The 115,343-nt window shown below is 63.6% G+C and carries 103 protein-coding genes and 1 other annotated feature (2 of these 104 only partly in view); of the genes, 50 read left to right on the plus strand and 53 right to left on the minus strand.

Translation table 11 applies throughout. From position 1 onward, the window contains the following. Both AZKH_RS25380 and AZKH_RS25385 read right to left on the minus strand, forming a co-directional pair. On the minus strand, nt 1-1,090 hold the 5' portion of the coding sequence (locus AZKH_RS25380) for a DUF1302 domain-containing protein (RefSeq protein ID WP_015452176.1). Its footprint begins 662 nt before the window's first position; 1,090 of the gene's 1,752 nt are visible here — the first part of the coding sequence; the start codon lies at nt 1,088-1,090; its stop codon lies off the left edge, out of view. Nucleotides 1,091-1,130: 40 nt separating this feature from the next. Continuing rightward, nucleotides 1,131-2,507, minus strand: a complete 1,377-nt coding sequence (locus tag AZKH_RS25385) for a DUF1329 domain-containing protein (protein WP_015452177.1) — start codon at nt 2,505-2,507, stop codon at nt 1,131-1,133. Nucleotides 2,508-2,841: 334 nt separating this feature from the next. On the opposite strand from AZKH_RS25385, the gene AZKH_RS25390 reads away from it, so the two are divergent. The 3 genes from AZKH_RS25390 (at nt 2,842) to AZKH_RS25400 (ending at nt 5,957) form a co-directional block, all read left to right on the plus strand. Further along, the gene (locus AZKH_RS25390; RefSeq protein WP_015452178.1) at nt 2,842-3,678 is read left to right on the plus strand and encodes a molybdenum cofactor biosynthesis F family protein; all 837 of its coding nucleotides are present in this window, start codon (nt 2,842-2,844) and stop codon (nt 3,676-3,678) included. Beyond that, on the plus strand, nt 3,675-4,478 hold the full coding sequence (locus AZKH_RS25395) for an SDR family NAD(P)-dependent oxidoreductase (RefSeq protein WP_015452179.1): 804 nt from the start codon (nt 3,675-3,677) through the stop codon (nt 4,476-4,478). The genes AZKH_RS25390 and AZKH_RS25395 overlap by 4 nt, the downstream gene beginning before the upstream one ends. Nucleotides 4,479-4,568: 90 nt before the next feature. Further along, the gene (locus tag AZKH_RS25400) at nt 4,569-5,957 is read left to right on the plus strand and encodes an APC family permease (protein WP_015452180.1); all 1,389 of its coding nucleotides are present in this window, start codon (nt 4,569-4,571) and stop codon (nt 5,955-5,957) included. Nucleotides 5,958-6,139: 182 nt separating this feature from the next. On the opposite strand, the gene AZKH_RS25405 is transcribed toward AZKH_RS25400, so the two are convergent. Then, on the minus strand, nt 6,140-6,874 hold the full coding sequence (locus tag AZKH_RS25405; protein WP_015452181.1) for a LuxR C-terminal-related transcriptional regulator: 735 nt from the start codon (nt 6,872-6,874) through the stop codon (nt 6,140-6,142). 199 nt (nt 6,875-7,073) lie between these two features. On the opposite strand from AZKH_RS25405, the gene AZKH_RS27815 reads away from it, so the two are divergent. Further along, entirely contained in the window at nt 7,074-7,238 is a 165-nt protein-coding gene (locus AZKH_RS27815; protein WP_255345817.1) for an SRPBCC domain-containing protein, read from the plus strand. Nucleotides 7,239-7,274: 36 nt separating this feature from the next. On the opposite strand, the gene AZKH_RS25415 is transcribed toward AZKH_RS27815, so the two are convergent. The 6 genes from AZKH_RS25415 to AZKH_RS25440 form a co-directional block, all read right to left on the minus strand. Next, nucleotides 7,275-8,156 carry a DMT family transporter gene (locus AZKH_RS25415; protein ID WP_015452182.1) on the minus strand — a complete coding sequence of 294 codons (882 nt, stop codon included), beginning with the start codon at nt 8,154-8,156 and terminating at the stop codon, nt 7,275-7,277. Nucleotides 8,157-8,254: 98 nt separating this feature from the next. Further along, the gene (locus AZKH_RS25420) at nt 8,255-9,208 is read right to left on the minus strand and encodes an electron transfer flavoprotein subunit alpha/FixB family protein (RefSeq protein WP_015452183.1); all 954 of its coding nucleotides are present in this window, start codon (nt 9,206-9,208) and stop codon (nt 8,255-8,257) included. 19 nt (nt 9,209-9,227) lie between these two features. Then, a complete protein-coding gene (locus tag AZKH_RS25425) occupies nt 9,228-9,977 on the minus strand; it encodes an electron transfer flavoprotein subunit beta/FixA family protein (RefSeq protein ID WP_015452184.1) in 750 nt (249 codons plus the stop codon). Between the two features lie 15 nt (nt 9,978-9,992). After that, a complete protein-coding gene (locus AZKH_RS25430) occupies nt 9,993-11,522 on the minus strand; it encodes an acyl CoA:acetate/3-ketoacid CoA transferase (RefSeq protein ID WP_015452185.1) in 1,530 nt (509 codons plus the stop codon). Nucleotides 11,523-11,546: 24 nt separating this feature from the next. Further along, a complete protein-coding gene (locus tag AZKH_RS25435) occupies nt 11,547-12,719 on the minus strand; it encodes an acyl-CoA dehydrogenase family protein (RefSeq protein WP_015452186.1) in 1,173 nt (390 codons plus the stop codon). A gap of 62 nt (nt 12,720-12,781) precedes the next feature. Continuing rightward, nucleotides 12,782-13,612: an IclR family transcriptional regulator gene (locus tag AZKH_RS25440; RefSeq protein WP_041657966.1), complete on the minus strand. Its 831-nt coding sequence runs from the start codon at nt 13,610-13,612 to the stop codon at nt 12,782-12,784. A 322-nt stretch (nt 13,613-13,934) separates the two neighbouring features. On the opposite strand from AZKH_RS25440, the gene AZKH_RS25445 reads away from it, so the two are divergent. The 8 genes from AZKH_RS25445 to AZKH_RS25495 all read left to right on the plus strand — a co-directional run bounded on the left by AZKH_RS25445 (nt 13,935) and on the right by AZKH_RS25495 (nt 25,118). After that, entirely contained in the window at nt 13,935-14,768 is an 834-nt protein-coding gene (locus AZKH_RS25445; RefSeq protein WP_015452188.1) for a sugar phosphate isomerase/epimerase, read from the plus strand. A gap of 86 nt (nt 14,769-14,854) precedes the next feature. Continuing rightward, the gene (locus AZKH_RS25450) at nt 14,855-15,430 is read left to right on the plus strand and encodes a chromate transporter (protein ID WP_015452189.1); all 576 of its coding nucleotides are present in this window, start codon (nt 14,855-14,857) and stop codon (nt 15,428-15,430) included. Then, a complete protein-coding gene (locus AZKH_RS25455) occupies nt 15,427-15,951 on the plus strand; it encodes a chromate transporter (protein ID WP_015452190.1) in 525 nt (174 codons plus the stop codon). The genes AZKH_RS25450 and AZKH_RS25455 overlap by 4 nt, the downstream gene beginning before the upstream one ends. A gap of 118 nt (nt 15,952-16,069) precedes the next feature. Next, entirely contained in the window at nt 16,070-17,011 is a 942-nt protein-coding gene (locus AZKH_RS25460; RefSeq protein WP_015452191.1) for an AEC family transporter, read from the plus strand. 1,388 nt (nt 17,012-18,399) lie between these two features. Continuing rightward, a complete protein-coding gene (locus tag AZKH_RS26525) occupies nt 18,400-21,480 on the plus strand; it encodes a DUF6531 domain-containing protein (RefSeq protein ID WP_172642521.1) in 3,081 nt (1,026 codons plus the stop codon). 24 nt (nt 21,481-21,504) lie between these two features. Further along, nucleotides 21,505-21,861 carry a hypothetical protein gene (locus tag AZKH_RS25470; protein WP_015452193.1) on the plus strand — a complete coding sequence of 119 codons (357 nt, stop codon included), beginning with the start codon at nt 21,505-21,507 and terminating at the stop codon, nt 21,859-21,861. Between the two features lie 10 nt (nt 21,862-21,871). Beyond that, entirely contained in the window at nt 21,872-23,239 is a 1,368-nt protein-coding gene (locus AZKH_RS25475) for an RHS repeat-associated core domain-containing protein (RefSeq protein WP_015452194.1), read from the plus strand. A gap of 656 nt (nt 23,240-23,895) precedes the next feature. Next, a protein-coding gene (locus AZKH_RS25495) for an IS3 family transposase (protein WP_156822060.1) occupies nt 23,896-25,118 on the plus strand; the annotation gives its coding sequence in 2 pieces (ribosomal slippage) (nt 23,896-24,178 and nt 24,178-25,118; 1,224 coding nt in all). Continuing rightward, nucleotides 24,174-24,290: a sequence feature (AL1L pseudoknot), on the plus strand. It overlaps the preceding gene by 117 nt. Nucleotides 25,119-25,465: 347 nt before the next feature. Here the strand turns inward: AZKH_RS25495 and AZKH_RS25500 are convergent. From AZKH_RS25500 to AZKH_RS25535, 8 genes are all read right to left on the minus strand, one after another. Further along, nucleotides 25,466-26,215, minus strand: a complete 750-nt coding sequence (locus AZKH_RS25500) for a sulfite exporter TauE/SafE family protein (protein ID WP_015452195.1) — start codon at nt 26,213-26,215, stop codon at nt 25,466-25,468. 101 nt (nt 26,216-26,316) lie between these two features. Then, nucleotides 26,317-27,096, minus strand: a complete 780-nt coding sequence (aroD, locus tag AZKH_RS25505; RefSeq protein WP_015452196.1) for a type I 3-dehydroquinate dehydratase — start codon at nt 27,094-27,096, stop codon at nt 26,317-26,319. Between the two features lie 16 nt (nt 27,097-27,112). Further along, nucleotides 27,113-27,973 carry a shikimate dehydrogenase gene (locus AZKH_RS25510; protein ID WP_015452197.1) on the minus strand — a complete coding sequence of 287 codons (861 nt, stop codon included), beginning with the start codon at nt 27,971-27,973 and terminating at the stop codon, nt 27,113-27,115. Between the two features lie 60 nt (nt 27,974-28,033). Next, nucleotides 28,034-29,794: a thiamine pyrophosphate-binding protein gene (locus AZKH_RS25515; protein ID WP_015452198.1), complete on the minus strand. Its 1,761-nt coding sequence runs from the start codon at nt 29,792-29,794 to the stop codon at nt 28,034-28,036. A gap of 54 nt (nt 29,795-29,848) precedes the next feature. Beyond that, entirely contained in the window at nt 29,849-30,688 is an 840-nt protein-coding gene (locus AZKH_RS25520; RefSeq protein ID WP_015452199.1) for a citryl-CoA lyase, read from the minus strand. 2 nt (nt 30,689-30,690) lie between these two features. Continuing rightward, nucleotides 30,691-31,893 (minus strand): CaiB/BaiF CoA-transferase family protein, encoded by a 1,203-nt coding sequence (locus tag AZKH_RS25525; protein WP_015452200.1) that lies wholly within the window; start codon nt 31,891-31,893, stop codon nt 30,691-30,693. Between the two features lie 234 nt (nt 31,894-32,127). After that, entirely contained in the window at nt 32,128-32,970 is an 843-nt protein-coding gene (locus AZKH_RS25530; RefSeq protein ID WP_015452201.1) for a sugar phosphate isomerase/epimerase, read from the minus strand. A 36-nt stretch (nt 32,971-33,006) separates the two neighbouring features. Further along, nucleotides 33,007-33,831: a 4-hydroxyphenylpyruvate dioxygenase family protein gene (locus AZKH_RS25535; RefSeq protein WP_015452202.1), complete on the minus strand. Its 825-nt coding sequence runs from the start codon at nt 33,829-33,831 to the stop codon at nt 33,007-33,009. A gap of 395 nt (nt 33,832-34,226) precedes the next feature. Here AZKH_RS25535 and AZKH_RS25540 point away from each other — a divergent pair, with 395 nt between their 5' ends. Next, nucleotides 34,227-34,949 carry an IclR family transcriptional regulator gene (locus AZKH_RS25540; protein WP_015452203.1) on the plus strand — a complete coding sequence of 241 codons (723 nt, stop codon included), beginning with the start codon at nt 34,227-34,229 and terminating at the stop codon, nt 34,947-34,949. A gap of 68 nt (nt 34,950-35,017) precedes the next feature. Here AZKH_RS25540 and AZKH_RS25545 read toward each other — a convergent pair whose 3' ends face one another. From AZKH_RS25545 to AZKH_RS25570, 6 genes are all read right to left on the minus strand, one after another. Then, complete coding sequence (locus AZKH_RS25545; RefSeq protein WP_015452204.1) at nt 35,018-35,302, minus strand: hypothetical protein; 285 nt, start codon at nt 35,300-35,302, stop codon at nt 35,018-35,020. Nucleotides 35,303-35,534: 232 nt separating this feature from the next. Beyond that, nucleotides 35,535-36,536: a YeiH family protein gene (locus tag AZKH_RS25550; RefSeq protein ID WP_015452205.1), complete on the minus strand. Its 1,002-nt coding sequence runs from the start codon at nt 36,534-36,536 to the stop codon at nt 35,535-35,537. A gap of 33 nt (nt 36,537-36,569) precedes the next feature. Then, nucleotides 36,570-39,005, minus strand: a complete 2,436-nt coding sequence (locus tag AZKH_RS25555; RefSeq protein WP_015452206.1) for an RND family transporter — start codon at nt 39,003-39,005, stop codon at nt 36,570-36,572. Nucleotides 39,006-39,023: 18 nt separating this feature from the next. Then, the gene (locus AZKH_RS25560; RefSeq protein ID WP_041657975.1) at nt 39,024-40,097 is read right to left on the minus strand and encodes a YCF48-related protein; all 1,074 of its coding nucleotides are present in this window, start codon (nt 40,095-40,097) and stop codon (nt 39,024-39,026) included. An 86-nt stretch (nt 40,098-40,183) separates the two neighbouring features. Then, nucleotides 40,184-41,533: a DUF1329 domain-containing protein gene (locus AZKH_RS25565; RefSeq protein ID WP_015452208.1), complete on the minus strand. Its 1,350-nt coding sequence runs from the start codon at nt 41,531-41,533 to the stop codon at nt 40,184-40,186. A gap of 10 nt (nt 41,534-41,543) precedes the next feature. Then, the gene (locus AZKH_RS25570; RefSeq protein WP_015452209.1) at nt 41,544-43,223 is read right to left on the minus strand and encodes a DUF1302 domain-containing protein; all 1,680 of its coding nucleotides are present in this window, start codon (nt 43,221-43,223) and stop codon (nt 41,544-41,546) included. Between the two features lie 389 nt (nt 43,224-43,612). On the opposite strand from AZKH_RS25570, the gene AZKH_RS25575 reads away from it, so the two are divergent. The 3 genes from AZKH_RS25575 to AZKH_RS25585 all read left to right on the plus strand — a co-directional run bounded on the left by AZKH_RS25575 (nt 43,613) and on the right by AZKH_RS25585 (nt 47,333). Continuing rightward, entirely contained in the window at nt 43,613-44,407 is a 795-nt protein-coding gene (locus AZKH_RS25575; RefSeq protein ID WP_015452210.1) for a hypothetical protein, read from the plus strand. Nucleotides 44,408-44,652: 245 nt separating this feature from the next. Then, nucleotides 44,653-45,681, plus strand: a complete 1,029-nt coding sequence (locus AZKH_RS25580) for a universal stress protein (protein WP_015452211.1) — start codon at nt 44,653-44,655, stop codon at nt 45,679-45,681. 26 nt (nt 45,682-45,707) lie between these two features. Further along, the gene (locus AZKH_RS25585) at nt 45,708-47,333 is read left to right on the plus strand and encodes a long-chain-fatty-acid--CoA ligase (RefSeq protein ID WP_015452212.1); all 1,626 of its coding nucleotides are present in this window, start codon (nt 45,708-45,710) and stop codon (nt 47,331-47,333) included. 26 nt (nt 47,334-47,359) lie between these two features. On the opposite strand, the gene AZKH_RS25590 is transcribed toward AZKH_RS25585, so the two are convergent. The 5 genes from AZKH_RS25590 to AZKH_RS25610 form a co-directional block, all read right to left on the minus strand. Next, the gene (locus AZKH_RS25590) at nt 47,360-48,727 is read right to left on the minus strand and encodes an alkaline phosphatase (RefSeq protein ID WP_015452213.1); all 1,368 of its coding nucleotides are present in this window, start codon (nt 48,725-48,727) and stop codon (nt 47,360-47,362) included. A 117-nt stretch (nt 48,728-48,844) separates the two neighbouring features. Beyond that, nucleotides 48,845-51,502, minus strand: coding sequence for a LuxR C-terminal-related transcriptional regulator (locus AZKH_RS25595; RefSeq protein ID WP_015452214.1), 2,658 nt, complete (start codon nt 51,500-51,502; stop codon nt 48,845-48,847). Nucleotides 51,503-51,599: 97 nt separating this feature from the next. Next, entirely contained in the window at nt 51,600-52,844 is a 1,245-nt protein-coding gene (locus AZKH_RS25600) for a 2-hydroxyacyl-CoA dehydratase family protein (protein WP_015452215.1), read from the minus strand. Then, nucleotides 52,832-54,889 (minus strand): 2-hydroxyacyl-CoA dehydratase, encoded by a 2,058-nt coding sequence (locus AZKH_RS25605; RefSeq protein WP_156822349.1) that lies wholly within the window; start codon nt 54,887-54,889, stop codon nt 52,832-52,834. Before AZKH_RS25605 ends, AZKH_RS25600 begins: the two co-directional genes overlap by 13 nt. A gap of 2 nt (nt 54,890-54,891) precedes the next feature. Beyond that, nucleotides 54,892-55,791, minus strand: a complete 900-nt coding sequence (locus AZKH_RS25610; RefSeq protein WP_015452217.1) for an acyl-CoA dehydratase activase — start codon at nt 55,789-55,791, stop codon at nt 54,892-54,894. Between the two features lie 119 nt (nt 55,792-55,910). Between AZKH_RS25610 and AZKH_RS25615 the strand changes: the two genes are divergently transcribed. The 14 genes from AZKH_RS25615 to AZKH_RS25670 all read left to right on the plus strand — a co-directional run bounded on the left by AZKH_RS25615 (nt 55,911) and on the right by AZKH_RS25670 (nt 68,693). After that, on the plus strand, nt 55,911-56,975 hold the full coding sequence (locus tag AZKH_RS25615; protein WP_231874603.1) for an AraC family transcriptional regulator: 1,065 nt from the start codon (nt 55,911-55,913) through the stop codon (nt 56,973-56,975). A 186-nt stretch (nt 56,976-57,161) separates the two neighbouring features. After that, nucleotides 57,162-57,407: a YfhL family 4Fe-4S dicluster ferredoxin gene (locus AZKH_RS27130; protein ID WP_015452219.1), complete on the plus strand. Its 246-nt coding sequence runs from the start codon at nt 57,162-57,164 to the stop codon at nt 57,405-57,407. Nucleotides 57,408-57,535: 128 nt separating this feature from the next. Beyond that, on the plus strand, nt 57,536-58,132 hold the full coding sequence (locus AZKH_RS25620) for a cytochrome c oxidase subunit 3 family protein (RefSeq protein WP_015452220.1): 597 nt from the start codon (nt 57,536-57,538) through the stop codon (nt 58,130-58,132). After that, nucleotides 58,129-58,398: a cytochrome C oxidase subunit IV family protein gene (locus AZKH_RS25625; RefSeq protein WP_015452221.1), complete on the plus strand. Its 270-nt coding sequence runs from the start codon at nt 58,129-58,131 to the stop codon at nt 58,396-58,398. Before AZKH_RS25620 ends, AZKH_RS25625 begins: the two co-directional genes overlap by 4 nt. Then, nucleotides 58,395-58,517 (plus strand): hypothetical protein, encoded by a 123-nt coding sequence (locus tag AZKH_RS27405; RefSeq protein ID WP_369795131.1) that lies wholly within the window; start codon nt 58,395-58,397, stop codon nt 58,515-58,517. The genes AZKH_RS25625 and AZKH_RS27405 overlap by 4 nt, the downstream gene beginning before the upstream one ends. A gap of 341 nt (nt 58,518-58,858) precedes the next feature. Then, complete coding sequence (locus tag AZKH_RS25630) at nt 58,859-59,608, plus strand: hypothetical protein (protein WP_015452222.1); 750 nt, start codon at nt 58,859-58,861, stop codon at nt 59,606-59,608. A gap of 25 nt (nt 59,609-59,633) precedes the next feature. Continuing rightward, the gene (locus tag AZKH_RS25635) at nt 59,634-60,920 is read left to right on the plus strand and encodes an acyl-CoA dehydrogenase family protein (RefSeq protein WP_015452223.1); all 1,287 of its coding nucleotides are present in this window, start codon (nt 59,634-59,636) and stop codon (nt 60,918-60,920) included. Between the two features lie 21 nt (nt 60,921-60,941). Next, nucleotides 60,942-62,075: a trans-acting enoyl reductase family protein gene (locus AZKH_RS25640; RefSeq protein ID WP_015452224.1), complete on the plus strand. Its 1,134-nt coding sequence runs from the start codon at nt 60,942-60,944 to the stop codon at nt 62,073-62,075. Nucleotides 62,076-62,085: 10 nt separating this feature from the next. Beyond that, entirely contained in the window at nt 62,086-63,645 is a 1,560-nt protein-coding gene (locus AZKH_RS25645) for a class I adenylate-forming enzyme family protein (RefSeq protein WP_015452225.1), read from the plus strand. 4 nt (nt 63,646-63,649) lie between these two features. Then, nucleotides 63,650-64,888, plus strand: a complete 1,239-nt coding sequence (locus AZKH_RS25650; protein ID WP_015452226.1) for a thiolase family protein — start codon at nt 63,650-63,652, stop codon at nt 64,886-64,888. Nucleotides 64,889-64,897: 9 nt separating this feature from the next. Then, the gene (locus AZKH_RS25655) at nt 64,898-65,569 is read left to right on the plus strand and encodes a histidine phosphatase family protein (RefSeq protein ID WP_015452227.1); all 672 of its coding nucleotides are present in this window, start codon (nt 64,898-64,900) and stop codon (nt 65,567-65,569) included. A gap of 8 nt (nt 65,570-65,577) precedes the next feature. Further along, nucleotides 65,578-66,657 carry a phosphotransferase gene (locus tag AZKH_RS25660; protein ID WP_369795137.1) on the plus strand — a complete coding sequence of 360 codons (1,080 nt, stop codon included), beginning with the start codon at nt 65,578-65,580 and terminating at the stop codon, nt 66,655-66,657. Next, nucleotides 66,654-67,418 carry an SDR family oxidoreductase gene (locus AZKH_RS25665; RefSeq protein ID WP_015452229.1) on the plus strand — a complete coding sequence of 255 codons (765 nt, stop codon included), beginning with the start codon at nt 66,654-66,656 and terminating at the stop codon, nt 67,416-67,418. The genes AZKH_RS25660 and AZKH_RS25665 overlap by 4 nt, the downstream gene beginning before the upstream one ends. A 27-nt stretch (nt 67,419-67,445) precedes the next feature. Beyond that, entirely contained in the window at nt 67,446-68,693 is a 1,248-nt protein-coding gene (locus AZKH_RS25670) for an acyl-CoA dehydrogenase family protein (RefSeq protein WP_015452230.1), read from the plus strand. Between the two features lie 170 nt (nt 68,694-68,863). On the opposite strand, the gene AZKH_RS25675 is transcribed toward AZKH_RS25670, so the two are convergent. Together AZKH_RS25675 and AZKH_RS25680 are read right to left on the minus strand one after the other, a co-directional pair. Next, nucleotides 68,864-69,256 (minus strand): type II toxin-antitoxin system RelE/ParE family toxin, encoded by a 393-nt coding sequence (locus AZKH_RS25675; RefSeq protein WP_015452231.1) that lies wholly within the window; start codon nt 69,254-69,256, stop codon nt 68,864-68,866. A gap of 2 nt (nt 69,257-69,258) precedes the next feature. Next, nucleotides 69,259-69,561: a type II toxin-antitoxin system Phd/YefM family antitoxin gene (locus AZKH_RS25680; protein WP_015452232.1), complete on the minus strand. Its 303-nt coding sequence runs from the start codon at nt 69,559-69,561 to the stop codon at nt 69,259-69,261. Between the two features lie 96 nt (nt 69,562-69,657). Here AZKH_RS25680 and AZKH_RS27410 point away from each other — a divergent pair, with 96 nt between their 5' ends. Then, nucleotides 69,658-69,855: a hypothetical protein gene (locus AZKH_RS27410; RefSeq protein ID WP_041657978.1), complete on the plus strand. Its 198-nt coding sequence runs from the start codon at nt 69,658-69,660 to the stop codon at nt 69,853-69,855. A 72-nt stretch (nt 69,856-69,927) separates the two neighbouring features. Here AZKH_RS27410 and AZKH_RS25690 read toward each other — a convergent pair whose 3' ends face one another. The 5 genes from AZKH_RS25690 to AZKH_RS25705 are packed head-to-tail and all read right to left on the minus strand — an operon-like array spanning nt 69,928 to nt 73,813. After that, nucleotides 69,928-70,401: a cytochrome c gene (locus tag AZKH_RS25690; RefSeq protein ID WP_015452234.1), complete on the minus strand. Its 474-nt coding sequence runs from the start codon at nt 70,399-70,401 to the stop codon at nt 69,928-69,930. 20 nt (nt 70,402-70,421) lie between these two features. Further along, the gene (locus AZKH_RS25695; protein WP_015452235.1) at nt 70,422-70,685 is read right to left on the minus strand and encodes a hypothetical protein; all 264 of its coding nucleotides are present in this window, start codon (nt 70,683-70,685) and stop codon (nt 70,422-70,424) included. Between the two features lie 20 nt (nt 70,686-70,705). After that, nucleotides 70,706-70,873 carry a hypothetical protein gene (locus tag AZKH_RS27415; protein ID WP_015452236.1) on the minus strand — a complete coding sequence of 56 codons (168 nt, stop codon included), beginning with the start codon at nt 70,871-70,873 and terminating at the stop codon, nt 70,706-70,708. Nucleotides 70,874-70,899: 26 nt separating this feature from the next. Next, entirely contained in the window at nt 70,900-71,922 is a 1,023-nt protein-coding gene (locus tag AZKH_RS25700) for a 2-oxoacid:ferredoxin oxidoreductase subunit beta (RefSeq protein WP_015452237.1), read from the minus strand. A 10-nt stretch (nt 71,923-71,932) separates the two neighbouring features. Beyond that, nucleotides 71,933-73,813 carry a 2-oxoacid:acceptor oxidoreductase subunit alpha gene (locus tag AZKH_RS25705; RefSeq protein WP_015452238.1) on the minus strand — a complete coding sequence of 627 codons (1,881 nt, stop codon included), beginning with the start codon at nt 73,811-73,813 and terminating at the stop codon, nt 71,933-71,935. Nucleotides 73,814-74,387: 574 nt separating this feature from the next. On the opposite strand from AZKH_RS25705, the gene AZKH_RS25710 reads away from it, so the two are divergent. Both AZKH_RS25710 and AZKH_RS25715 read left to right on the plus strand, forming a co-directional pair. Continuing rightward, nucleotides 74,388-74,780, plus strand: coding sequence for a hypothetical protein (locus AZKH_RS25710; RefSeq protein WP_015452239.1), 393 nt, complete (start codon nt 74,388-74,390; stop codon nt 74,778-74,780). A gap of 67 nt (nt 74,781-74,847) precedes the next feature. Continuing rightward, a complete protein-coding gene (locus tag AZKH_RS25715; protein WP_015452240.1) occupies nt 74,848-76,170 on the plus strand; it encodes an MFS transporter in 1,323 nt (440 codons plus the stop codon). 82 nt (nt 76,171-76,252) lie between these two features. On the opposite strand, the gene AZKH_RS25720 is transcribed toward AZKH_RS25715, so the two are convergent. The 9 genes from AZKH_RS25720 to AZKH_RS25760 form a co-directional block, all read right to left on the minus strand. Then, a complete protein-coding gene (locus AZKH_RS25720) occupies nt 76,253-76,906 on the minus strand; it encodes a 3-oxoacid CoA-transferase subunit B (RefSeq protein WP_015452241.1) in 654 nt (217 codons plus the stop codon). A gap of 1 nt (nt 76,907) precedes the next feature. After that, on the minus strand, nt 76,908-77,567 hold the full coding sequence (gene atoD, locus AZKH_RS25725) for an acetate CoA-transferase subunit alpha (RefSeq protein ID WP_015452242.1): 660 nt from the start codon (nt 77,565-77,567) through the stop codon (nt 76,908-76,910). A 122-nt stretch (nt 77,568-77,689) separates the two neighbouring features. After that, the gene (locus tag AZKH_RS25730; protein ID WP_231874604.1) at nt 77,690-78,703 is read right to left on the minus strand and encodes a YeiH family protein; all 1,014 of its coding nucleotides are present in this window, start codon (nt 78,701-78,703) and stop codon (nt 77,690-77,692) included. Between the two features lie 24 nt (nt 78,704-78,727). After that, nucleotides 78,728-81,166, minus strand: coding sequence for an RND family transporter (locus AZKH_RS25735; protein WP_015452244.1), 2,439 nt, complete (start codon nt 81,164-81,166; stop codon nt 78,728-78,730). 27 nt (nt 81,167-81,193) lie between these two features. Continuing rightward, nucleotides 81,194-82,246, minus strand: a complete 1,053-nt coding sequence (locus AZKH_RS25740) for a YCF48-related protein (RefSeq protein WP_015452245.1) — start codon at nt 82,244-82,246, stop codon at nt 81,194-81,196. Nucleotides 82,247-82,334: 88 nt separating this feature from the next. Continuing rightward, complete coding sequence (locus AZKH_RS25745; protein ID WP_015452246.1) at nt 82,335-83,684, minus strand: DUF1329 domain-containing protein; 1,350 nt, start codon at nt 83,682-83,684, stop codon at nt 82,335-82,337. A gap of 14 nt (nt 83,685-83,698) precedes the next feature. Continuing rightward, nucleotides 83,699-85,372, minus strand: coding sequence for a DUF1302 domain-containing protein (locus AZKH_RS25750; protein WP_015452247.1), 1,674 nt, complete (start codon nt 85,370-85,372; stop codon nt 83,699-83,701). Between the two features lie 139 nt (nt 85,373-85,511). Further along, the gene (locus AZKH_RS25755; RefSeq protein ID WP_015452248.1) at nt 85,512-87,158 is read right to left on the minus strand and encodes a fatty acid--CoA ligase; all 1,647 of its coding nucleotides are present in this window, start codon (nt 87,156-87,158) and stop codon (nt 85,512-85,514) included. A 239-nt stretch (nt 87,159-87,397) separates the two neighbouring features. Next, complete coding sequence (locus AZKH_RS25760) at nt 87,398-90,088, minus strand: LuxR C-terminal-related transcriptional regulator (RefSeq protein WP_041657983.1); 2,691 nt, start codon at nt 90,086-90,088, stop codon at nt 87,398-87,400. Between the two features lie 338 nt (nt 90,089-90,426). Here AZKH_RS25760 and AZKH_RS25765 point away from each other — a divergent pair, with 338 nt between their 5' ends. The 6 genes from AZKH_RS25765 to AZKH_RS25790 all read left to right on the plus strand — a co-directional run bounded on the left by AZKH_RS25765 (nt 90,427) and on the right by AZKH_RS25790 (nt 96,607). Beyond that, a complete protein-coding gene (locus AZKH_RS25765; RefSeq protein ID WP_015452250.1) occupies nt 90,427-91,452 on the plus strand; it encodes a universal stress protein in 1,026 nt (341 codons plus the stop codon). A gap of 58 nt (nt 91,453-91,510) precedes the next feature. Next, a complete protein-coding gene (locus AZKH_RS25770) occupies nt 91,511-92,491 on the plus strand; it encodes a quinone oxidoreductase (RefSeq protein WP_015452251.1) in 981 nt (326 codons plus the stop codon). A 69-nt stretch (nt 92,492-92,560) separates the two neighbouring features. Continuing rightward, the gene (locus AZKH_RS25775) at nt 92,561-93,502 is read left to right on the plus strand and encodes a TauD/TfdA family dioxygenase (protein WP_015452252.1); all 942 of its coding nucleotides are present in this window, start codon (nt 92,561-92,563) and stop codon (nt 93,500-93,502) included. Between the two features lie 60 nt (nt 93,503-93,562). Continuing rightward, nucleotides 93,563-94,621, plus strand: coding sequence for a 3-keto-5-aminohexanoate cleavage protein (locus tag AZKH_RS25780; RefSeq protein WP_015452253.1), 1,059 nt, complete (start codon nt 93,563-93,565; stop codon nt 94,619-94,621). A 70-nt stretch (nt 94,622-94,691) separates the two neighbouring features. Beyond that, nucleotides 94,692-95,993 carry an MFS transporter gene (locus AZKH_RS25785; protein WP_015452254.1) on the plus strand — a complete coding sequence of 434 codons (1,302 nt, stop codon included), beginning with the start codon at nt 94,692-94,694 and terminating at the stop codon, nt 95,991-95,993. Between the two features lie 41 nt (nt 95,994-96,034). After that, the gene (locus AZKH_RS25790; protein ID WP_015452255.1) at nt 96,035-96,607 is read left to right on the plus strand and encodes an alpha/beta hydrolase; all 573 of its coding nucleotides are present in this window, start codon (nt 96,035-96,037) and stop codon (nt 96,605-96,607) included. On the opposite strand, the gene AZKH_RS27820 is transcribed toward AZKH_RS25790, so the two are convergent. After that, nucleotides 96,582-96,980, minus strand: coding sequence for a hypothetical protein (locus AZKH_RS27820; protein WP_231874624.1), 399 nt, complete (start codon nt 96,978-96,980; stop codon nt 96,582-96,584). The two genes, AZKH_RS25790 and AZKH_RS27820, sit on opposite strands and share 26 nt — an antisense overlap. Between AZKH_RS27820 and AZKH_RS27825 the strand changes: the two genes are divergently transcribed. Beyond that, nucleotides 96,867-97,151 carry an IS110 family transposase gene (locus AZKH_RS27825; protein ID WP_231874620.1) on the plus strand — a complete coding sequence of 95 codons (285 nt, stop codon included), beginning with the start codon at nt 96,867-96,869 and terminating at the stop codon, nt 97,149-97,151. The genes AZKH_RS27820 and AZKH_RS27825 overlap by 114 nt on opposite strands. Here AZKH_RS27825 and AZKH_RS25795 read toward each other — a convergent pair. Together AZKH_RS25795 and arsC are read right to left on the minus strand one after the other, a co-directional pair. Beyond that, entirely contained in the window at nt 97,126-97,440 is a 315-nt protein-coding gene (locus AZKH_RS25795) for a hypothetical protein (RefSeq protein WP_015452256.1), read from the minus strand. The genes AZKH_RS27825 and AZKH_RS25795 overlap by 26 nt on opposite strands. A 31-nt stretch (nt 97,441-97,471) precedes the next feature. After that, nucleotides 97,472-97,834 (minus strand): arsenate reductase (glutaredoxin), encoded by a 363-nt coding sequence (arsC, locus tag AZKH_RS25800; RefSeq protein ID WP_015452257.1) that lies wholly within the window; start codon nt 97,832-97,834, stop codon nt 97,472-97,474. A 433-nt stretch (nt 97,835-98,267) separates the two neighbouring features. Between arsC and AZKH_RS25805 the strand changes: the two genes are divergently transcribed. Further along, a complete protein-coding gene (locus AZKH_RS25805; protein ID WP_015452258.1) occupies nt 98,268-99,053 on the plus strand; it encodes an N-acetylmuramidase domain-containing protein in 786 nt (261 codons plus the stop codon). 4 nt (nt 99,054-99,057) lie between these two features. Here the strand turns inward: AZKH_RS25805 and AZKH_RS25810 are convergent, their stop codons facing one another. Further along, nucleotides 99,058-100,680, minus strand: a complete 1,623-nt coding sequence (locus tag AZKH_RS25810) for a methyl-accepting chemotaxis protein (protein WP_015452259.1) — start codon at nt 100,678-100,680, stop codon at nt 99,058-99,060. A gap of 192 nt (nt 100,681-100,872) precedes the next feature. Between AZKH_RS25810 and AZKH_RS26530 the strand changes: the two genes are divergently transcribed. Beyond that, complete coding sequence (locus AZKH_RS26530; RefSeq protein ID WP_015452260.1) at nt 100,873-102,168, plus strand: sensor histidine kinase; 1,296 nt, start codon at nt 100,873-100,875, stop codon at nt 102,166-102,168. Nucleotides 102,169-102,171: 3 nt separating this feature from the next. On the opposite strand, the gene gcvA is transcribed toward AZKH_RS26530, so the two are convergent. Beyond that, nucleotides 102,172-103,071 (minus strand): transcriptional regulator GcvA, encoded by a 900-nt coding sequence (gcvA, locus tag AZKH_RS25820; RefSeq protein ID WP_172642522.1) that lies wholly within the window; start codon nt 103,069-103,071, stop codon nt 102,172-102,174. Between the two features lie 166 nt (nt 103,072-103,237). Between gcvA and AZKH_RS25825 the strand changes: the two genes are divergently transcribed. The 8 genes from AZKH_RS25825 (at nt 103,238) to AZKH_RS25860 (ending at nt 112,888) form a co-directional block, all read left to right on the plus strand. After that, nucleotides 103,238-104,083 carry a transketolase gene (locus AZKH_RS25825; protein WP_015452262.1) on the plus strand — a complete coding sequence of 282 codons (846 nt, stop codon included), beginning with the start codon at nt 103,238-103,240 and terminating at the stop codon, nt 104,081-104,083. Nucleotides 104,084-104,208: 125 nt separating this feature from the next. After that, entirely contained in the window at nt 104,209-105,165 is a 957-nt protein-coding gene (locus tag AZKH_RS25830) for a transketolase family protein (RefSeq protein WP_172642525.1), read from the plus strand. 48 nt (nt 105,166-105,213) lie between these two features. Beyond that, complete coding sequence (locus AZKH_RS25835) at nt 105,214-105,975, plus strand: SDR family NAD(P)-dependent oxidoreductase (RefSeq protein ID WP_015452264.1); 762 nt, start codon at nt 105,214-105,216, stop codon at nt 105,973-105,975. A gap of 2 nt (nt 105,976-105,977) precedes the next feature. After that, complete coding sequence (locus AZKH_RS25840; RefSeq protein ID WP_041657986.1) at nt 105,978-106,889, plus strand: NAD(P)-dependent oxidoreductase; 912 nt, start codon at nt 105,978-105,980, stop codon at nt 106,887-106,889. 42 nt (nt 106,890-106,931) lie between these two features. Then, nucleotides 106,932-107,972, plus strand: coding sequence for a TRAP transporter substrate-binding protein (locus AZKH_RS25845; RefSeq protein WP_015452266.1), 1,041 nt, complete (start codon nt 106,932-106,934; stop codon nt 107,970-107,972). A 4-nt stretch (nt 107,973-107,976) separates the two neighbouring features. Next, a complete protein-coding gene (locus AZKH_RS25850) occupies nt 107,977-109,839 on the plus strand; it encodes a TRAP transporter large permease subunit (RefSeq protein WP_015452267.1) in 1,863 nt (620 codons plus the stop codon). 81 nt (nt 109,840-109,920) lie between these two features. Further along, nucleotides 109,921-111,900 (plus strand): transketolase, encoded by a 1,980-nt coding sequence (gene tkt, locus AZKH_RS25855; protein WP_015452268.1) that lies wholly within the window; start codon nt 109,921-109,923, stop codon nt 111,898-111,900. A 22-nt stretch (nt 111,901-111,922) separates the two neighbouring features. Then, nucleotides 111,923-112,888 carry a D-2-hydroxyacid dehydrogenase gene (locus AZKH_RS25860; protein ID WP_015452269.1) on the plus strand — a complete coding sequence of 322 codons (966 nt, stop codon included), beginning with the start codon at nt 111,923-111,925 and terminating at the stop codon, nt 112,886-112,888. Between the two features lie 53 nt (nt 112,889-112,941). Here AZKH_RS25860 and AZKH_RS25865 read toward each other — a convergent pair whose 3' ends face one another. The 4 genes from AZKH_RS25865 to AZKH_RS25880 form a co-directional block, all read right to left on the minus strand. Continuing rightward, a complete protein-coding gene (locus tag AZKH_RS25865; protein ID WP_015452270.1) occupies nt 112,942-113,241 on the minus strand; it encodes a CcdB family protein in 300 nt (99 codons plus the stop codon). Further along, nucleotides 113,241-113,486 carry a type II toxin-antitoxin system CcdA family antitoxin gene (locus AZKH_RS25870; RefSeq protein ID WP_015452271.1) on the minus strand — a complete coding sequence of 82 codons (246 nt, stop codon included), beginning with the start codon at nt 113,484-113,486 and terminating at the stop codon, nt 113,241-113,243. The genes AZKH_RS25865 and AZKH_RS25870 overlap by 1 nt, the downstream gene beginning before the upstream one ends. Nucleotides 113,487-113,685: 199 nt before the next feature. Then, the gene (locus tag AZKH_RS25875) at nt 113,686-114,555 is read right to left on the minus strand and encodes a transporter (RefSeq protein WP_015452272.1); all 870 of its coding nucleotides are present in this window, start codon (nt 114,553-114,555) and stop codon (nt 113,686-113,688) included. A 202-nt stretch (nt 114,556-114,757) separates the two neighbouring features. After that, a protein-coding gene (locus tag AZKH_RS25880) for a cytosine permease (protein WP_015452273.1) crosses the window boundary here: on the minus strand, nt 114,758-115,343 show its end. It continues 773 nt past the right edge of the window; 586 of the gene's 1,359 nt are visible here — the last part of the coding sequence; its start codon lies off the right edge, out of view; its stop codon occupies nt 114,758-114,760.

Below are 115,343 nucleotides of genomic sequence, written 5' to 3' on the forward strand. Positions count from 1 at the left end.
CCCAGTTCCCGATCGACGTGTTCGCGCTGACGCCATACAGCTCCCTATCCTCGAGGAAGTACACCTTCGTCGTGTTCTGGGCATTCCAGTACTGGAAGTTGGGCGTCTTGTCGTGGAAGCGTTGGTAGTACAGGCCGAAATCGGTGTCCCAGCCTTCCGGCCGGAACTTCAGCGATAGGCCGTACTGGCCGCCGTTGCGCGGATCGATGTCCTTCCCGACCCGCATGGCCTCGCCGGAAGCCAGCATCGATGCGCGCGCAGCCTGCAGCGACTGGCCGAAGAGCGGATCGCCCGCGGTGCGGATACGGCTCGCGGCGTCCGGTGTGAAATAGAGCAGGTTGTCCCGGCCCTTGTCGAAGGTGTCGCCCATCGAGAAGTAGGTGCCAGACGGCGGGAACTCGTACTGCTTCCATTGGAACTGGTAATAGGCCTCCAGGTTCACGCCCCGGCCGAGGCCGCTCGCCACACTCACCATCGGCGACGGCAAAAAGGCCTCCTTCAACTGGACGCCGGGCGACGACAGCCGCTGCAAGTCCATCGCGACGTTGGAATTGATGCCGCCGACCATGAACAGGCTCTCGCCCCAGCTCACGACCTGATTCCCGAGCCGCACCCGCCCGCGCTGGTCGCCGACGTTGAATTCCTTGCTGACCCACAAGTCATAGAGGCGCGCATAGCGCCCGACCGCGCGCTTCGCCTCGCTGTCGAGATCGGTACGCGCGGTGTCGTCCGCAACGAAGTCGTAGAGCCAGCCGACGCGCCCCATGAACTTCCATTCGTCGGGGAAGTTCAGCAGCAATTCGTGCGAGCCCTTCAGGTGCGTCGTGAAGAAATCGCCCTTGTTGTAGTTGAGGTTGCCGTCATCGGCGTTGCCCCACTGCACGGTGTTGGCTCGCGCGCCGCAGCCCGTCGACGGGTCGCCGACGTGGTCGCAACGCTGGCTTTCGACGCGCTGGCCGAAGCCGAGCGTCAGGGTCGAATCGAAAGATCCCTTGACCGAATCAGTCTCGAACTGGAACGCGTGCGCCGCCGGGGCGCAGAGGCCCGCCATGGCGAGACCCAGCACCGTCCGCTTCAGATGCATGCTCATCTTTTTTTCCTATGTCGGATTGCCCGAACGGGCGGAAGAGTCAGCGGTCGCTGATCGCGCGGAGGTTGTCCGGCGTGTAGAAGTCGTCGCGGTATTTGGGATCGTTCGGCTCGGTCGCCCACATCATGTCCTGGCCAGCCCCGAGGGACGCTTGGTCGTACAGCACGCGCCCGGAGGCGAGGTCGTACTGGACGAAGGCAGGGTTGTCGCAGGCGCCGGTCTCGGCCACCGGAATCAGGAAGCTCTCGCGGACCTTCCAGAGCTTGCCTTGAGCGTCGTAGTCTTCCGCCGACATCAGCGCCCACGAGTCTTCATCCACGTAAAAGCGGCGCTTCGGTGCGACGTGGCGCACCCCGTCCTTCACCGTGGCCTCGATGACCCACACGCGGTGGAGCTCATAGCGCGTCGCCTTCGAATCGACGCCATCCGGAGTGACGACCTTGCGACGGTCGACCGCCGGGTCGTACATGCCGAAGGCGTTGTAGGCGACGTACATCTCCTTCTTGCCGACGAGCTTCCAGTCGAAACGATCGGGAGGTCCGTTGAATACCCGCGGCTCGTCCATCGTGTATTGGTTTTCGAAGCCGATCTGTGGCGCATCGTAGGAATAACTTGGCATGCGGCGCACACGGCGCTGACCAGGGAAGTAGTAGAAGGTGTCGCCCGTCTTGTTCGTGTACATTGTCACGACCAAAGCTTGGCCGGCCAGGGCCGTCGGCGACGTGTACGCGAAATAGGTGTTGTACTCGATCGGTGGCAGGTCACTGAGCTTGTGCGTGCCTTTACCTCCCCAAGGGTATTGGTAGCTTTGGGTCGACCTCGCCTCGATCCAGTCTCCCCCACTTGCACGCGGCGAAAGCATGGTCCAAAGGGACGGGAACGTGATGCCTGCGCCGGCGTACTTCATCTTGGAATTCCACAGGACCTCGATGCCGCTCTTCGGCACCGGGAAGGGAATGCCCGGGACCATCGCCTCGGCAAGGCTCCAGCCGTCACTGCCGATCTTCGCCATGGCGGTGTTCTTCTTCGTGTTCTCCAGGACGAAGTCCGGCGCAGAGCAGTAGCGGCGGGTCGGGTAGACGTCGAGCCGGTAGCTCTTCAGCGTCTTAAGCAGGGCGTGCTGTCCTTCGCTGAGCTTGTCGGCGTATTTCTCGGCGTTCGACGCGTCAATCGTGAAGAGCGGCTTGTCGTCCTTGTACTTGAAGAAGCTCACGCGCGGCTTTCCTTGCGCCCAGCCCGGATTGAGAGCGCCACCGTCCTGCCACGCGGGAATCGTGTTGTCCTTGTTTGCGGCCTTCTCCCCTCCCAGCGGGGTCAGTTCCTTGCCGAGCCGCTCGGCATCCTGGTGGGGCGCCGCGAGCGCAGCGCTGGCAGCGACGGCCAGCGACAACACGCTCAACATGTGTACAGATTTCATCTCTTGTCTCCTCGCATCGGTGTGCGTTGTTTTCGCTGCCATCCTCCTTGGTTAGAGGGGATGGTCAGTCTTGAGCGCCATTCTCCGAAATCCCTGAATCACTGCCTATCGACCGAAAGTATGAGAGTGCACCGTGAATAATTTCGCTTCATCCGCGCTCGAAAGAATTTCTCATACTTCTGGTCGATTTTCGCCGCTCCCGATATTTGAAAACATAGGCGCTCCTTTCCCATATTGGAATCGGCTCGAATTACGTCGAACTGCAAGAAACGCAAAGTGCAAGTATTGATATTGCGATGCGAAATTCTAGAGAACCCGAATCTTTCGAGATGCCATGGAGACTGTCGTGACGAATGCTTCTGAATGGATCCCGGTTGGCGCCCTTGGTGATGCCTTCCTGCCCGAAAATAACTGCTTGCCTCCGATTTCAGATCTGGCGGGACGTAGCTTCACCCTTTACTTCGAGGATGGCTGGATCATCGAGCATCGATTCATTGACGGCGACCGCCTGTCGTGGCGGCTGATCGAAGGGGAGAGCGACTCGCGGCAGGGGGATGAACGCTACGTGGCAACCCGGCTTCGCGAAGACATCTATTTCGTTGATTTCATCAAGTGCGGAGAGCGTGCCACCACTGTTTCCCTAGTAATGGATCTGCGTCGCAACGTCTTTATTGCCGTGATCGGCGAGCTGCCCGTGGCCGAGGAGTCCCTGACCCCCTTCATTACCCGCATTGCGCAAGACAAGGAGTTAACCTCCGTTAACGCAGTCTTCCGGCGCGGGACCATCAATTCGCCCCTGACCGGGGATGTGGTCTTGCCTGAAGTTACCCGGGATCTGTTGGGCAAGCGGGTAGAGTATCGGTACAGCCGGCTCGAGAACTACGAACACATCTATTTGAACGATCGCTACTACACGTGGCGCTGTATCGAGGGATCGGAAAAGGGTCTGACCGATACCGACGCGTGCCATTATTACAAGATCGAAGACAACCTCTACCTGTTCGTCTGGCGGGAGAAGATCGTTCCGACACTCGGCGTCATTATGGTTGACCTCGACGCGATGAAAACTACGGGCAAGATCGCCGGTTACGAAGCCAACGATTTCGGTCGCGTACGCAACTTCACCGTCGGCGCGCGCGTTCGCATAATCTCCGTAGTACCGGCTCAATGAGCGCCGGATCTTCTGGTTCTCTGGCCGGGAAAGTCGCCGTAGTGACTGGCGGCGGCACCGGCATCGGTGCCGCCTGCGTTCGTCGCTTGGCGGCACAGGGGGCTACCGTTGGCGTGCTGGGCCGCCGTCGTGCGTTGGTTGAAGCGGTTGCAGCCGAGCATAGTGGCTTTGCGCTGGTCGCCGACGCCGGCAGGGAGGAGGACATGAAAACGGCAATGGCAACTGTACTCGATCGTCATGGCCGCCTCGACATGCTCATCGCCAATGCAGGGGGCTTCGGACAGGGAAGTTGCAGCGATACGGAACTCGCTGATTGGCACAAGGCTTTCGAAGCGAATCTGAATACCGCTTTCGTCAGCGCCAAGGAGTCCCTGCCGCTGTTGATTCGACAGCGGGGAGCAATTGTTCTCGTCGCCTCAATTGCCGCCCTGGCGGCCGGACCAAAGGTTTGCGGATACACGACATTCAAGCATGCCCTGATCGGGCTGTCGCGTTCGCTGGCAAGAGACTATGGTCCATACGGCGTTCGCACTAATGTAGTTTGCCCCGGGTGGGTGCGAACCCCAATGGCCGATGAGGAAATGCAAGCGCTGATGGTACAGCACGGCCTGACACTCGACGAGGCCTACGCCCGCGTTACGGCCGATGTGCCGCTGCGGCGCCCCGCCGATCCGGCCGAAATTGCCGAGGTATGCGCCTTCCTAGTATCGCCGGCGGCATCCATGGTAACCGGTGCCGTGCTGACTGCCGATGGCGGAGCGACCATCGTCGATGTGCCCACCTTGGCGTTTGCTTCGTGATTCGAGGGCCATCGACGACGATGGGTTGACCGGTGCTTCCCGAAGTCTGACGCCAACCCTCTGTCCGCTGCATTGTAAAAAGGAACAGCGATGGAAACGAAACAGGAATTGACCGAGCTCCCACATTCGCAGAAGCGGTCGCTGGGCGCGGGAACGTTGACTGCGGTCTGCGTAGGGGTCGCAGTATCACAACTTGCGTTGGTCGGTGTCCTGCAAGGGGTAGGAGTGGCAGGCGGCGAGCCATTATGGCTGATCGGGATTGCCTTTGCCTGCGCCTACCTCCTGGCGATCAGCTACGCCCTGACCTTTTCGGAACTCGCGTTGATGATGCCATCTAGCGGGGGATTGAGCACCTATACCGAAGTTGCAATAGGCAACTTCCCGGCGCTAATGGCGACCTTCTCGGGGTATGTGGTCGTCAACATTTTTGGAATTCCTGCCGAATTAATGCTTTTTGACAGCGTTGTGCGCGAGGTTGGGGGTATCGATTTGCCACCCAAGGTGATCGCCCTGACGCTACTGCTTGTCCTAGCACTTCTCAATATTAGGGGTACCGACGTGTTTGCGGCGCTGCAAAACAGCACCTCCGTGATCAAAGGTGGGCTGATCTTCGTCAGCGGGCTGGCAATGTTCTGGCTCGCCCCTAGCGATACGACGCCCGGCATTGCCGGGCAGCAGGCGGCGCTTCATGCGCCAGCCGCCAGCTTCGGCATGGTGGTCGGGCTATTCTTCTGGTGCCTGGTTGGTGCCGAATTCGTTTGTCCGATGATCGGCGAAGTGAAGAATCCGCGACGGGACATCCCTGGCGCCATGATCTGCGGGATTACGGTCCTGGCGATACTGTACGGGCTCTACTCCTTAACCGCGAGGCAGTTGCTCCCGCCCGAACTGCTGACCTCCAGCAAATATCCGCACCTTGACTACGCTCGTTTTGTCTTCGGAAGAGTTGGGGCGGTAGTACTCCTGCTGACTGCAATTACGGCAACGGTCGGATTGGTCAACGCGGTTCTAGGCGGCATCTCACGGATGCTGCAGGGGATGGCGGAGAACGGTCAGGCCTTCGGATTCCTGGCAAAACGGCATCCTCGCCATGATTCGCCGTGGGCGGCCATTGTGGCCATAACAGTCGCCTTTGGAACGCCGATCCTGCTCATGGATGATCGTCCTGAGACGATCATGAATCTGGTAATTGCTGCGTCGATCGCGTGGCTGATCGCCTATATCGTCGCACATATCAACCTTATAGTTCTACGCTGGCGCTATCCTCAGGCGAAACGCCCTTTCCGCTCGCCTCTGTTTCCGCTTCCTCAAGTAGTCGGTATCGGCGGAATGGTCTATGTCATTTCCAGCAGCCCGAGCGAAGCCGTGGTGATCGCCGGCTACGTTCTAGGCTCGGTTGGCGTTGCCTCGGCGCTATGGACGCGCCTTGTGATGAAGCGGGGCTTGTTCGTCCCGGAGCCACTCTCGGCCGTTTCGTGAACGATGCTTGCGTGACCGAGATTGCATTGCGTTTTCCTTAACAGGTGAGCGCGAAGTGATGCAGATTTCCATTGCTGCGATTTCATATTTCCGAACAGGAGCGAGAACAACAAGTCGCCTCGAATTACATCAAATTGCGCCAAAAGAAAACTGTAACTTGCCAAGTTTGCGCTGCATGAATTTTAGAAGCCAGAGTCTATTGAGATTCCAAACAGTTTTCCGACCAACTCTGTTCGGTTTCGGATATTGGTTTTGCGAAAGATATTCAACATATGACTCTTGACCGTCGGTAACGATATATTTAACTCCTGGCAAATTTGCTTGTTGCTAAGTCCGATGACGACCAGTTGTATCAGCCGAGCCTCTCGCGGCGTCACCAGAGGGAATCGTTCTGCTATGACCTCGACACCTGTCAGATGCTTGGGTAGCACTTGTGACATTGTGAAATCGCCGAGGATTCTCAATGCGTTAGCTCGCGTTACGTCGTCCTCCGAGAAGCGGGGCGAATCATCGCGACGAATCAGGGAAACGCCCATGAAGATGCCTGAATCGGACTGCACGAATATCTCCATTGCATCAACTATGCGATGCTTCGTCATGAACTTCGATCTATACTCCAGATGTTCCGCGGAGCAAAGAGACAGCTCTTCATTTAGACGGGCGACAAACAATTTGTGAGAAATGCAATGCCGAGGAGAAAGCGGGTCCAATTGTGCGAAGTTTTTCTCGTAATCACACCGTTCGGCATTATTTGTACTGCAAGCCAGAAAATGCTTTATCTTCAGTTCTGGGCCAACAACGTAGGTCACCCAGCCGGTGCTAGGAATTAGCTTCTGCGCACAGATGGCGAAGGTTTCGGCGAACCGTGACAGAGTTTCTTCGCCGGCACCTGCTTCTTCGCATTCTTGTCGGTCCATGGTCAGTTCTCATCTCCTGATACAGAGCAAGCGGCTTCCATTAAATGTTACCGCGTTGATCGGTTGGACACTCTGGAAGCTCTCGATCCGAAGGTATTACACGCTCGATTTCTAGCGAAGTAAATGACGCTGCTACCTAAAAGCAACACGTTAAGTTACCGGCTAGAGCGCAGCAGAGGGTTTCTTTTTCTGCACCGCCATCGTCGCGTTGACGCCGCAGGACAGCGGAACGCTCTATGAAGCCCGCGTCGTGCACGGCACAACTGAGGACTGTCAGCGGCATGCGGCGATGGGCTTCGAGGAAGGCTGGGGTAAGGCGCTCGACCAACTGATCGAATTCGTGAAATCGCGCCGACAACAATGACATCCGCGTGACCAAGGCGGACGGGGTGTCGCCCGGTCAGCCTTTTCGGTTGAAACGCTCCGAATAGGCGACCACCACGCCCGACGCCACGATGATCGACATCCCGATCAGCGACAAGCGGTCGGGGAAATCGCCGAACACGAGCCAGCCGAGGAGCGTCGCCCAGACGAGCTGCGCGTAGGTGAAGGGGCCCAGCGTTGTGGCCGGCGCCGCCCGCAGCGCGAGGATCATCAGGAAGTGGCCGCTCGCGGCGAGCACGCCGAGCGAACCGACGAGCAGCCAGTCGCGCAGGTCGAACGCGCCGGGCACCCAGAACCGCGGCAGCAGCACACAGGTCACGGCGGCGCCGATCAGTGCCGGATAGAAGAGCTGGGTCGCGGAGCGATCGACGGCCGCGAGCTTGCGCGTGAGGATCTGGTAGACCGCGTAGCAGCATGCGCCGAGCAGCACGAAGACAACGCCGATGTTGAAGGCGTCGCCGGTCGGGCGCGCGATCAGCAGCACGCCGCCGAAGCCGACCGCGACCGGTATCCAGCGCCACGCGGCCATCTTCTCGCCGAGAAAGCTCACCGCAAGGATCGACACGAGAAAGGGCGTGACGAAGACGAGCGCGGTGACTTCGGCGAGCGGCATGTGCTGGAAGGCGCTGACGATCGCGCCCGTCGTGCCGGCGAGCGTCAGGCCGCGCACGACCTGCAGGCCCGGGCGCGCGCTCTTGAACAGCGCCGTGCCGTAGCGCGGGAGAAAGACCGCGAGCGTGATCACGAAGTGCGCAAAATAACGCCCCCATACGACGACCGCGACGTGGTGGCGCGACGCGAGCGTCTTCGAGACGGTGTCGAGCAAGGCGAAGAGCGCAAGCGCGCCCATCATGTAGAGGATTCCGCGGACGGCGTGATGGGCGGGCGAGGCGTTCATGCGGGAAAGACTCTCGTTGGATTCAAACGACAATGGGCCGTACGGGATGGAGTCCCGTCGGCCCAACTTTTATTTCCGGTTCCTTACCGCGCCGCGTTTCAGCCGCGCTCCGCCGCAAGCGCCTGACTCAGTTCCGGCACCAGCTGGAACAGGTCGCCGACGAGACCGTAGTCGGCAACCTGGAAGATCGGCGCCTCCTCGTCCTTGTTGATCGCGACGATCACCTTGCTGTCCTTCATGCCGGCGAGGTGCTGGATAGCGCCGGAGATGCCGACCGCGAGGTAGAGTTCGGGGGCGACGATCTTACCAGTCTGCCCGACCTGCAGCTCGTTCGACACATAGCCCGCGTCAACGGCGGCGCGCGAGGCGCCGACGGCGGCATTCAGCGTGTCGGCGAGCGGTTCGAGCGTCCGCGCGAAGTTTTCGGCCGAAGCGAGTCCGCGTCCGCCGGAGACGATGACGCGCGCGCCGGTCAATTCGGGGCGCGCCGACTGCGCGAGCTGCTGGCCGACGACCTTCGACTTGTTGCGGTCGCCGGTCGGGGCGATGGCTTCCACCGGCGCCGCATTGCCACCCGCTGCCACCGCCGCGAAGGCCGTCGCGCGCACCGACAGCACGCGCACGCGCTCGGCGCAGCGGACCTTCGCGAGCAGGCTGCCCGCATAGATCGGGCGGACGAAGGTATCGCCGTCCATGACGTCGACGATCTCGCTCACCATGCCGACGTCGAGCAGCGCCGCGACGCGCGGCAGCAGGTTCTTGCCGGCGGCGGATGCGATCGCGAGTACGTGCGTATAGCCCTTGCCGGCAAGCTGCACGACGAGCGGGGCGACGTTTTCCGCGCCGAAATGGGCGTATTCGGGCGCCTCACTCGTTAGCACGCGCGTGACGCCGGGATAGGCGCGGGCCTGCTCGGCCACGGAGGCGATACCCGCGGCACCCACGACGAGCAGATCGATCTCGCCGCCGATCTTTTGTGCGGCGGCGACGAGGTTGGCGGTCATCGGCGACAGCGCGCCGCCGGTCTGTTCTGCAATGATCAGGCTTTTCATTTCGATCCTCTCCGGCGCGTCACAGCACGCGGGCCTCAATCTTGAGCTTCTGCACCAGTTCGGCGACCGAACCGACCTTGATGCCGCCCTTGCGCTCGGGCGGCGTGAAGACTTCGAGCGTGGCGACGCGCGGGGCGACGTCGACGCCGAGCTCGGCGGCCTTCAGCGTGTCGAGCGGCTTCTTCTTCGCCTTCATGATGTTCGGCAGCGTCGCGTAGCGCGGCTCGTTCAGACGCAGGTCCGCACTGACGACGGCCGGCAGCGCGAGTTGGACGGTTTCAAGGCCGCCATCGATTTCGCGCGTGACTTCGATGTTGCTGCCCGCCACCGCCACCTTCGACGCATAGGTGGCCTGCCCCCAGTCGAGCAGCGCGGCGAGCATCTGCGCGGTCTGATTGGAGTCGTCGTCGATCGCCTGCTTGCCGCAGATGACGAGCTGCGCGCCTTCCTTCTCGGCGACGACCTTCAGCAGCTTCGCCACCGCCAGCGACTGCAACTCGGCATCGGTTTCAATGAGGATCGCCCGATCGGCGCCCATTGCGAGCGCCGTGCGCAGCGTCTCCTGGCAGACGGCGGCACCGCAGGACACGGCGACGACCTCGGTCGCGACCCCCGCCTCCTTCAGGCGCACCGCCTCCTCGACGGCGATCTCGTCGAAGGGGTTCATCGACATCTTCACGTTCGCGAGCTCGACCCCCGAGCCGTCGGACTTCGGGCGGACCTTGATGTTGTAGTCGGCGACCCGTTTGACCGGAACCAGTACTTTCATTCGTGCTATCTCCTCTTATTCCTTGAAGTGTTCGCCGTTCATGACCTTGGGCGGCCGCGGCATCAGCGGTGTGAAGCCCATGCGGTCGAGGATGTCCCGCTGCAGATCGACGCCCGGGGCGATTTCTTCGAGCACGACACCCTCCTTCGTCAGCCGGAACATGGCGCGTTCGGTGATGTAGAGCACCTCCTGCCCGCGCACGACCGCCTGCGGCCCGGAGAAGGTGATCTGGTCGACGTCGGCGACGAGCTTCGGAACGTCGCCATTGCGCTCGACGACGAGTTCGCCGTGGCCAGTCGTGATCTTCGAGCCCTTGGTGTCGAAGTTGCCGCAGAACACCACCTTGCGCGCGTTCTGCGCGATGTCGATGAAGCCGCCGGGGCCGACCGTCAGGCCGCCGAGCTTGGACGCATTGACGTTGCCGTGCCGGTCGAACTCGCCGAAGCCCAGGAAGGCGATGTCGAGCCCGCCGCCCGAGTAGAAGTCGAACTGCGAGGGCGCGTCGATCATCGCGGAGGCGTTCCTCGCGAAACCGAACAGCATGCCGTCGAGGAGCGTGCCGCCGTAGGTGCCGTGCTCGATCGTCTGGTAATAGCGGTCGAGGTCACCGCGGGCGGCAACGAGCTTTGCAACGGCGTCCGGCACGCCGACGCCATAATTGATCACCGCGCCGTCGCGCAGCTCTTCCGCCGCGCGGCGGGCGGTTGCCTGGCGCACCGTCAGAGGCTGCGCGGATTCAACCGGCACCGGCCCGCGCCGTTCGCCCGAGATTGTCGGGTCATAGACGATGTCGTAGCTCTGCGATTGCGACGGATCGACGACGACCGCATCGACGAGCGCCCCCGGAATGCGCACCGAGCGCGCGGGCAGCGTGCCGACGTCGACGGCCGTGCGTACCTGCGCGATGACCTTGCCGCCCGAGTTGTGCGCGGCGAGCGCGACCGCATAGGCATCGAGGTTCGCCGGCTCCTGGTCCAGCGAAATGTTGCCGTGCGCGTCGGCATACGAGCCGCGGATGATCGCGACGTTGACCGGGAAGGGCTTGTAGCGGAGGTATTCCTTACCCCCCAGCTCGACGACTTCGACGAGGTCTTCCTTCGCGGCCTTGTTCATCCTGCCGCCGCCGAGGCGCGGATCGACGAAGGTGCCCAGCCCGACGTGGGTCAGCAGACCAGGGCGCCCCGCGCCGATCTCGCGAAAGAGCTGCGCGATCACGCCGCCGGGCAACACGTAGGCTTCGATCTTCTCGTCGCGCGCCAGCTCCTGCATGCGCGGCGACCACACCCAGTGACCGCCGATCACGCGTTTGACCATACCCTCGTAGGCAAAGCAGTTCATGCCGCGGCTCTTCTTGTCGCCGATGCCGAGGGCGTGGACCACGGTCAGATTGCGCGGCTGCGCGGTGTCAAGAAAGCGCTTTTCGAGCGCCGCGAAGATGCACGAAGCTTCGACGAGGCCGCCACCACCGCCGATCAGGCCGACGGTGTCGCCGTCCCGGACGAGCGCGACGGCATCGGCCGCGCTCATGAATTTATTGATTGCCATGGCTGTTCTCTTCTACCGATCGGATCAGACGGTGCCGTACAACGCTTCGCCGTGCTTCATGGCGCTGCGCGCGACGACCGTACGGTGGATCTCGGAGGTGCCGTCGAAGATGCGGTAGATGCGCGCGTCGCGGTACATGCGCTCGATCGGCAGATCCGCGCAGTAGCCCATGCCGCCGTACACCTGCACCGCACGGTCGGCCACGCGGCCGAGCACTTCGGCGACGTAGAACTTGGCCATCGAGATCTTGTCGCGGGCGTCGACGCCGTGGTCGATGTCGTTCGCGGCGTCCAACACCAGCATGCGCGACGCGTTGATCTCGACCACGCTGTCCGCGATCATCTGCTGGATCATCTGGAAGTCGCCGATCGGCTTGCCGAACTGCTTGCGCTCCTGCGCGTAGGAGATCATCAGGTTCAGCAGTCGCACGGACTTGCCGACGGCTCGCGCACAGACTTGCGCGAGGCGCACGCGGCCGAGCGTCTGCAGGATCAGCTTGAAGCCGTTGCCTTCACCGCCGAGAAGATTCTCCGGGCCGACCGGGACTTCGTCGAAGGCCAGTTCGACGTGGCTCGTACCCGTCAGCCCCATCATCTTCTGGTCGCGGCCGATCACGAAACCCGGCGTGCCCTTGTCGACGAGGAAGAGCGAGATGCCCTTCGCGCCCGCAGTCGGGTCGGTGACGGCGGAGACGACGAAGAAGTCCGAGAATTCGCCGTCGCTGATGAAATGCTTGCCGCCACTGATCTTCCAGCCGCCCTTGCCGTCCGCAACCGCGCGAGTCTTGATCGCCGCCGCGTCTGAGCCGGCGTTCGGCTCGGTGATCGCGATCGAGCAGGTGCGCTCGCCGCGCACGGTAGGCAGCAGCCAGCGTTCGCGCTGGGCAGCGTCGCATTTGAGCAGCACTTCATAGACGTTGCCGAAGGCGCGGCGGATCAGGATGTCCTTCGCGTGGCCGAACTGTTCCTCGACGAGCATCGTGTCGACCGCCGACAAGCCACCGCCGCCGAATTCCTCGGGGATGTTCATCGCGTACATGCCATTCGCCTGCGACTTCTCGAACAGGGCGCGGGCCTTCTCGGGTGCGAGGCGCCCGCTTTCCTCGATTTCGTCTTCAAGCGGCAGCAGCTCGTTTTCGACGAAGCGACGAACGGTATCGACGAGCATCTTCTGCTCTGAAGTCAGGTTCAGATCCATTGCGTGTCTCCAGGGGATGTCCCGGACCGCGAATGCGGCCCGGTGTGCGGTGAGGTAGCGCGTCAGGCGGCGCGCGAAGTGCCGGTCGCAGACTGCGCCGCGGCCGGGTTGATGCTCGCGAGGTATTCGGAAAGGGGGCTCACGGCGGAGAGCTCTTCAGCCGCGGCGAAAAGCTCGGGCACCAGCGCGTCCATCGCGGCCTCGGTGAGGCGCACCGTCGGCCCGGCGATGCTGATCACGCCGGTGACGCGCCCCGAATGCGGGTCGCGAACCGTCACCGCCATCGAGGACATGCCCGGCGCCCAGGTTTCGACCATCCGGGCGTGGCCTCGCTCGCGTGCAGCGGCGACGTGGGCCATGACTTCCGGAATCGACTTCGGCACATTCGCACCGCGCTCTTCAGGCAGCGTGAATCCCTGCTTGGCGACGAGTTCGATCGCTTCGTTCTCGGGCAGCGTCGAAAGCCAGATGATGCCGCTCGATGCGCAATACAGCGCCACCTCCCCGCCCATGTCCTGATCGAAACGCAGGCCGCTACGCGCACCTTGGGCCTTCGCGACGAAGGGCAGGCGGCGGTTGTCGACGACGGCGAGTCGCACGAGCTCGCCGCTGACGGCGGCCAAGCGGTTCAGCACCGGCTGCACGATCTCGACGATACCGCTGGAGCCCAGCTGTTTGAAGCCGAGCGACATCAGCCGGGTCGTCAGCAGGTAGCGCGCGGAATCCTCGTCCTGCACCACGTAGCGCATCTGCGCCAGTTCAGCGAGCAGCCGATGCGCCCCACTCTTCGGCATCCCCAGCCGATCGGCGATTTCCTGCAGCGGCAGGCCACGCGGATGCTCGACCAGCAGTTCGAGCGCCCCCAGCGCACGGGCCAAAAGACTTCCTGCCATGATGCACCTCTAAAAAACTTGAACTTGGTTCAACTTTAGAATTCAATTCAGCTTGTGTCAAGACGAAAATCTGCTGTTCGCAATTCGGTTCTATAAATATCGCTTTAATCGGGAAATATCGTTGCGTTTACTAAAACCGTGTTCTATATTTTCCTCATCATTGAATTGAACGGTCGCACGGTCGAGCGTGTAGCCGGCTCCGGATTCCGGAACCGACCCCGCAACATCCGCCAGGAAATAGGCCCGAAAAGGGCTTTAATGAAGCATTCCCGGCGAACCGGTGCAGCCGCTCCCCTGTCTTGACTATCGGAGGCTCTCCAACATGGCTCACCAGTTCTCCCTCGCCCACCTCTCGGTCCTCACCACGTCCCCGACGGAGATGGTCGAGATCGCCGCGAAGACGGGTTACGACTTCGTCAGCTTCCGGCTGACGGCTGTGACCGCGACCGAACATGTCTTTGCGCTGCAGAACGACCGCGCGATGATGAACGAGGTGAAAGCGCGCCTTGCCGCGACGGGCGTGCGCGTGCTGGATATCGAGCTGTGCCGCATGCCGGCCGAGATCGAGCCGGAAACCTATATCCCGGTGCTCGAAGCGGCCGCCGAACTGGGGGCGCGCCACATCCTCGCGCAGCTGCCGGACGCGGATCGCGAACGCGCCACGGAGCGCTTTGCCCGGCTGTGCGACCTCGCTCTGCCCTACAAGCTGACCGTCGACCTCGAATATCCGAGCTGGACCGAAACGCCGAACCTCGCATCGGCTGCGGCCGTGGTGCGCGCCGTCAATCGCCCCAACGCCGGCATCCTCGTCGACACCCTGCACTTCGATCGCGCCCGCGACAGCGTCGACGAGCTCGCCAGGCTCCCCGCCGAGTGGTTCCACTTCGCCCAGGTCTGCGATGCGCCGGCCGAGATCCCGGCGACCGTCGACGGCCTGATCCATACCGCGCGCAGCGAACGCAACTTCCTCGGCGAAGGTGGCATCGACATCCGCAAGATCCTCGACGCGATGCCCGAGATGCCCTACTCGCTCGAAATCCCGACCGATACGCTCGCGCTGACCGTCTCCGCCGAAGAACGCGCCCGCCGCTCGATCCGCGCCGCCGAGGCCTATCTCGACGGGCTGCATGGCGAGTTCCTCAGAAAGTCGGCCTGACCCTTAGCTCACCCTTTGCCCTTCGCGCGGACTTCGGCACTTCCTCCTCCCTCGCCGTTGTCCGCGCATCTCCCCCGCTGATCCTCGTGCCGGAATCACAAGCCGCGACTGAGCTCCCACCCGACACACCGACGCCTTCGCTCGGTGAACTGTTCGCTGCGTGCTCCCGCGTCGGCTTGTCGGGCTTCGGCGGAGTGCTGCCGCTGCTGCGCCACCTCCTCGTCGAGGAACGCCGCCTGATGAGCGGCGCCGACTTCAATGCCTTGCTCGGGCTATGCCAGTTCCTCCCCGGCTCTAACGTCGTCAACCTCGCCGTCTGCGTCGGCGCGCGCTTTCATGGTGTCCGCGGCGCGCTCGTGGCGACCGCCGGCCTGCTCGTCGGCCCCTTCCTCGTGATGATGGCGCTGGCGACGGCTTACGGTTTATGGGGTAATCTCCCGGTCGTGCAGGACATGTTGCGAGGCATCGCCGCGGCCGGTGCGGGGCTCCTCTTCGCGACCGCTCTGAAGATGGCGCGCAACGTGCCGGAACGTTGGATCTACCTGCCTTTCTCGGCGCTCGTCCTCGTCGCGCTGGTCGTGTGGCGCCTGCCGCTGCCGCCGCTGATGCTGGCACTGCTCGGCATCACCGGCCTGATCGCCTACCGTCGCCGATCCCGATGATCGCGCTGCTGGCCGACCTCTTCCTGCAGTTGAGCATCCTGACCGTCGTCGCCTTCGGCGGCATCACGGCGATGCTGCCCGAGCTGCACCGCCTCGTCGTCGAGCAACGCCACTGGATGGACGACACGACTTTCGCCCACCTCTTCGCGATCGCGCAGGCGGCCCCCGGGCCGAACCTGCTCGTCGTGTCGCTGATCGGCTGGAAGGTCGCGGGGATCGCCGGCGCGATCGTCGCCACGCTCGCCATCAGCCTGCCGATGAGCGTCGTGATCTTCTTCCTGTTCCGCCACTGGGAACGTTTTCGCGACGCCCCGTGGCGCGACGCGATCCAGACCGGAGTCGCGCCGCTCGCGGTCGGTCTCGTCTGCGCGAGCGGCTGGATGATCGCGGCGTCGGCCGGACTCGACGCGCGAGGAGTCGCGCTCACCGCAGTCTGCACGGCACTGATGCTCACGCGCCGCTGGCATCCGCTGTGGTACATCGGCGCCGGCGCCGCGGCCGGAGCGTTCGGGCTTGTGTAAGCCGCGCTCTGCTTGCTGCGCGGAAACCACACCCCTCTGCCTACATGGATTTCCCGCCTGCAGACCAGTGTTATGCTCCACAGAACCGCCTTCTGCGGGCCGTTAATGGATTGAGTACATGCTGGACGTCTTCAGGATCACCGTCCCCGCCTTCCTGATCATCGCGCTCGGCTTCGCCGCAGTCCGCGGAGGCCTCTTCGACAAGGCCGAGACGCGCGTGCTCGGCAAGTTCGCGGTCAACATCGCGCTTCCGGCGATGCTGCTGAAAGTGCTGACCGAACGCCCCTTCGTCGAGATCCTGAACGTCAGCTATCTCTCCGCCTACGCGGCGGGCTCCATCGCAGCGTTCGCCGCTGGGATCGCCTACGCGCATCGGGTGCAAAAGCGCCCGTTTCAGGCGAGCGTCGTGTACGGCATGGGCGTGTCACAGTCGAACAGCGCGTTCATCGGCTATCCGATCGTGGCGCAGGTCGTCGGTGCGCCCGCCGGCATCGCGCTCGCGCTGTGCTTCGTCGTCGAGAACCTGTTGATCATGCCGCTCACGTTGGCGCTCGCCGAAAGCAGTGGCGGCAACGGAGAGAAGATCCACAGGGTCGTCATCGGCACGTTCTCGCGGTTGGCCAAGAATCCGCTGATCATCGCGATCGTTGTCGGCTTCACTCTTTCGCTGATGGGAATCCGCCTCCCGTCCGCCGTCGCGCGCGCCACCGAGATACTGTCGGCCTCCGCCGGGGGCGTGGCGCTCTTCGTCATCGGCGGCACGCTGGTCGGCATCAAGGTGCGCGGCATGCGGCGCCAGATGGCGCAGATCGTCGTCGGGAAGCTCGTGTTCCATCCGCTCTTCGTGCTCATCGCGCTGGCGCTGGTGCCGCCGCTCGCCCCCGAGCTGCGCATCGCGGCAATCTGCTTCGCGTGCATGCCGATGGCGAGCATGTTCCCGATCATCGCGCAGAAATTCGGACAAGAGGAATTGCCCGCCGCGGCGCTGATGGCGGCGACGATCACCTCCTTCTTCTCGGTCAGCGCGGTGATCTGGATGCTGGGGCCGAAGCTCGGCTGAGCGCAAACTCGACGCGGAACCATGGTTGCATGCCGTCTTCTTGGAGTCGGCCTGGCAAACACTTCTTCGCCGAATAACCGACCCCGGTACGGTCCTCGTTGATGAATGGCCAGGACTCGTCGCCGCTGTCGGTGCGCAACACAATCCTGATTCTTGCCACCCTGCGCTGATTGAGAGTCTCCCCGATCCGCCCCCGCCTATGCCGTATGCGAGCAGCACAGCCCGTCCCTCAAATTACCTTTGATTGACCGTCAGGGAACGCTGCACTGCAGATCTGACCCACGCCCAACCCTCAATCTCTTGCCTCGCCACCGCGGCAGGGGGACTCTTTTGCATATTTACACACCATTATCGATGACGTTAGACTATGATAATCAAGGCCATGCAGCGTCGGCTGGGTCATTCTCGCCACGTTCCGTAGATGTGTCGGGCTAACGCTGATAATGGCGCTCCCGCCGCCCATATTCATACATACAGACGCGTAGCCGTATCCTGAACGGATCGCAAGGCAGCCCGATGGAGAAGTCATTTGCTTGATCGGGCCCCAGGGGAAATCAAGAGTGAGACAAACTGTTCAATGCGGACTAATCTTGGAACGAACATTAATTATTCAATTCGGATTCATGACGATGTTATCCGCAACTGCCGTCCATGGTGCGGAATGTGACAGACTGCCCTACCAAAATCAGTGTCAAGGATCAAATTTATGGCCTACTCCAGATGGGTGGAGCCCGGACTCCAATGGAGATTGTCAGCCGGAACCCAGTCTGACGGTTCATCCATTAGATGCGCAAATAATAGTTGTCGGTTTCTGGGACGTAAATAATTACCGATTCTTTGGCAATGATTATGTTGGAGCGATTAATTGGTGGTGTTCAACCTATCCTAATGCACTTGGCGGATTTGGCGTAAGAGCTACGGACTTTAGATTCGATACAACAAGTGGCGAATGGCGTTTTGAGTTCAGCGCATTTAAACCACCTAATTGCCCTGGCGCCGACTGGCCTACTTATACGGAGCCCAACAAGACTTCCGACTTTGACTCTGGCATGGGAGTGTCAAGGGACGGCTATTACACCTGCCCCGCGGGATCATATATGTGGGGCGGGCATACACAAATAGAGGGGAGTACAGTATACGTCGAGTACAAGAACTCGGCCTCGAGTCCAAGTGCAAAATATCTTGTTCAAGCTTGGGCCAACAATGGCAATGATCCGGAGGGGAATCCGTTGCCATACACCTGCGCCAAGTTGCTAAACTGGGGGAAAGGTGGTGTTGTCGTGTCGGGTTCATGGCCGCCGTCTCTGAAACCGTCCGACGGTAAATGTACCGCCCGAACTTTGCTGGATGGCACTCTGCAGTACGACCCCCTTGACCCGGACTGTTCAGTGTCGCAGCAATGCACCGTCCCCGACAAGCCTGAGAAGACTCTTGGCACCCCCGACACCTGCGTTGGCAATCCGGTCAATGTTGCCACCGGCAACAAATACCAGCGCGAAGCCGATTACGTTGGGATGAGCTCCTTCCCTCTTAGCCTGATTCGTCACTACAACAGCCAAGCTAATGTCGCAGGGGGCGCGGGCTATAACTGGAACCTCTTCCCCCGTCTTAGCTTCCTTTCCGGTACAACCTCGACGCTGACCTACCCTGACGGCCGTGTGATCGCCTTCAACCTTATTGGCGGCCAATGGCAGGCCGATGCCGATGTGCAAGAACGTCTTGCCCAGTCGGGGAGTGGCTGGCAAGTCACCTTCCCTGAAGGGAGAATCGAAGTATTCGATGACAATGGTATGTTCATTGCTTCTCGGCACATCAGCGGCCTTGGCTTCGCGGTTGCTTACCCAAGCGCTGCTAGGACCATCATTACCGACAGCTTCGGCCGCAGCCTGACACTCGATTTAGACGCCTTAGGCAGGCTCGATCATGTGACGGACCCGGCAGGCGGCGTTTATCGCTACACCTATGATGCCAACGGCAACCTCGCTACGGTGGCCTACCCTGACGACACCCCTGCAGACGACACCGACAACCCAGTCCGCACCCATCATTTCGAGGATGCCCGTTTCCCCCATGCACTGACCGGCATCAGCGACGAGATCGGCGAACGATACGCCACCTGGGACTATGACGACCAAGGCAGGGCGATTCTGTCGACTCATGCAGCCAATGCCAGCCGGGTAGGTCTGAATTACAACATGAACAGCAGCACGTCGGTCACCGATGCCCTGGGGACAGTCCGTAGCTACAGCTTCATCTCGGTTCTTGGCGTCCCCAGAAACAACGGAGTTTCGCAACCTGGTGGTCCGGGTTGCAACGCGTCGTCGTCGGCGCTCACATACGACGCGAACGGCAATGTCTCGAGCCGCAGCGACTTCAACAACCACAAGACCTGCTACAGGTATGACCTGGCTCGTAACCTAGAAACTGTCCGACTCGAAGGCCTGGACGGCGCTGCTACCTGCCCCTCGGACCTCGGCGCCGTCGCGCCCGCAGCGGGACAGCGAAAGGTGAGCACCCAGTGGCATCCCGCATGGCGCCTGGAAACCCGCCGCGCAGAGCCGAAGAAGATCACCACCTGGGTCTACAACGGTCAATCCGACCCTACAGCGGGAGGAGCCATCTTGAGCTGCGCCCCGGCCGACGCTTACGTGGTGGGCACCAGTTCGATCGCTGTGTTGTGCAAGAAGGTCGAACAACCGACCGTCGACGCCACCGGCGCAGCGGGCTTCTCGGCCGCCGCCGATGGAGGCGCCCGGGTGTGGGCCTACACCTACGATCGCTATGGCCACGTACTCAACGCCAATGGCCCGCGCACCGACGTCTCCGATGTCACCACCTTTGAATACTGGCCTGCCGACGCCGTCTGCCCCGGAGCCGAGCAAGGCGCGGGTCTGGACAAGGGCTGTCGGGGCGAACTGAAGCGCATCACCAATGCCGTGGGCCATCGCATCGACTACCTCAAGTACAACGCCCACGGTCAAGTTCTACAAATGACCGATCCCAATGGCGTCTCCATCACTTTCACCTACGATCCGCGCCGACACCTGACCAGCAATACGGCGGATAGCAAGAGCACGACTTACGGCTATACGCCTTGGGGCGGCCTGGAACGGGTGACCCTGCCTGATGGCAGCTATACCATCTACACCTATGATCCGGCCCACCGCCTCACGGACATCGCCGACAACGTGGGCAACGTCACTCACTACACGCTGGATGCCGCCGGGAACGTCCTCGTGGCCGACACCAGCGACATCCAGGGGCGGCTGGCCCAACGCGACAAGACCGACTTTGACGCCTTGGGCAGGCAGTGGAAGCGTTACGACGCTCGCGGCTACATCACCGAAATGTGGCACGACGCGATGGGTGCCGCGAACAACTTGATCGACGCGAAGGGTCGTGCCACAACGTACACCCGCGACACTCTGGGCCGGCTAGCCGAACTCATTGATCCCCTTCCAACCCCTGGGCACACCAAGTTCGGTTGGGACGGGGCCCACCAATTGGTAAGCCTCACCGCTCCGAACGGTGCCCTGAACAGCTTCGCAGTGGATGGCCTAGGCCAGATGAAGCAGGAACAAAGCGCCGACCGTGGCACGCTCGCCGTCGCCTATGACGGCGCCGGCAACCTCAAGACGCGGCGGGATGCCAGTGGTCGTCAGAGCAACTATACGTACGATGCGGCCAACCGCCTCACCCAAGTCCAGCAGCTCTCCAGCAGTGGGCAGGTCGACGAAACGCTGACCTATACATGGGACGCGGCACCAGGGTGCACCTATGGTGTCGGACGACTGTGTCAGCTGAGTGATGGCGCGGGCAGCACCACCTACCGCTACGATCCGAAAGGCAACCTGCTCGGCACGACTCGGACCGAAGCGGGGTACAGCTACACCACCGCGTATACTCCCGACGCAGTCGGGCGTAACGTTGCTTTGATCACCCCCACTGGCGCGCTCCTCGACCGAGGACGCGATGCCGGCGGGCGCACCACTCGCCTCACCGCCACCGTGGGTAACACGACCCAGACCGTCGTTTCCGATATCGAATACGACGGCACCGGCCGCGTCACCAGCGAACTTCTTGCCGGCAAGCTCCTGACGCTCACGAGCTACGACACCGACGGCCGTCTGACCACCGACGACACCACCCCTCAGCAGCCCACGATCAACCTCTCCGTCGCCAAGCCCTATGTACGCCTTGGCGAGGGCTTGGAAATCACCGCTACCCTCAGCGTCCCCCAAGCCAGCGGCAGTATCGTCTTGTGTGAGGGCGATTGCTTGGACAGTCACCTCCTGGGCGAACAAACCGTCCTTAACGGCGTGGCTCCGTTCACCCTGACCAGCTTGAGCCGGGGCATCCATCGCCTTTGGGCTCGATATGTCGCCCAAGCACCCTTCGTCGATGCCACGTCGGCCCAACGCACCGTGTTCGTCGCCGTGCCTCCCTTCCTCCTGACCGAAACCCCCTGATCCACCGACCTGGAGATCTCACCCATGTCCCGACTGCTCCTCCGCCTGGCTTCCCCTCTGTTCGCGCTCCTCATGGCGACTCCAGCCGGCGCCGCCGTTCTTACTTGCAACGGCACCATCAACCAAGTGCGCCTCGTCACTGATGGCAGCTTGCAAGTCTTACCGAGCTGGCGCGGCGACTGGGTCAACCTGTGCAACATCAACACCATCTGGAAGAGCATCCCTCTCGAAGTTTGCAAGCGCCTCCATGCTTCGGCCCTGACCGCGCAAGCGACGCAAGGCACCACGTCCACGTACTATGCGAGCGCGACCGCTACGTCGTGCGGGACCATGGCCACCGGAACGACGGCCGACGCCCCAACCTCCTTTACAAATCAGTAGGGGCGTCTCGATGCAGTGCATCCGATCGTTCCTGCTCCCGGCCTACCTCATCGGCCTGCTTCCCATGCTCGCGGGGGCAGCTGGCACGTACCAGTATGATGAGTTGGGCAACCTTCAGGTCCTCACCACCACTACCGGCGTTCACACTTACACCTACGATGAAATTAACCGCCTGGACCAGGAAAGCGGGCCGACTGGGGCCCGAGATCATGTTTACGACGCGAACGGTAATCGCAGCACAGATGGTGTCGGCACTACCGCCACCTACGCCCCCAACAGCGATCGCCTAGCCACTGTAAACGGCACCACGGTAAGCCTGGATGCCGCGGGCAACATACTGTCGGATGGAGTCAATACCTACACTTGGGATGGTGCCGCCCGCTTGAAGACGGTAAGTCGCGGCAACAAACTGTGGGTCACCTATTACTATGACTACAAGAGCCGCAGGACGCGCAAGGAGACGACGTCCCGAGCACCGCAAGGGGCCCAAGTGGTGGTCTACCATTACGATCTGGAAGATCGCCTGCTGGCTGAAACCCTGGCTGACGGCACGCCGCTCAAAACCTACGTCTGGGACGATGGACGCCTCCTGGCGCAGTTGGACCACGCCACCACTCCGCCCACGCTGCTGACTTTCGATACCGACCACCTCGGCACCCCGCGCACCGCCCGAACCAGCACCGGCACCGTGGTTTGGCGCTGGGACTCCGATGGCTACGGCACGACGCTACCCAATGAGGACCCGGACGGCGACGGCAAAAAAACGGTCATCAACCTTCGCTTCCCCGGCCAGTACTTTGACCAAGAGTCGGGTCTGCATTACAACTGGCATCGGTATTATTCGCCCAAGTTGGGGAGGTATCTCAGCGCGGATCCGATTGGGGTGGCGGGAGGTCCCAATATGTACCTCTATGTCAGGGGAAGTCCAACCAAATACGTTGATCCTGCTGGATTGGATAGAGAAGTTATTTTCTGGAGTCCGTTGCCGCACCCTGGTTCAATCTTTGGCCACGTTTCATCGCGAGGCGGAAATGGAGAAAACCAGTCTTTTGGCCCTGACGGCTGGGATAAGACTTATCCAGCCGCCGATCAATACATCGATCGCCAAACCACGAATAACAAGCGTACCGGGTTGGGGGTGGTCGTTGAACTCAATAAAGATCAGGATGCTCAGTACGACCAATGCATGTCCAATGCAAAGTCAACAATGTCGGGAGACGACTATAACGGTCTGACAAACTGTTCATCGCCATCTCAAGCTTGCCTCATTCAGGCTGGGATCCCCATTTCACCTTCAATTTTGCCTGGATCGTATCAGCAAGATCTGCTGAATAGCGGTTCCGTGAAGTCCATCAACTGGTATGGATCAAGGAAGTGAAAACAAAAACTCTCGTCATCCTCGCCCTCCTGACTACGCTCGTTTCGTTGTATGTTGGAGCAGGGTTTGACATTCAGGTAAATGCTCAAGTCCCCATTTACATTTCACGGGAGAACATCCCGTTGGCAGAGAGGCCCTTGCTGACCCAACTAAACCCTGGCGACCATGTACTGTCACTGGGATGCTTCGATAACAAATCGGACATTTTTTTTCATGTTGCCCTTCCAGACGACAGGGCGGGGTACCTCTACGATTTCAAGTTCGGCGCCAGTAAGCGGTTAATTCCAACCGTTATAGGTCTCAGGCATTTTCTGGCAGATCCAATCGCGAGTCTGCAATGTCTTATTATGATACCGGAGTACTCTGTCGAATTACGCAAGTAGGAATTTATCTCTAAACGTATGCAATCCGGACTGGCGCAGCCATTTCCAATCGCCTTTCGACATTTAGTGAATAACGAGATGGTGGCCAGTCATTTTTTGATACTCATGCTGCTTTCCGTCAGTGCATGCGATACTGATACAATGAGAAACGAGGCGAACAACAAGTCCGAATACTCGATTCTTCAGGCATACGAATACGAGTACCGGGAGGAAAAAAACGATATGAATCGCCCCGGGTTTCGCGGAGGCTCCAACTCTTGAGAAGATGGAGCCATGAAGAAGACGACGAAGTTCTCCCCCGAAGTGCGCGAGCGGGCCGTGCGCATGGTGTTCGAGCAGCGCGACCAGCATGGATCACAGTGGGCGGCGATCGAATCGATCGCGGCCAAGATCGGTTGCAGCGCGCAGACGCTGTCGAACTGGGTGCGCCGGTACGAGCGGGACACCGGGCAGCGTGATGGGGTCAGCACTGCAGAGGCGGCCCGCATCAAGGAGCTCGAGCGCGAGGTCCGCGAGCTGAAGAAGGCCAACGAGATTCTGCGCCTTGCCAGCGCGTATTTCGCGCAGGCGGAGCTCGACCGCCGCAACAAGTGATGAACAGTTTCATCGACACGCACCGCGAGCGCTTCGGGGTCGAGCCGATCTGCAGGGTGCTGCAGGTTGCCCCGTCGGCCTATCGTCGCGCGGTAGCCCGTCGGCGTGATCCCGCCTTGCGCTGTCTGCGAGCCCGTCGCGACGAGGTGCTGGAGGGGCACATCGAGCGGATCTGGGAGGCGAATCTGCAGGTGTATGGAGCGCGCAAGGTATGGCGGCAGTTGCAGCGGGAAGGCGTCGAGGTCGCCCGCTGCACGGTTGAACGGCTGATGCGTGCCCAGGGTTTGCGCGGTGCAATGCGCGGAAAGGCGCTGCGGACCACCCGCCCGGATTCGATTGCGCCGTGTCCGCTCGATCGCGTCAATCGCCAGTTCGTCGCCCAGCGCCCAAACCAATTGTGGGTGTCCGACTTTACGTATGTCTCGACCTGGCAGGGGTTCGTGTACGTCGCCTTTGTGGTCGACGTCTTCGCCCGCTACATCGTGGGTTGGCGCGTCAGTCGATCCATGCAGACCGAGTTCGTCCTCGACGCCCTGGAGCAGGCCCTGTGGGCTCGTCAGCCTGAACGTAATGCCTTGGTCCATCACAGCGATCGCGGTTCCCAGTACGTCTCGATCCGATACAGCGAACGTTTGGCAGAAGCGGGCATCGAGCCGTCGGTCGGCAGCCGTGGTGATAGCTACGACAATGCCCTGGCCGAAACCATCAACGGCCTGTACAAGGCCGAAGTCATCCACCGGCGAGGGCCTTGGAAGAGCGTTGAAGCGGTCGAGTTGGCCACCCTCGAATGGGTCTCATGGTTCAACCATCACCGCTTGCTTGAGCCGATCGGGTACATTCCTCCCGCCGAAGCCGAGGCAAACTACTACCGCAACCTCAGCGAGCAGGCGGTCGCCGCCTGACTCAAACAAAACGGCCTCCGCGAAACCCGGGGCGATTCAATAAGCCGTATTTACTATTCAAGAATGCCTTGAAATCAGACGCCACGGTCGTTGCATTCCCGATTAGAGGCAAAGCAACGGGATATGTTGTGATACTGGCCCGCACGGAGGGGATGCCGATCGTCAAAGCTATGACCGACGTCGATTTTGTGGTCACGCGTACTACATTCGATGAAGTGAGGGCCGTAACTCCCTTGTCGAAGGAAGTTGAGCAATTTATTGCGACTCACGTTCAACAATGAATCTGATCTTGAGAACGGCACGTCGAAATATACTGCTCCCGATTCCACTGACACCTACGACGCCACTCAGACGAGTGCATCCCAAAGCAATTTCACGCCGGATACGCCGAGCATCACCGTCGCGAACACGAAGAACACCCGCTCGGGGATGCGCGCCAGCGCCTTCAGGCCGATCCACACGCCGACCGGCGCCATGGGCGCAAGCAGCAGCGACACCTTCAGCGTCTCCCACGAGAAGAGGCCGAGCGCGATGTAGGGCACGATCTTCACCGCATTCACCGCGGTGAAGAAGATCACCGTCGTCGCGACGAAAGTGCCTTTCGGCAGGTTGCGATTCAGCAGATAGACCAGCAGCGGCGGCGAGCCGGCGTGCGCGATTGTGCTCGTGAAACCCGACACCGCGCCCCAGAAGAGGCCGGTTCCCTTGCCCGGCGGCCCTTCCATTTTCAGCCGCGCCCGCAAACCAAAGATGCGGTCGAGCGAGAACAGCACGGCGATGCCCCCGACGCAGCCCTTCACCGCCTTCTCGGGCATCCAGCCGAAGACCAGCGAGCCGATCAGCATCCCGAGCGCCGCCGCCGGCAGCAGCAGGCGGATCTCCTCCTTGTCCCACTTGCCCCAGTAGGCGCGGATGCCGATCCAGTCGATGAAGCACAAGAGCGGCAGCATCACCGCCGCGGCCTGGCCGGGTGTGATCCACAGCGACATGAAGGGCACGGCGAGGCCTCCGAAGGCGCCGCCGAGGCCGGACTTGGAGATGCCGGTGAGCAGCACGGCGATGCCGGCGACGATCCAGCCAACGGTGTCGAAAGTCATCGGGTATCCGGAAAAAGCAAAAGCCGCATCGAGCCGTCGGGCCGGATGCGGCGGAGTCGTGAGCAGAGCGGCATTCTAGATGAGGCGCGCTCCGCCGGATGTTACGGGTTGAGCGAGCGCTGCAGCACTTCCAGCACCTTGCGCAGGTCCTCGATCGGCACCTGGCCCGGCGCGGAGGCCTTCTGGCCGACGGCGAAGCTCACCGACGAACCGAACACCCAGCCGAAGAGGCGCGATAGCGAACCGTAGGCGCCCATCGACATGCTGATGATCGGCAGCGAGATCGCCTTCTGCCCTTGCAGCGTCGCCTGCAGCACCGTCAGCACGTCCTCGAGGCCTTGCGGCATCACCGCGACCTTCGCGACGTCGGCACCAGCCTTCTCCATCGCGACGAACTTCGCGACGATTTCCTCGGCCGACGGCGTCTTCTGGAAGTTGTGGAAGGAGGCGATCAGCTTCGTGCCGGTCTCGCGCGCGAGTTCCACGGCGGCCGCGAAGTGCTTCGGCTCGCACGAGAGTTCGTAGTCGAGGAAATCGACCGAGCCCGAACGCGCGACCGCGCGGTACATATCAAGCACCTGCTCTTCGGAAATCCCGATCGTCTCGCCACCTTCGCGGATCGAACGGCGCGTGAAGATGATCGGGATGCCGGCCGCACTCTTGCGGATCTCCTCGGCAAGCGCCACGACGCGACCGCTGTCCGAGATGCCGCCGAAGAAGTCGACGCGCCATTCGAGCAGATCGGGCTTCTTCGCGACGATCGCGTCGAGCTCGCCGAGCACGCCGGCCTCGTCACGGCCGACGAGCGGCGCGCAGACCAGCGGCTCCTTGCCGCCGGCGATGGGTTGGCCTTTCACTTCCAGGGGACGGGTCATTGCCATGAATCGATTCCTCTCATTAATCCTGATAGCCGACGAGCTTGCGGATGCCGTCGGAGGTATAGCCCTCGTAGCCGAACAGCGAAAGATACAGCGGCGCCATCTCGATGAACATCTCCCGCCCCATATGAATCGTGCAGCCGCGCTCGCGGGCCGCGAGCAGCAGCGGGGTGTAATCGATCTTCATGATGACGTCGGCGACCACGGTGCGCGCCGCAACGCGCTCGACCGGGATCGGCAGCGGATCGGTTTCCTTCAGCCCGAGTGGCGTGGCGTTGACGACGAGATCGTAGCCTTCGGGGGCGTTGGTCGCGACAAAAGCGTCACGGCAGATGCCGAAGCTTGCGAGCCGGCCTGCGAGTTTGCCGGCGCTGTCGGTGTTGATGTCGCTGACGCCGACCGCGCTTGCTCCCGCCTGGCCGAGCGCGACGGCAATCGCCGCACCGACGCCGCCTGAGCCGACGACCAGGCAGCGCATGCCCTTCGGGTCGATGCCGGCGCGATTCAAGCCGCGCACGAAGCCGACGCCGTCGAAGAGGTCGCCGAAGAGCGTGCCGTCGGCGCGCTTGACGATCGCGTTGCACGCGCCGGCCGCCTTCACCGTTGCACTCGCCTCGTCGAGGAAGTCGACACAGGCCGGCTTGTGCGGGATCGTGACCATCGCGCCGCGCACGTTGGAAACGGCAAAAAGCGCCGGACCGACTCTTGTGAAGTCGGCCGGCGCGATTTCCAGCGGCACCACCACCGCATCAATACCGATCGCGGCGAACAGCTTGTTATAGAGGATCGGCGCCTTCACCTGGCCGACGGGATAGCCGATGACCGGGTAAAGGAGCGTCGAACCGGTGATCGACAGCGGGTTCTGTCCTGCATTGCCCATGGAAGCTTCCTTCTCTTGTTCGATGCTTGAAAACGCTGTCTGTTGGGGTTGGGGGTAAGCTTAGTCCGTGCTCACGTGCGACACCTTCGCGTTCGGCGAGTAGATGTCGAGGATGTTCCAGTGGCCGGTCGTCGGCACCGGGTTGTTCTTCATCGCGACGTCGATCACGAAAGGCTTGTTCGACTTCACCGCCTGCGCGAGCACTTCCTTGAACTGCGCTGCCGATTCGATCTTCACGCCTTCCGCGCCGTAGGCACGCGCCACCGCCGCGAAGTCCGCTTGGTAGGGCTCGCCGTCCTTACGGAACAGCGTGCCGGTCGTCGTGCCGTAGTGCGCCTTCTGCAGGCCGGCGATCGTGCCGAATGCGAAGTTGTTCATGATCACCCACACGACCGGGATGTTCTCCTCGACCGCGGTCGCGAGCACCGCCGGGTTCTGGCCGAAGCCGCCGTCACCGACCAGCGACACGACCACACGATCCGGGAACGCGACCTTCGCGCCGAGCGCAGCCGGGGCGCCGAAGCCCATCGTGCAGTAGCCGCCCGGAGTCAGGATCGAGCCCGGCGTGAAGATCGGGAACTGCTGGCCGACGCCGTTCTTGTTCCAGCCTACGTCGGTCGTGATGAAGGCATCGCGCGGGAGCACTTCGCGGACCACCGACAGGATGCGCTCGGGCATCATCGGGAAGCAGTCGTCCTGCACGAACTTCTGGTTGCCGGCGACGAAGGTCTCGCGGAACGCGGCGATTTCCTTGCGCAGCGCATCGTTCTTGCGGCCTTCCGGCAGCATCTCGCGGGCGACGCGGTTCAGCACCGTCAGCGCGTTCTTCAGGTCGGTCACGACGCCGATCTCGACCGGATAGTTGCGGCCGATCTCGTTCGAATCGATGTCGATGTGGATCAGCTTGGTCGGCGGGAAGCTGAAGGTGAACTCGTTTTCCCACGAGCTGCAGTCCGCTTCCGAGAAGCGCGTGCCGAGGCCGATGATCCAGTCCGCGTTGCGGCACTTGTCGTTCACCAGCTTCGTACCCCAGAAGCCGGTCATGCCCAGCACCAGTTCATGGTCGTCCGGCAGCACGCCCTTGCCCATCAGCGAATGCGCGACCGGCAGCGACAGGTGGTCGGCGAAGGCGCGCAGTTCTTCCGCCGCATCGGCCAGGATCACGCCGCCGCCGGCGTAGATCACCGGGCTCTTCGCGTCGAGCAGCGCCTGCACGATCTTCTTCGCGGTCACGTCGTCGATCGAGGGCTTCTGCACCGCCTTCGTGTGATGACGCAGGCGGGTGAAGAGCGAGACGTCGATCTCACGCGAGAAGATGTCCATCGGCACATTCACCAGCACCGGGCCGGGACGGCCGCTTTCGGCGAGCTGGAAGGCCTTCTCGAGGATCTCGGGGAAGAGTTCCGGCGTATCGACACGCCAGGCACGCTTCACGAAGGGACGGTAGATCTCCCACTGCGACGCGTCCGCGTGCAGGTTGATTTCCTGGTGCGGGTGCTTGCCGTAGTAGTAGCTCGGGATGTCGCCGGCGATCACGACCATCGGGATCGAGTCGAGCGCAGCATTCGCGACGCCGGTCGCGGCGTTCGTGAGGCCCGGCCCAAGGTGGGACAGCATGACCGAGGCCTTCTTCGTCGCACGGGCATAGCCGTCGGCGGCGTGCGCGGCGATCTGTTCGTGGCGCGTGTTGATGAAGCGGATCTTGCTGTTTTCCAGCGCGGTGAGCACCGCGATGTTGGTGTGGCCGCACAGGCCGAAGATGTGCTCGACGCCGCGGTCTTCGAGGTAGCGGACGAGCTGGTGGGAAATCAGTTGCTTCATTTGGCGTCGCCTCCAGATATGAATGTGAGTGCCGTATCGATTGCGAAGCCGGGGCTACGCCTGATTCTTCCCGGGTACGGCACGGCGCGCCGGTCCCGCATAGGTATAAGGAATGTTCTTGGGCATCGGGCCCTTGATGCGCCCGCCCTGCTGCGACTGCTCCCACGCGTGGGCGAGGATGCCGACCGAGCGCGACAGGATGAAAAGCCCGCGCCCGAGCTCGGGCGCAAAGCCCAGCTCCGCGTAGATCACGGCCGTCGCGCCGTCGATGTTCATCGGAATGCGCTTGCCCTTGCGGCGTTCGAGGATCGCTTCGACCGTCTGGCCGATCTGCGAATACAGCCCGGCGACGACACCTTTTGCACGCGCTTCTTCGACCATCGCGAGGAGCTTGCCGGAGCGCGGATCGATCGGATGGAAGCGGTGGCCGAAGCCGGGGATCACCTTGCCGTTTTCTGCAATATAGGCATCGAGTGCAGCTTCCACCGCGGCTTCGAGCGAAGTGCCCTGCTCGATGCGCTTCGCCGCATCGGCGTAGAGTTCCATGCACTGCTGACCCGCGCCGCCGTGGATGCCGGCGAGCACATTCACCGCCGAGGCCATCGCGTTGTTGAGTTCGACGCCGCAGGTCATCGCCATGCGCGAGATCGCGATCGACGGCGCGTGCGGGCCGTGATCGACCGCCGACACCAGCGCCGCTTCCAGCAGACGCGACTGCTCGGCATTGGGCAAATCGCCACGCACCATCAGCCAGATCATCTGCGGGAAACTGACGTTGCCAATCAGCTCCTCGATCGGGTAGCCGCGCATCGCGATCTTGCCCGGCTCGATGTCGATGATTTCGGTGGTCCACCACGCCTGTGCGTCGCGGACGATGTCGTCGGCACTCTTCATGATCAAATCGCCTTCTGTTCGTGGAGTTGGGCAACTTCGGCCGCCGTGTAGCCCAGTTCGGCGAGGAGCGCATCCGTGTGCTCACCAAGCACCGGCGGCGGCGTCGCCACGTCAGGGTTCGCGCCCGCCATCTTGAAGCCCGCGCGGACGAGGCTGATGTCGCGTCCCACGCCCGGCACATCGTCGAATTTCGCGAGCAGATCGCGACTGCGCACCTGCGGATGATCGAGCACTTGCGGCACGCTCAGTACACGACCGGCCGGCACGCCGAGTTTGGCGAGGATCGTTTCCCATTCCTCGGCGGACTTTGCGGCCAGCCCCGCTTCGATCTCGACCTTCAGCACCTTGCGGTTGCGCTTCCGTGCCTCGCGCTCGGCAAAACGCTCGTCGCTCGCAAGCTCCGACCGCCCGATCGCGACCACCAACGCCTCGAACTGCTCCTGCTTGTTCGCGGCGATGTTCAGGAGCCCGCTACCGGTGCGGAAGGTGCCCGACGGCGCGGCGGTAAAGTTCTCGTTGCCCATCGGCACCGGCTCCTTGCCGGCGATGAGGTAGTTCGACACCACCCAGCCCATCGTCACGATCGTCGAGTCGAGCATCGACACGTCGATGAATTCGCCCTCGCCGGTCTTCGCCTGGCGCACCAGCGCGCTCGAAACCGCGAAGGCCGCCGTGATGCCGCCGATCGTATCGGCGACCGGGTAGCCGACACGCAACGGCGCCGATTCGTCGTCGCCGGTGATGCTCATCACGCCCGACATGCCCTGCACGATCTGGTCGTAGGCCGGCGCATGGCGCATCGGGCCCTGCTGGCCGAAGCCCGAGATCGCGCAATAGACGAGCTTCGGATTGATTTCCTTCAGCACCTCGTAACCGAGACCGAGGCGATCCATCACGCCGGGCCGGAAGTTCTCGACCAGCACATCGGCCGTGCGCACAAGGCGGAACAGCACTTCCTTGCCGGCCTCGGACTTGAGATTCAGCGTCAGCGACTTCTTGCCGCCGTTCTGCGCGAGGAAGGACGCGCCCATCTTCGCCTTGTTCAGCGCGGGATCGGCACCGAGCTGACGCGCGAGGTCGCCCGACTCGGGCACCTCGACCTTGATCACTTCGGCACCGAGCAGCGCCAGCTGATACGCGCAGAAGGGACCCGCCAGCACATTGGTGAGGTCCAACACGCGGATTCCGGAAAGCGCTGCAGTCATGTCCCACTCCTTCGTTCTCTAGGGATCGACACCGACCCCGTCTCGTTGAAGAAATAATAGAACGCAATTCTCTCCTGCGCAACTATTTTTGAAACGCGGTTTTATTTTGAGAGAACTTCGACGAGAGGATGAAACGAACGGACGACACCGCGCCGCCGCCAACACGAAGGCGGCGCAGCCGGAAGCCAAGGGAAAAGGTAGTGAACGACGGCGGTCAGCGCCGCCCTCGTGAAATCAGACGCGGGTGGCCTTATCGGTGAGCCACTGTACCGCGGCCTGCGCGCGGGTCATCACGCGCGGCAGTTCGCTGTGCTGGTTGTCGTCGCTGAAGACGTCGAGCGTGTAGTCGCCGCGATAGCCGTTGCGCTCGAGCCCCGTGACGAGCTCCGAGATCATCTGGCCGTGTGCGCCCTCGCCCGGGAACACCCGCTCGTGGCGCGACACTTCGACAAAGTCCTCGATCTCCGAGATGAAGTCGAACTTGTAGTCCGAGATCTGCACGAGGAAGATCCGGTCGGCCGGGATGGCCTGCAGCGGCTCGATCGCGGTCTGGCGCATCAGGATCTGGAAGGAATCGACGACGAGGCCGACGTTCTTTCGGTTCGCGAGTTCGACGACGCGCCACGCGTCGGTGTATTCGCTGACCCAGCGTCCCCAAGGCAAAGCCTCGTAGCCGATGCGGATGCCCATCGGCGTCGCGAGCGTGCCGAGCACCGACAGGTTGTGCGCGAGGACTTCCGGGTCCGCGATCGCCGTCGGGGCCGTCGCGGAGGACACGATCAGCAGGCGGCAGCCGACCGAAGCCGCGAGTTCCAGGATCGATTTCGCCGCCTCGATGCGATATTCGAATTCGCGCTCGGTGTTGCCGCCGATCTCGCGCAACACTTGGAAAGCGCTGACCTTGAGCCCGCTCTCTCGCACCTTGCGCGCAGCCACTGCCGCCCCTTCGGGGTGCGCCAGCAGGTCCTTCGCGTTCAGCTCGACGGTCGTGAAACCCGTGGCCCGGGCGGCGTCGATCTTGTCCTGCAGCGTACCGGGCAGCGTCGCGCTGTTGATCCCGATTCTACGAATATCCATGAGCGGCGTCGGCAAAGGGTAAGGGAGGCGGAAGTCTCAGGCGGCGGCCTGCACGATCTCGAAGTAGAACGGCGGCACGACCGGTGTCGTGACAAGACGCGTCACGCCCGGTCGCTCGGCGTCCGCTTCCGGTTCGCGTGCGAGCGGCACGGCATTCCCGCGCAGTCCGGCAGCGACGGCGGCCAGTGCATCAGTCTCGATGCCGATATCGGCGATACCTTCGACGCTCGTCGGATCGACGCCTTCTTCGCTATCGGCCCCCGGGCAGATCGCCAGACGCAGCTTGCCGCAGGGGCTCTCCATCCAGACCTTTCCGGTTTTCGTCGTACCGGTCGTACGGAAGCCGAAGACCTGTTCGTGGAACTCGACCCATTCCTGCTCACGACCGGCGCAGACATTCAGGCTGACGTGCTCGACGCGCTTGAGGCCGAGCGGCACGACCGGCGGCTTGTCCTGCGACAGCGGCAGGAAATCAACGTCGTAGATCGTATGGTCGCCGTAGCGGTCCACAAAGTAGATATGCGTGCCGCCGACGCCGACGACCGCCGGGATGTTCAACTCCATCGCACCGGCGTGGGCAGGGACGTCCCAAGCGCCGCTCGCCAGCGCCCGCTTGTAGGCGGCGGCAACGTTCTTCACGCGCAGCGCGATCGCGCAGATGCCCGGCCCGTAGGCGCGGTTGAAAGTCTGCGCGAAGCTTTCCTCGTCGGCATTGATCAGGAAGTTGATATCGCCCTGCCGGTACAACACCACGTTTTTCGATCGATGCTTCGCCACCGCCGAGAATCCCAACTGCTCGAAATGCGCAGCGAGCGCCGCGGGGTCGGTTGAAGCGAATTCGACGAATTCGATTCCGTCCATCTGAAGAGCGTTGCTTGAAGCGTCAGACGTCGAAAAAAAGGGGTCTTGCATCCTTTGGCTCCTGACTGCCGAGCGGCAGCGGACATGCGAATTTGAACAACGCGACACGAAATGGTGCGCAATGACACTTTTATCATAGGGCTGGTGCCTTACCCAACATCTTTCTGCACGCCGACGCGAACGATATTGCACCGCACAGAACACCGTTCTAACATTTGACAGCATAGTTCCCGGATCGGGCAAGTCCCCGTCGCGCACCAGGATGTGGTCCGCACCTTAGTCTGCAAGGGCTTTCGGGACGTTTGCCGTGACACAGTCTGCACACGAAATTTCCCGAAACCCGGCTATCATGGTTGGCAGTCAAGAACCAGGTTTCATTTTTTGGAGCATCCACCATGAGCAGCGAAGGCGTCGCATCCGTAGAACGCGCCCTAACCATCCTCGACGTGTTCACCGACCGTGACAAGAGTCTGACCCTCACGGAAATCTCGAAGCGCGCTGGTTTCTACAAGAGCACCACGCTGCGCCTGGCCGAGTCGCTCGAAAAGTTCGGCTACCTGCGCCGGCTCGACGACGGCGCTTACCGCCTCGGCCCCAAGCCGCTGTTCCTCGGTTCGCTGTATCAGAAGCACTTCAGCACCGGCGACTTCGTGCCGCAGGTGATGCGCCGCATGTCGGAGGAGCTGCGCGAAGGGATCTCCTTCTTCGTGCGCGACGACGACCGTCGCGTCTGTCTGCATCGCGTCGACTCGCCCCGCGCGATCCGTGACGCGATCCACGAGGGCGACGCCTTCCCGCTCAACACCGGCGCGTCGGGCCACGTGCTGCTCGCCTTCAGCGGGCTTACGGGCGGCAAATACGACCAGATCCGCGACCGCTATTACGCGATTTCGATCGGCGAGCGCGATCCGGAAACGGCTGCCGTCTCCTGTCCCGTCTTCGCCGTACAACAGCGCCTCGTCGGCGCGCTGTCGGTCTCCGGTCCCAAGTACCGCCTCGAAGAAAAAGCGCTCGAAGCGATTGTGCCGACGCTGCAGAAATACGCGGCCGAACTCACCCATCTGTTCGGCGGCGCCTGGCCTGACCTGAGCAAGGTCGGGGTGCGCGCCCACGCCTGAGCGGGGCCGCCGGCGCTTCGCGACCGTCGGCGACGCTGACTGCAGCTGCCCCCTCGCGGGGACTGCGGTCAGCGGAAGTGGTAGTACTTATCGTCCAGGAACTTGACCAGGCTCTGCATTTCGGCCGGCGAAAACTCTTTCTTCGCGAGATGGCTGCAGCCTTCCAGTTGTTGCTTGAGCTCGTCGAGCGACCGCACCGTCCGCTCCTTGCGGGTATAGACGCCTGAATCGTGGCAGCCGGTGCAGTTGGCGGCATGCAGGCGCTGGCCTTCCGCGGCGTTGCCCGGAAGCGTGGCGAATCCGGGTGTCGCAAACACCGCCGTCGTTAGCGCGAAATACGCAATTCTCCTCACGGTGCCTCCTCCAGGAAAAGGGGTTCCGCTACAGCTTAGTGCTGGCGTCGGCAGCATTCAATGCTACGGCGGGCAGATCGTGGCGCCGCCATGCGGCAATCCCCGTATGCCCGGTAAAAAAATGAGGTGTCCCGATCCATGGGAGAGGAGGATGGAATTCCGGTGACGCCGGGGGACACCTCAGGGGAAAATCGCAATTTCTTGTGGGTTCGTCCCACGCAGGGCAAGCCACTCAGCGCAGCAATAACAATCCGCCCAGGATCAGCACTGCCAGGAAGACCGTGTTGGCCGTCAGCATCGCCACCGGCCTCCATCCGACCGCCGCGAGCTGCTGGAACGAGGTCTTCACGCCAAGCGCCGAGATCGCGACGACGAGGCACCAGCGCGACAGGCTGGAGGCGGCCTGCGTGACCTCCTTCGGGATCAGCCCGAGGCTATTCACCAGCACCAGCACCGCAAAGCCGACGAGGAAGCCGGGCAGCACCGGTGGCTTCTGGCCCGCGGGGCCGCCGTCGCGAAAGAGCACCGACACGACCGCGACCACCGGCAGCAGCATCGCGACGCGGAAGAGCTTCACGAAGACCGCCGCATCCCCCACCTCGGGCGAGATCAGGTAGCCCGCGGCGACCACTTGGGCGACGTCATGGATCGTGCCCCCGAGGAAGACCGCCGCCGCGTTGGCGTCGAGCCCGAGCATCTTCACGAGCGTCGGGTAGATGATCATTGCGACCGTCGACAAGGCCGTGACGCCGACCACCGTGAAGAGCGTGAAGCGCTGGTTGGCTTCGTTCTTCGGCAGCACCGCCGAGATCGCGAGCGCCGCGGATGCCCCACAGATCGCGACCGCCCCACCGGTCAGTATCCCTTCCGTTCCCGGACGACCCAGCAGCCGGCCGACAAGCGCGCCGAAGAGGATCGTCAAGACCACTCCCCCCGCGACCATCGCGATCGATTCCGCGCCGAGCCCGGCAAGCTGTTCGGCAGTGATCCGCGCGCCCAATAGCGCAACGCCGAAGCGCAGGATCTGGCGCGACGCAAACTCGATGCCGCAGTGGATCTTCTCGCCATTCGCGGCGAAGTTGAAGGCCATGCCGAAGAACAACGCATACAGCAGCTGCGGCCCGCCCTGGTGCTCGGAGACGAAAGTTGCCGCCAGCGCGATCGTGATCGCCGTCAATACGCCGGGCCATCGCTCCGTCAGCATCGGAAGGCGCAGCGTTGCCATTGCTCGCATCTGAGTATTCATCCTTTCATTCCCACCATTGCTTCAGGCCGCGAGGCCGATCGCCGGCGCGGCACCGAAACGCTGGGCCTGCGCGGGATCGTTCAAGAGGAAGTGCGACAGCGCGGGGATCAGGATCAGCGCGCCGATCATGTTCCACACGAACATGAAGGTCAGGAGTATCCCCATGTCGGCCTGGAACTTGATCGGCGACCAGATCCAGGTGACGACCCCTGCCGCGAGGGTGACGCCCACGAGTGCCACGACCTTCCCGGTAAATTGGACGGACAGCCGGTGGGCTTCGGCCAGCGTTGCGTCGGCGCGCTGCTGCGCGAGCTGGATGCTCAAGAGATACAGTGCATAGTCGACGCCGATCCCGACACCGAGTGCGATCACCGGCAAGGTGCCGACCTTCACGCCGATGCCGAGCACCACCATCAGCGCCTCGCACAGGACCGAGGTCACGACCAGCGGCACCACTGCGACGACGACCGCGCGCCAGTTGCGGAAGGTGATGAAGCACAAGAGGACCACCGCCCCATACACGTAGAACAGCATCGTGCGGTTGGCTTCCTTGACGACGATGTTGGTCGCCGCGTCGATCCCGGCACTCCCCGCGGCGAGCAGGAACTGGCGATCGGACGAGCCGTGTTCGTCGGCAAACCGCGCCGCCTCGGCCACCACGCGGTCGAGCGTCTCGGCACGGTGGTCGGTCAGGTAGGCGATCACCGGCATCACCGAGCAGTCGTTGTTGAAGAGGTCGGGGTTATTCACCGAGGCCTGCTGCGCGCCGTAGTTGAGCACGTCCTGGTTGCGGGCGAGCGTCACCCACTTCGGGTTGCCTTCGAAGGAGCCGGCGGTGATCTGGCGCACCGCATCCCCGAGAAAGACCGTGGTCTGCACGCCCGGCACCTGCTGCAGGGTCCAGGCGAGGCGGTCGGCCTCGACCAGCGTCTCGTACTTGAGGCAGCCTTCGGTCGCAGTCTTCACGATCACCGCGAACTGGTCGGACGAGAGCGAGTAGTTCGCCGTGATGTAGGCGTTATCGCGGTTGTAGCGCGAATCCGCGCGCAGTTCCGGCGCGCCCGGCTCGAGGTCGCCGATCTTGAGGTGCTGGCTCACGGCGAAGCCCGCGACGGTGAGCAGCGCCGAGACCGCGATCGCGCCGATCGCCCAGCGCCGCTCGGTGAAGCGCTCGAGCCAGGCCCATAGCCCGGTGCTGGCGCTGGACTCCGCCTTGAGGCTGCGCGCTCCGGCCGCCGCACTCACCCCGGTGTAGGACAAGAGCACCGGCAGCAGCACGAGGTTGGTGAAGATCAGCACCGCGACGCCGATGCTCGCGGTGAGCGCGAGCGCCTGGATCACCGGGATGTCGATCACCATCAGCACCGCGAAACCCACGGCGTCCGCGACCAGCGCCGTCATGCCGGCGAGGAAGAGGCGACGGAAGGTGAAGCGTGCCGCGACGAGTCGGTGCGTGCCGCGGCCGATGTCCTGCACGATGCCGTTCATCTTCTGTGCACCGTGCGAGACGCCGATCGCGAAGATCAGGAAGGGGACTAGGATCGAGAACGGGTCGAGCTCGAAGCCGAGCGCCGCGATGAGCCCCATCTGCCACACGACCGCGATCACCGAGCAGGCCACGACGAGCGCGGTGCTCCTGAGGCAACGGGTGTAGGCGAAGATCACGACGATCGCGATGAGTGCTGCCACCGCGAAGTAGGTCATCACCTGGCTCACGCCATCGATGAGATCGCCGACGAGCTTCGCGAAGCCGATGACGTGGATGCGCACCGGTGCGCCGGACTGTTCGAACTTCGCGCGGATGTTCGCGTCGAGCGTCGCTGACAGGGCGCGGTAGTCGATCGCCGCGCCCGTCGCCGGGTCCTTGTCCATCAGCGGCACGAAGATCATGCTCGACTTGAAATCGGTACCGACGAAGCGCCCGACGATGCCGGCCCGCGCGATGTTGAGCTTCAATTGCTCGGTCGCCTTGGGCGAGCCGTCGTAGGAGTCTGGCATCACGGGCCCGCCCTGGAAGCCTTCCTCGGTGACTTCGGTCCAGCGCACCGAGGGCGCCCACAAGGACTTGACCCACGCGCGATCGACGCCGGGGGTGAGGATCAGTTCGTCGTTGATCTTCTTCAGCGCGTCCTGGTAGGCGGGATCGAAGATGTCGCCCGCGGGGTTCTCGACGACGACCCGCAGTACGTTGCCCAGGCCCCGCAGCTCCTTGCGGTTCTCCAGGTAGTTCTTGATGTAGGGCTGGCTCTGCGGGAGCATGCTCTCGAAGCTGGCATTCAGATGCAGCTTCCAGCCGGCCACGAGCGCGAGCACCACGGTCACCACGGCGCAGATTGCGACGACGGCGAGGCGGTGGTTGAAAATCATCCGTTCGAGCGCGTTGCCCGAGTGGCGGTCGAAGTCCGAGAGGGAACGCACGACCGGGGTCTGGTCCTGGGAATCGAGGGCGAGGGCCATCGCGAAGGTCTCCGTTCTTTACTGCAAGGGCTGCACGCGCACGCCGCGCGCACCGGCGAGGACGACCGCATCCGCGCCCAGGGGCTGCACGGCCGCGGCCGGCAGTGCCCGTTCCTGTTTCACCGGCGAGAAATGCTCGCCGCCGTCGTGGCTCACGAGGAGGCGCCCCGCCTGGCTCGCGAGGAACACGTCGCGCTCGCCCACCACGGCGCCGGCGGTGAGGCCTTCGGTCACGCCAGTGTCGAGCTTGTGCCAGGAGGCGCCGCGGTCGGTGCTGCGCCAGGCGTTGCCGCGCAGCCCGTAGACGATTACCGCGTCCCGCGTCCCGGTGACGCCGAAGTAGCTGCCCTTGTAGGGCGTCGGCACGGCGACAAAGCGGCCCGCCGCGGCATCGAGCCGCATCACGAGGCCCTGCTCGCCGGTGACGAACACCTCGCCACCCGCGGCGCGAATGCCATAAAGATGCAGCGCCTGAGGGTTGTCGGTGCGGTCAAGCCACGGCTGCCAGGTCTTGCCACCGTCGCCAGTGCGCAGGATCAGGTTGAAGGCACCGACGACGAAGCCGGTTTTGTCGTCCGCGAACCACACGTCGAGGAAGGGGTTCTCCGCAGCCTGAGCGGCAAAGCGCTCGGCCTCACTCACCCATTTCGCGGCCGTTTCGGCCGCGGCCCCGCCCGCCTTGGCAGCCTGCGCCTGGTAGTGGGCGACGAGCACTCCGCCGAGGGCGCGGCCCTCGAGCTGCTTGGTCCAGGTGGCGCCCGCGTCGCCCGAGTGCAGCACGACGCCGTCGTGTCCCACCGCCCAGCCCTGCTGCGACGTCGGGAAGCTCACGGCGACCAGATCCGAGGCGACCGGCACCTTCGCCTGCCGCCAGCTCTTGCCCTGGTCGTCCGAATACACGATGTGGCCGCGTTGCCCCACGCCCACCACCCGCTGCCCGGCGAGCGCGAGCCCGTTCAGCAGGCCCTTCGCCGCCAGCGGGCTCGCCATCGCCGACGTGTCGAGCACGTCCTGGAAGTCCGCCGCAGGGGCCATGGCCGGCATTGCCAGCGCCAGCGCGATCAATGCGCCACCCAATCGCTGCACCTTCATTGTCATTCCTCTATGGGGGCGGGTCGCCCGGCGCGGCCTGGATTGCCGCCGCACCGGGGGCCCGGGGAGGAGACCTTGTGGGTCGTTCAGCGGATGCCCGCGCCGGCCAGCGAGTCGGGCGACCAATCGCGCTCGCTGAGCGGCTTGGTCTGGCGCATGCCGCCGGTTTCGGCGCTGAAGCCCGTCAGCGAGTAGATGCCCGCGATCAGGTCATAGTGGCCGAACATGTCGGTGTAAGGTGCCGGCAGGTCGTAGCTCGGGGCCATGTAGGCGAAGCCGGCGCGGTATATCTGCCCGCGGGCGTCGTACTGGTCCGACGCGAGCGCCGCCCACGAGTCCTCGTCGAGGTAGAACACGCGCTTGCTATACACGTGGCGCTTGCCCTCGCGCAGCGTCGCCTCGACGACCCACACGCGGTGCAGCTCCCAGCGCACGAGATCCGGGTTGAGGTGATTGGGTTTCAGCAAATCGTCCTGCTTCGCCTGATACACCGCACCGTAGTCGTTGTACGGCACGAACATCTCCTTCTTGCCGACGAGCTTGAAGTCGAAGCGGTCCATCGAGCCAGTGAAGAGGAAGATGTCGTCGAAGGTATTGCCGCCAGCCGTGCCGGGGTTCGGCGTGTCGTGTGACAGATCGGGGGCGACCTTCACGCGGCGCTGGCCCGGCAGGTAGGTCCAGGCCCGACGGTCCTTGGTGCCGATGTCAAGCGGGTCGACGATCAGCAGCGCCTCACCCGCGCGCCGCGCCGGGCCGGTGTAGGTGTTCTTCAGGCGCCAATAGGTTTCCGCCGAACTCTTGCTGTTGTCCCAGAACGGATACTCCTGGACGTTGTTGCCTTCGGTGGCGAGCGTCGTACGGCCGCTGGCGTCGACGTTGAGGTTGCGGTACTTCACCTCATAAGCCTGGCCGTTGTAGCGCACGAGGTGATTCCACATCGCCTCGTAGCCGGTCTTCGGGATCGGGAACGGGAAGCCCGCGTGGCAGCCTTCCATCGAGCGCCCGTCATTGCCGGTCTTGGCCGACACCGCGCACTTCGCCGTGTTGTCGGCGACGAACTTGGGGAAGGCGACGCTGCGGTGCGTCGGATAGACATCGACACGGAAGGTCGGGTACTTCTGCAGCAGCGCCTTGGTGCCCTCGGTGAGCTTGTCGGCGTACTGGGTCATGTTCTTGCCGTCGATCGTCAGGCGCGGTTTGTCGCCGGCGAAGGGGTTCGGGCGGATGCCGTCACCGGTCTTGAAACCGGCCGGTGCCTGGGTCGTGCCGCCGCCGTACTCGGGAATCGTACCGTCCTTGTTGCCGGCCTTCTCCGCGCCGACCGCCGTCAGGCTCGTGCCGAGCTTCTTCGCCTCGTCCGCCGTAATCGCCGCCACCGCCGGCGTACCCACTGCCGCCGCCAGTGCGACCGCGATCATTGTCTCGATAATGCGCATTGTGATCTCCTCAGAACGTCGTCTTCAGTGTCAGGCTTACGAAGCCGCGGTCCTTGAGCAGCGTGGTGAAGCCGTTTTGCGTCGTTACGGCAGTGCCGTTGTCGCGATAGCGACCGAAGTAGTCGATGTACTTCAGGTCGATCCGGTATTTCTGGAACACGTCAGCGGACAGGCCGATGCTGTAGTTGCCGTTACCCTCGTTGCCGCCGAAGACGGTCGGCGCGTTGCCCGAGAGCCCCACGGAGGCCGAGACGGGAGCAGACAGATCGACGCCGGGCAGCACCTGGTACCAAGTCGGCGTGAAGGACAGCGACAGGCCCCAGAAATCCTTCGTCGTGCAGCCGTCCCATTTGTCGCGACCACGGCAGGGCACGAAGCCTTCCGCATAGAAGAGATTCTTGCCGCTGCGCACCTTGTCCCAACGCGCCCACGTCACCTCGGCCGCCCAGTTCGCGGCATCGAAGACCGGCGTCTTCGGCACCACGCCGAGGAAGTTCACCAGCCCGTGGAAGGTGTCGCCGCGCGGACCGGTGGTCTCGCCCCGATCCGGCAGTCCCGTGGGCGAAATCCCCAGTACCTGCGCATTGAGCGGCGTGTTGCGGCGATACGAGAATTCCGCCCCGACGCTGACGCCCGCGATGTTCTTGGCGAGGCTGACGCCGTACAGATCGATGTCGCCCGCATAGATCAGGTTGTAGCGGCTGACTCCCGCTCCGACTCGCGTAAGGAGAATCTGCGGCAGCTTGTCGGCGTAGCGCCGATAGTAGAAACCGAGCGTGCCGTCGAGCACCTCGGGCGACCAGCGCAGCGCGAGCCCGTATTCGCCGTCATGTTTCGGCTCCACCGGCTTGCCGTTGGCGGCAAAACCGAGGCGGGGGATGAACTGGCGATCCGGGCCGTTGAAGGCAAAGTCCACCGGACCGAGATAGGTGCCGCCTTCCGGGTAGCGGTAGGCTTCCCAATCGAGGAAGTACTGCGCCGCCACCGACAGCGTATCCGTCACTTGCGCCTGGCCCGAGACCTGGTTCAGCGGGCGGAAGAGTTCCTTCGCTTCGACGCCCGGCGTCGCGAACCCCTTCTGCAGGTCGAGCGGCATCTGCGAATAGGAGACGCTGTTCAGCGCGCCGTTAAGGAATAGCGACTCGCCCCAGAACACGGCGTGGCGGCCGGCCTTGAGCCGCACGGGCACGTCGCCCGCGTCGAAGTTGCCGAACACGAAGGCGTCCAGCAGTTCGCCCGACGGCCCGTGGTAGAGGCGCTTCGTATAGTGGCTGTATTCGTGGTTGCGATAGCTCGGAATCGCCGAGAACGGCGCGTTCGGATTCGACTGGCTCTCGTCGCCGTAAGCGTCGTCGTACCAGCCGGCGCCGCTCACCCGGAAGCCCGTCATCCCCTTGTACACGACGTCCAACTCGGACAGCAGGTCGAGGCGGTTGGCGACAATGTCGCCCCGGTCGAAGCTGTAAGTCCCTTCATCGCTGATCGCCGAATTGCCGATCTTGTTGTCGCGCTTTTCGACACGCGTGGCGACGTTGTATCGCACCGTGTTGTCCCAACGGACCTGCAGGTCCGAATTGCCGGTGTCGAATTCGAACGCCTGAGCGTTACCGCCCATCGCCAATATTGCTGCGGCCACGGCGAGCGCCGACTTCCTGCGGGCGAATTGCAGCCCTTTTCTCCTCGTCTCCATCCTCGTCAGCCCCTATTTTTGGTTGGCTTGATCTGTTTTGCGTCTCCGGCACGTGAACGCCGGATGGATTTCATTGTGCGCATGGCCGCCCACTTTTTCCCCCCCTAGCAGGGGTGGTGGGAAGCCGAAACAGAAAGATGTCGGGGGACTTACGCGACGCGGGTCGACAAAGCCGACCTCCAAGAGCGCGCGATTATTTTGGAGAGTTGTTGAAACACCTATTATTTTATAGTCACAGAAACGAAGCTGTGTGTCATTGGGACACGCCGACGCTGGCATGTACCGTGCAAAGCGCAGGATGAAGTCGTCTAGCGTCCAAAGCGACTCCGCCGAGGCCGAAAAGCGTCCGTTGACTATCCTGAGAAGAATGCAATCGACGGAGGTCCATCATGAGAGCGCTACTTGCGGCCGTGTTGCTCGCCTCATTGTCCTGCCAATCGCAAGCCGTTTCCTTTACGGTGACGGAGCAGAACTCCAGCCTCAAATTCACGATCGACGACCCCACGTTCAACCTGAATGTTCCCAACGACCCGGTGCAGTTGCCGCGCACGGTCGAATGGACCGTCGATGGCCGACGCATCCTCGTGTATCCGTCCGGTCCCTTCACCATGCTGGATATCGGTCACATCCACCCGGGCGCCCATGTCGGCGCCAATCAGATCCATGCTCAGGGCCCCCTCCTAGGCTATGGCAGCGGAGCAACGACCGGCACCGTGACGGGCGCCGTCGTCTACTCCGTCAATGGCGGTGCAACGGGCAGCGGAGCGTCCCGAATCTCCGAGAAGGTGGACATCCACAACAAGTCGGGCGGTGCAATTTCGGTCCAGTTGGCCGGCATGGGTTTCAAGCCAACCCAAACCTCACTCGAGGTCCCGGATCTGAACGGATTGACCGTGGAGGGCAGTACAGTGATCTATTTCCAGGGCACGCCGCAGGCCAGTTCGCTAACCGAGTCGCCACCTTATCCGCCCCTGACCGTGCGCCCGGTGGTGAATTTCACCGGCTTCAATCCATTGCTGAACCAGAATTTCAGCCTGCCAGACGGCGCTGTGCTGACCATGATCACGGAGCTGAAACTGTCGCCACCATTGTTCACCGTGACCATCGTGTGGGCACTGATCGCGCTACTGGCAGTGCTGGGAATGGCAGCGGGAGCGTTCATCTGGCGGCGGCGTTCGCGTTGAGAAGGGAACCGAACCATCCATACGGGCGGGCCTTCATGGACAGATGGGCGCCGATGACACGCATGACGTGACTGTCACGATTTTGCGTGCGTGCCCCCAAACAGTCCGACTGGCGCGCGCCGCGCTGACATCGCGATCGGATGCAGCGCAAATTCCTTGCTTAGCCCCCCGTCGTGGAGGGGGCGCCGGCCACTCCTTCCTGCCTAGAATCCGTCATATCCGCTCCACGGATTCCAGGAGTCGCCATGTATCGCCATCTACTCGTGCCGATCGACGGCACCGACCTCTCGACCGAAACCAGCAGCAACGCCATCGACTTCGCCCGCACGCTCGGGGCCCGCATCACCTTCTTCCACGCCCGGCCCGATTACGCCGCGGCGCTCGACGGCGAGGCCGAAATCGTGCGGCTGACCTCGCCGGCCAAGTTCGCCTATGCGTACGAAGGACGGGTGCGCGAAATCCTGGCAAAGGCGGAAGCGGCCGCGCGCGCCTTCGGCGTGCCCTGCGGCTCGGCGACCGCCGTCAGCGACTCGCCCGCCAAGGCGATCATCGCCGCCGCGCGTGACGCCGCATGCGACCTGATCTACATGGCGTCCCATGGCCGACGCAGCGGCATCGGCATGATGCTGGGATCTCAGACACTAAAGGTGCTGGTCAATGCCGGCATGCCGGTGCTCGTAGCGGCCACGTCGAATCCGCCCGTCCCGTCACAGGTGATGGACGTGATCCGCGACGAGCACCGCTCGCTCGCCGCCGTGTTGCACGCTTGGCTGAACCTGCTCGACAGGAAAGAGGAGATGGACGGAAAGCCCGACGCGGACCTGATGCGGACGATGATCCAATATCTCAAGACCTTTTCGGTCAGCATGCATCGCCCGAAGGAAAACGAATATCTCTTCAGCCGCCTCCGCCGCCGCAGCACGCGTTATGACACCGAGCTCTCCGAGCTGGAGCACCAAAATGCCGACCACCAGCGGCTGATCGGCGAACTCGAAGCCGCGGTCGAGCGCCATCTCGCCGGTTCGGCGCCCTTGGCAGACATCCGCGAGGCGGTTGCGAGCTGCGAGCAATCGACTTGGGAACACATGCAGCGGGTCGAAGGCAGCATCCTTCCCGGTGCGCTGAACCATTTGACGCCCGAAGACTGGGAAGGGATCAACGCTGCCTTTTCCGACGGCGGCGATCCACGCTTCGGCCGGGATACGAACACGGAATTCCGCCGCATCTTCTCGCGCATCGTAAACCTCGCCCCGTCCGATAGCGCCGGCGACTAGTCCTCGGCCCCCCAAGGAGATCGCCCATGCTCAAGGGACTCATGCAGGACCGCCCCCTGCTCGTTTCTTCATTGATCGAACATGCAGCCCGCTGTCATCCGGGAACCGAGATCGTGTCGCGAACCGCTGAAGGATTGATCAGCCGCTGCACCTACGGCGACATCGGGCGGCGGTCAAGACAACTCGCCGCGGCGCTGACCGCCTTGGGCGTCAAGCCGGGCGACCGGATCGGGGCGCTGGCCTGGAACGGGTACCGGCACATGGAGCTGTACTACGGCGTGTCCGGCGTCGGCGCCGTCCTGCATACGATCCATCCGCGCCAGTTTCCCGAGCAGATCGAATACGTGGTCAATCATGCCGGGGACCAGTACCTCTTCTTCGACATCACCTTCGCGCCGCTGATCGAGCGCCTCGCGCCGGCGCTGAAGACGGTGAAGCGCTTCGTCGCGATGACGGACCGCAAGAATCTCCCCCTGAGCGACATTCCGAACCTGCTGTGCTACGAGGACCTCATCGCGGAGGCCAGCGCCGACTTCGAGTGGCCATCCTTCGACGAAACGACGGCCTCGTCGCTGTGCTACACGGCGGGAACGACGGGAACGCCGAAAGGCGTGCTGTACTCGCACCGCTCGACGGTCCTGCACGCCTTCGCCCTGTGCGCGGCCGACAGCCTCTCACTGTCCGCGCGGGAATCGGCGCTGCTCGCGGCGCCGATGTTCCACGTCAATGCCTGGGGCGTTCCGTACGCCGCGGCGATGTGCGGCATGAAGCTGGTGCTGCCGGGGCCGGTCCACGACGGTCGGAGCATCTACGAACTGCTGCGCGAGGAGCGGGTGACGCTCGCACTCGGCGCGCCCTACTTCTGGGCTCCGCTGTTCAAGTACCTGGACGGGATGCGCCGGAATCCGCGCAAGGAGCTCTCGCTCGAGCGCGTCGTCGTCGGCGGAATCGCCCCGGCGAGCGAGCTGGTCGAGCGCTTCGCCACCACCTTTGGCGCCCGCGTCACGCAGGTGTGGGGGATGACCGAAACGTCGCCGATCGGAGCGATCTGTCCGTCGTCCGCGATGCACGCCGATGCGCCGGATGGCCAGATCAAGCAAGGACGCGCGCCGTTCGGCATCGAGATGCGGCTCGTCGACGACTCGGGGAAAGCCGTCGCCCACGACGGACGGACGCCCGGCCATCTCCTGGTCCGCGGCCCGTGGGTCGCCTCCGCCTACTTCAAGTCGGCGGAAGGCTCGCGTCTCGACGCCGACGGATTCTTCGATACCGGCGACATCGCGACGATCGACGAACACGGCTACCTGCAGATCACCGATCGCGCAGCCGACGCGATCCGGTCCGGCGACCAATGGATGTCGTCGGTCGCACTCGAAAATGCGGCCGCCGGACACCCCGCCGTATCCGAGGCTGCCGTCATCGCCCTGCCACAGGGCGAGCGCCCGACCCACCGTCTGCTCGTCATCCTGCCGCGAACCGATTTTGATGTGAGCCGCGAAGAGATGTTGCTGTACCTCGCCGCGAAGCTCGACCGGCGCTGGCTGCCCGACGACGTGGCCTTCGTCGAACAGTTTCCGCACACGGCCACCGGCAAGGTCCGCAAGGGACGCCTGCGGGAAATGTTCGCCGAGCATCGGTGGCCGACTGCTTAGACGAGTCGCCGAGCGGGTGGGCGCGCTCACGGCGTGCGCAGCCGCGCGGCCGGAAACTCCTCCTGCCACAGGCGCGTGCCCGCGGCGTTCCACGCGGCGACGCGCAGTAACCGCGCACCGGCCGGCCCGGAGAACTCCAGCGTGCAGAAGTTGCGCTGCGTGACCAGCGTCCCGGGCACCTCGCGCACCGGGAACGGGCGAGGATGCACGCGCGAGGTCAGCGGCGAGCAGGTCAGCTCGGTCAGCGGGTAGGTGCCGGGGCGCTCGCGCTCGGTCAGGTGGGTGTAGTGGATGTCGCCCGAGAGGAAAAACACCCCATCGATGCGCTCCGCAGCGAGCCAGTCGAGGAACGCCTGGCGCTCGCGCGGGAAGTTGTGCCAGCCCTCGCCGCCGCGCTTCTCGGGCGACGGGCGGTCGCTGAGCATGCGGCTGCCGTTGGCGACGAGCTTGAAGGTGGCGCGCGAGTCGCGCAGGGCGCCCTTCAGCCATTCGAGCTGCGCTGCGCCCAACATCGTGCGCGCCGGGTCGGCGGAGGCATCGTCGTCGCGGTAGTAACGGTCGTCGAGCAGGAACAGCTCGACGTCGCCGAGCGGTACCCGGGCGAAGATCCCGGTGACGCCGGGGAGGCCGTAGCTGGGGTTTGCCCAGTAGTCCTGGAACAGTTCCAGCGCGGTCGCCTTGAGGGCGAAGTCGCGGTTCGAGTCGTTCGGGCCGTAGTCGTGGTCGTCCCAGATGGCGACGTGCTGGCCGGTACGCAGCAGCCGCTGGAGCGGCGCAAAGCTGCGCGTGGTTGCCCAGCGCCCGTGCATCCGCGCGGTGGCCTTGTCCGCTGGCGCGAGGTCGTCGTCGCGGTAGTAGATGCTGTCGCCGAGCCACAGCATCACGTCGGGTCGCCGTGCAGCGACGGTATCGAAGATCTCGAAGCCGGCGCCGAAGGAGTCCTGCATGACCTCGTAAGGGGGGTCGGGGAGGTAGCTGCACGAGCCGGTGGCGATGACCAGCTCGCGAGGCGTGGCCGGATCCGCGGGCGCGGTGGTGAATGCGGGCACCTCGCCGAGCTCGACCGGGATCCCGTCGAGCAGCACGCGGTAGGCGTAGCGGGTGGCGGCCCGCAGACCGTCGAGGTCGACGCGCGCGGTGTGGCCGCGCTCCGGGCTGACGGCGACCGGCGCGCTGCGCCGCGCAGCGTCTGGCTGCCCCTGCGGCCAGTACTCGAGCTGCACCTGCGCCGGAGCGTCGGTCATCAGCCACACGCCGACGCGCGCGGCCGTCGCCGGCCCGGCCATCGGGCCGCCGGCCAAGGTGGCCGCGCTGGCGCCGGCCGCATGCAGCGCCTGCAGCAGCCAGGGCAGCGCCAGGCGGCGCAGCGTGCGCCACGCGAGGCCGGGGCGCAACCCAGACGCGGAACGTCGAATGAGTCCAGTCTGCGCCCCGCCTGACATGCCCATATTCGACCGGATTGGAATGCAGGTAGTCGAGGTGCGCACGATCACTTTCCGTGGCATTCGACTTCAATAAGGGTCGGTGAGGATTCCGAGCATGCGCGCCCGGTCCACGACATGCCGGCGCGAGGCCGCATTAAGCTTCACGAACAGGTGCTTGACGTGCCACTTGACGGTCTCGTCGCTGATACTCAGCGCCGAGGCGATCTGCTTGTTCGACAGGTTGTGGCCGAGCAACTGGAGGATTTCCTCCTCCTTGGTGGTCAGTAAGCCGCCGGTCTTGACGACGGGGCTGTGCGCAACGGTTGCGCGGCCCGCCTGAACATCGGCTCTTTCCCGCGGCACTTCCTTCTTTCCGACGTGTTCGTCGCCGCGCTCACCGGCGAGCGACTCCAGTTCCAGCAATCCGCGTTGCATGCCGTAGACCTCGGCGAGGTCGAGCGCTTCCTGACGGAGGGCACTCCATTCGAGGCCGCAATGCTTGCGGGCAATCGCCAGCAGGAACCTGGTCTCGACGCCTTCCCTCCCCCTCCGGAGTTCGTCGGCTTCATCGAGCAAGGGCTGAAGGACCGCCTGGGCGTCATCCCAGTTGCCCGCGGCAATCGCCGCATAAGCGCGGGCCTGGGCGATGCGCAACAACAGCACGCGCCCCAGCAGCGTGTTCGCATCGAGATCGGGCACCAGTCTCTCGAGGCGATCGCACGCGTCGATACTGGAGCGCATCCGCCCCTGCACCAGGTGCATCCGCGCCTGCTCGAAGAGGCTCGCGACACAGTAGCGCGGCATCTTCCGTACTTCACCCAGCGCGAACAGATTGTTCAGGAGGTCGAGCGAGCGCCGCTGCTGTCCCTTCAGCCGCGCGACGCGCGCCGCCACCTGGTAACCCATGACGACCGCTTCGGGCGCGGAAACGCGCTCCAGCACGTCGAGACGATCGAGCAGCATGTCCTCGGCCGCATCGATGTCGCCGAGCTCCCACGAAGCCATCGCCAGCGCCGACGCCAGCATCGCACTGACGCCGTTGCGTCGCCCACGCACGTCATCTGCGCGGCGGGAAGGCTCGGCGAGCCACTCCTGCGCGAGTTTGACCTGTCCCTCCCACAGGTAACTGAATCCGATCACCCACTCGCACCAGCCCTTCACCGCATGCAATCCCTGCGGCACCGCCCCATAGGCCGCGCGGATGAGGTGCCGCGCCCGCTCCGGAGTGCCGCGGTAGAGGTGTGCGACTGCGGTGCAGTTGGCATAGATCGCGCGTAAGGCCGGCGGGGCGAAACGCACGTGATCCTCCCAGGGCGCGAGCAGGCTTTCGGTGTCGTCGATCCGGTCCACGAAATAGGCCGACGCACCGCTGATCAATGTGCTCTCGAAACGCTCCTCGACGGGCGCGGCCGGATTGCCCCGGACCTTCTCGATCAGACGCGCGGCATCCCGGTGCCGATCGCTGAGCCCCAACACCCACGCGGCGCCGAGCAAGGTGCGCGGATGGCGCTCAAGTTCCTTGGGAGGGATGCGTTCCAGCCAGTAAAGCAAGCGGACGTGATCCCCTTCGAGCGCCGCCCCATACAAGCATTCGCTGATCAGGGCATGCGCAAGCTCGTCCATGCCCGCTGCCTGCGCCTGGTCGGCGGCCGCTTCGCGCAAGCCGTGATCGGCGAGCCAGCGCACGGCACGGCCGTGCAAGGCATTCCGCTCGTCTTGCGGCCGCTTGCGCAGCTGACCGAACAGGAACTCCCGCACCATGGGGTGGAACCTCGCCCGCTCGGCGGTTGGCCCATCCATGAAGATCGGCAACTTTTCGCGCGCCTGCTTCAACAGCGTCGCGGCGTCCTCGTAGCCGCTGACGAACGCGCACAGCCCGTCCTGCAACGCATCGAGCATCGACACGCGGATCAGGAACTCGACGATGCGCGGTTCCAGGTTGTTGAGCAGGCCTTCGAGAAAATAGCGCTCGAGATCGCCCGTCGCGGCATCCATCGTCGCGATCGCGCCCTTGAGATCGCTCTGCCGCTCGATGACCGCCATCGCCAGCTGCACGCCCAGCGGCCAGCCGGCGGCCTTGTCGTGCAGCTTCATGCAGGACTCCGCATCGATGCGGTCCTTGAAGCGCGCTTTCAGGATCGATGCTGTCTCCTTGCGCGTGAAGCGCAGCCGCTCGGTGCCGACGATTGCGTACAGCCCACGCGCAAGGAAGTTCGACAGCGGCAGCTGTAGCGCCTTGCGCGAAGCGAGCACGACGCGCAGGTTCGGTGGCGCATTAAGGATCAGATAGAGCAGCGATTGCAGCACAGGCTCGGACGCGAACTGGACCTCGTCCAGGATCAGCACCGTTTCCGCGCCCAGATTCGCGACTTCCGCGAGCCAGGCGGTCAGCCCTTCGAACGCGCCCCCGCCCTGGCGCATCGTCTGGGCGACGGCACGCTCGAAGGTCGGCCGGCCACTCGCGACCCGCATCGAATAGGCGAGTCCGCCAGAGAAGCGCGCGACGTCGTCCCGCTCGTCGAGGGTCAGCCACGCGACGAGGGCCCCCAGGTTCAAGGCCTCGCGCCGCCACTGGCCGAGCAGCGAGGTCTTGCCGAAGCCGGCCGGCGCGACGACCTCGACGATCGTCTTGTTCCGCAGATCCTCAACGTCCCACCCAAGACGAGCCCGCAGCAGCTGGTCTCGGGTCACGCGCGGCGGCGTGCTTTTCAGAACGAATTCGGCATCGGCGGTTTCAGTCGTCATTTAGCGCAAAGGTTCGCCGGACAGGATTACAAAAGACTATCGCAGCCGGACGCGAAACGGAATCGCGTCCGGCAAACCGTTGCGGAATCGCTGTCCGTCAGGACAACATTTCGATGAAGGCGCGTACGCGGGTGATGAGCTGGCCGGACGGCGCGCCAACCTGCCAACTGCCTTCCAGGCCCGAACTCGGCACGCCCTTCTTGTGGAAGTGGTCGCGGAAGAGCTCGACGTGCATCCCGCCGTACGGGCAACCGATGTAGGTGTAGAAGAGCATTCCCTTCGAGCCGGACTCCTCGATCATGTTTTCGATGTACTTGATCTGGTTCACCGGCGAGCCGGTGACGAAGTAATCGAGGATGAAGCGGGCCATCGACTCGAGCGGCGGAATGTCCTCGTTCCACACGCGGTCGTAGGGGTTCGGCGTGAACCACGACAGCAGCGCGCCGCCCAGGTCATCGACCGCCTTGTACACCCCGAACTCCAGGCCACGGGCGCCGACCCAGGTCAGCGGGATGATCTTGCCCATCGGCGAGGGCACGAAGTCCGCGGTCTTCAGCTCGTCGATCAGTTGGTCGAGCAGCGCCTCGTACTCTGCCGGCTTGCCGAAGTAGTGGGCGGAGCCCATCAGCAGGAACAGCGTCGGCAGGCTCTTGATGTAGAGCGGGTTCTTCAGGCGCAGCTGGAGGATCTCGCGGAACTTGGCCATCAGGCGGTTCAACCGCTTGATTTCCGCGCGCATCTTCTCCTCGTCCACCGGCTTGCCGGTAAGGAACATCGCCACATCCTCGAGCTCGCTGGCGAGGAACTTGATCATCTGCTCCAGCCGCTCGTCGCCGCCCTGCACCGGGCGGATCACCTGCTCGACGCGGTGAATGTCGAAGCCGAACTCCTTGATCATCTCGTAGCCCATGTTGAGGGGCTCGCAGACCGTGGACAGGGCGACGACCTTCTTCACCGAGTTGTTGCGGCGCAGGTACCACTCGCCGATCAGGGCGGAAACCATCGAGCAGGTTTCCTTGGGCATGTCGAAGATGTCTTCCGACAGCTCCGCCGCTTCCACCGCCGAACCCAGGCGGCCCAAGTCATACACCGCCATCGGGATGGTGTCGCAAGCGTAGAGCAGCGGCGCTTCCATCAGGCCGGTGGACCACACAGCCGGCGTGCCTTCCTGGTTGCCCTTCTCGGCGTCCGGGAAGTAGGAAAGCGCCATGTCGTACAGCTTCTGGATGCCCGGCGAGTAGTGGTGGGCTTCCCGGCTCTGCTGGATGTATTCGATCTGGTTTTGCGGCTCTGCGTTGCCGATCGTGTTCGCAGATGCGGCCTTTTCCATTACTGCGTGCATGATTCTTTCTCTCCTTGCGATTCCTTGAGCACTTCGATAAAGGCCTCGAGGCGGGTCTTGATCTGGCCGGTGTCCCCTTGCGAGTAGTCGGTGTCCAGTTCCAGGGCGGGCAAGCCCATCTCGTGGAAGCGCCGCATGAAGAGGCCCTTGGTCTGCGAGAAGGACGGGCAGAACTTGAGCGTGTAGTAGATGACGGCGTCGACCTTGTATTCCCGGGCCAGCTTCTCTGAGAAGTCGATGCGGCGGCTCAGCGGCGACTGACGGGCGCAGGGGGCCTGGTCCAGGTAGGCGTTGGCCAGGTCGCGGTAGGGGTCGTCGGTTTCCTGCGTGTCGTAGTAGAAGGGCGACAGGCCGGTGCAGTGGTCCTCGACCACCACGTTCACGCCGATGTCCTTCTCCAGCAGGTCCATCAGGCGGCGGTCGCCGTCGGCCATGATGCCGCCGCAGACCATCACCCGCAGACGCGGCTTGTCGTCCTCGGGGACGGCCGCCAGGCGCTCGTACAGCTCGTCGAGGATCGGTTGCTGCTCCTCGGCCGGGATGCTGCGGTAGGCGCGGGTGATCTCCAGGAAGTCGGCGCCGGACAACGGCGGACGGTTGCGCTTCCTGAGGTCGGAGATCTTGTGGATCGTCTGGCGCAGCTTCTTATGCAACTTGATCGACGCGCGCAGATTGTCTTCGTCGATGGGTTTTCCGGTCAGCTTTTCCAGGTCCTTGCCGAAGTTCTTCATTTCCTCGCGGAAGAAGTCCCGGGCGCTCGGCTTGTCGCTGGTACGGGGCACCACGTAACCGTAGGACGGCTTGAAGTAGTGGTTGATGGCGTTGGAGGTCGCGCGCATCGTGTCACAGGTGTAGAAGGTCACCACCTGGTCGAGGGCGTCGTGGAACGGATCCTTGGTGCGGAAGTGGCCGAGCACGCTCTTGCTCATGTCGCAGAACACGCTCTTGACGATCACTTCGCCCTCGGCCACGACCGACGGCGAGCCGCACTTGTCGATGCGGCCGAAGGCCACGCCGGCGGCGGTCAGCATCTCGGGCGGCGTATAGGTGCAGAGGTAGCCGACCTTCTTCACGTCCTTGCGCTCGATCAGCGACACCTCGGCGTCCTCGATGCGGCGCGACACGTCCGACAGGTCGCAGCGCTCGGCCACCATCGTGGTCTTGATATTGCGTTTCTCCACCGCCAGGCGCTGCGCATACATCGCTGCGCCCAGGCAGCCGGCGAAGACCATGTCCAGCTTGGGCTGGACGATCGTCTGGCCGAGCAGGCGCTCCAGCGCGTGCTTCATCCCCGCGTTGTTGGAAACGCCGCCGGTGAAGACGATGTCCGATTCCAGCGGGATGGCCCGCAGCAGGCTCACCACCCGCTTGGCAGAAGCCATGTGTATCCCGGCCGCGATGTCCGCCGCCGTCTCGCCCTTGGCGCGATGGGAGATCACTTCGGATTCCGCGAACACCACGCACTGGCTGCTGACTTCCAGGTCCTTGGTGTACTTCAGGGACTCGGGGCCCACGTCGTACATCGTGAGGTCGAGCAGGTTGGCCGCCTTCTCCAGGAAGCGCCCGGTACCCGCCGCACACTTGTCGTTCATGCGGAACTTGACCACCTTGCCGGTCTCCGGATCGACCTGGATCGCCTTGGCGTCCTGGCCGCCGATGTCGATGATGGTGCGCGTGCCGGCGTTCAGGTAATGCGCGCCCATCGCGTGGCAGGAAATCTCGGTGAGGATCTCGCTGGGCACCGTCTCGAACTTCAGCGACACGCGACCGTAGCCGGTACCGACGATGAAGTCGATGTCTTCCATGGTGATGTTGGCGTTCTCGTACAGCTCCTCCAGGAGCTCGGCCGCCGTTTCCTGCATGTTGAGGCCGGTGGGCAACAGCGCCGTGTAGAGCCGGCCGTCGTGGAGCAGCACGGCCTTGGAGTTGCGCGAGCCGATGTCGATGCCCAGCGAGGTGACGCCGGTCAGCTCATGGACCAGTTTCGGGTCGATGACCTCGGTAAAGGGCAGGCTGCGCTCTGCGGGAATGTTCTCGTGTCTCATGTTCACGCCTCCACCTCCATTTCCTGCGGCGCCGCGTCGACATCGGCGATGCCGCAGACCTTCTGTTGGGCGATGACGGCCGCCCCGAGGCAACCGGCGAAGACGGCGTTCAGCCGCGGCGTGACGAAGGGCCGCCCGAGCAGGCTCTCCAGCGCGTGCTTGACACCGATGTTGTTGGAGACCCCGCCGGAGAAGGCGAGCTCGGGGTCGAGGCCGATGCGGTTCACCAGGTTGCAGACGCGGCGGGCAATGGCGAAATGCACGCCGGCGGCGATGTCCTCACCCTTTTCGCCGGTGGCCTTGAGCGACACGATTTCCGACTCCGCGAAAACCACGCACTGGCTGCTCATCTGCAGCGCCTTGGTGGACGCCATGGCGCGGCTGCCCAGCTCCTCCAGCGAGTAGCCCAGCATCTCCGCCGTCTTCTCCAGGAAGCGGCCGGAACCGGCGGCGCACTTGTCGTTCATCGCGAACTCGGTGACGCGCCCGTTACTGGTATCGAGCTTGATGGCCTTGCAGTCCTGGCCGCCGATATCGATGATCGTGCGGGTATCGGCGTTGAGGTAATGCGCGCCCATCGCATGACAGGTGATCTCGGTAATCACTTCCGCGGGAATATCCTCAAATTGCAAAGCAATCCGGCCATAACCGGTGCCGGCAATCATCGAAATGTCGCTGCGCGGCAGTTGCGCCAATTTCAGCAATTTATTGACCAGACGCTGTGCCGTTTCATGCGGATGCACGCCGCTGGCGGTAATTACGGTGTGAACATGTTCGGCGGTCAGCATGACTGCCTTGGATTGACGCGAACCGATATCGATACCGACGGTAGTCACCGGCTGCAATTCCGGGATTTTCCTCGGATCGATCACGTCGGCGATCTTAAAACTGCTTTCGCTCATTTGCAGGCTCCTCCAAATGGAAATCTTTATTTGATCTGCCACGCAACATTAGGACGTTCGACGTCGGCGCTCTTGACATGCAAAGACACCGTCTTGACATTTGGAGACACGCTGATAGAGTGGAAATCAAACAATTAATACGGAGACACATCGCCATGGCGATGAAAAGGCTGCATCGCAGCGCGTGCCTGACCAATTACGTGGAGCTGGCGCAATCGCTGCACATCTCGCCTTTCGAAGAATTGCGGCGGGTCAACATCAACCCGGCCTGCCTGACCAATCCGGACACGAAAATTCCGGTTTCCGCCCTGTTCCAGTTGCTCGAGAATTCCGCCCAGGCCGCGGGGATCGACAACTTCGGGCTGCGCATGGCCGAAGGCCGCCAGCTGTCGAACCTCGGCCCGCTCGCGCTCGTGATCAAGAGCCAGCCGACGATGCGCAAGGCACTCGAGGCGATCCAGAGCTACGCCCATCTGCAGGCCGAGGAAGTGATGTTCCTCTTTGAGGAAAGCGACGGAGTGCTGGTGATCCGCGAAGAGCTAATAGCGGACCGGGCGGAACCGACCCGTCAGGCCACCGAAATGTCCCTGGGCGTCCTGTATCGGGCTTTGCGCGTGCTGCTCGGCAGCGATTGGCACCCGACGACGGTCTGCTTCCGCCATCCGGCGCCCGTCGATCTGCGCGTCCATCAACGGGTGTTCGACACGCGCCTGAAGTTCAACAGCAATATCGACGGCATCATTTGCCGCGCCGCGAACCTGGACGACCCGCTGCCGAGTTACGACCCGGAAACCGCGCGCTACGTGCGGAAACTGCTGGAAGTGGTGGATACCGAACCCGTCAAGTCGGCAGCAGAAAACGTCAGGCAACTCGTCTGGCTGCTGCTGCCCACCGGACGCTGCTCGGTCGAAATCGTCGCCCAGCACCTCGGACTCGATCGCCGCACCCTGCATCGCCATCTGCAAAAGGATGGCCAGACGTTTTCCGACATCCTCGACGCCGCCCGGCGAGACCTCGCCGTCAAATACCTGAGCAATTCCCGGCGGTCGCTGAAGGACCTCGCGGAACTGCTCGGCTTTTCCGAGCCGTCGGCCTTTTCGCGCTGGTTTTCGAGCCGCTTCGGCTGTACCGCCTCGGCCTGGCGTCAGCACCAGCTCCGCGAAAGCCCCCCATTCCTGCAGTAATCGCCGCGCCGCCCCTGTCCCATATTGTCAAGTCGATGACCTGAATCGTCAAAAGCCCGCATCTCCCCGAAGCGCTAAATACCGCCCAAGAGCGACAAGTGAAAAGTCGGTCTGCGCTTCGGAGCATTAAGCCCTTCTCCCTGCGTCAGCCGCCATCACCGCTCTCTACTACAACAGGAGGAAGACATGGCCCTGATCATCAATTCGGACTGCATCAATTGCGGCATCTGCGAAACGGAATGCCCCAATGAGGCCATTTCCCCGGGAGATGGTGTATTTGTCATCGACCCGTCCAAATGCACGGAATGCGTCGGACATTACGATAGATCGCAATGCGTAACGGTCTGCTTGTCCGACTGTATCTTCCCGGATCCCTCCTATCGGGAAAGCCGGGATCAATTGCACGAAAAATACCTTCGCACGGCATCCTGACCGGTGCGCCCGGACCGGAGGAGCGCTCGCATGATCGCGGCAATTCGGCTCCTCCTGGTCGGGCTGGCCTGTGCGGGCTGGGGCGCCGTCTGGATATTCGTGTTCCGCCCCGCATTGGGGATTTGACCATGACTGCCATCGCCCCTGCCCTACCCGCCGAAGCCCCTGCCGCCAAGCGCCTACCCGGCAACCTGATCATCTGGGCCTTTATCCTGGCCGAAATGCTGATTTTCGCAGTGCTCTTCGCTTCGTACGCCTTCGACCGGGCCAAGAACGTGGAGATGTTCAATTTCTACCAGCAGACCCTGGACCGCAACGCCGGGGCCATCAACACCCTGCTGCTGGTGACCGCCTCCTGGTTCGTCGTCCTGGCGGCTCAGGCGACCCACCGGGACGACAGCCGCGAGGCCAGCCGCAACATCGCCCTCGGTTTTCTCTGCGGCGCCGGCTTCCTGGTCATCAAGGTGTTCGAGTACGCCGCCAAATTCGGGGCAGGGATATCCCTCTCCACCAACATCTTCTACAGGTTTTATTTCGGCTTGACGTTTTTCCACTTCATGCATGTGATCTTAGGCATGGTGGTTCTCACCATCCTCTGGATGAAGACCCGCCAAGGCGCCTACAGCAGCCGGGATGCCCACGGCCTGGAAAGCGGGGCGGCCTACTGGCACATGGTGGATCTGTTGTGGATCGTGCTGTTTCCTCTGGTTTATGTGATGCGATGAAGGCTTTTTTCCTGAACTCCGCCCATCGGGCCTGGCTTGTCCTCCTCATCGCCACCGGCATTACCTGGTGGCTGGGAGAAGAGGGTGCCGCCGGCACCGCTGCCATCATTGCCATGCTGGCCGTCGCATTCGTCAAGGGCCGTCTGGTGATCCTCGATTTCATGGAATTGCGGGGCGCCCCCCTGATGTGGCGCCTTCTTCTCGAAAGCTGGCTCATCCTGGTGGGCGGCCTCATTCTTCTCGCCTACTGGATCAGCCTCAAATGACGGAACACGCGCTGCCCTTTTACGACGGCAACGAAATCGCCCTTTTCGCACGCGCCTTCCGGGAACGCTTGCCGCTTGTCATCAAGGCACCTACCGGCTGCGAAGAGAAGGCAGCTTAAGCAAAGCTATCCTCCACGCATGCTTGGCGCGGATCTCAAAATCCGCGCTCAGACTGCTGACAAAGCCTCCAGAAATGGGGGCTTTATCGTTTGTCCAGCACTGAGATGTTGAGCACCTGCGCCAGCTTCACGAAGTGGGTCAGACAGGTGCTTCGATGCGGTTTCTTGGTAGCACGAACGGTCAAGTTGATGTCCCAAATAGTCAAGCCCGTCTCGTTCGAGGTGCTTAATCTCAGCATCAAGATCAGACCCAATAAATGATCCTGATCAAGTCCCAATAAAGATCCGCGAACGCGTAGCACAACAGGAATTCCATAATAACTTTTAGTCGAGGAGACGACATGGTTTCGGAAAGCGCGACAAACAAGATTGAGCTGTGGCTGGCCAGAAGTGGAATGTTCTGCATCATTGGCTACGTCATCGGCTGGGGAATTCTCGGCATGTGTATCCAGCCGTTCATGGCCAGCCCCGCATGGACTGCCCAGGAGCACTTCGACTTTTACCGGGATCACAGCACCCGCATCATGATCGGAATGACGATCGCCAGCTTCGATGCCGGCGTCTTCATGCTGTTTGTTTCCCAGATCGCCACGCAAATGCGGCGCAGGGAAAAGAATAGCCACGTGCTGTCAACGGTGCAGCTCGTCGGCGGTCTGCTGACAGGCTGGGTCGGGATGATGGCCCCCATGATGTGGTGCGCCCTGGCTGAGTTTTCCACTCAGTTGGATCCTGCCATGGTCAAGTTCTTTCACGTTATGACCTGGTATGTGTTCGATGGCACCTACTGGGTCACCATCGCCCAGTTTGGCGCCATTGGTCTGATGGGGCTCTATGACAACAGCAAGGAGCCGCTATTCCCGCGCTCGGCCGGCGTAATTGGCGTTGTGCTCGCCGTCGGCTATGTGACCCTCGCGCTCATTCCGTTCGACCATACCTTCATCTTCTCGTATGACGGTCTTTGGAATATGTATTTCGTCTGGATCACATTCTTCTTTTATCTCCTCTGGGTGAGCCGGTTGTGTGTCCAGGACCTCAAACGTAGCCAGGTCGGCATCCAGGCAGTGGCCGGCGCCCAAGCGCTGGCTCACTAAACAAATCATCGACAGGAGAACTTGAATGATCAACCTGAAGACAGAACTGACGCTGCCGGCCGTGGGCTTGACCGGCTTCGAAGCACCGCTCAACGACATCGAACTGGCGATCCAGGACACCTTGCACAAGTTCGCCAAGGACGTGCTTCGGCCCGCCGGGCAGGAACTCGACAAGATGAGCGCGGAGCAGGTGATTGCCCCCGGTTCTCCCTACTACGAGGTTCTGGCCAAAGCCGCGCAACTCGGCCTTGATTCCAGCCTGCTGGAGCAAATGCCGCCGGAAACGGCCATCCGGGTCGAGTCCATCATCGGCGAGGAAATGGGCTGGGGCGACGCCGGCCTGGGTGTCTCGCTGGCCTGCGTCACCTTTCCGCTGGAAATGGCCAAGGCCGCCGGCAATTCCGAATTGGTCGACCTCTGCCGCGACAAAATCGGCTGTTGGATGATTACCCAGCCCGACAGGGGCAGTGATGCCCAGATTTTCGACATGGCGAGCGAATGGCCGGTCAAGGGCGGTCAGGGAAACAAGGGCAATGTTTGGGGCGTCGTCGGTAAGGACGAAATGGTCATCAACGGCCAATGTTCGGCCTGGGTCTCCAACGGCGCTGTCGCCCAGGTGGCGCTGGCCTACATTAACGCTGACTATGGCGACGGGTTCTTTGACGCCAACGGCCGTCCGCACGGCCTGGTGGTGATCATCCCCCTCGATCTGCCCGGTGTCTCGAAGGGCAAGCCGCTGGACAAGATCGGGCAGCGCGCGCTGCCCCAGGGCGAAATCTATTTCGACAACGTTCGCGTTCCCAAGCGTTTCGCGATTGCGCTCAAGGACGAGTATTACGGCAATCTGGCTTCCGTGTGGGCCTTTGCGGGTTGCCACATGGGCCAGATCATGACCGGATTGGCACGCGCCGCCTTCGAGATGGCGCTGCAGTATTGCCACGAGCGCAAGCAGGGTGGCCAATTGCTGATCAATCACCAACTCACCCGCTGGCGGCTGGGCGACATGTTGCGTCGCGTTGAACTCTGCCGCGCCGTCGCCCGCCGTTCGCTGACTTATGCCCGGCTCTCACCGGCCGGACACCCGTACGCGACGGCGTCAGGCAAGGTCACGGTCACTGAGGAAGCGATGAAGGTCGCAACCGAAGCGTTCCAGCTATTCGGCGCCAGTGGCACCTCGCGCGAGTACCCGATCGAAAAGCTGTTCCGCGATGCGCGCTCTGCGCAGATCGAAGACGGCGAAAACTATGTCCTGACCATGCGCCTGGGCCTGCTCGCACAGCAGCTCTACGCCGATGGCTGGTCGAACAACTGAAAATCTTCCTAAGGATTCAAAATGGCCAAATATCCCGTCGTCGTCTATGGCGCCAGTGGTTACACCGGCATGCTGATCATGGACTGGCTGATCGACCAGAACATCCCCTTCACGGCCGTCGTGCGCAACGCCAAACGGACGCAGGAGATGATGGCCCAGCGCGTCGTGCGCTTGGAGTCGGCCGTCTACGAGATCGTCGAGGCGAACCATGACGTCGAATCGCTGGCGCGGGCGTTCCAAGGCGCAAAGATCGTCTGCAACACGGTGGGCCCCTTCGTCAATTTTGGTCTGACGACCGTCGAGGCAGCGCTCCAGGCGCGCTGCCATTACCTGGACACCACGGGTGAGCAGAGCTTTATTCGGGCGGCCCGTGAGCGCTTCGATGCGCCGTTCCGACAGGCGGGCCTGCTGCTCGCACCGTCGACGGCCTACATGTACTCGTTCTCGGAGATCGCCGCTGAACTGGCCTTGGAGACACCCGGGGTCGATGCGCTCGAGACCGCCACGCTTTGTCGCGGGCCGCGTGGCGCCGGGTCGGGTGTCACGGTGGGTTCGACGGCATCGATCTTCGAGATCTTCCGCCATGAGGCCTGCTACCTCTGGGAGAAGAAGCTGGTTCCGCATGCGGCCAACGCCTCGTACACCGTCGCCGTTCCGGACCTCCTGCAACCCGTGTTCACGATCCCGTGGGGCGGCACGTCGCTGCCCGTCTTCTTCGAGAACGATCCGCGCGTGCGCAGTTGCGTCTCCAGCGTCGGCTTTTACGACAACGAGGTGATGAAGTTCGTGCATGCCGTGGGCCAGAAGTGGGAGAGCGAATACAAGGATCTGTCCAAGGAGGCGCAAGACCAGGTGGTCAAGGGCCTCGTCGACTCGACGACGCCGTCCATGCCGGCGCGCGAGCGCACTACCCTGACACGCACGGTCGACACCGCCGTCGGGCGAGGCCAGCTCGCCGCGGTGCGCGCGACGGTACGCGGCGTCACGCCCTACATTGCGACCGGCGCGCTGCAGACGGCCGCTGTAATGAAGCTGCTCGACGGCGAGACCGCGAGAGTCGGATTCGCCTCGGCCTGCAAGGCCTTCGGTCACCGCTATCTCCTGGGTTTCCTGGAGCAGCGCGGGCTGGCGAGCGCCAGCGTCACTGTGCTTTGAGGGCCCGACCATGGCGATCATCGATTTCTTCGACCGCGGCTGGCGCGCCAACCCCGAAGGTGCGGCCTACATCCAGGGAGACCGTTCCTTCAGCTTCAACGAGGTCGGACGGCTGAGCTGCCGCATCGCCCGCGCGCTGCTGGCCGCCGGTTTCGGGCGCGGAAGCAAGGGCGCGGTCTGGGCCGGCAACGACGCCACCGCCTGGACCTGCGCGCTCGGACTGTGGCGGGCCAATATGGCCTGGATCCCGGTGGGCGCGCGCAACGGCGCCGACGAAAATCGCTACGTCCTCGACACCTTCGACTGCGACGTGCTGTTCTTCCAGAAGGAGTTTGAGGCAACGATCGCCGCACTGCGGCCGCAGCTGCTGAAAATCAAACTCTACGTCTGCATAGACGGCGAGGCTGAGGGTGCCGTCTCACTGGCCACTTGGGTCGAAGGCCACGCCGATACCGACTTGGGTCTGACGGTCGATCTCGACGATGTGGTCGCGATCTCACCCACCGGCGGAACCACCGGTCTGCCCAAGGGGGTGATGAACACCCACCGCAGTATTCAGACCTTCGTCGCCCACTTCATGATCGGCTGCAGCTATGGCGCGCAGGATCGCCCGGTCAATCTGGCGGCAGCGCCGATGACCCACACCTCGGGGCTGCTGTCGCTGCCGTGCACGGCTCGCGGAGGTACCGTCGTCATCCTCCCCAAGCCCGATCCGGCGCTGCTGCTGGAGGCAATCCCGCAACACCGGGTGACCGAATTCTTCCTACCGCCGACGGTGATCTACCGCCTGCTCGACATCCCCGACCTGAACAAGAAGGTCGACTTCTCGTCGCTGAAGTATTTCCTCTACGGCGCGGCGCCGATGTCGGTGGACAAGCTCAAGCACGCGATCGAGGTGTTTGGACCGGTCATGACGGAAAGCTACGGCCAGACCGAAGCCCCGGGAGCCATTGCCTGCCTGCGCCCCGGCGAGCATTTCGACGGCGCGGCGCTGGCCAGCGACGAGCAGCTGTCGTCGGTGGGACGACCCAATCCGCTGATCCGAGTCGAGATCCTCTCCGACGACAACCGAGTCCTGCCCCAGGGCGAAACGGGCGAGATCTGCGTCCGCGGCGACCTGGTGATGAAGGGCTATTACAAGGACCCGGCCAAGACCGCGGAAACCATCGTCGACGGCTGGCTGCACACCGGGGACATCGGCCACCTCGACGCCGGCGGCTATCTGCACATCACCGACCGCAAGAAGGACATGATCATCAGCGGCGGCTTCAACGTCTACCCCAGCGAAGTCGAGCAGGTGATCTGGGCTCACCCGGCAGTGCGCGACTGCGCCGTCATCGGCGTCCCCGACGAGAAGTGGGGAGAGTCGGTGAAGGCGGTGGTCGAGTTGAACGCCGACCAGAGCGTGAGCGGCGAGGAACTGATCGCGCTGTGCAAGCAGAAGCTGGGCTCGGTCAAGGCGCCCAAGACGGTCGACTTCATTGCTGCCCTGCCCCGCAGCGCGGCGGGCAAGGTGTTGAAGAAGGACTTGCGCGCCGAGTACTGGCGCACCACCGAGCGGAGAATTTAAAACAATGACACGACTCTACATCGCCGGCATCGCCATGACTGTCTTCGGTCGCCACCTCGAGCGCAGCCTGCACGACCTGGCCGACGAAGCGCTCGCCGGCGCGCTCGAGGATGCCGGCTGCGTCGCCGCCGACATCGGCGCAGCCTACTACTCGGGCATGACCAACGGCGCGCTGCAGGGGCAGATCTCGGTGCCGGGCCAGGTGATCTTCAGCAAGATCGGAATCGACAGCATACCGGTATTCAATGTCGAGAACGCCTGCGCCTCGGGCAGCAGCGCCTTTCATCTCGCGCTGCAGAGCCTGAAGGCGGGCACCACCGACGTGGCGCTGGCGATCGGCGCCGAAAAGATGAACATCCCCGACAAGGCCCGCGCGATGGCGCTGTTCGAGGGCGGCTGGGACGTCTCGCGCGTCGAAGAAAACTATGCCACCCTGATCAGGATGGGCGAAGGCGTCACGCCGCCGCCGGGGTCGGAATCGGACCGCCCCTACAGCCGTTTCATGGCCATCTACGCTGCGATGTGCCGCTGGCACATGCGGACCTACGGCACCACGCAACGGCAGATCGCCGCTGTCTGCGCCAAGAACCATGGTCACTCGGTGCATAACCCCTACTCGCAGTTCCGCAAGCCCTTCAGCATCGACGAAGTGTTGGCGGCGCCGCCGATCACCTATCCGATCACACTGCCGATGTGCGCGCCGTTGTCCGACGGTGCCGCCGCCGCCATCGTCTGCACCGAGGAGGGGCTGAAGCGGATCGGCGCCGACCGCAGCCGCACGGTCGAGGTCGCGGCCAGCGTGATCCGCACTTTCAGCCACCGCCGCATCGACGAGCCAGAAAAGGCCGTTGGCCGCCTGGCGGCGCTGCAGGCCTACGAGATCGCCGGCATCGGACCCGGCGACATCGACGTCGCCGAAGTCCACGACGCCTCGGCGATGGGCGAGATCATCCAGGCCGAAAACCTCGGGTTCGTCGACCCGGGTGAAGGCGGCCCGGCGGCCGAGCGCGGTGACTTCACCATCGGCGGCCGGATCCCGATCAACCCCTCGGGCGGCCTTGAATCAAAAGGCCACCCCCTGGGTGCTACCGGTATCGGCCAACTCTACGAACTGGTGACCCAATTGCGCGGCGAGGCCGGCGCGCGCCAAGTCGAGGGCGCCCGCCATGCCATGCAGGAGAACGGCGGCGGCTTGCAGGGCGTCGAGGAAGCCGTGGTAGCGATCCATATCCTGAGGCATTGAGCGCAAGTCATGGCAGAGCTATATCTCGTCAGGCATGGTCAGGCAAGTTTCGGAGCCGACAATTATGACCAGCTTTCATTGTTGGGACAGCAACAGGGGCAGCTGCTCGGGGAATACTTTGCTGAGCGAGAAATAGTCTTCGATCACGTATTGCTCGGGACGATGAATCGGCACCGGCAAACCGTGGAGGCCATATTCCAAGGTTCACCTGAAGTTGCGAGCCTTAAGGAACATCGAGGACTCAACGAGTACGACTTTGGCGCGCTATTTGACGGTCTCGGTGATGAACACCATGAATTGCAGCTGCTGGCAAAGAAAGGCAAGAAGGATTTCTATAGGGCCTTAAGGCAAGTATTGCTGTTATGGATGGAAGATCGTATCGAAGGCCCTATTCCGGAGACATGGTCGCAGTTTCAGCAGCGTGTGGCTGATGCCAAGAACCATATCCAGGGACTGAAAGGACAACGGATCTTAGCAGTGAGCTCGGGGGGAGTCATGGCTGCAATAACGCAGCAGACACTTGGCGCCCCCAGGGAAACAGTCATATCGCTCAACCTGCAAATTCACAACTGTAGCTTTTGCCGATATTTCTTCAATGCAGATTCATTTCATCTAGCAACTTTCAACAGCATTCCGTATTTCGACAATGCGGATCGTTTAAACCTCATTACCTATGGGTAGCCATGATTGTGACCAGAGAAATCAACCAACTTGATGTCGACGGGCTGTGCAAATACTTGGAAACCCATGTCAAGGGGTTTGCCGGCCCATTGAGCGCAGAGAAGTTTTCGGGCGGTCAGTCAAATCCTACATTTCTATTGCGGGCAAAGAGCGGCAACTATGTCCTGCGCCGCCAGCCGCCAGGCCAGCTCTTGAAATCGGCGCATGCGGTGGACCGTGAATATCGCGTCATCACGGCATTGTCATCGTCGAAAGTGCCCGTTGCGCATGCACATCATCTCTGCACCGATCCGAGCGTAATCGGCAGCATGTTCTACATCATGGATTATCTTGATGGGCGCATCTTTTGGGATCCGTCGCTTCCCGACCTCGATATTGATCAGCGCAAACCAGCTTACGATGCATTGATAACGGCACTAGCGTCACTGCATGACGTCGATGTCGATAAGGTCGGCTTGAGTGATTATGGCCGCGCGGGAAATTATTTCGAGCGGCAAATAGGCACATGGACAAAGCAATATCGTGCTTCTGAAACCGAGCGATTGGAATGCATGGAGGCCTTAATTGATTGGCTTCCGAAGCATTGCCCGGCGGAAGACGCTAGGCCAGCGCTGGTTCATGGCGACTTCCGCTTCGACAACCTCATTTTCCATCCCAAAGACCTGCGCGTTTTGGCTGTCCTGGACTGGGAGCTTTCCACGCTGGGCAATCCCCTGGCGGATCTCGCATATTTCTGCATGTGCCTGCGATTGCCGGCGGATGCTTACGTCGCCGGCCTGGGCAGCAAAAATCGTGGCGTTCTTGGAGTGCCCGAAGAAGCTGAAATAGTCCAGCGCTACTGTGAGTTGCGCGGCATCCCAAAAATAGAGAACTGGAATTTTTACATTGCATTTAGTTTTTTCCGCCTTGCTGCTATCGCTCAAGGGGTAAGGAAGCGTGCCATCGACGGCAATGCGTCCAGCCTGCATGCGCAAAGAGTCGGAGAGATGGTTGTACCGCTCACCGCAATGGGCTTTGCCGCAGCGAATGAAAAAGAAACGTCGGTTGGTTCATCAATTGAGCGAAACAGGGAAAGGAGTATGTCATGACCACCAAACTATTCGACCTTGAAGGAAAAATCGCCCTGGTGTCGGGGGCAAGTCGCGGCATCGGTGAAGAGATCGCCAAGCTGCTGGCGGAACAGGGAGCGCATGTGATCGTTTCCAGCCGAAAAGCGGAAGACTGCCAAAGAGTAGCCGACGCTATTCGTGATGCAGGTGGAAGCGCGAGTGTGCTTGCCTGCAATGTCGGCAAGATGGAAGACATCGCTGCTGCATTTGAACTAATTGAACACCTTCACGGCCGCCTCGACATTCTGATCAACAACGCCGCGGCTAACCCCTATTACGGGCATGTGCTGGACACGGATCTTGCCGCTTTTACCAAAACTGTCGAAGTCAACATTCGCGGCTACTTCTTCATGTCGGTAGAGGCAGGAAAGATGATGAAGAAGCAGGGTAAGGGCTCGATCGTCAATGTCGCCTCGGTGAATGCTTTGCGACCCGGGGCGAATCAAGGCATTTATTCGATCACCAAGGCGGCGATCGTCAATATGACCAAGGCTTTCGCCAGAGAATGCGGCTCGTTGGGAATCCGCGTCAATGCCTTGTTGCCCGGGCTGACCAAGACCAAATTTTCGACCGCGCTATTCAATGACGAAAAGCTCTACAGCGAATGGGTCTCCAACATTCCGTTGCGCCGTCACGCTGAACCGCGCGAGATGGCGGGCGCTGTGCTTTACCTTGTATCTGACGCCGCCAGCTATACCAACGGCGACTGCATCGTCGTCGACGGCGGCATGACTCTTTAAAAGATGGATCGATAGAAAGGAAATATCATGGATTTTGCCTACTCGTCCAAAGTCGAAGATCTTCGGGAACGCGTGCGCCGCTTTATGGACACCCATATTGTGCCGCGCCAGCGCCAGTGGCTTGAGGAAGTGCATCGCGACCAGTTTCCAGTCTCCTTCATGGCGGATCTTAAGGCGCTGGCCAAGTCGGAAGGCTTGTGGAACATGTTCCTGCCCAGCCTGCACGCTGACGAACCCGGGACCCCACTGACCAACTTGGAGTACGCGCCACTGGCCGAGATTATGGGACGTGTGAGCTGGGCGTCCGAAGTCTTCAACTGCAATGCTCCGGACACCGGCAACATGGAACTTCTGCACATGTTCGGCACCCCGGAGCAGCAAAAGGCTTGGCTGCGTCCACTGCTCGAGGGCGAAATTCGTTCGGCTTTCGCAATGACAGAGCCTGACGTAGCATCCTCGGACGCCACGAACATCACCACCTCGATCCGGCGGGAAGGCGACGAATACGTCATCAATGGTCGCAAATGGTTCATCACCAACGCCGCTCATCCGCACTGCCGTATTTTCATCGTCATGGGCAAGACTGACCCGGACGCAGAGCGCCACAAGCAACAGAGCATGATCCTGGTGCCTCGGGACACGCCGGGCCTGGAAGTTGTACGCAATATCAATATCGTGAACCACCATTCGCCGGAAGGCCACTGCGAGGTCGTCTTCCGTAATGTGCGCGTGCCGGTATCCAATCTGCTCGGTGAGGAAGGCAGTGGTTTCGCCTTGGCCCAGGCGCGTCTCGGTCCCGGGCGTATTCACCACTGCATGCGATCGATCGGTGCTGCCGAGCTTGCTCTGGAAATGATGATTGACCGAAGCCTGGAGCGACGCGCGTTCGGAAAGTACCTACATCAACATGGTTCGATCGGCGAGTGGATCGCGAGATCAAGGATCGAGATCGATCAGGCGCGCTTGCTGGTGTTGAAGACAGCCTGGATGATTGATCAGTTTGGCGCCAAGCATGCGCACAAGGAAATTTCCATGATCAAAGCCCTGGTACCTGGGGTTTATACCGCGGTATGCGATCGTGCGATGCAGGTATTCGGGGCCATGGGTATCAGTCCCGATACGCCACTGGCTGACATGTGGACCTGGGGCCGCGCTTTGCGCTTCGCTGACGGCCCGGATGAAGTCCATCTGCAAAATATCGCCCGTATTGAAGTCAAGAAAGGGCAGGAAAAACTAGGCGCTACTGCACCCTATTTGACAACTCCATTGCGCTGATGAAACAGCTTGATGACGTACCCGGCCTGACTGCGCGCCAACAGCGATTCGTCGACGGGTACGCCATCAGCGGCAACACCAGCGATGTCGGTGCCAGTGTGAAACTGCGCAATCTGCCGGCGAGAAACAGGTGTATCGAAAGGGGCGTTTGAGACGTTCCGGAACCGCGGTTACCACAATGCTTTGAAATCGAACGAAAGCTGTTTGTGGTGGCGGATGGCGAGCAGGAAAACCTCTTCGCCGGTGAATGCGTACAGCAGCAAGTAGTGCTGCAGCACGTACTCGCGAATTTCGGCATTTCGACCGATCTTGCTCAATTTGCCCTGCAGCGTGTCGATTCCGTTGGTGGTCTCAACCGAGCGAACCGGGCGATCCATGAATGAACGCCCCATCGCAGGGAAACGTTCAAGATTGGGGATGACGGTTTCAAGTAGCTCATCGAGCAAGCCGTCGTAGGCCGGCGCAGCCTCCGCATCGATCAGGAATTGCTCGATTTCCTCCAGGTTGCGCTCAAAGTTTGCGGTGAGCTTGACTGCGATCGGCGATGAAGCCTTACCTGCCACGCTCAGCCTCCCGTGTTGGCGGCACGCTTGCGCTTGATGGCCTGCAGAGTGGTGCGCGCATTCTTGGTGCGGCCAGCCGCGATATCGTCCAGCCCTTTGCCGGCTTCATTGATGAGCAGTAGATGGATATGTTCCCGTTCGAGCTGATGGTAGTAGTCCAGTCGGTCCGAATCGATCAGGGCCACGTAGCTTTCACCATTCTTGGTGATGATCTTCTCGGCACCAGCTTTGACCTGGTCTGCTAGGTCGGAGAGATTGGCGCGGGCTTGTGAGAAGGGAATGACGTCACTGGCAGAGATCGACATAGCGAGCCTCACTGTCTTTAGTTGCAGAATTTTGTACATAATACAGATCAAGATGGGGTGATGGTAGAGGCCGCGGCCCCGCCACCACGGCATTTGATGACCGGCGCTTTTCTGGTGGCATCGGGTGCCTTGATCGGCGGGATGCTTTTCGACGTCGCCAGGCCGTCGCGGCCAGACGACACGCCCCTCGCCTCGCACGATGCAAGGGGCGCCATCGTCGCCTCCTACCAGCCGGAGCCTTTCGCGGTTCCGCATTCCGGGCTGGATGTGATCTGGAATCACTTCCAGCGCTGATTCACTCGAAGACTGCGCAAATGCGGTTAGCGTCAGGGAGCGCCGGCATCGGGCGCTCCCCTGCCCTGCCGCTCAGTCCGTACGGAACCGGTCGTGGCAGGCCTGGCAGGCGTCGCTCGTCCTGCCGAACTGTGCCTTCACTGCGGCGGCGTCCCCTGTCGCAGCGACTTTTGCGAGCTCGTTGGCTTCCTTGTTGAAGGCCTGCGCCAACTCCTTGACCTTGTCCGGTTGCAGGAAGAACTCCGTTTTGACGCGCGTCTTCACGTCGCCGATGTCTTGGTCGGTGCCGGCACCGAAGAGCGCGCCCAGACCCGAGTTCGACACCGCCGCGACCGCTGCCGCGGCCTTCGCGACCTCTTCACTGCCATACGAGCCTTCGAGGTTGCCCTTGATCTTGCGCATGTTCCAGGCCATGAAGCCGTAACCGGCCTTGCGGAACTTGATCTGCTCGTCAGGCTTGAGCGGTGCCGCCACGGCGCTACCTGCGACGGCGGCGAGTACGCTCATCAGAACACTCGTCACGACCAGCTTTTTCAGCATATTCATTCTTGATAGTTCTCCAGGGTTCACTTGAAGGCGTTGGCTTCTTCCTTGGCGAGCGGGATCCAGTGCAGGAAGCCGAACAGCACGGTCAGCAGGACGCTGACCGCGAGCGGCCCCTTGTAGAGGCGGACGCTCTTGAAGGCGATGAAGATTTCCAGTACGTGGCCGCCCAGCAGGATGAGCGCCGCATACTGGATCGTGGCCGTGTTGCCGGGAAGCGGGATGAAGATTCCAACGACTGCCAGTGCGTAGACGACAAGGCAGAAGCCCTTCAACAAGGTATTCATGATCGGCCAGACCTCCGGTCTCACCAGGAAATCGGATAGTTTTCCGGGCCCGAATAGAAGGCGTCGATATAGGCGTAGTGGTCCGGATCGCTCGCCCGCTGTCCGCCAGCCGCCTCTTCGGCGCAGCCCGACCCGATTCCTGCGCACATCAGGAACGCCGCCGCAACTGGATGAAATGCATGTTTCATGGTCTGTCGTCTCCTCGTTGTTGTTATCAAGCGATCGTCCAGGTATCGCCGCTGTTGAAGAGCTTTTCCAGCGTTCCGGGGCCTTTTTGCGCACGGGCGTCGGCCGCGAGCTGGGTGCTGAGCGCCTCGTAGGCCGGCGCTTCCACCGAACGGAACACGCCGAGCGGAACCGGTAGCGGCGCCGCGAACTGCGACAGGAAGAAGGCGAGCCCGCCGTTGGGGGCCGATTCGTCGTGGACCGCGAGATCCGCCTCCGTGACGCCGCCTTCGCCGATCGTGACCACTTCGGGGTCGAAGCCGCGCATGCGGATGCCCTTGTTGCCGTCCTTGCCGAAACGCAGGGGCTTGCCGTGTTCGAGCAGGATGCGCGCGTCGTCGCGGGTCTCCTTGTCGGCCAGCGTGTTGTAGGCGCCGTCGTTGAAGACGAGGCAGTTCTGCAGCACCTCGACGAAGGCTGTTCCCGGGTGTTCTGCGGCGCGTCTGAGCGTTTCCAGGAGGTGCGTATGATCGCTATCGACGGTGCGCGCAACGAAGGTCGCACCAGCTCCCAGTGCCACCGAAACGGGGCTGAATGGGCGGTCGATGCTGCCCAGTGGAGTGGTCTTGGTCTTCTTGCCGAACTCCGAAGTCGGCGAGTACTGCCCCTTCGTCAGGCCGTAGATGCGGTTGTTGAGCATGATCATCTTCAGCCCGATATTGCGCCGCATCGCATGGATGAAGTGATTGCCGCCGATCGCGAGCGAATCGCCGTCGCCCGACACGACCCACACCGACAGCTCCGGGCGCGCGAGCTTCAATCCGCTCGCGATGGCCGGCGCGCGGCCATGGATGCTGTGCATGCCATAGGTTTCCATGTAATACGGAAACCGGCTCGAACAGCCGATGCCGGAGATGAAAGCGAAGTTTTCGCGCGGAATGCCGAGCGTCGGCAGAAGCTTCTGCACCTGGGCGAGCAAGGCGTAGTCGCCGCAACCGGGGCACCAGCGCACATCCTGGTCGGACTCGAAGTCCTTTCGGGTCAGCGGCTTGATTTCAGTCATCTGATTCATGGTCGGTTCCTCAGCACAGCTCCAGGATGCGGTTGTAGATTTCGGATACCTTGAACATCTTTCCCTGCACCTTGGGCATGACGATCACATCGCGCAGGTAGCGTTCGCGCAGCAGCCGGGCGAGCTGCCCCAGGTTCAGTTCCGGCACGAGCACGGTCTTGTAGCGGGCGAGGATGTCGCCGAGCTCGGCCGGCAGCGGGTTGAGATGGCGCAGATGCACGTGGGCGACCGACTTGCCGGCCAGTTCCGCCTGCTCGCGCGCCTGCACGATCGAGCCGTAGGTGCTGCCCCAGCCGACGATCAGCAGATCGCCCGAGGACGGGCCTTCCACCTCGAGCGGCGGGATGTCTTTCGCGATACCGGCGACCTTCGCGGCGCGCACTTCGACCATGCGCTGGTGATTGAGCGGGTCGTGCGAGATGTTGCCGGTGAGGAAGTGCTTCTCCAGACCACCGACGCGATGCTCCATTTCGGGCGTGCCGGGGCGCACCCAGGCACGTGCGAGGTGTTCGTCGCGCGCATAAGGCTCGAAGCCGTCCGGGTTGGTGCGGAACTTCACGTCGAGCGGCGGCAGCGCGGCCGGATCGGGAATCCGCCACGGCTCGGCGGCGTTGCCGATGCCGCCGTCGGACAGGAAGATCACCGGCGTCATGTATTTGACCGCGATGCGGAAGGCCTCGATGGCGCAGTCGAAGCAGTCGGCCGGCGAACGCGCCGCGATCACCGGGATCGGGCATTCGCCGTTGCGTCCATACACGGCCTGCAGCAGGTCGGATTGCTCGACTTTGGTCGGAAGGCCGGTGGACGGGCCGCCGCGCTGGACGTTGGTGATCACCAGCGGCAGTTCGAGCATCACCGCGAGCCCCATCGCCTCGGTCTTCAGCGCCATGCCGGGGCCGGACGTCGTCGTCAGCCCCAGCACGCCGCCATAGGCCGCGCCGATCGTCGAACAGATGCCGGCGATCTCGTCTTCGGCCTGGAAGGTCGTGACGTTGTAGTGCTTGAGGCCCGAGAGCTCGTGCAGGATGTCGGTCGCCGGCGTGATCGGGTAGGAGCCGAGGAAGAGCGGCACCTTCGCGAGTTCCGACGCGGCGACGAACCCCAGCGCCGCGGCGTGGTTGCCGGTGAGGCTGCGATAGCGCCCCGGCTGGATGTCGGCCGCGCGCACCTGGTAGGTGCTGACGAACATCTCGGCCGATTCGGCATACGCGTAACCGGCGCGCAGCGCGATGACGTTCGCTTCGGCGATGTCGGGCTTCTTCGCGAACTTCGCGCGGATGTTCTCTTCTTCGTTTTCGATCGGCCGGCTATAGAGGTACAGCATCAGGCCGAGGGCATAGTAGTTCTTGCAGCGGCCGACTTCCTTCTTCGCAATCCCGGTGTTCTTGAGGGCCTGCGCGGTCAGATCCGAGATGTCGATCGTGTAGAGCCGGAAATCGGTCAGCGTGCCGTCTTCCAGCGGATTGCTCTGGTAGCCGGCCTTCTGCAGGTTCACCTTGTTGAAGGCTCCGCTGTTGGCGATGATCATGCCGCCGTGCTTCACATCGGACAGATTGGTTTTCAGCGCCGCCGGGTTCATCGCGACCAGGACGTCGGGCGCGTCGCCGGAGGTGAAGACCTGCCCCGACGAAAATTGGATCTGATAGCCCGACACCCCGAACAGCGTGCCGGTCGGGGCGCGGATTTCGGACGGATAGTCCGGGTGCGTCGCGAAATCGTGGCCGGCTCGCGCGATCGCCTTCGAGAATTCGTTACCGGTAAGCTGCATGCCGTCGCCCGAATCCCCGACGAATCGGATGACGACACTTTTGACTTCCTCTATCGGCCGGACTGTCTGCATCCCGCAGCGGCTCGCCTCGGGCGCGTCCGCCGTCATGACTTGAGTATCCATACAAAGGCACCTGATATCCGTTATTGGAGTGCGGCGACCGAGGAACGCACGGTCGGCCGCACGTCGTTTGGCGGAATCGATTAGGCGCTTTGCAATGAGGCCGCCGATTGACCCGGCGCGCCAATTTCTTGACCGTACGTCTCACCACTCGTCGAGGCCGTGAGCCTTACGGATCGAATCCGCAACCGATCGTGGATTCCCTCGAAGTGCTCGCCCGGACTGGGTCCGGGGCAGATTTCGCTTCCCGCCGAAGCGTCTTGTGAGGGCGGATTCCCGGCGCGTGGCCCCCACCGGATGGGTGGGGAGCGGTCATCCCCTTGCGAGTCGTGGCGATGGCCTTGGCGCGTGCAGGGCGTGGCGCCGTCGCTAGCACCAAATGTCAAGGCAATGTCCCCGCAGGTCAATCGCGACCTCGCCAGAGTGCTTAACGTGGTCGCACAAAAGAACGAATCAGTGACGGAGGAGACACCGCCATGACCTGGAATGGCCTGCATTCCGGGTGCCTGCGAGCGCCCGTGAATTCTTCCGGACGGTTCATTGTTTAACGACCGGCGGAATATAAGGAAGCGCAATCATGACGACGAAGAAGGTCATCCACCTCAGCCTGATGCGGACCGACAGGCCGGACGAAATTGATGCCCTGCACGATCGACTCGAGCGCGAGGGCTACATGCGCATGATGCAGATCGGCGAGCCGCGACTTTCGGAACTGGTCGCGAAATACAAGGCCAAGGGCTACGAGGTCGAGGTCGTCCCTTACATCGACGATGGCGATGACGGCTCAGGTCCCGCTCCGATCGGTGGCTGCGGGCCGGGTTCCTGCAGTTCCGCCAGCACCGCGAGCTGCGGCTCGGGCAGTTGTGGCTCGGGGTCGTCCCCGGTGCGTCGGACAGGGCCGAGGGTCGTCGTGCCCGACGTGGGCACGATCTATGTGCGCATGAACAACGAGCCTGCCATATCTGCCTGACAAGCATTCGCCTGCCCCGCGGCAGAACATAAAAGAAGCCGGACACCGGCATTCGGAGGAGACATCCGTGGCAACCTACGTCGCTGACGCCAGCACGATCCCGTATACCCCCAGCGTGTCCCGCAGTTTCGCGTGGATCGTCTTTGCGCTGACTTTCGGACTGCTGATCTCCGACTACATGTCGCGGCAAGTGCTGAACGCAGTCTTCCCGGTGTTGAAGGCCGAATGGGGGCTGTCGGACACGCAGCTCGGTTCCTTGAACAGCATCGTTGCGCTGCTCGTCGGAATGCTCAGCTTTCCGCTGTCTGTCCTCGCCGACCGCTGGGGGCGCGTGCGCAGCATCGTGCTGATGGCGGGCCTGTGGAGCCTGGCCACGATGGCCTGTGCGCTGGCCGAGGGATACGCGCAGATGTTCGTGGCGCGGTTCTTCGTCGGCCTCGGCGAAGCGGCCTATGGCAGCGTCGGCATTGCACTGATCCTGAGCGTCTTTCCGCCCCACCTGCGTTCATCGCTGACCGCCGCCTTTATGGCCGGCGGTGCGATGGGGTCGGTACTGGGCATGGCGCTCGGCGGGGTCGTAGCCACCCATCTGGGCTGGCGCTGGGCCTTTGGCGCGATGGCGGTGTTCGGGCTCGGGCTGGTGGTGTTGTACGCCCTGATCGTCACCGAACGGCGCTTGTCGGTGGAAAGTGTCGGAGCGGCGAAAAGCGGTGCCTCCGAGTCCAAAGGCCGTATGCCCTGCCCGGGCTTGCGCAAGCTCTTCGGCGCGCTGTTTTCCTCCGTCTCGGTCGTGTGCGCCTACATCGGCAGCGGCCTGCAACTATTCGTCATGGCGTCGCTGATCGCGTGGCTCCCGAGCTACGCCAATCGCTACTATGACCTGCCCCCCGACCGGGCCGGCCTTGTGGCCGCGGCCTTCGTCCTGATCGGCGCGATCGGAATGACCTGTTGCGGGATCATCACGGACCGCCTCAGCCGCACTTTCGCGATACGCAAATGGTTGATCGCGATGGCGTACTCGGTCGCTTCCTGCGCGCTGCTGCTAGTGGGCTTTCACGTCCCGGCAGGCCCGATGCAGTTCGTCATCATCGGACTCGGCATGTTCTTCGTCGCCGGCACGACCGGCCCTGCGGGCGCGATGGTCGCAAACCTGACGCATGCGTCGATCCACGCCAGCGCGTTCGCGACGCTGACGCTCGCGAACAACCTGCTCGGGCTGGCGCCGGGGCCCTTCCTCACGGGCTTTCTCGCCGATCGCATCGGGCTGCTCCCGGCCATGCAGCTAATGCCGCTGTCCGCCGTCGCGGCGTCGGTCGCCTTTGCCGTTGGCTATCGGCATTACGAGGCGGACCTGGCGCGGATGCGCATGCTGCACCCGCACAGCCACTGATAAAAAGAGGGGTGTCCGAATCCTGGAGAGGAGGAATATCAGGTGGCCGTTGGACACCCCTGCGAAAACGCTAGCCCGCGGTCTACAGGCCGAGATTCATCTCCCTGATCTCGTCCGAAACCGCAAAGCGGGCCTTGGTGGTCTTGCGGATGTCATCGAGCGACACGCCGGGCGCGTACTCGACGAGCACGAACTCGCCGTGCGTGATGCGGAACACCGCCAGTTCGGTGACGACCATAGCCACCCGCCCCTTGGCCGTCAGCGGCAATGTGCAGCGGTCGAGGATGCGCGGCTCGCCTTCCTTCGTGCAGTGCTCCATCGCGACGATGACCTTGCGCGCACCGGTCACGAGATCCATCGCGCCGCCCATGCCCGGGACCATCTTGCCCGGCACCATCCAGTTCGCGAGATTGCCCTCCTCGTCGACCTGCAGCCCGCCCAGCACGGTGACGTCCACATGCCCGCCGCGGATCAGCGCGAAGGACATCGCACTGTCGAACATCGCAGCACCCGGCATCAGCCCGCAGGGAATGCCCCCGGCGTTGACGACCCCCGGCATCGGCTCGCCTTCGAGCGGCGCGAGGCCCAGAAAACCGTTCTCGGACTGCAAGGTGATGTGCATGCCCTGCGGCAGGTAGCGCGGTACCATGGTCGGCAACCCGATGCCGAGATTGACGACATAGCCTTCGTGGAACTCCTGGGCGACGCGCCGTGCGATCACTTCCTTTGCTTGCATGTCATTGCCCCCGGAGAACGATCTTGTCGACGAGCGCCGCCGGCGTCATCACGAGGTCGGGGTCGATCTCGCCGATCTCGACGATCTCATCGACTTCCGCGATCACGAGATCCGCGGCGAGCGCCATGATCGGGTTGAAGTTGCGCCCGGCCCGCTCATAGACGAGGTTGCCCGCGCGATCGGCGCGCTTGGCCTTCAGGATCGCGACGTCGGCGCGCAGCGGCAGCTCGACGAGAAAGCTCTTGCCGTCGACGACCATCTTGGTCTTGCCTTCCTCGACGACGGTCCCGACGCCGGTCGGGGTCAACACGCCGCCGAGCCCTGCCCCGCCGCAGCGGATGCGCTCCGCGAGCGTCCCTTGCGGCACGAGTTCGACGTCGAGCTCGCCCGCGATCATCTTCTTGCCGGTGACGGGATTCGTGCCGATATGCGACACGACCACCCGCTTCACCTGCCCGCCCGAGATCAGCGGCCCGACACCCGTCTCCGGCGCTGCCGTGTCGTTGCCGATCAGCGTGATGTCCTTGGTGCCCTGCTCGCGCAGCACCGACACCAGCCCGTCGGGCGTACCGACGGCCATGAAGCCGCCGAACATGATGCTCATGCCGTCCCGAAAGAGCGGTCCGATCTCGGACCAATCCACCTGCTTGTCCAAAGCCATTCTTCTGTCTCCTCGATGCAGACGGCACTTCCCCCTCCCGGCCCGTTCTTGTCGGGCAGGAATCGAGGCCGTCTACGTTTGTATTTTTTGGGGTCGGAGCCGTGCCGTTCAGCGCTTCAAGCTCAATGCAACCACCACAGCCCGCCCAGGATCAGCGCCGCCAGGAAGACGGTGTTCGCGGTCAGCATCGCCACCGGCCGCCATCCGACCGCCGCGAGTTGCTGGAACGAAGTCTTCACGCCGAGTGCCGAGATCGCGACGACGAGGCACCAGCGCGACAGCCCGGAGGCGGCCTGCGTGACCTCTTTCGGGATCAGTCCGAGGCTGTTGATCAGCACCAGCACCGCGAAGCCGACGAGGAAGCCGGGCAGCACCGGCGGCTTCTGGCCCGCGGGGCCGCCGTCGCGGAAGAGCACCGACACGACCGCGACCACCGGCAGCAGCATCGCCACGCGGAACAGTTTCACGAAGACCGCCGCATCGCCGACCTCGGGCGAGATCAGGTAGCCCGCGGCCACCACTTGGGCGACGTCGTGGATCGTGCCGCCGAGGAAGACCGCCGCCGCGTTGGCGTCGAGCCCAAGCATCTTCACGAGCGTGGGGTAGATGATCATTGCGACCGTCGACAAGGCCGTGACGCCGACCACCGTGAAGAGCGTGAAGCGCTGATTGGCTTCGTTCTTCGGCAGCACCGCCGAGATCGCGAGCGCGGCCGACGCCCCGCAGATCGCGACCGCCCCGCCGGTCAGTATCCCTTCCGTTCCCGGACGACCCAGCAGCCGGCCGACAAGCGCGCCGAAGAGGATCGTCAAGACCACTCCCCCCGCGACCATCGCAATCGACTCCGCGCCGAGCCCCGCGAGCTGCTCGGCGGTGATCCGCGCGCCCAGGAGCGCGACGCCGAAGCGCAGGATCTGGCGCGACGCGAACTCGATGCCGCGGTGGATCTTCTCGCCGTTGGCGGCGAAGTTGAAGGCCATGCCGAAGAACAGCGCATACAGCAGCTGCGGTCCGCCCTGGTGTTCGGAGACGAAAGTCGCCGCCATCGAGATCGTGATCGCCGTCAGGACGCCGGGCCACAACTGCGCCCAGGCCGGGAAGTTCAACATCGCGGTTGCACGCATTTGGATGCTCATCGTGTTGGTCCAGATATCGTATCGTTAGCGGGCCGCGAAACGCAGCTTGGGCCGCACGCGGAAACTGCGCGCCGGAGCCGGATTCTTCAGCAGGAAGTGGGACAGCGCCGGGATCAGGATCAGCGCGCCAACCATGTTCCACACGAACATGAAGGTCAGCAGGATGCCCATGTCGGCCTGGAACTTGATCGGCGACCAGATCCAGGTCACGACGCCCGCGGCCAGCGTCACGCCGACCAGCGCGACCACCTTGCCCGTGAATTGCACCGAGCGCCGATGCGCAGCCGCCAGGGACGCCCCCGCCCGCTGCTGCGCGAGCTGGATGGAGAGCAGATAGAGCGCGTAATCGACGCCGATCCCGACGCCCAGCGCGATCACCGGCAAGGTCCCGACCTTCACGCCGATGCCGAGCACCACCATCAGCGCTTCGCACAGGATCGAGGTCACCATCAGCGGCACGACCGCGACGACGACCGCGCGCCAGTTGCGGAAGGTGATGAAGCACAGGACGATCACCGCGCCATACACGTAGAAGAGCATCGTGTGATTGGCTTCCTTCACGACGATGTTGGTCGCCGCGTCGATCCCGGCGCTGCCTGCGGCGAGCAGGAACTGGCGCTCGCTCGAACTGTGTTCTTCGGCGAACTGCGCTGCCGCTGCGACCACGCGGTCGAGCGTCTCGGCACGGTGGTCCGTCAGGTAGGCGATCACCGGCATCACCGAACAGTCGTTGTTGAAGAGGTCCGGGTTATTCACCGAGGCCTGCTGCGCGCCGTAGTTGAGGACGTCCTGGTTGCGCGCGAGCGTCACCCACTTCGGGTTGCCTTCGAAGGAGCCGGCGGTGATCTGGCGCACCGCATCCCCGAGAAAGACCGTGGTCTGCACCCCCGGCACCTGCTGCAGGGTCCAGGCGAGGCGGTCGGCCTCGACCAGCGTCTCGTACTTGAGGCAGCCTTCGGTCGCAGTCTTCACGATCACCGCGAACTGGTCGGACGAGAGCGAGTAGTTGGCCGTGATGTAGCCGTTATCGCGGTTGTAGCGCGAATCCGCGCGCAGTTCCGGCGCCCCGGCTTCGAGGTCGCCGATCTTGAGGTGCAAGGAGACGACGAAGCCCGCGACGGTGAGGATCGCCGACACCGCGATCGCGCCGATCGCCCAGCGCCGCTCGGTGAAGCGTTCGAGCCAGGCCCACAGCCCGCTGCTCGCCGACGATTCGGCCACCAGGCTACGCGCGGCCGCCCGGGTGCTCACGCCGGTATAGGACAAGAGCACCGGCAGTAGGATCAGATTGGTGAAGATCAGCACCGCCACGCCGATGCTCGCCGCGAGTGCCAGCGCCTGGATCACCGGGATGTCGATCACCATCAGCACCGCAAAGCCCACCGCGTCCGCGACCAGCGCCGTCATGCCGGCGAGGAACAGCCGCCGGAAGGTGAAGCGGGCGGCGACGAGGCGATGCGTGCCGCGGCCGATGTCCTGCACGATGCCGTTCATCTTCTGCGCGCCATGGCTCACCCCGATCGCGAAGATCAGGAAGGGCACGAGGATCGAGAAGGGGTCGAGTTCGAAGCCGAAGGCGGCAATGAGCCCCATCTGCCACACCACCGCGATCACCGAACAGGCCACCACCAGCGCGGTGCTGCGCAGGCAGCGGGTATAGGCAAAGATCACGACGATTGCGATCAGGGCCGCGACCGCGAAGTAGGTCATCACCTGGCTCACGCCGTCGATGAGGTCGCCCACGAGCTTCGCGAAACCGATGATGTGGATACGCACCGGCGCGCCCGACTGCTCAAACTTCGCGCGGATGTTCGCTTCAAGGGTGGCCGACAGGGCACGATAGTCGATCGCCGCACCGGTCGCCGGGTCCTTGTCCATCAGCGGCACGAAGATCATGCTCGAGCGGAAGTCGGTGCCGACAAAGCGCCCGACGATGCCCGAGCGGGCGATGTTGAGCTTCAACTGCTCGGTCGCCTTGGGCGAGCCGTTGTAGGAATCCGGCATCACCGGGCCGCCCTGGAAGCCCTCTTCAGTGACTTCGGTCCAGCGCACCGAGGGCGTCCACAAGGACTTCACCCACGCGCGGTCGACGCCCGGCGTGAGGATCAACTCGTCGTTGATCTTTTTGAGCGCGTCCTGATAGGCCGGCTCGAAGATGTCGCCTGCAGGGTTCTCGACCACCACCCGCAGCACGTTGCCCAAGCCCCGCAGCTCCTTGCGGTTCTCCAGGTAGTTCTTGATGTAGGGCTGGCCCTGCGGCAGCATGCTCTCGAAACTCGCATTCAGATGCAGTTTCGCGGCCGCGACCAGCGCCAGCACCACAGTGACGACCGCGCACAGCGCGACCACGGCCAAGCGATGATTGAAGATCAAGCGCTCGAGGCGGTTGCCCGAGTTACGATCGAACTCCGAGAGGGAACGCACGACTGGCGTCGTGTCCTGCGAATCGATTGAGACGGCCATCGCGTCTGTCTCCTAAGCTTTCTTGTTCTAGCGAAGCGGCTGGACGCGTACGCCGCGGGCACCCGCGACGACGATCGCGTCCGCGCCCAAGGGCACGATCGCCGAGGCCGGCGTCGCCCGCTCGAGCTTGACCGGCGCGAAATGTTCACCGTCGTCGTGGCTCACGAGGAGGCGCCCGGCCTGGCTCGCGAGGAACACGTCGCGCTGGCCCACGGCCACACCGGACGTCAGCCCTTCCTGCAATCCGGTCTCGATCTTGTGCCAGTTCGCCCCGCCATCGGTGCTGCGGAAGGCGTTGCCGCGCAGCCCATAGACGATCACCGCGTCCCGCGTGCCGGTGACGCCGAAATAGCTGCCTTTGTAGGGCGTCGGGATCGCGACGAAGCGCCCGGCGGCCGAGTCGAGCCGCATCACCAGTCCCTGCTCGCCGGTCACGAAGACGTCGCCGCCCGCCGCACGGATGCCATAGAGGTGCAGCGCCTGCGGGTTGTCGGTGCGATCGAGCCACGGCTCCCAGCGCTTGCCGCCATCGGTGGTGCGCAGGATCAGGTTGAAGGCGCCCACGACGAAGCCGGTCTTGTCGTCAGCGAACCACACGTCGAGGAAGGGGTTCTCCGCGCCCTGTGCCGCAAAGCGCTCGGCCTCAGTCACCCATTTCGCGGACTCGGCGCCGGACTGCGCCTTGTAGTACTCAACCATCATGGCACCGACGTTGCGGCCGTCGAGCTGCTTGCTCCAGGTCGCACCCGCATCGCTGCTCGCGAGCACGACGCCATCATGACCCACTGCCCATCCGCGCTGCGGCGTCGGGAAGCTCACCGCCACCAAGTCCGAGCTCACCGCCACGCGTGCCTGGCGCCAGCTCTTGCCCTGGTCGTCCGAATACGCGATGTGGCCGCGCTGGCCCACTGCGACGATGCGCTGGCCGGCGAGCGCGAGCCCGTTGATCAGGCCCTTCGCCGCGAGCGGGCTCGCCATCGCGGGTGTGTCGAGTACATCCTGGAAGTCGGCCGCAGGGGCCGCGACCGGCATTGCCAACGCGAACGCGACCACGATGCCGCCGATTCGGTGCACTTTCATTGTCATTCCTCTGTGGGGGGGCGGGTCGCCCGGTGCGGCCACTGTTGCCGCCGCACCGGGGGCCCGGGGAGGAGACCTTGTGGGTCGTTCAGCGGATGCCCGCGCCGGCCAGCGAGTCGGGCGACCAATCGCGCTCGCTGAGCGGCTTGGTCTGGCGCATGCCGCCGGTTTCGGCGCTGAAGCCCGTCAGCGAGTAGATGCCCGCGATCAGGTCATAGTGGCCGAACATGTCGGTGTAAGGTGCCGGCAGGTCGTAGCTCGGGGCCATGTAGGCGAAGCCGGCGCGGTATATCTGCCCGCGGGCGTCGTACTGGTCCGACGCGAGCGCCGCCCACGAGTCCTCGTCGAGGTAGAACACGCGCTTGCTATACACGTGGCGCTTGCCCTCGCGCAGCGTCGCCTCGACGACCCACACGCGGTGCAGCTCCCAGCGCACGAGATCCGGGTTGAGGTGATTGGGTTTCAGCAAATCGTCCTGCTTCGCCTGATACACCGCACCGTAGTCGTTGTACGGCACGAACATCTCCTTCTTGCCGACGAGCTTGAAGTCGAAGCGGTCCATCGAGCCAGTGAAGAGGAAGATGTCGTCGAAGGTATTGCCGCCAGCCGTGCCGGGGTTCGGCGTGTCGTGTGACAGATCGGGGGCGACCTTCACGCGGCGCTGGCCCGGCAGGTAGGTCCAGGCCCGACGGTCCTTGGTGCCGATGTCAAGCGGGTCGACGATCAGCAGCGCCTCACCCGCGCGCCGCGCCGGGCCGGTGTAGGTGTTCTTCAGGCGCCAATAGGTTTCCGCCGAACTCTTGCTGTTGTCCCAGAACGGATACTCCTGGACGTTGTTGCCTTCGGTGGCGAGCGTCGTACGGCCGCTGGCGTCGACGTTGAGGTTGCGGTACTTCACCTCATAAGCCTGGCCGTTGTAGCGCACGAGGTGATTCCACATCGCCTCGTAGCCGGTCTTCGGGATCGGGAACGGGAAGCCCGCGTGGCAGCCTTCCATCGAGCGCCCGTCATTGCCGGTCTTGGCCGACACCGCGCACTTCGCCGTGTTGTCGGCGACGAACTTGGGGAAGGCGACGCTGCGGTGCGTCGGATAGACATCGACACGGAAGGTCGGGTACTTCTGCAGCAGCGCCTTGGTGCCCTCGGTGAGCTTGTCGGCGTACTGGGCCATGTTCTTGCCGTCGATCACGAGCCGCGGCTTGTCGCTCGCGAAGGGGTTCGGCCGAATGCCGTCGCCGGCCTTGAAGCCCGCCGGCGCCTGGGTCGTGCCGCCGCTGTACTCGGGGATCGTGCCGTCCTTGTTGCCGGCTTTCTCGGCGCCGATCACGGTCAGGCTCGTGCCGAGCTTCTTCGCCTCGTCGGCCGGAACGGCCGCCGCGGCTTGTCCTCCCAACGCTACCGCGATCGCGGTAGCGAGCATGGTCTGGATGATATGCATGACTTTGTCTCCTCTCAGAAGGTGGTCTTGAATGTCAGGCTCACGAAGCCGCGGTCCTTGAGCAGCGTAGTGAAGCCGTTTTGTGTCGTCACGGCAGTGCCGTTGTCGCGGTAGCGGCCGAAGTAGTCGACGTACTTCAGGTCGATCCGGTATTTCTGAAATATGTCGGCCGACAGGCCGACGCTGTAGTTGCCGCTGCGCTCGTTGCCGCCGAACACCGTGGCTGCGTTACCCGAGATCCCCCCGGCAATCGACATCGGCGCCGACAGATCGACCCCCGGCAGCACCTGGTACCAGGTCGGCGTGAAGGACAGCCCCAGGCCCCAGAAATCCTTTGTCGTGCAGCCGTCCCACTTGTCGCGGCCGCGGCAGGGGGCGAAGCCCTCGGCGTAGAAGAGGTTCTCGCCGCTGCGCACCTTGTCCCAACGGCTCCAGGTCACTTCCGCCGCCCAGTTCGCGGCGTCGAACACAGCGGTCTTCGGCACCACGCCGAGGAAGTTCACCAGCCCGTGGAAGGTGTCGCCGCGCGGCCCGTTGGTCTCTCCGCGCTCGGGCACGCCCGGGGCGACGCCCAGCACCTGCGCATTAAGCGGCGTGTTGCGGCGATACGAGAACTCGGCGCCGACGCTGATGCCAGCGATGTTCTTCGCGAGGCTCACGCCGAAGAGGTCGATGCCGTCGGCGTAGATCATGTTGTAGCGGCTCACCCCCGGGCCGACCTGCGTGAGCAGCACCTGCGGCAGCTTGTCGGCATAGCGGCGGTAGTACAGGCCGAGCGTCCCGTCGAGCATCTCGGGCGACCAGCGCAGCGACACGCCGTACTCGCCCGTCTTTTGGGGTTCCAGGGGCTTGCCGTTCGTCGCGAAGCCCAGCCCGCGGCTCAGGAACTGGCGGTCCGGGCCGTTGAAGGCGAAATCGACCGGCCCGAGGTAGGTGCCGCCTTCCGGATAGCGGTAGGCCTCCCAGTCGAGGAAGTACTGCGCCGCGACCGACAGCGTGTCGGTGACCTGCGCCTGGCCCGAGATCTGGTTGAGCGGGCGGAACAACTCCTTCGCCTCTACTCCCGGCGTCGCGAAGCCCTTCTGCAGGTCGAGCGGCATCTGTGCGTAGGAAACGCTGTGCATCGACCCGCCCAGGAACAACGATTCGCCCCAGAACACCGCGTGACGGCCGGCCTTCAGGCGCACCGGCACCTCGCCCGCGTCGAAGTTGCCGAACACGAAGGCGTCCAGCAGCTCGCCCGAGGGGCCCGCGTAGAGACGCTTGGTGTAATGGCTGTACTCGTGATTGGTGTAGCTCGGAATGCCCGACAGCGGCGCGTTCGGGTTGCCATGGCTGTCGTCGCCGTAAGCCGCGTCGTACCAGCCCGCCCCGCTCACGCGAAAGCCCATGTTGCCCTTGTAGACCACGTCGAGCTCGGACAGCAGGTCCAAGCGATTGGCCACCAGCTCGCCCCGGTCGAAGCTGTAGGTGCCCTCGTCGGCCACTGCAGAATTGCCGATCTTGCGGTCGCGCTTTTCGACGCGGCTCGCAAGGTTGTAGCGAATCGTGTTGTCCCAGCGCACCTGAAGATCCGCATTGCCGGTGTCGAACTCGAACGCCTGCGCGTTGCCGCCCATCGATAGCAGCGCCGCCGTCACCACAAGCGTCATCTGCCTGCGCGCCGGAGCCCCGCCGCATTTCCTCATCTCCATCTCCGTAAGCCCTCTCTTATCGTTTGTTCGAGCAACTTCGCCTGTCCGGAAACTCTCACTCCGGACACAGTTTCATTGTCCGCATCCCACCCCCGCACGCCCCCTGCGCAACGGAGGGGGAGAGGGGGAAGAATCAGACCGAACGCTCGCGCAGTACCTTCTTGTTGATCTTGCCGACGCTGGTCTTCGGAATCTCGCCAACGAAGACGATGTGTTGGGCATCCGGTACGGCGTACTTGCTGATGCGCTTCAACTCGACGTGATGCAGCAACCGTGCGCGGATCCGCTCGACGTCGAGTGTCGCGCCTGGCTTGCAGACGACATAGGCCAGGGGCCGCTCGCCCCACTTCTCGTCGGGAACGCCAACGACGGCCGACTCCTGCACGCCGGGCACTTCGCCGATCAGGCTTTCGACCTCGATCGACGACACCCATTCACCGCCGGTCTTGATGACGTCCTTGATACGGTCCACGATCTGCACGAAGCCGTCCGGCCGCACTACGGCGACATCCTGCGTGTGCAGGTAGCCACCCGCCCACAACTCTTCGGACGCCTCGGGTTTCTTGAAATACCCTTGGGTCAGGAACGGCGCGCGAACGACAATTTCGCCTTGCGTCCTGCCATCGCGGGGCACGTCCTGCATGTCGGGATCCACGACACGGAAGTCGACCATCGGCACGGGCCGGCCCGTCAGGCAGCGCAGGCGGACTTGATCGTCGACATCGCCGCTCAGGTCATCGGACGAGAGCTGGGCGAGCGCGACGACCGGCCCGGTTTCCGACATCCCGTATCCGGCGAACACGTCGATTCCGCGCTCGACCGCTGCCCGGCACAAGGCGGCCGACAGCGCGGAGCCGCCGATGATCATCTTCCATCCGGAAAGATCCCGCTCAGCCCCCGCGGAGGCCTGCAACAGCATCTGCAGGATCGTCGGCACGCAATGCGAGAAGCTCACTTTCTCGTCACACTTGAGCTTCAGCAGCATGTCCGGCACGTAGCGTCCTGGCAGAACGGTCTTCAGCCCGAGCAACACCGCGATGTAAGGAATGCCCCACGCGAGCACGTGGAACATGGGGGTGATCGGCATATAGACATCTTCGCGATGCAGCCGCTGCCCGTCGCGCTGAGCAGAGAGGCTCATTGCAGTCGTCAGCGTGTGCAGCACGATCTGGCGGTGGCTATAGCAGACGCCCTTCGGATCGCCCGTGGTGCCCGTCGTGTAGAAGGTCGCGGCCTTGGTGTTCTCGTCGAACTCGGGAAATTCGTATCCGGGCGACGCCTCCCCCACCAAAGCCTCATACTCTCCCGCCAGTTCCAGCGAGGTGCCAGGCAACGGCTGGCCGTCGGCCATCACGACGATCTGGCGGACCGCCTTCAGCTCCGGCTTCAGCTGCTCCAGCAGCGGCACGAAGTCCGCATGGACCAGAACGACCTCGGCCTCCGAGTCGTTCAGCGTATAGGCAATCTGCTGCGGCGACAGGCGCACGTTCACCGTGAACATCGTCGCTCCCATCATCGGGATGCCGAAGTAACTCTCCAAGTAGCGATGGCTGTCCCAGTCCATCACCGCGACGGTGGTGCCGTGCCGAACGCCCAATGCGCTCAGTGCCGATGCGAGCTTGCCGATACGTGCGCGGAACTCGCGGAAGCTGTAGCGCAACTCCCCGCGATACGTGATCTCCTGGTCGCCGTGCACGGTGACCGAGTTCAGCAGCAGCTGCTTGATCAGCAGCGGGTAGGCGTACGCCGAGCGCGTCGCGTCGATGGGATTTTCCGGCATGGCTGTCTCCGTCATGGTTGCTTAACGTTAAGCGGCGCAGGACCGGATGATTGCGTCCGGCGCGGGTATGACGAAGCTTATCTGTGCCAAGGCACCCGCCTCCCCTTCTCAGAGGCGGGGGAGGCGGGGGAGGCGGGTGCGGGTTTGGGCTGGAGGGGGATGAATCGGGGCGGCAGCGTTACGGCGGGCGCACTAGGCGTCCGTTTGGCTTGCGCCGTTGATACGGTCCTCGCAGGGGCTTACTCGATGCCTTCCAGCAAGCCCAGAAGCTGGGCGCGGCGCACAACATGCTTGCGGTTGGCGGCATCCAGTTTGTCGAAGAGATTCTTCAGGTGCCATTTGACGGTCACCTCGCCAACCCCCATCGCGTGGGCAACCTCCTTATTTGAGAGATTGCGCGCAAGAAGCTCAAGGACTTCACGCTCCTTCGGGGTCAGCACCATGCTCGGAATCGCGCGCGGCCCGCCCCCCTCGCGCGGCAGCTCGGGCCGCATCACCCGGGCGACGGCGATTGTCTTGTCGGGCTCGGCATGGCCCGCGCCATCGAGCGATAGGCTGCGTGCCCAATCGGCAATGGCCGGGTGCGCATCCACGAACACCCGCACGAAGCCGTAGGTACGTGCAAGGTCCATCGCCTCTCGCAGCAGCGCACGGCCATCCTCGCTGCTGCGGTCGAGCACGTAAGCCCGCAGCGCCATATTCTCGATCCACGCGCGACCGAGTTTCATCCCCTGCGCAAACGGCGAGGCCCGTTCCAGCGCATCGCGCGCCGCACGCCAATCCTGTGCCGCGATTGCGGCATGGGCATGGGACGTCGTCCGCTGCAGCTCGACCATCCGTCGCCATACCGGTCCGTACCCCTCCTCTTCGCGCGCAACAATCTCATCAATGCGTGCAGCGAGCATACGGCAGGTTTCCGAACGGAACCTCCCGGCGTGCATGCGCGTTTGCTCCGTGAGACTTACGATGCACAGGCGCGGCATGCTGCGCGCAGCGCCAATCGCGAACAGCGTTTCCAGGAGGTCCAGTGAACGATGTTCCGCCCCCTGTGCGGCAGCGACACGAGCTGCTGTCCGGTAGCCAAGCAGCGCCGTTTCAGGCGTACCGGTGCGCTCGAGCACATCGAGCCGGTTGGCCAGGAGGGCGGCAGCTTCGTCAATACGGTCACGCTCGTAGGCGGCAGCGGCAAGCAGAGCCGCAAGCATGCACGACAACGGATGACGCCTGCCCAGCGATTCGTCGGTTCTTGCAAGCACCGGCTGCATCATCTGCTCGACCAGTTGCACCTGCCCTTCCCACAAATAGCTCAGACCGGTGATGAATTCGCCCCACAGCGACGAATAGGCGAATCCTGCGCCATGTGCACCTCGCGGCACCTCCTGCTGATGACGACGCGCGAGCGCAGGATCTCCCCGCAGGATCGCCAGCACCGAGAGGCGGTTCGCATGCATCTGCAGCAACGCCGGATCTCTTGACGGCGGCGCATTAGCCCACGGCTCGAACAAGGCGAGGCAGCGATCGGGTTCGTCCGCGTAATAGGCTGCGCCGCTACCGATCAGCGCACATTCATAGCGCAAGCCGACGTCGACATCCGCCCCCTCCAGAATATGCGCGACCAACCTTTCAGCCTCGACATGACGCTCGCTGAGCGCCAGCACCCACGCGGCTGCAAGACGCAACCGGGGCCGCTTGTCGAGCTCGGATGCCGGCAGAAGTTCAACCCACTCGAGCACCGTGCCGACCTGCCCCTGCATCGCCGCATCGTAAAGGCACTGCTCCGCAAGATTGTAGGCAACCTCGCGGTTGCCCGCGGCCAACGCATGCCGGGCGGCCTCTTCGAGCATTCCCCGTCCTTCGAGCCATCGCATGGCGCGCAGGTGCAGCTGCTCCTGCTCGGCGGCCGGCAACTCGGCCACCCGGGCACGCAGGGCATCGCGTGCGAGCATGTGCAGTCGGCACCACTCGCTATCGTCCGCAACGGCAAAGATCGGCAGGTCGCGCATGAGGCGCGCAAGATGTTCGGCTGACCGCTCCATACCGGTGAGCGCCGCGCAGAGCTCGGGATGCAGAAGGTCCGCTACGGAAATCCGAGTCAGAAAATCGGCGTCTTCAGGCGCGAGTTTGGCCAGCAAGCCGCCCAGGAGCTGCTCCTGCTGAATACCATCACGCGCTGAAAGCGTCGCGACAACGGCGCGCGGGTCTCCGCCCCTTTCCAGCGCGGCCAGTGCAAGCTGCAGGCCCAGCGGCCAACCTTCGACGATCTCGTGAATCCGCGCACAGGTATCCGCATCGATCTTTCCATCGAATCGGCTGCGAACCAGCTCGAGCGTGTCCTCCATGCGGAAACGCAGCAATTCCGGTCCGACAAGCACACAGTGCCCGTAGGCGCACATATCGGCCACTTCGGCTTCCAGGCCGCTGCGCGCGGCGACGACCACGCGCAGGTTGGGCGGCGTGTTGTGCATCAGGTACGACAGTGCGGACAAAGCCTCCGCCGAAAGGCGCTCCGCCTCATCGACCATCAGGACAAGGTCCAGCGACGTGTGCGCCACCTCTGCCAACCAGGCCGTCACACCTTCCAATGCGCCGACCGATGCTCCCCCTTCAAGCAGGGTGCGGCCGAACGCAGGCCGGCCGCAGCCGAAGCGCACGGCATGCACGAGGCTCTGCAACAAGCGCTGCGGATCGACGTGCTCGTCGACCGACGTCCACGCTACCGCAGCCCCACGCGCCAGCACCTCACGGCGCCACTGTGCGAGCAGCGACGTCTTGCCGAACCCCGGCGGCGCTTGCACCACGATCACCTGACGGTCTCTGAACCGTTGCTCATCCAAAGCAAGCCGGACGCGCGTCAGCAGATGCCGCGGGGCCCGCGGAGGAGTCGTCTTCAGCATGAGTGCCGGCAGCGGAGTTCCGCTCGAAGTGGTCATTGTCATCCCACCAGATATGGACCCAACATCGGTCGCAACAAGCGCCCGTGCGAATCTCGCCGCTTACGCAGCAACCAGACGCAATTATAAGCCTGCGCCTCGCCCACCCCCTCCCCCTCCTGCACGAAGGGGGAATGCACTCCACCCCCTGACTAACATCAACTCCAAGCCCGAATACGAGGAGAACGGAATGCAGCTGGTGGATGTATGCGCGCTCGAAGACATCGCCCCCGGCCTGTCGGTCCCGACATTCCCGGTCGAAATCGTCGCCGGCAGAGTGCGCATCGGGATCGGGAACGCAACCCGATAACCCATCTGACTTCCTTCCAGGAGTAGCCATGTACCGCCATTTGCTCGTACCCATCGACGGCACCGACCTCTCGACGGAGACCATCAGCAATGCCGTCGAATTGGCCCGCACCCTCGGCGCCCGCATCACCTTCTTCCATGCGCAACCGAACCACGCGGCAGCGTTCAGCGGCGATGCAGAGATCGTGCGCCTGACCTCGCCTGCCGACTACGATTACGCGTATCAGGGACGTGCCCGCGAGCTGCTAGCGAAGGCCGAATCGGCAGCGCGAGCGCTCGGCGTCCCCTGCGACTCCTCGACGACGGTCAGCGATTCGCCCTACCGCGCGATCATCGCCGCCGCACAGGACGCCGGCTGCGACCTGATCTACATGGCCTCGCACGGCCGGCGCAGCAGCATCGGCATGATGCTGGGGTCACAGACGCTGAAGGTGCTGGTGAACGCCGGCATGCCGGTACTGGTCGCCGCCACCACGAACCCGCCGGCGACCTCGCAGGCGATCGGGATCATCCGCGACGAGCACCGCTCGCTCGCTGCCGTGCTGCATGCGTGGCTCCACCTGCTCGGCACCGAACAGGGGCCGCACGACCCGCCCCGCGACGCGCGGATGCGCGCGATGATCCATTACATCAAGGCCTTCCCGCTCGCGCTGCATCATCCGAAGGAAGAGGAATACCTGTTCCGCAAGCTGCGCGAACGCACCTCGCGCTGCAATGCCGAGCTGGACGAACTCGAGCGCCAGCACGAGCGCGACATGCAGCTGGTGGACGAGCTCGCCGCGGCGGTCGAACGGCACCTCGCCGGCGAAACCGACGTCGCCGCGGTCAAGGACGCGGTGAGCCGCTACGCGCTCTTCATCTGGGAACACATGGGGCGCGAGGAAGGCGTGATCCTCCCCGCGGCCCAGCGCTACCTGACACCGGCCGATTGGGACGAGATCAACGCGGTTTTCTCGGAAAACGGCGATCCGCGTTTCGGCGGCGACACCGACGCCGAGTTCAAGCGCCTCTTTTCGCGCATCGTGAATCTGGCGTCATCGCCGGATACGAAATAAAGAGCTTTACTTCAAACAACACGCGGCCCGCTCGCAGCGCCGCATAGAGGAGCACAACATGGCCAATGCCATTCGAATCCACGAGACCGGCGGTCCGGAAGTGATGCGCTGGGAGTCCGTCGAAGTCGGCGTCCCCGGCCCGGGCCAGGTCCGCCTGCGCCACGAGGCGGTCGGCCTCAACTTCGCCGACACCTACTTCCGCACCGGCCTGTATCCGATCCCGATGCCCAACGGGCTGGGCGTCGAAGCCGCGGGCGTTGTCGAAGCGGTCGGCGAAGGCGTGACCAACGTCGCCGAGGGCGACCGCGTGACCTACACGGGCTTCGTCAACACGCTCGGCGCCTACAGTACCGCCCGCATCATCCCCGCCGCGCCGCTGATCAAGCTGCCGGATGCGATCTCGTGCGAGACCGCGGCGGCGATGACGATGCGCGGCCTGACCTCGGCCTACCTGATGCGCCGCATCTGGCCGCTGCAGGCGGGCGACACGATCCTGCTGCACGCGGCGGCGGGCGGCGTCGGGCTGATCGTGTGCCAGTGGGCGAAGCTCCTGGGCCTGACGGTGATCGGCACCGTGTCGTCGGAAGAAAAGGCCGCGATCGTGCGCGCCCACGGCTGCGACCACGTGATCTTCTATCGCAAGGAAGACGTCGCGGCGCGCGTTCGCGAGATCACCAACGGAGTGGGCGTAAGCGTGGTGTTCGACAGCGTCGGCAAGACGACCTTCGAAGGCTCGCTCAATTCACTCAAGCGCCGCGGCCTGATGGTGTGCTTCGGCACCGCTTCCGGCCCGATCGACGCCTTCAATCCGCAGCTGCTCGCGATGAAGGGCTCGCTCTACCTGACGCGCCCCGCGCTGGCGGACTTCATCGCCACGCAGGAAGAACGCGACGCGCTCGCCGGCGAGCTCTTCGACCACGTTGCCGCCGGCCGCATCAAGATCGAGATCAACCAGCGCTATGCGCTGCAGGACGCCGTGCAGGCGCACCGCGATCTGGAAGCCGGCAAGACGATCGGATCGTCGATCTTCACCGTCTAAACGAATACAAGAAAAAAAGTCCCGCAGAGAGATAACGAAAAACCCACGGACAGACAGGAGACAGGTTTCATGAATCAGACGACCCAGGAAAGACCCGCGGCGCCGGCCTTCGTGCGGCCGAGCGTGCTGAACAGCTCGGTCAAGTTCGAGCCGCTCACCGCCAGCATCGGCGCCGAGCTGCTCAACGTGAACATCGGCGACGCCTCGCGCGACCCGGCGCTCTTCGCCGAGATCAAGGCCCTGCTGCTCGAGTACAAGGTGCTCTTCCTGCGCGACCAGGACATCACGCGTGGCGAGCACGTCGCCTTCGCCGAGCGCTTCGGCAAGCTGGAGGACCACCCGGTCGCCGGCAGCCATCCGGATCACCCCGGCCTCGTGCAGATCTACAAGTCGCCCGACCAGCCGATGGACCGCTACGAGAACGCCTGGCACACGGATGCGACCTGGCGCGACGCGCCGCCAATGGGCTGCGTGCTGCGCTGCGTGGAATGCCCGCCGGTCGGTGGCGACACGATGTGGGCGAACATGGTGCTCGCCTACGAGCGGCTGCCCGAGGACATCAAGGCCAAGATCGCCAACCTGCGTGCGCGCCACAGCATCGAAGCGACTTTCGGCGCGGCGATGCCGATCGAAAAGCGCCTCGCGCTGAAGGCGCAGTACCCGGATCCCGAGCATCCCGTGGTGCGCGTGCATCCCGAAACGGGCGAGAAGGTGCTGTTCGTCAATGCCTTCACGACCCACCTCACGAACTTCCACACCCCCGCCCATGTGCGCTACGGCCAGGACTACGCGCCGGGTGCCGCCGAGCTGCTGCAGTACCTGATCCGCCAGGCCTTCATCCCGGAGTACCAGGTGCGTTGGCGCTGGAAGCCCAACAGCATGGCGATCTGGGACAACCGCAGCACCCAGCACTACGCCGTCATGGACTACGCGCCCTGCCACCGCAAGATGGAACGCGCCGGGATCATCGGCGACGTGCCCTTCGGCCTGGAAGCCCTGGCCGCCCGCTGATACGCGCGCTTTCGCCAAAAGCATTCACCCCATACAGACCCACCCCAAAGGAGTATCCAGATGAATTTCCTCGACGGATCGCTGTTCCCCGAAAACCAGCAAAAACTCGTCATCACCGCCGCCCCCTATGGCCCCGAATGGATGCCTGCCGACTTTCCGGAAGACATTCCGGTGACGATGGAAGAGCAGATCCAGAAGGCTGTCGACTGCTACAACGCCGGGGCCACGGTGCTGCACCTGCACGTGCGGGAACTCGACGGCAAGGGCTCGAAGCGTCTCTCGAAGTTCAACGAGCTGATCGCCGGCATCCGCGCCCGCGTGCCCGACATGATCATCCAGGTCGGCGGCTCGATTTCCTTCGCCCCCGAGAATGACGGTGAAGCCGCGAAGTGGCTCTCGGACGACACCCGCCACATGCTCGCCGAGCTGACCCCGACGCCCGACCAAGTCACGATCGCGATCAACTCGAACCAGATGAACGTCGTCGAGCAGATGTGCGAGCGCGACATCGCCGGCACCTCGCTCGCCGATCCGGCGATGTACCAGGCCTACCGCGAGATGACGATCCCGGCCGGTCCGGGCTGGGTCGAGGAGCACATCCGCCGCCTGTCCGAGAAGGGCATCCAGACGCACTTCCAGCTCGCGACGATCTCGCAGCTGGAGACGGTCGAGCGCATGATGCGCCGTAACGTCTGCAACGTGCCGCTGATCCTGACCTGGGTCGCGATCGGCGGCGGCTTCGATGCGCCGAACCTCTACAACCTGGCGAACTTCGTCCGCGCCTGCCCGGACGGCTCGGTGCTGACGCTCGAAACGTCGATGCTCAACGTGCTGCCGCTCAACATGATGGCGATCGCGATGGGCCTGCATGTGCGCTGCGGCATCGAGGACAACATCTGGACCCAGCGCCGCGACCGCAAAATGGGCACCGTCGAGCAGATCGAGCAGCTCGTGCGCCTGTCGCGCGAGTTCGGCCGCGACGTCGCCAACGGCAAGGAGGCGCGCGAGATCTACAGGATCGGCACCTTCTACAAGAACGCCGACGAGACGCTGGCGAAGAACGGCTTCGCGCCCAACCGCAAGCCGGGGCAGATCGGCTTTCTGCAACACGCGGCGTAAGCTGTGAGGTAGTACGGGCAAGGGGCCATCATCGCCCCTTGCCCGCCAAAAAAGATAAAAGGAGACACGCTTGGCCGCCTACATCGCCCAGGCCCTGCCGGAGGCAACGCCCGCTGCCCCGACCGCGCCACGCACCTATGCCTGGATCGTCTTCGCGCTGACCTTCGGACTGCTGCTGTCCGATTACATGTCGCGCCAAGTGCTCAACGCCGTATTCCCCGTGCTGAAGGTCGAATGGAGCCTGAGCGACACCCAGCTCGGCTCGCTCTCCAGCATCGTCGCGCTGCTCGTCGGCATCCTCACCTTCCCGCTGTCGGTCGTCGCTGACCGCTGGGGACGCGTCAGGAGCGTCACGCTGATGGCCGGACTATGGAGCCTCGCGACCCTCGGCTGCGCGATCTCCGCCAGCTACAACGAGATGTTCATCGCGCGCTTCTGCGTCGGCGTTGGCGAAGCGGCCTATGGCAGCGTCGGCATCGCGCTGATCCTGAGCATCTTCCCCGCTCACCTGCGCTCGACGCTGAGCAGCGCCTTCATGGCCGGCGGCCCCGTCGGATCGGTCGTCGGCATGGCCTTCGGCGGCGTGATTGCCGCGAAGTTCGGCTGGCGCTGGTCCTTCGGCGCGATGGCCGCATTCGGCCTGATGCTCGTCGTGCTCTACGCGCTGATCGTGCGCGAGAGCCGCCTGTGCGCCCCCGGCACGACCCGGCCCGTTGCCCAGTCCGCTGCTCGTCCCGGCCTGAAATCGATCTTCTCCGGCCTCTTCTCGTCGGTTTCGGTGATCGCCGCCTATGTCGGCAGCGGCCTGCAGCTTTTCATCATGGCCGCGATGCTCGCGTGGCTGCCGAGCTTCCTGAACCGCTACTACGAACTGCCGACCGACAAGGCCGGCGTGGGTGCGGCAGTCTTCATCCTGATCGGCGCAATCGGCATGGTCGTCTGCGGCATCGTCACCGACCGGCTCAGCCGCAAGGCGCCAGAGCGTAAGTGGACGATCGCGATGACTTACTCGCTGGGCTCAGCGAGCCTGCTTCTGATCGCGTTCCAGCTCCCCCCCGGCCCCGCACAACTCGCAGTGATCGGCGCCGGCATGGCGATGGTCGCAGGCACCACCGGGCCGGCCGGCGCGATGGTCGCGAACCTGATCCACCCGTCGATCCACGCCACCGCCTTTGCGACGCTGACGCTCGCCAACAACCTGCTCGGCCTCGCCCCCGGCCCCTTCGTCACCGGTTTCATCGCAGACCGCATGGGCCTGATGGGTGCGATGCAGCTCGTGCCGCTCGTCGCCCTCGGCGCCACCGCCGCGTTCGCGATCGGGAAGCGCCGTTACGCCGAAGACCTCAAGCGCATCGAGGCGATGCAAGGCTGACTTTCCGCCCCACTTTCCACCCCACTCCACGCACAACAACGATGAAGACCTCCCCCACGATCCTGCTCGTCCCCGGCCTGCGGGACCACGTCGAAGAACACTGGCAGACCATCCTCGAAAAGAAACTCCAGGAAAAGCGGATCGACGCCCGCTGGGTGCCACCGCTCGAACATGACAAACTCAGCCGCAATGCGCGCGTCGCCGCGCTCGACCGCGCCCTGGCCGAGATCGACGGCCCGGTGATCCTCGTCGCCCACAGCGCCGGCGTGATGATCACCGTGCATTGGGCGCAGCAGCACCAACGCCCGATCATGGGCGCGCTGCTCGCCGCACCGGCGGACCTTGAATCCCCCTTCCCGGCCGGCTATCCGACCACCGACGCGCTGCGCGAGAATGGCTGGCTGCCGATTCCCCGCACGCTGCTCCCCTTCCCGAGCATCGTCGCCGCAAGCGAAAACGATCCGCTCGGCAAGCTCGAGCGCGTGACCGAATTCGCCAAGGCCTGGGGCAGCCGCCTCGAAAACGTTGGCGCCGTCGGCCATCTCAACCCCGCGGCCGGCTTCGGCGAATGGCCGCTTGCGGAAAGCTTCATTCGCGAGCTGGCCGAAAAGTAAGAAGCGAGCTCGTCATCCATACTGTCAGTACCGATGGATGGATGGATGACGAGTGAGCAGCCATGAACACCGACCGAGGCCCCGAGCGAGACGACGACCGGTCCGAACCTCCCGAGGTCGCCTGCTCGTCGAGGAGAACCGCCTGCTTGAACAGCGCATCGCACAACTCGAACGGGAACTCACCGAAGTGGCGCGGCACAGTGCGGCATGCACGGAATTGATGTCGGTGCCCGGTGTCGGCCTGCTCACTGCCACCGCGATGGTGGCCGCCACCGGTGGCGACGTGATCCACTTCAAGGATGCCCGACATTTCGCGAGTTGGATCGGGCTGACGCCGAAGTTCGTCGGACAACAGCAGAAAACTCGCCCGCATCTGCTTCGCCGTGCTGCGCGATCACGCCCCGTTCGGCAATCCGCAGCCACGTCCAATGAAGAAACTCCAACGCACCGCTTTCGCCATCGCCGCCTGACCGCCTTATCGCTTCACCCCTCACCACTTGCGCCGAGACTGAGACGGCTCACGAGTCCCTGCCCCAGCGCTTGAGAATCTCCTGCACCGCTTGCCGGGCGCGTTGCCCGTCTGCTTCGGACATGCCGCCGTGGTCGTTCCACAGCAGCACATCCCGATAATCGACCTTCGCGGTCTGGATCAGGTTCAGCAGCTCGTCTTCACGCCCGCGGCTGAGCGCGACAATCGCGAGTTGTACGCGCTCCTTCTCTCTTTCATACGGCTCGACGCCGTAGAAGTCCAGGAGTTCGAGGACGGTCTTCCACATTGCCTGAGGAAAGACCGCTTCGACTGCGGCAACGACCTGTTCGCGCGTGTTGGCCACTGGACGCTCCGTCCTTCTTGGAAATCCCGCCCTAGCGCGGCTGCGGCAGGATTTCGCGCACCACCTCGGCAGGCCGGCAGAGCCGGATGCCGAGCGGCGTGACGACGATGGGCCGGTTCATCAGAATGGGGTGCGCGATCATCGCGTCGATCAGCTCGTCGTCGGTTTTGGTCGGGTCCGCGAGGCCCAGTTCGGTGAATAGCGCCTCCTTGCTGCGGATGAGCTCTCGCACCGGCAGGCCGCTGGCGGCGATCAGGGCGACGAGTTGCTCGCGCGTCGGCGGGGTCTTGAGGTACTCGATGACTTGGGGCTCGGTCCCGCTGTTGCGGATCATCTCCAGGGTATTGCGCGAGGTTCCGCATTTGGGGTTGTGGTAGATCGTGATGTCGCTCATATGGGCGCTCGGTGTTGGGGAGGTTAAAGGTATTTTTTGGCGGGAGTATGCCCGAAGTGGGCATGATCTATAAATACATGCAATAGGCCGGGTCGTCGTTTCGGGAAATCGTGATCTGCTGTGACGGAACCTGGAACACTCCGGACGAGAAGGATGGCATCGCGGCGCCGACCGACGACGTAGTGCGCCTGTATAACGCGCCTATCATGAGCGCCTTACGAGGCCGAGGATCTGGCTGGATAAGGGCTGGGCGTTCCGTAAGAAGTCCGGCTACTTCTATGCCTACGCGAATGATGCTTGGAACTGCTACGGTAATAGCCGTGGGCGTGTGCAACTGACGATCAAGTAGCCGTCTGCCGCAGGGGCAGCGTGCAAGGACTGCATTGCTGCCGATCCGAGAAGGTGAATGCACGATTCACGAGGAGGACAAATCATGGCACTCGAATTTGCGGGGATGGCGCGTCCGATCGACAGCGAGGGTTTCGAAGGAGCGGCCGAGAAACTCGGCATACGCGCAGCGGAGCTATGGACGGTGGTCGGCGTCGAAACGAGCGGGTGCGGATATCTTGCGGACCGGCGGCCGACGATCCTCTTCGAACGTCACGTCTTCAGCAAGGAGACGAAACGGCGATTCGACGCCAAGCACGGCGATATCAGTAACCGGCACGCGGGCGGCTACGGTGCGGCCGGGAGTCACCAGTACGAGCGCCTCGCCTCGGCGATTTCCCTTGATCGGCAGGCCGCGCTGCGGAGCACCTCTTGGGGTATCGGTCAGGTGATGGGATACAACGCGGCGATGGCCGGCTATGCAGACGCCGAAGAAATGATCGAAGCGATGTCGGCCTCGGAAACCGCGCAGTTCGATGCATTGGCCGCCTTCATCCGTGCGGCCAAACTGGACGGCGTGCTGCGCACCCACGATTGGGGACGCTTCGCGGCCGGATACAACGGGCCGAACTACCGCATCAACAACTACGACACGCGCCTCGCCGCGACCTTCCAGCGCTTCGAGCGCGGCGCCCTGCCGGATCTGCAGATTCGTGCGGCGCAGTTGTACCTCACCTACCTCGGCTTCGACCCGCAAGGCGTCGACGGCATCATGGGCCGCTTCACGCGTTCGGCAATGAACGAATTCCAGGACAAAGCAGGCATCCAAATGACGGACTTCGTTGACGACGACACGTTTGCCGCACTGAAGAAGGCGGCGATAGACGGCTAGTGCCTTATCGAACCTGGAAGCGATCGACACTCAACCGCAGGTTCTCTGCCAGTTCGGTGAGCTGGACCGCCGAGTTGCGGACCTCGCTTACGGCGACGTTGTTGGCGTCGATCATTTGCGAGATCTGCTCGATCTTCGTCGCGACTTCGTGGCTCGCGACGCCCTGCTCGGATAGCGAGGAGGAGATGTCGTTGACGATGCGGACGAGCGATTCGGAGCTCTGGTTGATGCGGTTGATGGCATCTCCCGCTTCGTCGGAAAGGCTCACGCCTTCGTTGGCTTCCTTGACGCTGGATTCCATCGCGGCGAAGACTTCGAGCGAGCTTTGCTGGATGTGCTCGATCAGCTCCGAGATTTCCTTGGTCGAGCCCTGGGTGCGTTCCGCGAGTTTCCGGACCTCGTCGGCGACGACTGCGAAGCCGCGGCCCGCCTCGCCGGCGCGCGCCGCTTCGATGGCCGCATTGAGGGCCAACAGGTTGGTCTGATCGGAGACTTCCTTGATGACGTTGACGATCGACGAAATCGCTTCGGACTGCTTCACGAGCCCCTGGACGACGGAGGCCGAATTATTGATCGTGACGGCAATCGACCTGACCTTTTCGCCGGAGGCACGGATGGTCCTGCCGCCATCGGAGCACAGGGTACGGGACGAGTCGGTCTTTTCGTCCGCCTCCTTGGCAGACGCCGAGATGTGATTCACGCTGACGCTGAGTTCCTCGATCGCCGCGGCCGCTGAAGCCGCTGCCCCGCTCTGGCGTTCGGACGCGCTGGCGACCCGTTCGGCGCTGTGCGAGAACTGCCGGGAGGCGCTCACCAGTTCGTCCGAATTGCGTTTGGCCTTGCCGATCAGATCACGCAGGCTGTCTTGCATCGTGCCCAAGGCGCTCATCAGCGCGCCGACTTCGTCGCGCCCGGTCGCACGCACTTCGCCGGTAAGGTCGCCGCGGGCGATACGGTTGGCGAATTCGACGGCAGCCCGCAGCGGAGCGGTAATCGAGCGCGATATCAGCATCGAGATGAATCCCGCCGCGACGAGTGCCGCGGCCGCAATCGCCAACATGAGTTTCTGCGCCGAGTTGCCGGTCGCGGTGGCGTCGGCCGCGTCCTTCTTGGCGAGTTGCTCCTGCTGGTGGATATCGGCCTGAAGCGCCTTGATGTAGGGAATCTGGGTCGGCCGCACCTTTTCCAGCAGCGCCGTCTTCGCCTCCGCGAGTTGGCCAGCTTCGGCCAGTTTGAGGAACTCCTCTTCCGGGCCGAGGTAGGCCTGCCTTGCGGAAAGGACTTCCTCGAAGGTCTGGCGATCCTCGCCGGCGAACTTCATCGCCTGGAGTTTCGCGACGGCGTCGGCTGCCTCGTCGCGGTTGCGCCGGATTTCGGTGAGCTGTGTCTTGACCTGGCCGGCGTCGTCGATCAGGACGGTGGTGCGCATGCGCCCCGAGCTGTCGAGTACCGCGAACGACAGATCATTGATCAGCATGAGCTTTACAAGGTGATCGTCGATGACACGGCTGACCTGGCCTTCGTAGCGGGACACGGCGAAGAAGCCGGAACCGGCAATGAAGACGAGCAACAACGCGAGGCTCGCAAAGCCAAGCAGCAGCCTGGTCGCGATTTTGAGATTGTTCATGTTGGGGCTCCAGGGGCGCGATCTATTCTTGTCGTTATTACGGCAGAGAAGATTCTAACTTTCGCACCTGCCCGCAATGTGTCGAGGACAGGTCGCAAATGCCCCTTATTCCCCGCCTTCGAGCAGTCCGGCAACTGCGTCGCTCGTCATCCATACTGTCACTACCGACGGATGGATGACGAGTGAGCAGCCATGAACACCGACCGAGGCACCGAGCGAGACGGCGACCGGTCCGATCCCCCCGAGGTCGACACCTCGTGGAACGTCCAGGAGCTGGTCTTCCGGACGCTCGTCGACATGGTGCCGGACCGCATCTACGCCAAGGACCGCCACAGCCGCTTCGTCTTCGCCAACAAGGGCGTGGCCTTCTACATGGGCACGACGCCTGAGGCGATGATCGGCAAGACCGATTTCGATTTTTACCCGGCAGAAATCGCGTCGCAGTACTTTGCCGTCGAGCAGGAAATGCTTCGCTCCGGCGAACCCCTGATCGCCTTCGAACAGGTGGTGCCGGATCTGAGCTGCGGCCAGACCGGCTGGCTGCAGACGACGAAGATGCCCTTGCGCGACCGTGAAGGCCACATCATCGGCATCGTCGGCGTCGGGCGCGACATCACCGAACTCAAGCGGATCGAGACGGAGCTGCTGGACCGCAACGTCGAGCTGACCGATCTCAACGCGCAGTTGCGCCAGACCCAGGCGCAGCTCGTGCAATCGGAGAAACTCGCGTCGCTCGGCCGGATTGTGGCGGGGGTGGCGCATGAGCTGAACACGCCGCTGGGCAATGCGATGACGGTCCTGTCGTCGCTGGAAGAACGCTACCGGGAGCTGGAGGCGCTGGTCCATGGCAACCAGCTTCGTCGCAGCGACCTGCTTTCCGTGATGGACACGACGCTGAGCGGCCTCGACCTGGTCCATCGCAACGTGACGCGGGCGGCCGATCTCGTGCGGGATTTCCGCCAGCTCGCGATCGATCCGGCGAGCGACGTACGAAGCGGTTTCGACCTCGCGACCGTCATCGACGAGGCACTGGAAACGATACGGCCACGCTTCAAGCGCACGACCTTCGAACTGCGCACGACGCTCGAAACCGGCATCGTAATGGACAGCTTCCCCGGACCGCTCTGCCGGGTCGTGACGAACCTGGCCGTGAATTCACTCGTCCACGGCTTCGAGAATCGCACCGAGGGGATCGCACACGTCAGCTGCAATCGCATTGACGCGACGCATGCGAGTCTCACCTGCTCGGACAACGGCATCGGCATGACTGCCGAGGTCTCGCGCCACGTCTTCGAACCCTTCTCTGCGCCCTCGCTCGGCCAGCGCGGTACGGGGCTGGGCCTGTATGCGGTCCATGGCATCGTGACTGGCCTCCTCGGCGGGACGATCGCATTTCGCAGCACCCCAGGGCAAGGCACGACTTTCGACGTCGTGCTGCCGCTCGTCGCACCGCATGCGGAGATCGACGAAGACAAGCCCTCGGCTTGACGGTCAGCCTCCCTCCCTCTCCAGTTCGTCGAACAGCCAGTCCTGGAAGCTGCGGATCTTGGGCAGCTCGGCCCGGGATTTCAGCAGGTTGAAGGTATAACCCTGCACCTTCGGACCATCGAGTCCGAACGGCGCAACGAGGCGCCCGGAATCGAGCTCGCGCTGCGCGAGCAGCAGGCTTTCCAGGCACACGCCGAGGCCATCGACCGCCGCACTGATCGCCATGAAGGAACGGTCGAAGCGCAGGCCGCGCGCGATGTCGAGCTTCACCTTGCGATGCTGGCGCATCCAGTCGCGCCAGCTGACCAGGCACACCTCGCTGTGGATCAAGGTGTGGTGTGCCAGGTCCTCGGGGCTGCAGATCGGGTTGTCCCCCTCCAATAGCGCCGGCGCACACAGCGGCACGATGGTCTCGGGCGGGAAGGTCAGCACCATCGTGCCGGCCGGCGGCAGCCGCCGCAGTCCGTAGCGGATGTCGATGTCGACGGCCTGGGCGACGAGGTCGGCGACTTCGGTCGAGGCGTTGAGGCGCACGTCGACATCCGGGTTCAGCGAACTGAAGCGCGCGAGGCGCGGCATCAGCCATTGGGTCGCGAAGCTCGGCGTCGAATGCACGGTAAGGATGTCGCTCTTCGCCGTTCGCCCGAGCTCGCGCGTCGCCATGTCGATGCGCGCGAAGGCCGCGGAAACCTCTTCTGCGTAGCGCCGGCCGGAGTCCGTCAGCACCACCGCGCGATGCACCCGATGGAAGAGCTGCACCCCGAATTGGTCCTCCAAAAGCTTGATCTGGTGACTCACCGCGGAGGGCGTTACGAACAGTTCGTCTGCTGCAAGCGCAAACGACGACAAGCGCGCAGCAGCCTCAAACGCTTGCACCGCCTTGAGAGGAACCCGATTTTGCATTGCAACACTCACATGAATTCAGTTCACCTATCTCTCATGATTATTCGTTTGAGCCACGAAGATCAAGGGAATACGCTTTCTCTCACTCGCCGGACGTCATGAAGACGGCCCCAGCGAAGGCGGAGAGCCCCCTCTCCAACCGAGAGCAAACGACAAGGAGAACTGCGTGGATATCAGCGTTTCAGCCACCCGCGCCAAGGTCGCCGAGCACGCCTACCGCATCCGCCGCAATGCGCTGCTGATGGGCGAAGTGCAAGGCCAGGGCTACATCGCCCAGGCGCTGGACATTGCCGACGTGCTGGCGACGGCCTACTTTCATGCGATGCGCTACCGGCCGGAGGATCCGGCGTGGGAAGAGCGCGACCGCTTCCTGCTGTCGAACGGCCACTACGCGATCGCGCTGTACGCGGCGCTAATCGAGGCCGGCATCGTCCCCCAGGAGGAACTGGAGACCTACGGCAGCGACGACAGCCGCCTGCCGATGTCGGGCATGGCGAGCTACACCCCGGGCATGGAGATGTCGGGCGGCTCGCTCGGCCAGGGCCTGACGATCGCCGTCGGCCGTGCCCTGGGCCTCAAGCGCAAGGGCTCGAAGTCCTTCGTCTATACGCTGTTCTCGGACGGCGAACTCGACGAGGGCGCGGTGTGGGAAGGCCTGATGTCGGCCGCGCACCACAAGCTCGACAACATGATCGCGATCGTCGACGTCAATAACCAGCAGGCCGACGGCCCCTCCTCCCAAGTGATGGCCTTCGAGCCGCTCACCGAGAAGATGCAAGCCTTCGGCTGGTTCACCCAGCGCGTGAATGGCAACGATCTCGACGCCGTGATCGCCGCCTTCGACGCCGCACGCAATCACCCCGAACCCAAGCCCCGCATGATCATCGCCGACACGTTGATGGGCTGCGGCGTGCCCTTCCTCGAAGCGCGCGAAAAGAATCACTTCATCCGAGTCGAAGCCAACGAGTGGCAGCTCGCCCTCGAAGCGCTGGAAGCCGGGAGGAACAAATGAAAGCAAACAGCCCCCACGCTCGCCTGCAAGCAGACTCGCTGCCCCCCGAGGGGGCGGCTGCCGCCTTGGGACGGCCCGGCGGCGGCGCTGCCACCGCCCAGAAGCCCAAGCTGAAGACCTCGGCGATGATCGCGTCGATCGCAGGCGAGGGCCAGCGCACCCAGGCCGCGCCCTTCGGCCACGCGCTCGTGAAGCTCGCCGCCGAGCGCCCCGAGATCGTCGGCATGACGGCCGACCTCGCGAAATACACCGACCTGCACATCTTCGCGCAGGCCTACCCCGACCGCTTTTACCAGATGGGGATGGCCGAGCAATTGCTGATGGGTGCGGCGGCCGGCTTTGCGCATGAAGGCGCAATGCCCTTCGTGACGACCTACGCGGTCTTTGCGACGCGCCGCGCCTACGACTTCATGCACCAGACGATCGCCGAGGACGACCTCAACGTGAAGATCGCCTGCGCGCTGCCGGGACTGACGACCGGCTACGGCCCGAGCCACCAGGCCGCCGAGGATCTCGCGCTGATGCGTGCAATGCCCGGCATGATGGTGATCGATCCGTGCGACGCGCTCGACATCGAACAGATGGTGCCGGCGGTCGCCGAGCACAAGGGACCGGTCTACATGCGTCTGCTGCGCGGCCAGGTGCCGCTGGTGCTCGACGAGTACGACTACAAGTTCGAGCTCGGCAAGGCCAAGCTCGTCCGTGACGGCCGCGACGTGCTCGTGATCTCGTCCGGGATCATGACGATGCGCGCGCTCGAAGTCGCCAAGGCACTCGCAGCGGACAGCGTCGATGTCGGCGTGCTGCACGTGCCGACGATCAAGCCGCTCGATGTCTCGACGATCCTGCGCGAAGCGGGTCGCTCTGGCCGCCTCGTCGTCGTCGCCGAGAACCACACGACGATCGGCGGGCTCGGCGAGGCGGTTGCCACCGCGCTGCTGTCGGCCGGCGTGACGCCGCAGTTCCGCCAGATCGCACTCCCCGATGCCTTCCTCGACGCCGGCGCGCTGCCCACGCTGCACGACCGCTACGGCATCTCGACCGAGACGATGAGCGCACGAATCAAGGGCTGGCTCGGCTGAGCCACTGCACTCCCGACCCCAACCTCCAACGAACAAAGGAATACACACATGTCGCAGTCCCTTCTCCTCGACGGAAAGGTCGCCATCATCACCGGCGGCGCCGGCCTCAACGGCCTCGGCTTCGCCACCGCCAAGATGCTCGCCGCGCAGGGCGCCCGCGTCGCGATCCTCGACCTCGAGCAAGCCAACCCCGCCGGTGCGGCGGCCGAACTGGGCCCGCAACACATCGGCCTCGTCGCCAACGTGACCGACAAGGCCTCGTGCGAAGCTGCCGCCGCCGAAGTGGTCAAGCAACTCGGCAGCATCGACGTGCTGGTGAATAACGCCGGCATCACCCAGCCGCGCAAGATGCTCGACATCACCGGCGCCGACTACGACGCCGTGCTCGACGTGAGCCTGCGCGGCACGCTCTACATGTCGCAGGCCGTGGTGCCGACGATGCAGCAGCAGAAGAGCGGCTCGATCGTGTGCATCTCGTCGGTCTCCGCGCAGCGCGGCGGCGGCATCCTCGGCGGCCCGCACTACTCCGCCGCGAAGGCCGGCGTGCTGGGTCTCGCCCGTGCGATGGCGCGCGAATACGGCGCGGACAACATCCGCGTCAACTGCATCACCCCGGGCCTGATCGCGACCGACATCAACAAGGGCAAGATCCCCGAAGATCGCCGCGCCGCGATCCTGGAATCGATCCCGCTCGGCCACATCGGCGAGCCCAACGACGTCGCCGGCTGCGTGGTCTTCCTTGCGAGCCCGCTGTCGAAGTACTGCACCGGCATCACGCTCGACGTCAATGGCGGCATGTTGATCCACTGATCATGGCGAACATTGCATCCGGCAGCACGGTCGGCTTCGTGGGCCTCGGCGCGATGGGCCTGCCGATGGCCAAGAACCTCGTGGCCCGCGGCTTTTCCGTGCGCGGCTACGACCTGCGGCAAAGCGCCCGCGAGGCGCTTGTCGCCGAAGGCGGCCGCGGCGCCGCGAGCGTCGCGGAAGCGGCACGCGAGGCCGACGCGCTGGTCCTGATGGTGGTGAACGCCACCCAGGCCGAAGCGGCGCTCTTCGAGCAGGGCGGCCTCGAAGCCCTGCCCCAAGGTGCTGCCGTGGTGCTGATGTCCACCTGCCCGCCCGCCGCCGTGGAGAAACTCGCGGAGCGCGTCACCGGGGCTGGCCGGCGCTTCGTCGATGCCCCGGTGTCCGGCGGCATGGTCGGCGCCATCGCCGGGTCGCTGACGATCATGGCGGCCGCCCCGGCGGCCACGCTCGCAGCCGTGCGGCCGGTGCTCGATGCACTCGGCAGCAAGGTCGTCCATGTCGGCGAGCATCCCGGCCAGGGCGCGATGGTCAAGACGGTGAACCAGCTCCTCTGCGGCGTGCATATCGCAGTTGCCGCCGAGGCGCTGTCACTCGCCGGCAAGGTCGGCATCGACCGCGAAGTGATGCTGGACGTACTCGGCGGCTCTGCGGCCTCAAGTTGGATGCTGCGCGACCGCGGGCCCCGGATGATCCAGGCCCAACCCGAAGTGACGAGCGCAGTCGATATTTTCGTCAAGGACCTGGGCATCGTCCTTGAAGCGGGCCGGGACACCAAGGCGGCGCTGCCGCTCGCGGCCGTCGCCCACCAGATGTTCCTCGCCACGTCCGGCCGTGGCGACGGCGCGGCCGACGACAGCCAGGTGATCCGCGCCTATCAGGCCCTCAACCGCCAAAGCACTACAGAGAATCGATAACACGATTCGATACGACGACACATCCAGAAGGAGGAGCACATCATGACAAACGCTAACGACCGCAAGGGCATCAACCGCCGTACCTTCCTGAAGGCCGGCGCAACGATGGCCGCCTCGCTGCCGCTGTTCAGCATCTCCACGCGCCCGGCTTTCGCTGCCGAGTTCAACTACAAGCTCGCGACCGGCCAGGACCCCACCCATCCGGTCAACATCCGCGCGCAGGAAGCGCTGAACCGCATCCGCGAAGCGACCAACGGCCGCGTCGATATCAAGCTCTTCCCGGCCAACCAGCTGGGCTCGGACACCGACCTGCTGTCTCAGGTGCGTAGCGGCGGCGTCGAATTCTTCAACCTGTCGGCATCGATCCTCGCGACCTTTGCGCCCATCGCCGGCATCGTCAACACCGGCTTCGCCTTCAAGGACTACGACACGGTATGGAAGGCGATGGACGGCGAACTCGGCGCCCACATCCGCGAGCAGATCGCGAAGAGCGGGATCATCACCGTGTCCCGCGCGTGGGATAACGGCTTCCGCCACATCTCCTCCTCGACGCGCGAAATCCGCAAGCCCGACGACCTGAAGGGCTTCAAGATCCGCGTCCCGCCGGCGCCGATGCTGACTTCGCTGTTCAAGGCGCTGGATGCGGGTGCTGCGCCGATCAACTTCAACGAGCTGTATTCCGCGCTGCAGACCAAGGTCGTCGAAGGCCAGGAGAACCCACTGGCGATCATCGCCACGGCCAAGCTCTACGAGGTGCAGAAATCCATCAGCCTGACCGGCCACGTCTGGGACGGTTACTGGATCCTCGGCAACCGCCGCGCCTGGGAAAAACTGCCGGCGGACCTGCGTGCGATCGTCGAGAAGGAATTCGACCGCTCCACGACCGACCAGCGTGCCGACATCGCCAAGCTGTCCGCGTCGCTGCGCGAAGACCTGAAGGCAAAGGGCATCAACTTCTTCGACGTCGATCGCGAACCCTTCCGCGCCGCGCTCGCCAAGACGAGCTTCTACGGCGACTGGAAGGCGAAGTACGGTGAACAGGCTTGGAGCCTGCTCGAGAAGTATTCCGGGAAGCTGGGTTAATACCATGGCCGCCGTTCTGCAAATTCATGCGATAGCGCATCGGCACCCTGCCCTTGCCATCGTCGATGCCACCGTCAGCCGCGCGGTCGAGATGGCTGCCGCGCTGCTGGTGGTGGCGGAAATCTGCGTCCTGCTGACGGGGGTCACCAGCCGATACCTGTTCCATACTCCCATCGTCTGGACCGACGAACTGGCCTCGATCCTGTTCCTGTGGCTGGCGATGCTGGGGGCGGTCGTCGCGCTGCGCCGCGGCGAGCACATGCGGATGACGGCCCTGGTGGGGATGGTGCCGCCCAAGGTGCGCACCTTCCTCGAAACGCTCGCCATCGCCGCCCCAGTCGTCTTCCTGCTGCTGCTCATCCACCCTGCGGTGGAGTTCGCCCAGGAGGAAGCCTTTGTCACCACCCCCGCCCTCGATCTGCCGAACTCCTGGCGCGCCGCGGCCCTGCCGGTCGGCTCGGTGCTGATGCTGGTGATGGCGGGCTTGCGGCTGCTGGGCACCGAGGACTGGCGTTACGCCGTCGGCGCGGTCGCGGCGGTTGCGGCGATCGCGGGGATCATGATGCTGCTCGAACCCGTGCTGCGCGATCTGGGCAACCTCAACCTGCTGATCTTCTTCGTCGGCCTGGTTGCGCTGGGGGTGCTGTCCGGGGCGCCGATCGCCTTCTGCTTCGGCCTCGCGACGCTGGGCTATCTCGCGCTGACGACCGACACGCCCTTGCTGGTGGTGGTGGGCCGGATGGACGAGGGCATGTCCCACCTGATCCTGCTGTCGGTGCCGCTCTTCGTCTTCCTCGGCCTGCTGATCGAGATGACCGGCATGGCGACCGCGATGGTGGCTTTCCTCGCGAGCCTGCTGGGTCACGTGCGCGGCGGCCTGTCCTACGTGCTGCTGGGAGCGATGTATCTGGTGTCCGGCATCTCGGGCTCGAAGGCGGCGGACATGGCGGCCGTGGCGCCGGTGCTCTTCCCCGAGATGAAGGCGCGGGGCGCCAAGGAAGGGGATCTCGTGGCGCTGCTCGCGGCAACCGGGGCTCAGACCGAGACCATCCCGCCGAGCCTGGTGCTCATCACCCTGGGCTCCGTGACCGGGGTGTCGATCTCCGCCCTCTTCACCGGCGGAATGCTCCCCGGCGTGGTGCTGGCAGCGACGCTGTGCGCCGTCGTGTGGTGGCGCTACCGGGGCGACGACTTGTCGAACGTGCGTCGGGCGACCCGCGGCGAGATCGGCAAAAAGCTCCTGATCTCGATCCCGGCCCTCGCGCTGCCCTTCATCATCCGCGCGGCCGTCGTCGAAGGCGTCGCCACGGCGACCGAGGTGTCCACGATCGGCATCCTTTACGCGATCCTCGCCGGCCTCTTCATCTATCGCCAGTTCAAGTGGCGGCGCCTGATGCCGATGCTGATCGAGACCGCGGCACTGTCCGGGGCGATCCTGCTGATCATCGGCACCGCGACGGGCATGGCCTGGGCGCTGACGCAGTCGGGCTTCTCCGGCCAGCTCGCGCAGGCGATGGCGGGCCTGCCGGGCGGGGCGGCGATGTTCATGGCAGCATCGATCCTCGCCTTCATCATCCTCGGCAGCGTGCTCGAGGGGATTCCGGCGATCGTCCTCTTCGGGCCGCTGCTGTTCCCGATCGCCCGCCAGATGGGCATCAACGACGTCCAGTACGCGATGGTCGTGATCCTCTCGATGGGCATGGGCCTCTTCGCCCCGCCCTTCGGCGTCGGCTACTACGCCGCCTGCGCGATCAGCCGCATCCGCCCGGACGCAGGCATGAAGCCCATCGTCGGCTACATGGTGGCGCTGCTGGTCGGCCTGATCCTCGTGGCCTCCGTGCCCTGGATCTCGATCGGCTTCCTGTAAGCCGAACCTCGCCTCCCCCCTCCCAAACCGCATCGAATTGCCGCCTCCCCACCCGGGGAGGCGCACAGGAGAACTTTTGCCATGTCCCCCGTCGATCTCACGCCGCTGGCCAATGCGATCCGCTTCCTTTCCATCGACGCCATCGTGCATGCGACCGAAGGCCACCAGGGCGTGCCGCTCGGCATGGCCGAAATCGCGACCGCGCTCTTCACGCGCCACCTGAAGTTCAACCCCGCCGATCCGACCTGGCCCGACCGCGACCGCTTCGTGCTGTCGAACGGCCACGGCTCGATGCTGCTCTACTCGCTGCTCTACCTCACCGGCTACGAGAAGATCAGCCTCGACCAGATCAAGACCTTCCGCGTGCTCGGCTCGCACTGTGCCGGCCACCCGGAATTCGACCCCGCTGCCGGCATCGAAGTCACGACCGGCCCGCTCGGCCAGGGTATCGCCAACGCCTTCGGCATGGCGGTCGCGGAGGCCTACCAGAACGCGAAGTTCGGCCCCAATCTCGTCGATCACTACACCTACGCCTTCGTCGGCGACGGCTGCCTGCAGGAAGGCATCGGCCAGGAGATGATCTCGCTCGCCGGCCACCTCAAGCTCGGCAAGCTGATCCTGTTCTGGGACGACAACCAGATCACCGACGACGGCGCGACCTCCTTGTCGATCAGCGAAGACGTCGCCGCGCGCTTCCGCGTCGCCGACTGGCACGTCGTCGAAGTCGACGGTCACGACATCGAGGCCGTCTCCGCCGCGATCACGATGGCGAAGAAGGACCCGCGCCCGTCGATGATCGCCTGCCGCACCGTCATCGGCCGCGGCATCCCGCGCGTGCAGGGCCAGCGCGGCGGGCACAGCGCGCGGCTTTTTGCCGAGGATTCGGACGCCGCACGCCAACTCCTCGGCTGGCCGCACGCGCCCTTCGTCGTGCCGGACGAAATCCTCGCCGCGTGGCGCGCAGCCGGCCGTCGCAGCGACGCGGAGCACGCCGCATGGCAGGCCCGGCTCGCGGCACTGCCCGCCGCCGAGCGCGCCGAGTTCGAGCGCATCCAGGCAGGCGAATTGCCGGAAGGCTGGCGCGACGTGCTGCTCGCCTACAAGCGCCGCGTCACCGAGGAAGGCGAGGCCAAGCCCGGCATCTTCGCATCGGCCGAGATCAACGACCTCCTCGTCGATATCCTCCCCGAACGCGTCGTCGGCTGCGCCGATCTCGAAGCGCCGACCTCCCACAAGCGCGGCCTCAAGGCCTTCACCAGCGAAGACCGCAGCGGCGCCTACGTGCATTGCGGCGTGCGTGAACACCTGATGGGATCGATGGCGAACGGCATGGCCGCCCACGGCGGCGTGATCCCGCTCGCCGTGACCTACCTCGCGTTCTCCGACTACGAACGCCCCGCGATGCGCATGGCCGCGCTGATGGGCCTGCCGGTGAAATTCGTGTTCAGCCACGATTCGATCGGCGTCGGCAAGAACGGTCCGACGCACCAGCCGGTCGAGATCCTCGCGTCGCTGCGCGCAATGCCCAACATGCTCGTGATGCGTCCGGCCGACGCGGTCGAAGCCGCCGAATGCTGGGAGATCGCGCTCGAACAGCGCCGCACCCCCGCGAGCCTCATCTTTGCCCGCCAAGCCCTGCCGACACTGCGCACGACGCATGTCGACGACAACCTCACGCGTCGCGGCGCCTACGTGCTCGGCCAACCCGAGGGCGGCAAGCGCGCCGTCACATTGCTCGCGACCGGCTCCGAAGTCTCCATCGCCCTCGAAGCGCGCAAGCTGCTGCAGGCCGACGGCATTCCGACCGCGGTCGTGTCGATGCCCTGCTGGGAACTCTTCGACGCCCAGGATTCCGCCTATCGCGCCGCCGTGCTCGGCGAAGGCACCGTACGCATCGGCATCGAAGCGGCGATGCGCTTCGGCTGGGACCAATACCTCGGCAACCGCGGCGGCTTCGTCGGCATGCCCGGCTTCGGCGCCTCCGGCCCGGCCGACCAGTTGTACGAGCACTTCGGCATCACGCCCGCCGCCATCGCCGCCGAGGCGAAGCGCCACCTCTGACCCCGACCTCCGAGAGAACAAAATGCACAAGATCGTCTTCCTCGACCGCGCGACCATCGCGCCGCAAATTCGGCTCCGCAGCCCGGCCTTCGAACACGAACTGGTCGTCCACGAGCACACCCGCCCCGACCAGGTCGTCGAACGCCTCAAGGGCGCAAGCATCGCGATCACGAACAAGGTCCCGCTGAGCTCCGCAGTCCTGGAGCAGCTCCCCGACCTGCGCCTGATCGCGGTCGCCGCGACCGGCACCGACTGCGTCGACAAGGCCTACTGCCAGCGCCATGACATCGGCGTCGCGAACATCCGCGGCTATGCGGTCAACACCGTGCCCGAGCACACCTTCGCGTTGATCCTCGCGCTGCGCCGGAACATCGTCGCCTACCGCGACGACGTCATCAACGGCGAATGGCAGAAATCCGGCCAGTTCTGCTTCTTCAACCATGCGATCCACGACCTCGCCGGCGCGAGGCTGGGCATCATCGGCGAAGGTGCGCTCGGCCAGAGCGTCGCGACCATCGCCCGCGCCTTCGGCATGATTCCGCTCTTCGCGGAACACAAGGGCAAGAGCGGTTTCGGCATGCTCTACACGCCCTGGGACGAGATGCTCGCGACGAGCGACATCATCACGATCCACAGCCCGCTCACGCCCGAGACGCGCAACATGATCGCGCAGCCCGAGTTCCGCAGGATGGCGCGCCGCCCGCTGCTGATCAACACCGCGCGTGGCGGCCTGGTCGACGAGGAAGCGCTCGCGCAGGCGCTCGACGAAGGGCTCATCAGCGGCGCTGGTTTCGATGTCACGCTGGGCGAACCGCCGGCTGCCGACAGCCCGATGATGCGCATCGCTTCCCGCCCCAACGTGATCCTCACCCCGCACGTCGCGTGGGCCTCGGACGAAGCGCAGCAGACGCTCTCGGATCAGCTCATCGACAACATCGAGAACTTCGTCGCGGGCAGGCCGAGCAATCTCGTCAAAGGGGCGTACTAAGCGCGTTCTTCCGACGGACGGGTCGTTGGCTGGAACATACGTTCCAGCTTTACTCAAAAGCCATGGAAAAGAAGGTCGAGTGCGGCGGTGATGTCGCCGCGGCGAGCTTCCAGAGTTGTGACAGGCGTTCTCAGAAGCGAAGCAGGCACCGCGGCAAGAAACTGAGTGACCATCGCCACCGATTCGCCTTCCAGCTCGAAAACCGGATTGAGGGTCTTTGCGGGCAGTGGCGCATCGTTCAGGGGCAGCAGGGGAACGACGACGCGAGTGTTGAGATGATCGAGCAGATCAGCCTGAACGTCGAGCAAATAACCGGCCCCGTCAGGGTTCTTGAAAACGTTCAAGCGGGACATCAGAACATCCGGTAACGCGCCAACGGAAGCCCGTGAGCCTCAACGTAGGCGTTAGAGCTCTCCAGCGCGTTCCGATTCTCCGCCAACCACAATTCCGCTCGCCGCTCGGCGACGGCCCTCGCAACACCGGCCTCGGCAGCTTGCGAAATATTGATATCCAACGCCTTTGCCTCGGCCAGCAGGCCTTCGCCAAGGGTGACGTTGGTAGCCTTTCGAGCGGGGCCCTGCTTTGCAATGATCCTCATGGAAGCGCCTCACGTCTCAACAAGATCATATTGACACGCATGCGCATGATTTTCCACATTCAGTGAACTTTCCCCTCGCAACCCAAAAGAACCGCCCCGGCACCTTGCAGACACCGGGGCGGAAAAATTCGGTGGGGCCGAGGAAATCCACTGGAGGTTGCGCCCACCGAACGAGAGCCGCAGTGCGGCCGAGACGATCTCAGAACGGCATCCACACCTGCGCGAGCAGTGCGCGCGTCTCGGGAACGTTGCGGCCATCGACCGTTTGCGAGAAGCCGACCGACCAGGTCAGCGCATCCTTGTGCGTGACCATCACCCCCGCGCCGACGTTCCAGACGTGGGAGCTGTTGTTTTCGTTCCGCAGGTAATCGGTCGACAGGTAGGGCGTCACGCGCATGTTCGATTGCGTGACGTTCTTGAAGTCGTAGCCGAGGCGGCCGTTCAGGTGGTACTCGTCCTTCGGCTTCGAAATCGAGCTCCAACGCGGATCGGCCGTGTGGTAGCCGACGACGGCTTCGATGTTCCAGTTGTTGACGTTGAGGTCGTAGAAGCCGCGCAGGTAGTAATCCCACATATGGCTGTCGAGCTTGGAACTGATCGAGAACGGCGTGCCGATCAGGATATCGAAGCCGATCGTGCTCTCGGGGGTCGGCTTGGTCCAGCCGGTGAAGGCCGGGATCACGCTGCCGACGCCGGAGAGATCGAAGCCGTTCGAGTCCTTGATCCTGAGCTCGTAGGTGTTGAGCGAGAACGCGAAGGCCCAGGTCGATGCGGGATCGAACTTGAAGAAGTGCGGCAGGATCGTGAAGCCGAAGATCGTGTCGGTATCGACACCGGTGTCCCTGCGCTTGCCGTCGTTGTCGTAGGCCTTGCTGGTCGAGTTGTAGAGCAGCGTCTGGCCGGGGAAGTTGAAGGGTTGGTCGAACTGGTTCGGCAGATCCCAGTAGTGCGGCCGGTAATGGTGGCCGAGGACGATCTGCGCCTGGGCCGCGCCGGCGGCACCGAGGGTCAGTGCGGCGATTGCCGCCGCCTTCATCATCGGACGATTCAAGCGGTTGATCTTCTTCATGTTCTCCTCCTAGAGCGGATGTCATACGGGCCTTTGCGGCCCTTTTTTGGGAAAAAGGGGGCCCCGTCCCACTCGCCGCGGCGAGTGGAGCGAGGGAATCGGTGGTGGAAAGCGGGAGGCGGAGCCAGGCCGGGGTTCAAGTGCGGACGAGTTCATCGTCCGCCGGCATTGCGCAGGCGATCGCGCCCGTTATGGAGTCCGGTCAGCTGACAACGGAGTGCGCGGGTTCGCTCTTGACGCGGCTATTGAGCGCATAGAGCACGCCGCCGACCACTGCGGTAATGGGCGCCGACCATGCCGCGATCGGTGCCGACGCTTGAAGCATCAGGATCCCGACCGCTGACGAGACCAGCCAGGTTCCCAGCGCGAAGTTCTCGGCCAAGGGAGCCCGGCCAAGCTGATCGGTCAAAGTCGCCGGGGTATCACGAGCGTCGCGCATCAAGTAGATATGGACCAGCGCGATCGCCACCCAGGCCACGACGAAGGTTCCCTGGTATGCCAGCGCCTGCAGGATGAAGCTGAACACGTTCTGCAGCATCAGGAAGTAGACGATCACGCCGACAACGACCGTCCAGACCATGCGGTGCAGATAGACGCCGAATGCCGACTGGAAGAAGGCCTCCATATTGACGGACGAAAGATAGAAGTTGGCCGTGTTGATGCGTGTCTGACTGACCCATACGAAGGCGAGCCCCGCCAGCCCCATCAGCTTCAGCAAGCCAAGCACGGCCGATACTTCGCTGACACCGCCTTCCAGGGGAATCGTACCGGCGATGAAGATGCCTACA

The organism is Azoarcus sp. KH32C (assembly GCF_000349945.1).
GTDB lineage: Bacteria > Pseudomonadota > Gammaproteobacteria > Burkholderiales > Rhodocyclaceae > Aromatoleum.

Bases quoted from the DNA above. Each gene is read 5' to 3' on its own strand.
- AZKH_RS25385 (WP_015452177.1), bottom strand. From the start codon at position 2,507: ATGAAATCTGTACACATGTTGAGCGTGTTGTCGCTGGCCGTCGCTGCC.
- AZKH_RS25390 (WP_015452178.1), top strand. From the start codon at position 2,842: ATGGAGACTGTCGTGACGAATGCTTCTGAATGGATCCCGGTTGGCGCC.
- AZKH_RS25395 (WP_015452179.1), top strand. From the start codon at position 3,675: ATGAGCGCCGGATCTTCTGGTTCTCTGGCCGGGAAAGTCGCCGTAGTG.
- AZKH_RS25400 (WP_015452180.1), top strand. From the start codon at position 4,569: ATGGAAACGAAACAGGAATTGACCGAGCTCCCACATTCGCAGAAGCGG.
- AZKH_RS25405 (WP_015452181.1), bottom strand. From the start codon at position 6,874: ATGGACCGACAAGAATGCGAAGAAGCAGGTGCCGGCGAAGAAACTCTG.
- AZKH_RS25415 (WP_015452182.1), bottom strand. From the start codon at position 8,156: ATGAACGCCTCGCCCGCCCATCACGCCGTCCGCGGAATCCTCTACATG.
- AZKH_RS25420 (WP_015452183.1), bottom strand. From the start codon at position 9,208: ATGAAAAGCCTGATCATTGCAGAACAGACCGGCGGCGCGCTGTCGCCG.
- AZKH_RS25425 (WP_015452184.1), bottom strand. From the start codon at position 9,977: ATGAAAGTACTGGTTCCGGTCAAACGGGTCGCCGACTACAACATCAAG.
- AZKH_RS25430 (WP_015452185.1), bottom strand. From the start codon at position 11,522: ATGGCAATCAATAAATTCATGAGCGCGGCCGATGCCGTCGCGCTCGTC.
- AZKH_RS25435 (WP_015452186.1), bottom strand. From the start codon at position 12,719: ATGGATCTGAACCTGACTTCAGAGCAGAAGATGCTCGTCGATACCGTT.
- AZKH_RS25440 (WP_041657966.1), bottom strand. From the start codon at position 13,612: ATGGCAGGAAGTCTTTTGGCCCGTGCGCTGGGGGCGCTCGAACTGCTG.
- AZKH_RS25445 (WP_015452188.1), top strand. From the start codon at position 13,935: ATGGCTCACCAGTTCTCCCTCGCCCACCTCTCGGTCCTCACCACGTCC.
- AZKH_RS25455 (WP_015452190.1), top strand. From the start codon at position 15,427: ATGATCGCGCTGCTGGCCGACCTCTTCCTGCAGTTGAGCATCCTGACC.
- AZKH_RS25460 (WP_015452191.1), top strand. From the start codon at position 16,070: ATGCTGGACGTCTTCAGGATCACCGTCCCCGCCTTCCTGATCATCGCG.
- AZKH_RS25470 (WP_015452193.1), top strand. From the start codon at position 21,505: ATGTCCCGACTGCTCCTCCGCCTGGCTTCCCCTCTGTTCGCGCTCCTC.
- AZKH_RS25475 (WP_015452194.1), top strand. From the start codon at position 21,872: ATGCAGTGCATCCGATCGTTCCTGCTCCCGGCCTACCTCATCGGCCTG.
- AZKH_RS25500 (WP_015452195.1), bottom strand. From the start codon at position 26,215: ATGACTTTCGACACCGTTGGCTGGATCGTCGCCGGCATCGCCGTGCTG.
- aroD (WP_015452196.1), bottom strand. From the start codon at position 27,096: ATGGCAATGACCCGTCCCCTGGAAGTGAAAGGCCAACCCATCGCCGGC.
- AZKH_RS25510 (WP_015452197.1), bottom strand. From the start codon at position 27,973: ATGGGCAATGCAGGACAGAACCCGCTGTCGATCACCGGTTCGACGCTC.
- AZKH_RS25515 (WP_015452198.1), bottom strand. From the start codon at position 29,794: ATGAAGCAACTGATTTCCCACCAGCTCGTCCGCTACCTCGAAGACCGC.
- AZKH_RS25520 (WP_015452199.1), bottom strand. From the start codon at position 30,688: ATGAAGAGTGCCGACGACATCGTCCGCGACGCACAGGCGTGGTGGACC.
- AZKH_RS25525 (WP_015452200.1), bottom strand. From the start codon at position 31,893: ATGACTGCAGCGCTTTCCGGAATCCGCGTGTTGGACCTCACCAATGTG.
- AZKH_RS25530 (WP_015452201.1), bottom strand. From the start codon at position 32,970: ATGGATATTCGTAGAATCGGGATCAACAGCGCGACGCTGCCCGGTACG.
- AZKH_RS25535 (WP_015452202.1), bottom strand. From the start codon at position 33,831: ATGGACGGAATCGAATTCGTCGAATTCGCTTCAACCGACCCCGCGGCG.
- AZKH_RS25540 (WP_015452203.1), top strand. From the start codon at position 34,227: ATGAGCAGCGAAGGCGTCGCATCCGTAGAACGCGCCCTAACCATCCTC.
- AZKH_RS25550 (WP_015452205.1), bottom strand. From the start codon at position 36,536: ATGCGAGCAATGGCAACGCTGCGCCTTCCGATGCTGACGGAGCGATGG.
- AZKH_RS25555 (WP_015452206.1), bottom strand. From the start codon at position 39,005: ATGGCCCTCGCCCTCGATTCCCAGGACCAGACCCCGGTCGTGCGTTCC.
- AZKH_RS25560 (WP_041657975.1), bottom strand. From the start codon at position 40,097: ATGAAGGTGCAGCGATTGGGTGGCGCATTGATCGCGCTGGCGCTGGCA.
- AZKH_RS25565 (WP_015452208.1), bottom strand. From the start codon at position 41,533: ATGCGCATTATCGAGACAATGATCGCGGTCGCACTGGCGGCGGCAGTG.
- AZKH_RS25570 (WP_015452209.1), bottom strand. From the start codon at position 43,223: ATGGAGACGAGGAGAAAAGGGCTGCAATTCGCCCGCAGGAAGTCGGCG.
- AZKH_RS25575 (WP_015452210.1), top strand. From the start codon at position 43,613: ATGAGAGCGCTACTTGCGGCCGTGTTGCTCGCCTCATTGTCCTGCCAA.
- AZKH_RS25580 (WP_015452211.1), top strand. From the start codon at position 44,653: ATGTATCGCCATCTACTCGTGCCGATCGACGGCACCGACCTCTCGACC.
- AZKH_RS25585 (WP_015452212.1), top strand. From the start codon at position 45,708: ATGCTCAAGGGACTCATGCAGGACCGCCCCCTGCTCGTTTCTTCATTG.
- AZKH_RS25595 (WP_015452214.1), bottom strand. From the start codon at position 51,502: ATGACGACTGAAACCGCCGATGCCGAATTCGTTCTGAAAAGCACGCCG.
- AZKH_RS25600 (WP_015452215.1), bottom strand. From the start codon at position 52,844: ATGCACGCAGTAATGGAAAAGGCCGCATCTGCGAACACGATCGGCAAC.
- AZKH_RS25605 (WP_156822349.1), bottom strand. From the start codon at position 54,889: ATGAGACACGAGAACATTCCCGCAGAGCGCAGCCTGCCCTTTACCGAG.
- AZKH_RS25610 (WP_015452217.1), bottom strand. From the start codon at position 55,791: ATGAGCGAAAGCAGTTTTAAGATCGCCGACGTGATCGATCCGAGGAAA.
- AZKH_RS27130 (WP_015452219.1), top strand. From the start codon at position 57,162: ATGGCCCTGATCATCAATTCGGACTGCATCAATTGCGGCATCTGCGAA.
- AZKH_RS25620 (WP_015452220.1), top strand. From the start codon at position 57,536: ATGACTGCCATCGCCCCTGCCCTACCCGCCGAAGCCCCTGCCGCCAAG.
- AZKH_RS25625 (WP_015452221.1), top strand. From the start codon at position 58,129: ATGAAGGCTTTTTTCCTGAACTCCGCCCATCGGGCCTGGCTTGTCCTC.
- AZKH_RS27405 (WP_369795131.1), top strand. From the start codon at position 58,395: ATGACGGAACACGCGCTGCCCTTTTACGACGGCAACGAAATCGCCCTT.
- AZKH_RS25630 (WP_015452222.1), top strand. From the start codon at position 58,859: ATGGTTTCGGAAAGCGCGACAAACAAGATTGAGCTGTGGCTGGCCAGA.
- AZKH_RS25635 (WP_015452223.1), top strand. From the start codon at position 59,634: ATGATCAACCTGAAGACAGAACTGACGCTGCCGGCCGTGGGCTTGACC.
- AZKH_RS25640 (WP_015452224.1), top strand. From the start codon at position 60,942: ATGGCCAAATATCCCGTCGTCGTCTATGGCGCCAGTGGTTACACCGGC.
- AZKH_RS25645 (WP_015452225.1), top strand. From the start codon at position 62,086: ATGGCGATCATCGATTTCTTCGACCGCGGCTGGCGCGCCAACCCCGAA.
- AZKH_RS25650 (WP_015452226.1), top strand. From the start codon at position 63,650: ATGACACGACTCTACATCGCCGGCATCGCCATGACTGTCTTCGGTCGC.
- AZKH_RS25655 (WP_015452227.1), top strand. From the start codon at position 64,898: ATGGCAGAGCTATATCTCGTCAGGCATGGTCAGGCAAGTTTCGGAGCC.
- AZKH_RS25665 (WP_015452229.1), top strand. From the start codon at position 66,654: ATGACCACCAAACTATTCGACCTTGAAGGAAAAATCGCCCTGGTGTCG.
- AZKH_RS25670 (WP_015452230.1), top strand. From the start codon at position 67,446: ATGGATTTTGCCTACTCGTCCAAAGTCGAAGATCTTCGGGAACGCGTG.
- AZKH_RS25680 (WP_015452232.1), bottom strand. From the start codon at position 69,561: ATGTCGATCTCTGCCAGTGACGTCATTCCCTTCTCACAAGCCCGCGCC.
- AZKH_RS27410 (WP_041657978.1), top strand. From the start codon at position 69,658: ATGACCGGCGCTTTTCTGGTGGCATCGGGTGCCTTGATCGGCGGGATG.
- AZKH_RS25690 (WP_015452234.1), bottom strand. From the start codon at position 70,401: ATGAATATGCTGAAAAAGCTGGTCGTGACGAGTGTTCTGATGAGCGTA.
- AZKH_RS25695 (WP_015452235.1), bottom strand. From the start codon at position 70,685: ATGAATACCTTGTTGAAGGGCTTCTGCCTTGTCGTCTACGCACTGGCA.
- AZKH_RS27415 (WP_015452236.1), bottom strand. From the start codon at position 70,873: ATGAAACATGCATTTCATCCAGTTGCGGCGGCGTTCCTGATGTGCGCA.
- AZKH_RS25700 (WP_015452237.1), bottom strand. From the start codon at position 71,922: ATGAATCAGATGACTGAAATCAAGCCGCTGACCCGAAAGGACTTCGAG.
- AZKH_RS25705 (WP_015452238.1), bottom strand. From the start codon at position 73,813: ATGGATACTCAAGTCATGACGGCGGACGCGCCCGAGGCGAGCCGCTGC.
- AZKH_RS25710 (WP_015452239.1), top strand. From the start codon at position 74,388: ATGACGACGAAGAAGGTCATCCACCTCAGCCTGATGCGGACCGACAGG.
- AZKH_RS25720 (WP_015452241.1), bottom strand. From the start codon at position 76,906: ATGCAAGCAAAGGAAGTGATCGCACGGCGCGTCGCCCAGGAGTTCCAC.
- atoD (WP_015452242.1), bottom strand. From the start codon at position 77,567: ATGGCTTTGGACAAGCAGGTGGATTGGTCCGAGATCGGACCGCTCTTT.
- AZKH_RS25730 (WP_231874604.1), bottom strand. From the start codon at position 78,703: ATGAGCATCCAAATGCGTGCAACCGCGATGTTGAACTTCCCGGCCTGG.
- AZKH_RS25735 (WP_015452244.1), bottom strand. From the start codon at position 81,166: ATGGCCGTCTCAATCGATTCGCAGGACACGACGCCAGTCGTGCGTTCC.
- AZKH_RS25740 (WP_015452245.1), bottom strand. From the start codon at position 82,246: ATGAAAGTGCACCGAATCGGCGGCATCGTGGTCGCGTTCGCGTTGGCA.
- AZKH_RS25745 (WP_015452246.1), bottom strand. From the start codon at position 83,684: ATGCATATCATCCAGACCATGCTCGCTACCGCGATCGCGGTAGCGTTG.
- AZKH_RS25750 (WP_015452247.1), bottom strand. From the start codon at position 85,372: ATGAGGAAATGCGGCGGGGCTCCGGCGCGCAGGCAGATGACGCTTGTG.
- AZKH_RS25755 (WP_015452248.1), bottom strand. From the start codon at position 87,158: ATGCCGGAAAATCCCATCGACGCGACGCGCTCGGCGTACGCCTACCCG.
- AZKH_RS25760 (WP_041657983.1), bottom strand. From the start codon at position 90,088: ATGACCACTTCGAGCGGAACTCCGCTGCCGGCACTCATGCTGAAGACG.
- AZKH_RS25765 (WP_015452250.1), top strand. From the start codon at position 90,427: ATGTACCGCCATTTGCTCGTACCCATCGACGGCACCGACCTCTCGACG.
- AZKH_RS25770 (WP_015452251.1), top strand. From the start codon at position 91,511: ATGGCCAATGCCATTCGAATCCACGAGACCGGCGGTCCGGAAGTGATG.
- AZKH_RS25775 (WP_015452252.1), top strand. From the start codon at position 92,561: ATGAATCAGACGACCCAGGAAAGACCCGCGGCGCCGGCCTTCGTGCGG.
- AZKH_RS25780 (WP_015452253.1), top strand. From the start codon at position 93,563: ATGAATTTCCTCGACGGATCGCTGTTCCCCGAAAACCAGCAAAAACTC.
- AZKH_RS25790 (WP_015452255.1), top strand. From the start codon at position 96,035: ATGAAGACCTCCCCCACGATCCTGCTCGTCCCCGGCCTGCGGGACCAC.
- AZKH_RS27825 (WP_231874620.1), top strand. From the start codon at position 96,867: ATGGTGGCCGCCACCGGTGGCGACGTGATCCACTTCAAGGATGCCCGA.
- AZKH_RS27820 (WP_231874624.1), bottom strand. From the start codon at position 96,980: ATGCGGGCGAGTTTTCTGCTGTTGTCCGACGAACTTCGGCGTCAGCCC.
- arsC (WP_015452257.1), bottom strand. From the start codon at position 97,834: ATGAGCGACATCACGATCTACCACAACCCCAAATGCGGAACCTCGCGC.
- AZKH_RS25805 (WP_015452258.1), top strand. From the start codon at position 98,268: ATGGCACTCGAATTTGCGGGGATGGCGCGTCCGATCGACAGCGAGGGT.
- AZKH_RS25810 (WP_015452259.1), bottom strand. From the start codon at position 100,680: ATGAACAATCTCAAAATCGCGACCAGGCTGCTGCTTGGCTTTGCGAGC.
- AZKH_RS26530 (WP_015452260.1), top strand. From the start codon at position 100,873: ATGAACACCGACCGAGGCACCGAGCGAGACGGCGACCGGTCCGATCCC.
- gcvA (WP_172642522.1), bottom strand. From the start codon at position 103,071: ATGCAAAATCGGGTTCCTCTCAAGGCGGTGCAAGCGTTTGAGGCTGCT.
- AZKH_RS25830 (WP_172642525.1), top strand. From the start codon at position 104,209: ATGATCGCGTCGATCGCAGGCGAGGGCCAGCGCACCCAGGCCGCGCCC.
- AZKH_RS25835 (WP_015452264.1), top strand. From the start codon at position 105,214: ATGTCGCAGTCCCTTCTCCTCGACGGAAAGGTCGCCATCATCACCGGC.
- AZKH_RS25840 (WP_041657986.1), top strand. From the start codon at position 105,978: ATGGCGAACATTGCATCCGGCAGCACGGTCGGCTTCGTGGGCCTCGGC.
- AZKH_RS25845 (WP_015452266.1), top strand. From the start codon at position 106,932: ATGACAAACGCTAACGACCGCAAGGGCATCAACCGCCGTACCTTCCTG.
- AZKH_RS25850 (WP_015452267.1), top strand. From the start codon at position 107,977: ATGGCCGCCGTTCTGCAAATTCATGCGATAGCGCATCGGCACCCTGCC.
- tkt (WP_015452268.1), top strand. From the start codon at position 109,921: ATGTCCCCCGTCGATCTCACGCCGCTGGCCAATGCGATCCGCTTCCTT.
- AZKH_RS25860 (WP_015452269.1), top strand. From the start codon at position 111,923: ATGCACAAGATCGTCTTCCTCGACCGCGCGACCATCGCGCCGCAAATT.
- AZKH_RS25865 (WP_015452270.1), bottom strand. From the start codon at position 113,241: ATGTCCCGCTTGAACGTTTTCAAGAACCCTGACGGGGCCGGTTATTTG.
- AZKH_RS25870 (WP_015452271.1), bottom strand. From the start codon at position 113,486: ATGAGGATCATTGCAAAGCAGGGCCCCGCTCGAAAGGCTACCAACGTC.
- AZKH_RS25875 (WP_015452272.1), bottom strand. From the start codon at position 114,555: ATGAAGAAGATCAACCGCTTGAATCGTCCGATGATGAAGGCGGCGGCA.